Origin of the sequence: Sorangium sp. So ce128, from assembly GCF_051525245.1 — a bacterium.
In the GTDB taxonomy this organism is placed as follows: domain Bacteria; phylum Myxococcota_A; class Polyangia; order Polyangiales; family Polyangiaceae; genus Sorangium; species Sorangium cellulosum_B.
Window position 1 is genome coordinate 1 of sequence record NZ_CP150313.1, and the last position, 115343, is coordinate 115343.

Below are 115343 nucleotides of genomic sequence, written 5' to 3' on the forward strand. Positions count from 1 at the left end.
ATGACGATTCCGAAACACGAGCCGCGCGAGGTCTTCGATCGGGCGATCGAGCATACGCGGACGCTTTCCCCGGCCACTTTCGATCAGTGGTTCGGGGGAGTTCAGTTCGATGATCTGACCGACGGCGTCCTGACGCTGCGTGTCCAGAACGAGTTCGTCCTCGAGTGGGTCAGGGACAATTTCCTGCCGGCGCTCACGGACAAGATCCGAGAGCTCACCGGCTGGTCGGTCCAGGTCGCGTGGACGGTGGATCAGAACCTCGACGCGCCCATTGCGCAGCGCGTGGAGCTCACCCCGGTGCGTCCGCGGGCGCTCGTGGTGCGTCCGACCAGCGCGGCGCCGGTGCCGGCGCCCCGCCCCGAGCCGGCGCTCCGGCGCGTCCCGTCGATGCCGGACGACCTCAACCCGAAGCACACCTTCGCGAGCTTCGTCGTGGGCCCCTCGAACCAGCTGGCGCACGCGGCCGCGATCGCGGCCGCGGGCGGCGGGGGACGCCGCTACAACCCGCTCTTCATCTGCGGCGGCACCGGGCTCGGCAAGACCCACCTCATGCACGCGATCGCGCACCGCGTCTTCGAGGGCAGGCCGGACGCGCGGATCATCTACGTCTCGGCCGAGAAGTTCACGAACGACTTCATCACGGCCATCCAGCACCACCGGATGGACGAGTTCCGCACGCGGTACAGGTCGAGCTGCGACGTGCTGCTCGTCGACGACATCCAGTTCCTGGCCGGACGCGAGCAGACGCAGGAGGAGTTCTTCCACACCTTCAACGCGCTTCACACGCTCGACCGGCAGATCGTGGTGACGAGCGACAAGTACCCCCAGAACCTCGAGCGCATGGAAGAGCGGCTCGTCTCGCGGTTCTCCTGGGGGCTCGTCGCCGACATCCAGGTGCCGGAGCTCGAGACGCGCGTCGCGATCGTGCGGAACAAGGCGGCGCTCGAGGGCATCGCGCTCACGGACGACGTGGCGCTCTACCTCGCGCAGATGGTCCGCTCCAACGTCCGCGAGCTCGAGGGGACGCTGATCCGGCTGGCGGCCAAGAGCTCGCTCACGGGCCGCCCCGTCGACCTCCCGTTCGCGCGCGCCGAGATCACGGCCACGTCGCCGCCGCGCGCGCAGATGATGAGCGTCGAGGACATCCAGCGCGCGGTGTGCCACCACTTCCACCTGCGCTCGATCGACCTCACCTCGAAGGACCGCCACAAGAGCGTGGCCTTCGCGCGCCACGTCGCGATGTACCTCTGCAAGCAGCGGCTGAAGTGCAGCTTCCCGGAGATCGGGCGGGCCTTCGGCAACCGCGATCACACGACGGTGATGAGCGCCGTCCGCAAGATCGAGGCGCAGCGCGACTCGGATCCGCAGGTCCGCGCCCACCTCGAGGCGCTCGAGAAGAAGCTCGCCGACGAGTGAGCCGCGCCCGCGCGACGCGGAAGACGCGCGCGCGGCACGAGCGCGACCTGCCGGCTACCGGGCCCTCGGTCCGCTAGCGGGCCGCGCGACGCGCGCGCGAGGTCAGAGCTCGGACAGCGCGGAGCGCGCATCGTCCGCGACGAGCTTGTTGCCGTACGCGGACGCGAGATCGAGCACCTCGGCGAGCTCGCGCCGCGCCTCCTTGACCAGGCCCCGCTGCTTCAGGAGCGCGCCGAGCAGGTACCGGCTCTCGAGGGCGTCGGTGCGGTAGGAGCGCGCGTCGGCGTAGCGCGCGAGCTCGCGCAGGAGCTCGCCGGCGCCGGCCGCGCCGCTCAGCCCGTCCAGGTAGGCGAGGTGCGCGCGGTTGATGGAGGCGAGGCGCTCGTGGCCGCTCTCCTCGGCGAGCTCCTTCGACTCGGTGAGCGACGCGTAGGCGCGCGGCAGATCGCCGAGCCGCCGGCTCGCGTCGCCGAGGTTGTGCAGCGCGGCGGCGGTCTCGAAGCGCAGGCCCGCGGACCGGGCGAGGTCGACGGCGCGGGCGGAGCTCTTCACCGCCGCGTCGAAGTCGCGCAGGAACACGTGCACGAGGACGCGCTGCTTCTCGCGCTCGCTCGCCGCCGCGAGGTCGCCCGGATCGCCGAGCGCCTCCGCCCGATCGAGGGCGCGGAGCGCCGCCGCGATGTCGCCCGTCGCCGCGCGCGTCTGGGAGATCGCGAGCAAGAGCCTCGGATCGTCGATCGCGCCCGTCGCCTCGAGCTGCTCGACGGCGCGCTCCGCGCGCGCAAAGTCGCCCGTCCGGACGCCGATCTCCGTCTCGCACGCGAGCGCCTTGCGGCGGAGGTCCTCCCGATCGCCGGCGAGGGCGTAGGCCTCCTCGAGCCTCGCGTACGCGTCGGCGAAGAGATCCACCGCGCCGAGGGCGCGCGCCAGGTCGACGCGGGCCGAGAGCTTCTGCTCCGGCGTGCCGGTCTCGTCGATGCGCCGCAGCGCGCGGGCGGCGACGTCGACGAGATCCGGCGCGGAGCGCACGCGCACGACGACGTCGGCGAGCGAGCCGAGCCACCCGGAGAGCTCCGCCGGCGAGCGGTGGGCGTGGTCGCCTAGATCGAGCGCCTGGAAGATGAGCCGGAGCGCCGGATCGAGCTGGCTCGCGCGGATCTTGTGGAGCGCCGCGCGCGCGTAGAACGTGGCGGCGCGGTCGCGATCGCCGGCCTGGTAGAAGTGCTGCCCGATGCGCTCGGCGTGCTCGGCGCCGTCCTCGCCGACGACCGCGACGTACGCCGCGGCGGCCGCGGCGTGCAGCTCCCGGCGGAGCTCCGGCGGGATCGCGTCGAGGACGATCTCCCCGTGCATGGGCGACGCGAAGCTCGCCTGCGCGGGGCCCTTGAGCCGCAAGAGGTCGCGGGTCGCGAGCCCGGAGATCGCGCGGTTCACGGCCGGGAGCTTCTGCTGGAGGAGCGCCGCGAGGACCTCGGTCGGCACCGGATCGCCGAGGATGGCCGCCGCCTGGAGCACGGCGCGGTCGCTCGGATCGAGCCGCCGCACCCGGGTCGCGATGAGCGTGCGCAGCGAGCGCGGCACCGCCGACGCGCCGTCGAGCCGCGCCTTCACGACGCCGCTGACGACGCTGAGCGCGCCGGAGTCGAGGAGCTCCTTGATGAGCTCCTCGAGGAAGAGCGGGTGGCCGCCGGCGCGCTCGCGGCAGAAGGCGACCACGTCGGGCGGCAGGAAGTTCGCGCCGATGCGCGCCGACATGAGGCGCGCGCTGTCGCTGTCCGAGAGCTCCCCGACCTTGAGCCGGTAGAAGTGGGGGTGCGCCTCGAGCAGCGGCGGCGGGTCGCTGCGCGTCGCCAGCATCAGCACGGCGCGGAGCCCGCCGGCGCGGCCCGCGGTGGCGAGCAGGGTCTCGGCGGTGAGCTGGTCCATCGCCTGCGCGTCGTCCCACGCGAAGCAGTGGAGGCGATCCTCGCAGAGGCTCTGCACCATGCGCGGGAACGCCGTGCGCAGGATCGCGGTCGTCCCCTGCGGCGCCCGCCTCTCGGCGAGCGCCGCGCCGAGCTGACCGAGCACGGCCGCGGACTCGTCGTCGCGCAGGCCGAGCGCCCGTAGCCGCGGCAGCACCGCGCGGATGCGCTCCTCGTCGTCGCCCTCCTGGATGCCGCAGAGCACCTGGAGCATCGCGGTGAGGCCGCTCCACGGGACGTCGGCGCCGTTGTGCGGGCACGAGGCGACGTAGACGCCGACGTTGTAGTCGCCCTTCGAGAGCCGCCGCTCCATCTCGGCGAGCAGCCGCGTCTTGCCGATGCCGCGCTCGCCCTGGATGACGACGATCTGCGCGCGCTTCCGCGTGGCGGCGGCCAGGATGTCGCCGAGCTGCTTGAGCTCGTCGCGGCGGCCGATGAAGCGGCCGTACGTGCCGTCCGGGGGCTGCGCGGACGTGACGACGCGCCCCCCCTCGGGCGCTGTCCGGTCCGCGCCGGGCAGCTCCTCCGTCGCGAACGCGTTGCGGAGGACGCGCCCGGTGAGGTTCGACACGGCGACCTGGGACTCGGTCGCGCGTGCGAGCGCCTGGGCGGAGGCGATGAGCGAGGTGAGCCGCTCGTCGCGGATCGGGGCGCCGGCGCTGTCGACAAGGATGCGGGCGAGGTGGATGCCGGCGGAGACCGCGGCGCCCCCGCCGCGCGAGCGCAGGATCACGAGGGCGGCGCGCGCCGCGGCCTCCGTGTCGCGGCCGTCGGCGTCGCCGAGCCCGAAGATGGCGACGAGCTGCGACGCCTCCTGCTCGAGCAGCAGCGCGCCATAGCGCGCCAGCACGTCGCGGGCCCGCGCCATGCGCCTCGCCGCGTCGTCCTCGGATCCCGTGAAGATGAGCACGAGCGCCGTGACCTCGCGCCGCTCGCCGAGCCCGCGCGCGGCCGGGCCGCTGTCGGCCTTCTCGAGCAGCTGGAGGAGCCCCGACGCCGAGCGGCTGCGCGTGCTCGCCGTGTGCGGCACCTCGACCGGCGTGCGCTCGTTGGCCCCGTTCGGCTCCTCTTCGAGCACGGCGCTCGCCTGGATCTCGGCGCTCTTCTCCTCGTGGAACGGCTCCAGGAAATCGGCGAGGTCGTTCGCCCCGAACCGCTCGGCCGTCGCGTAGAAGAAGCCGAGGAGCGCCTCGTGCAGCCGCCCGGCGTCGGGGAACCGATCCTCGGGGTCCTTCGCGAGCATCGTGCTCACGACGTCGACGAGCGACCGGGGCACGTCGGGGCGCACGAGCGCGAGCGGCGGATACTCGCTCGCCTGCAGCCGCCGCATGATCTCGAACGCCGTCGGCGCCGCGAACGGGTTCGACCCGGCGAGCATCTCGTAGAGCACCGTGCCGAGCGAGAAGAGATCGCTCCTGCCGTCGATCGCGCCGGCGCGCGACTGCTCGGGGCTCATGTAGGCGAGCTTCCCGCGGATCCTCCCCGCGCGGTTCTCGCCGACCTCCTCGTCGGTCATCGATTGCGTCGCCTTCGCGATGCCGAAGTCGGTGACCTTCACCTCGCCCTCCCAGGAGAGCAGGATGTTCTGCGGAGAGATGTCGCGGTGGACGATGCCGAGGGGGCGCGACTGCTCGTCGCGCCGCCGGTGCGCGTGATCGAGCGCCTTCGCGATCTCGGCCGTCATGAAGACGGCCATGGCGAGGGGGATCGGCTTCTTCGCCCTCCGGCAGCGGGCGAGGAGCGTCGCCAGGTCGAGCCCGGGGACGTACTCCATCGCGATGAAGTAGCTCGTCGGATCGCCGTTCGGATGGTCGACGCGGCCGAGGTCGAACACCTGCACGATGTTCGCGTGCGAGAGGCGCACGGCGAGCTTGGCCTCGTGCACGAACATGTCCACGAAGCGCCCCTGCTCGGCCAGCTTGGGGAGGATGCGCTTGATGACGAGGACCTTCTCGAACCCCTCGACGCCGAAGCTCTTCGCCTTGAAGACCTCGGCCATGCCGCCTTCGCCCAGGCGCTCGAGCAAGCGATACCGCCCGAAGGTCTCGCTCAGCATCGCCCCGCCTGCGCCCCACGCAGCCTCGCGCCTTTGGCGCGCGCGGCGCTCCGGAGGGGACGGCCCGCGATCGGCGCGCGAGCCGGCGCCGCCGCGCCGGCCGCGTCGCCTAGCCGCGCGTCATGTCTCGACGGCCTTGTTTGCGCCGGCGTCATCGTCCCCTCCATACATCGACTCCGCGATCCGGAACGCCGCCCCCTCGAGACGCGCGTACGCGTCCCGGAGCGCGTCGAGGTCGCCGCCGGCCTCGAGCAGCTTCCGCAGCGCCGCGCACTCGGCGTGGACCTCGCCGAGGAGCTCGGCGTCGAGCAGATCGCCGTAGCCTTCGAGGGCCTGCTCGGTCGTGTAGACGAGGGTCTCGGCCTGGTTGCGGAGCTCGGCGAGATCGCGCCGGAGCGCGTCGGTCTCCTTGAACCGCTCGCCCTCCGAGACGAGCCGCTCGACCTCGTCCGGCGTGAGGCCGCTCGTCGGGGTCACCCGGATCTCCTGCACCCGCCCCGTCCCGAGATCCCGCGCCTCGACGCGGACGATCCCGTTCTCGTCGATGCGGAAGGTGACCTGGATCTTGGGCAGCCCGCGCGGCGCGGGAGGGATGCCGGTGAGCTCGAACCGGGCGAGGCTCCGGCAGTCCGCGGCCATCTCGCGCTCGCCCTGGAGCACGTGCACGGGGACGAAGCTCTGGTTGTCGACGCTCGTCGTGAAGATCTCGCTCCGCTCGGTGGGGATGGTCGTGTTCCGCGGGATGAGCTTGAAGCTCACGCCGCCGCCGGTCTCGACGCCGAGCGACAGCGGCGTCACGTCGAGGAGCAGCACCTCGTCCACCTGTCCGGAGAGCGCGGCGCCCTGCAGCGCGGCCCCGACCGCGACGACCTCGTCGGGGTTCACGCCCTTGTTCGGCTCCCGGCCGAAGAACTCGCGCACCGCCGCCTGGACCGCGGGCATCCGGGTCATGCCGCCGACGAGGACCACCGTGTTGACGGCGGAGACGGGGAGCTTGGCGTCCCCGAGCGTCGCGCGACAGACGTCGATGGTCCGCCGGATGAGGCCCTCGCAGAGCATCTCGAGCTCGTTGCGCCGCATCGTCCGCTCGAGGTGGAGCGGCCCTCCGCCCGGGCCGACGGCGATGAAGGGGATGTTGATCTCGGTCTCGAGCGACGACGAGAGCTCGTGCTTCGCCTTCTCGGCCGCCTCCTTGAGCCGCTGCAGCGCCATGCGGTCCCGGCGCAGATCGATGCGGCTCTTCCCCTCGAACTCGTCGGCGAGCAGGTCGATGATCCGCTGGTCGAAGTCCTCGCCGCCGAGGTGCGTGTCGCCGCCGGTCGCCTTGACGCTGAAGACCCCGCCCGCGATCTCGAGGATCGAGATGTCGAACGTGCCTCCGCCGAGATCGTAGACCGCGATCGTCTCGGCCTTCACCTTGTCGAGGCCGTAGGCGAGGGCCGCGGCGGTCGGCTCGTTGATGATCCGGCGCACGTCCAGCCCGGCGATCCGCCCTGCGTCCTTCGTCGCCTGTCGCTGCGCGTCGTCGAAGTAGGCGGGGACGGTGACCACCGCCTCCGTCACGGGCTCGCCGAGGAACCGCTCGGCGACCTGCTTCATCTGGCCGAGGATCACCGCGGAGATCTCGGGCGGTGAGTAGTTGCGCCCCTTGACCTCGACCCACGCGTCGCTGTTCGGCGCCTCGACGATCTTGTAGGGAGCGAGGCTGATCTGCTTGCTGACCTCGGGCGCGGTGAACTTCCGGCCCATCAGCCGCTTCACCGCGTAGATGGTGTTCTGCGGGTTCGTGACCGCCTGGCGGCGCGCGACCTGCCCGACCAGGCGCTCACCGCTCGCGGGAAAGCCGACCACGGACGGCGTGGTGCGCGCGCCCTCGGCGTTCGGGATCACCCGAACATCGTTGGCCGAGGCGACGCCTGCCCCTTCGACGACAGCCACGCACGAGTTCGTCGTCCCGAGATCGATGCCGATCACCTTCCCCATATGCGGCGAAAGATACTACAGGCCTGGATGCTCGCCGGGTGGGGAGACGACCTGGGCGCCCGCGATATTTGGGGAGATCGTGCGGCGAGGTAGCGGGGCACGGCAGATCCCGGACAGGATCACCGCCAGGATGCGCACCGTGCCGAGGGTGTGCGCCGAGGGAGCCGGCGCGACGCCGCGCGGAGGATCAGTTCGCCGCGGGCGCCGGCTCGACGGGCGAGCCCTTCGAGACGACGACCATGGCCGCGCGGATCAGGTAATCGCCCAGCATGTATCCCGGCTGGACCTCCGCGATCACGACGCCGGCGGGGTGCTCGGTCGAGTCGAGCTGCTGGATGGCCTCGTGCACGCTGGGATCGAAGGGCTTGCCGACCGCGGCGATGCGCTTGATGCCCATGCGCTCCAGCGTGTCGACGAACTGCTTCGTCACGATCCGGACGCCCTCGGCGACCGACTTCACGTCCGGCGCGCTCTCGGCGTGGCTGGCGGCGCGCTCGAGGTTGTCGAAGACCGGGAGCAGATCCTTCAGGATCGCCTCGCGGCCGCGGCGCTGCGCCTCTTCGACCTCGCGCCGGGAGCGCTTACGGAAGTTGTCGAAATCCGCGGCGGTGCGCAGCAGCTGCTCGCGCATCCGCGCGGCCTCGGCCTGCACCTCGCCTAGCTTGTCTTCGGGGCTGGGGGCCTGCTGCTCCGCGGCCTCTGCGCGCTCCGCCCGCGCGTCGGCCGTCTCCCCCGTGTTCTGGTTCGACCCATTTTGTTCCGAATCGCTCATAGGACGGCGGCACTATAACCAGCCGCGATCCGCTGGCAATCGCCAGGCCCATGGTCGGTCCGGCGGCGAGCGCCGGCGCCCGAGCGCGTCGGCGCTCGCCGCCGCGCCGGCCCAGGACGCCCGCGGGTTGGGGGGGCCGGCGCGCGGGCGCTCCGGACGCGCTCCAGACGCGCTTCAGGCGCGCAGATTGCCCGGGTCTCCACGATCCGCTGCGGGCGCTGCATCGAGCGTTTGCTCCGACCCCCTGCCCGGCGTTAGATCGCCCCCCATGAGCATCGCCACAAGCCCCGCCGCCGAACCTCCGCCGGCGAACGCCTCGACGTCCGCCAGCGCGCCGCTCCTTGCGGCGCAGAAGCACCTGCTCGGCAACTACCGCCAGCCGCCGTTCGTCCTCGACCGCGGCAGGGGTTGCGAGCTCTTCGACACGGAGGGGCGCCGGTACCTTGACATGTGCGCGGGGGTGGCCGTGGCTTCGCTCGGGCACGCTCACCCGCGGCTCGTGGCGACCATCTCCGAGCAGGCGGGTCGCCTGATGCACGTCTCCAACTATTTCTTCAACGCCGAGAACCTCCGCCTCGCCGAGGAGCTCTGCGCGAAGACCGGCTTTGACCGCGCCTTCTTCTGCAACTCGGGCGCGGAGGCGAACGAGGCGATGCTCAAGCTCGCGCGCCGCCATTTCTTCAACCGGGGCGAGGAGGGGCGCTACCGGATCATCGCGTTCGACAACGCGTTTCACGGCCGCACCCTCGGCGCGGTCGCCCTGACCGGGACGCCGAAGTACCGCGAGGGCTTCGGCCCTTCGCTCGACGGCGTCACGCACGTGCCGTACGGAGACGTGGCGGCGGTGCGCGCGGCCATGGGCCCGGACGTCGCGGGGATCCTCGTGGAGCCGGTGCAAGGGGAGGGCGGCGTGCTGCCGGCTCCGGCCGGGTTCCTCGCCGAGCTGCGGCGCATCACCGACGAGCACGGCGCGCTGCTGCTCATCGACGAGGTGCAGACCGGCATCGGGCGCACGGGGCACTGGCTCGGCGCGACGTACGACGGCGTCCAGGGCGACGCCGCGGCGCTCGCGAAGGGGCTCGGCGGTGGGTTCCCGGTCGGCGCGCTGGTGCTGCGGGAGCGGCTCAACGGCGCGCTGCCCCCGGGCTCGCACGGCTCGACCTACGGCGGCAACGCGCTCGCCTCCGCCACGGCGCGCACGGTGCTCGCGGTCATCGAGGAAGAGAAGCTGTGCGAGGCTGCCCTGAAGCGCGGCGAGCAGCTCGGCCGCGGCCTCGCCGCGATCGCCGCGCGGCTGCCGGGCGTGTGCCTCGGCGAGCGCGGGCGCGGGTTGCTCCGCGGCCTCATCCTCGCCCCGACCGTCGACGCGCGCGCCGCCCTCGGCCGCGCGCGCGATCGGGGCGTGCTGCTCACGATCGCGGGGAGCAGCGTGCTCCGGTTCACGCCGCCCCTCATCGTGAGCGAGGCGCAGATCGACGAGGCGCTGGCCGAGGTCGAGGCCGCGCTCGCCGAGACGCCGGCTGCAGGTTGAGGTGGTCGCCTCGCGCGCCGCGGGTCCCGCCGTCGCACCCGTCCCGTGCTCGGGCTGCAGCAAGCTGATCGATCCCCTGCGCGCGGGGCAGGTGGCGATCTTCGATCAGCGCTTCCATTACTTCTGCAACGCGCGGTGCCGCCACGCCTTCCTCGGTGAAGCGCCGCCTGCGCCGGGGGACGGCCGGCCTGCGGGCCTCGCGGCCTTGGGCGCGCCCTTCGCCGGCGCTCCTCCCCGGGGGCTCCCGTCGGGCGCGCCGTCCGGCGCCGGCGGGCACCACGCCTCCACCCCGCGCGCGGAGCCCGCGCGGGCGAGCGCCGACGAGGGCGCGGCGCGCGTCGCGGATCTCGACGCGCCGATCGTCGACGCGTTCCCGCCCGTGTCGCTCGACGAGCGGCTCCCGGACCTGCCCGTCCTCGACGACGATCGCGCGCTGCTCGAGCCCATCGGGAACACCATCCTGAGCGAGGAGCCGCAGCGCTACGATGCGGTCGAGGCGCGGGACATCGGCGCGCTCCTGCTCGTGCTCGCGATCATCGCGGGGACGCTGGCCGTCGCGCTCACCCTCGCCGGGGACGCGAAGCTCGTCATCGGCGCGCGGATCGTGCTCGCCACGGTGAGCGCCGGGATGCTCCTTGGCCGCGCCGCCACGACCGCGCGCGACGCCACCGATCCGCACCCTGCGCCGATGCTCGCCCCAGTTCTTGGCGGGCTCGTGGCCGCCGTCTGGGCCCTCTTCGGTCAGGACCGCGCCCTCGCGGCCGAGGCCGCGTCGCTCGCCGGCGTGATCGCCACCGCCAGCGCGATCAGCGCGTGGCTCATCGAGAGCGCCCGACATCGCGTGTTCGCGGAGCGGGCGTGGATCGGATCCGTGCTCTCGACCCCGGCGCGCCGGCCGCCTGGCGCGTGGGCGCAGGGCCAGGCGCCCGCCGACCGCGCCCCTCAGCGCGGCGGCGACGGCGGTCCTGTCGAGGGCGCCGGGGATGAGCTCTACGAGCTGCGACCGGGCGAGGGCGTCCAGGTCGACGCGGGGGAGATCGTCCCCGTCGACCTCGTCGTCACGGGCGGCGATGTCGAGGTGCTCCCCTGGATCGGCGCGACCACGCCGACCCGCCGCCGCGACGGCGACCCGGTCGTCGCCGGGGCCACCGTGGTCCGGGGTCGCCTCGTCGGCGCGTGCACCTTCTCAGGCGGCGATCGCGCGGTCGCGCGCGTCCTGCTCGACGCCCGCCGGCGCGCGGACGCCCTCGCGCCCATCGCGCAGGCCTCCCGCGCCCTGACCGAGCGCTGGGCGATCGGCGCCGCGGCGATCGGCGCGCTCTCCGCCTTCGTCGCCGGGCGCGCTCCGGTCGAGATCGCGATGACCGCGGCCGCCGTGCTCGCCGCGCTGTCCACGGCGATCACGGCCTCCATCGCCTCGGTGCACGTCGCGCGGGGCATCTTGCTCGGGCTCCGCCGGGGCATCGTCTACAAGAGCGCCGACGCCTGGGATCGCGCAGGGAGGACCTCGGTCGCCGTGTTCTGCGCCCGCGGCACGCTGCTGCTCGGCGAGCCCGAGCTCGCGGAGCTGGAGGCGACCGGCCAGAAGCTCAAGCCGAGCGACGTGCTCGCGCTCGCGGCCGGGGCGGAGCGCACCGAGGAGCACCCCGTCGCGACGGCGATCGTCCGCGCCGCGCGCGCCCGCGGCTTGCGGCCCGACGGCGTGCGCAACCCCAACTTCCACCCCGGCCTCGGCGTGACGGCCGTCACCTCGTCCGGCGAGGAGCTCTGCGTCGGCAACCGCGCGCTCATGCTCGAGCAGCGGATCTCGATCGCCGCGGCCGAGAGCCGCGTCGCCGAGCTCGAGGCGCTGGGGCGCACGGTGGTCCTCGTCGCTGTCGGCGCTCGCCTCGTCGGCATCATCGGCCTGCAGGACGGGCTGCGCCCCGGGGCGCGGGCCGCCATCCAGCACCTGCTCGACGCGCAGATCGAGCCCGTGCTGATGTCGGGCGACGCGCGCGAGACGTGCGAGGCGATCGGCCGCTCGCTCGACATCGATCACATCCGCCCCGAGATCCTCCCCGCGGATCGCGGCACGGAGGTGCGTCGCCTGATCGACGCGGGCACGAGCGTCGCCGTCCTCGGCCACGCGGGCGTCGACGACGCCGCGCTCGGCGCCGCGGACGTCTCCGTGGCGCTCGGCGCCGCCGGCTCGGCGCCCGCCGACTTCTCCACGGTCCTCGCGTCGGACGACGTCCGCGACGCCGCGCTCTCCCTCGCGCTCGCGCACCGCACGCGCCTCGAGGCGCGCGTCGGGCTCGCGCTCAGCGTCGCCCCGGCGCTCGTCGGCGCCGCGGTCATCGCCGCGTTCGTGCTCCCGCCGGCCTACGCGCCCATCGCCTCGCTGCTCGGCGGCGTCATGGCCGTCGTCCACGCCCGCGCGCTCGACGCGAAGAGCTGAGCGCCGGGCGCGCTCGCCGGCGCGGGGCTCCTCGCCGCGCCGGGGGCCGGCTACGAGACGTCGGGCGTGGTGTCCTTCGCGTCGCGGCAGTCCGCGCAGACGCCGTACATCTCGTGCTTGTGCCAGGTCACGTCGAAGCCGTACTTCGCGGCGATCTCTTCCTGGAGCGCCTCGATCCGCGGCTCCTCGAACTCGATGATCTTCCCGCAGTTGACGCAGATCAGGTGGTCGTGGTGCGTGCTGGCGTCGTCCGCCAGCTCGTAGCGGCTAAGGCCGTCCCCGAACCGGCGCTCGGAGGCCACGCCGCACTCCGCGAGCAGCTTGAGCGTGCGGTACACCGTCGCATACCCGATGCCTCGGTCGTGCGCGCGCACCTCCGCGAGCAGGTCCTCGATGGTCATGTGCGGGGCGCCGGAGAAGAACGTGTCGACGATCAGCCGGCGCTGCGCCGTCGATCTCAGCCCCTTCTTCGCCATGTACGCCTGGAGGCGAGCGCGGAGCCGGTCGAGGGCAATTTGGTCCACGTGGCTGGCGCCGCTCCCCTCTCTCTCCATGACGGCCATGGCAAGTTTATCCCGTTCGCGGCGAACCGCGTCAAGGCCGGTGACCGAACCTACGTGGCGCGACCTCGCCGATGCTGCCCGTGCCCCGCTCGTCGGCGCTACTCGCCCACCTGCGCCATGTAGCTGATCTGAGCCGCCGAACCCCCGAGGGGGCTGAGCAGCGTGATGGGCGGCGCGACCAGGCCGGCCGCCGCCGTGTTGTCGATGACGACGTAGTAGAGGCCCGGGCGCAGCGCGTAGCGGCGGGTCTCGATGATCCCGGGCTGGAGAGGGCCGCCTGCCTGCACCGGGCCTGGCGGGGGTCCGAGCGGCTTGCCGGTCTGGTACGCCTCGCGCCAGGCGTCGCCGGTGGGCTTGTCGACGATCATGAGGTCCACGGGCGCGCCCTGCGCGCTGACCTTGAGGTAGAGCGCCTGGTCCGAGTCGGCGACCTCGAACGGCCCGAGGTAGTCGCGCTGGTTCGCGTACACCTCGACGGTCTCGTTCGCGAACGTGTACCGCTCCTCGTCCTCCGCCTCGAACGGGTGGTGCGGTCGCTGGGGCGGCATGAGGATCCCCAGCGTGAAGTCCTTCCCGGTCTCCTCGTTGTAGAGGACGGTGAACCCGCGGGTCAGCTCGCCAGCGACGATCTGGTTGCCGAGCAGGTTGGCGAGCCCTCCGAACGGCGGGACGTTGGCCATCACGTCGATGACCGGGTTCTCGACGTAGCCCAGCTGGAAGCTCGGGCCTTGCACGATCCGGTTCAGCCGTCCCCACACGTAGACGTTATCGTCCGCGAGCTGGAAGTCGGGTCGGTACTCGACGGACGTCGTGAGCGAGAAGCCCACCCGCTTGGCCGGCTGCATGTAGCCGTAGCCCGTGCCGGCGATGTGGACGGTGATCGTCTGGGCCGCGTCGTTGACGTCGTACGAGCACTGCATCGGGAAGAACCGCCCCATGGACGCCGATCTGTCCTGCAGGCGCAGCGAGACCCCGCTCTTCAGCATCTCGGGGCAGATCTTGCTGGCGCCGAAGTTCGAGAACAGGAACCAGCGCAGGGCGGGGCTCGCGTTCACGGGACCGCTGACGCAGGGGCAGCCGACGAACGTGAACGACAGCGCGACAGCGGCGAGCGCCAGCGCGGCGGACGCGCGGGAGAGCGGGGGTCTTCGTGCGGGCACGCGGGCTAACATAGCGGGTCGACCTCGGAGGGAGAGCGGGTTTGCGCGCGGGAGGACGGCCCCTCCCGGATCAGCGCACGAGATGCCATTGGACGCCGGGGGTCACCTCGAGATGCAGGTGATTTTTGTGCGCCCGGTCGTAGTTGGGCGTGAGGATCGACGTGAAGATGTGCTGGTCCATGGCCTCGCACACGATGGATCGCAGCTCTCGCGCTGCCGCGTCCGCTGGAGGGCCGCTGCCCGCCCCCTTGCCGGCCCCGCGGGGCCGGCCGGTCGGGCCGGCGCTCTCGCCGCAGACCGGCGCGCCGCGCCTGCCGACGAAGTCGCGCTCCACATCGAGCCAATCCTCCGCGAACCCGCCGCCGACGCGCTCCTTGATGAACCTGTAGGGGTCGATCGCGAGCCCGCCGGGGTGCCTCGTGGCGAGCCTGCCCTCGGGCCACATCCTGGCCGGAGGCCGCCAGGCCGAGAACATCAGCACCTCGTCGACGTCGTGCGCGCGGAGGATCCGGCTGAAGTCCGAGAGCGCGAGCGCGAGGCGGCAGTCGAAGACGTCGTGCGGGTTTCCCGCGCGTTGATGGGCCGGCAGCGCCGTCCGGTAGAGGACCCCGCCGACCCCCTGCATCAGCCGCACCGGAGCGAGCACGCCCGGCGCGCGCTGCACCGGCTGGAACGCGATCTTCCGCTGCGTGAGCGCCGCACGGCATTGCTCCGCGCTCATGGCCGCGTAGCGCGCCGACGGGTGCTTCGCCCAGTCCTGGTGGTACCTGACCTTCGGCTTGCCCTGCGCGCTCGGCGCGGCGGCGAGGGGGCCGAGCGCGAGGGCGAGCGCGCAGGCAGCGGCGGCGTGGCGTGCGGGCGGCATCGTTGCGGTACATCCTCGTGCGAAGCAAGGCAGGCCGACCCTCTCGGGGGCCAAGTGACCACGTGCACGTGGCCGAGTAGCCGACCGCGCCGCCATCCGGTGGAGCGGGCCCCCCGTGCGCGGGGTGGCGGCTGCCGATCCTACCGCGACATTTGACCGGGCCGCGCGATCCCCTCAAAATGGGTCGCATGCGCGTCCGTGGGTCAAGCGCCCGCACGCGCAGCTTGACGTACGGGAGCGAAGGTCCGGCCCGCATGGCTTCCCGGTCCGGGCGGTCCCTGGTCCAGGTAGCCACGGCGGTGCGCTTGTACGCTGCATGCAACTGACATGAGTGATCTTTCCAACCGAGCTCGAAAGATCCTTTTCGCCGCGGTCACCGAGTTCATCGCAACGGGCGACCCAGTTGGCAGCAGGACGCTCGCCCGGAAGTACGGGCTGGATCTCTCGGCTGCTTCGATCCGCAACGTGCTCGCTGACCTCGAGGAGGCCGGGTACCTCCACCAGCCGCACACCTCGGCCGGGCGGATCCCGACCGATCGCGCGCTCCGGCTGTTCATCGACGCGCTCGTCGAGCTCCGGTCGCTGTCCCCCGAGCAGCAGGCCGAGCTGAGCGCGAGGTTCACCGAGATCTACGCGGGGGCGAGCGATCCGCTCCGCGAGACCGGGCGCTACCTCTCGGAGCTGTCCGGCGCCGCGGCGGTCGTCGCGGCGCCGCGGGCGGAGCTCCGCGCCCTCGCCCAGCTGCGCTTCATCCCGACCAAGCCCGGGCAGCTGCTCGCGGTGCTCGTCTTCGCCGACGGCTCGGTCGCGAACCGCTTCATCTCGGCCGACGAGGCGATCAACGAGAGCGAGCTCACCCGGATCCACAACCTGCTCACCGACGTCATCGAGGGGCGCACCCTGGGCGAGATCCGGGACCTGTTCGCCCGCCGCCTCGCGGACGAGCGCCTCCAGATCGACGCGCTGAGGCGCCGCGCCTTCGAGCTCGGCAGCAAGGCGACGGCCGACGTGACCCGGCGGAGCGAGGTCGTCATCGAGGGGCAGAACCGCCTGATCGATCTGCCTGAGTACGCCGACGTCGACCGGCTCAAGAAGCTGATGAAGGCGCTCGAGGAGCGCGAGGAGCTCGTCGATCTGCTCGACCGGACGCTCGCCGCCGGCGCGGGTGAGGTCACCGTGTTCGTCGGCAGCGAGGCGGGCGACCTTGGCGGAGGCCAGCTCAGCCTCGTCGCCGCGCCGTACATGGAGAACGGCCGCGTCGCCGGGACCGTGGGCGTGCTCGGCCCGACGCGGATGGACTACGCGAAGGTCATGCCGCTGGTCGACGCCACGGCCGCGGCGATGACCGAGGTCCGCGGCAAGGTCAAATAGCGCCCTTCCGCTGCGGCTCGCGGAGCCGATCGAGCACGTCGTCGAAGTCCGGGGGCGGCGGCGCCTGGAAGCGCATCGGCCGGTCGTCGGCCGGGTGGTTGAAGCCGAGCTCGGCCGCGTGGAGCATCAGCCGCGCGGCCGGGACCCTCGTCCCTCGGTAATTCCGCACGTAGACGGTCTCGCCGACGAGCGGGTGCCCGGCCTCCGCGAGGTGGATGCGGATCTGGTGCGTGCGTCCCGTCTCGAGCCGGCACGCGACCAGCGTCACGCCCCCGGCGCCGGCCCCCTCCTGCGGCCCTCGGAGCACCTCGATCGGCTCGACGTGTGTCACCGCGAGCTGCCCCTCGCGCCGCCCCTCTCGCGCCGAGCCGCGCAGCCCGTCGCCCCGATCCTCGACGAGGTAGCTGCGGTAGGTGCCCCGCGGGACGGCGCCGTGCGCGAGCGCCAGGTACTGCCGGTGCATCGCGCGGACGCGGAGCTGCTGCGCGAGGTGCTTCTTCGCGGCGAGCGTCCGCGCGAAGACCAGCAGCCCGCTCGTCCCCTTGTCGAGGCGCTGCACCACGCCGAGCGGCGCGCGCCCGCGCAGGCGGTCGCGCCTGGCCAGCACCTCGCGCACCAGCGCGTCGAGGGTCGCGGCCTGCTCCGCGGGGGCCTCGTCGCCGTACGGGATGGTGCTCACCCCGGCGGGCTTGTTCACCACGACGACGCTCGCGTCCGCGTAGACCACGAGCTCGCCCTCGAGCTTGCGCCGCCGCACGGTTTCGGGCCTCGGCGCGTGCAGGCGGACCTCGATCAGCTCCCCGCCGAGCACCCGCCGACGGGCGCTCGTCGCCACCGCGCTCCCGACCAGCACCTTGCCGGTCTCGATCAACCGGCGCGCGTCGGACCACGAGACCGCGGCCAGCGCACGGACGGCCCCGTCCAGCGGGCGCCGATCCAGCTCGGCGGGCACCGTCCAGCGGCCATCCTGCGGAGGTCGTACCTGGGCGGCCGGGTGGACCCCGGTCGTTTCGGCGGATTTGTCTTCGTGGCTCGGCGGAGTGGCGGGTCGGAGCGGACGCATGTAGAGCTCACCGGGGCGCCTCGGCTCCGCCCACCAGCGTGGGACCGGGCTCTACCGGCGCGGAAAAACGCACATCCGCGGGGCCCGCGGGGCGAAATACACCGCGAATGTTGACACATCGCGCGACCGGGGCCGAAGATATCCAGAGCCGTCATCGCTTTCTCGCCATCTGAGAGGAGACCCGTTCGTGGCCAGCACCCTTCTCGCCGTAGACGACAGCGTGACCATGCGCAAAGTGCTCGAAATCACCTTTGCGGGTCAGGATTTCCGCGTCGTGACGGCGAGCAGCGCCGACGCTGCGCTGCAGAAGCTCAAGAGCGATAAACCCGACCTGGTGATCGCCGATGTCACGCTCGAGCCGAAGAACGGCTACGAGCTGTGCAAGGCGATCAAGCAGGCCTCACCGGCGACGCCCGTCCTGATCCTGTCGTCCAAGCAAAACCCGTTCGACCCCGCAAAGGGATCGGGCGCGCAAGCGGACGATCACATGGACAAGCCGTTCGACACCCAGCAGATGATCGACAAGGTCAAGAAGCTGCTGGCGTCGCGCGGCGAAGCGAAGCCCGCCGCTGCAGCGGCGCCTGCTGCCGCGGCGCCTGCGCCCGCGCGCTCTCCTGCGGCGCAGCCCGCCGCGCAGCCCGCGGCCGCCGCGCAGCAGGCGGCAGCGAGCCCGCTCCAGCGCGCGAAGACCCTCATCTACACGCCCAACGCGCCGGCCACGAGCGCTGCGCCGGCCCAGGCCTCGGTCAAGACGGCGCCGGGCGGCTCGGCGAACGTGCCGGTCACGACGACGATGGCCTTCTCGCCGACGCCGGTGTCCGGCGTGCCGAAGACCGCGACGGGGCCTGCAGCCGTCGCCGCGACCGCCTCCGCGCAGGTCAACGGCCAGATGGCGAGCAAGCTCGAGGGCCTCGGCCTCACCTCCGATCAGGTGGAGGCCGTGATGGCGCTGTCCCGCGACGTCGTGGAGCGCGTCGTGTGGGAGGTCGTGCCGGTGCTCGCCGAGACGATCATCAAGGAAGAGATCGCGCGCCTGACGAAGTAGGCGCCCACCGCGGCCGCTGCCTGGCCGCGGGGGTCGACCCGCCCCTGCTCCTGTCGCGCCGGCCAGGCACGCGAACGGGGCGGGGCGCCTTCCTGGGCGCGTGAGGCCCACCGATCCATCTACGGTACGGCGCTCCTCGCGCCGCGGCGTCGCTCGCGGGGCGCGCGCGGTCGGGATCGCAGCGCGGGCGCATGCGACCGCTGCTTTGCCCGGCGACCTGGAGTTGCTACGCCAGGGCCGCGCCTCGTTCCGCGGTTGGCGCAGCCATGAACGACACACACGACAAACGCAGCGGTGCGACCGCGGACGCCCGCGACGGGACGGCCGCGGGCGATCTGGAGAGCCCGAACGCTCCTGAGCCACGCGCGCCTTCCGCTGGCGACGGAGCGGCGGGGAGCGACGACATGGTCGGGATGGCCGGGGTCGCGGCCGACGCCGAGGAGGCTCGCCTCGTGCCGCAGGGCAACCCGCTCCGCTGGCGCGGCGCTGCCGTGTCCGCCGCGGGCGCCCTCCTCACGTTCGTCGTGATGGCGCTCGCGCCTCAGCTGCGCTGGGGGGTCCCGATCGGCGCGCTCGGCGTCGTCATCGCGGCGATCGGTCTGCTCGATCTGCTCGGCACGTTCGACGATCCCCCCGAGCGCGTCGCCATGCGCGTCGGGATCCGCGACCTCCTCGGCCCGCTCGCGCTGCTCGGGGGTGGGCTCGTCGCGCTCTTCGTCCTGATCACGCTGAGCGTCGCGGGCTTCTTCTCGCCGAGCCCCCTCTCGTCGGACGGCGCGCCGACGCTGCTCTCGCTGGCGGTGCCCGCCATCGCCGTCCCTGCCGCGTTTCTCACGGCGGTCATCGGCGCGTTCCGGTTCGGCGAGCGCCTCGGCCCCTGCCGCGTCGACGAGGCGGGAGCTCCGCGCCCCCTCGGCCGGCGGCACGGCTTCTGGCTCGTCGCCGTCGTCACGCTGCTCTACCTGCCCATGCTCGGGAGCCACTCGCTCACCGATCCCTGGGAGACGCACTACGGCGAGGTCGCGCGCGAGATCCTGGCCAGGAACGACTGGATCTCCCTCTGGTGGGCGCAGGACGGCTGGTTCTGGTCGAAGCCGGTGCTCGACTTCTGGATGCAGGCGCTCGCGATGGCCGCGTTCGGCGTCCGCTACCGCTCGGGCGAGATGCTCTCGGCGGCCGCCGAGGGGCGCACCCCGTGGCCCGAGTGGGCCGTCAGGCTCCCCGTCTTCGCGCTGACGCTCATCGCCGTCTATCTCCTCTACAAGGCCGTCTCGCGGATCTTCAGCCGCCGCGCGGGGCTGCTCGCGGGGCTCGTCCTCGCCACGATGCCGCAGTGGTTCCTGGTCTCTCACCAGACCATGACCGACATGCCGTTCGTCGCGACGATGGCCGCGGCGATGGCGCTCCTCCTGCTCGGCATCCACACCGACGACGCGGAGGAGGCGCGCGTCTACGAGGTAGATCTCGGCCCGCTCAAGGTGGGCCTCTCGGCCTATCACCTCGTGCTGGGGGCGATCCTGGCCTGCGCGCTGCCGCAGATCCTCTACCTGCTCTCGCGTCACCTCGAGATCGGCCTTTCGCCCTTCGGCCTCCACTTCCGCGGCGACGTCTTCAGCTCGGGCTCACCGGGCAACTGCGGTCTCCCTGGCAACGAGGCCTGCCGGTCGGTGCTCCCCGTGCTCCCCGGCCTTCAGCCTGCTCTCCAGGCGCTCGTCTGGGTGCAGACGCTCGGGATCGTCCTGTACGCCAGCTGGGGCGAGCGGCGCGTCCAGCGGCTCCTCTTCCTCTCGGCGTGGTTCTTCGCCGCCCTGTCCACGATGGCCAAGGGGCCGGCCGGCTTCGGGCTCCCGGTGCTCTGCGCGCTCGGCTACGTCGTCGTCTCCCGCCGGTACCGCGACGTGCTCAAGATGGAGATCCCCGTCGGGCTGCTCGTGCTCGCGTGCGTCGCGTTGCCCTGGTTCGTCGCGATGTACGCGCGGCACGGCCAGCCGTTCACCGACAGGCTGCTGTTCCACGACATGTTCAAGCGCGCCTTCACCCACGTCCACGACACGAACGAGGGCGACGACGTGAGCTTCCGCTATTACGTGTGGCAGCTCGGCTACGCGATGTTCCCTTGGACCGGGCTCGTGCCCGCGTCGCTCGTGTGGTGGCTCAGGCGGCGCGAGGGGGCGGCGCCGGGGGAGCGCGGCTCGGACGACGTCCGCCAGGGCGACGCCTCGGTGTTCCTGGCGATGTGGTTCCTCTTCGGCTTCGCGCTGTTCTCGCTGATGCTGACGAAGTTCCATCACTACATCCTGCCGGCCGTCCCGCCGGCGGCGATGCTCACGGGGATCCTGCTCGACGACATGCTGCGCCTCGATGGCCGCGCGGGTGGGCTCGCGCGCCGCTCGATCGGCGCCTCCTCGCCGGTGCAGTCGGCGCGCTCCGCCGCGGTGGTCAGCTACGAGCGCGCGATGCTCGGCGCCGTCGCGCTCGGCGCTGCGCTCCTCGTGTTCCTCGTCGGGCGCGATCTCGCGATGGTGCGCGAGGGACAGCCGAGCCAGGCCAGGCTGCTGCACCTGTTCACGTACAATTACAAGCGCCCCTGGCCGCAGTCGCTCGACTTCTCCGCGGCCCTGTGGGCCTTCACCGCCGCCGCCGCTGCGCTGTGCTTGCTGCTGATGGTCGCGCGCTGGCGCCGCCACGTCGTCTACGCGCTCCTGTCGCTCGCCGTCGTGTTCACGGCGTGGGGCATCGACGTGTACTTCGTGCGGACGTCGCCTCACTGGGGGCAACGCGAGACGTTGCTCGCCTACGTGCGCGCGAATCAGCAGATCCCAGGGCCGCTCGTCGCTTACCAGCTGAACTGGAAGGGCGAGAACTTCTATGCCGGCAACCGGCTGGCGGCCTTCGTGTCGAGCGGAAAGAAGTTCCAGGATTACATCAACGAGCAGAAGAAGAAGGGCGTGAAGACCTTCTACTTCGTCACCGAGCACGGACGCACGGGCTCCTTGTCGAACGAGCTCGGCAGCCCTCGCATCTTCGAGAAGCTCACTTCCATCGAGCTCAACAACAAGTTCCTCGTGGTGCGAGCGACGTTCGAGTGAGCCAAATGGCACCGGAGCGCGCTCTCACCAGCGCTGTCCGGCTGTGACGCTGTACGCCTGCTCCGGCCCGGGGAATGCCGCTGTCGATGTTCGACGGTCATGCTGAATCAGGAGTGTCCTTGCATCTCTGTCGCCGTGGCGGCGCAGCAGCGCAAGGGGACTCCTGCTGGGACGTCCTAAGTACCTGAATCGACTTGAAGAAGTCGCAGGCACGCGCCCTGCTTTCCCCTGGGATCGAGCGTCGCGGCGGAGACCTTCCCCCCCCAGGTCCGCTGCGACGCTCTCTTTATTTCCGCAGCTGCGCCGGCCGCACATCGTGCGACCAGCTCATTCGCTCCCGGCGCTCCCAGGGGCAGCTTGCAATGCAGTGAAATGTCGATCCAGCGCGTCCAGGAGACCTGCTGTGGTGCTCACCTCGGCGGTCACGCCGATCCGGAGCCCCCGCTTCTCGGCGGTCGCGGTCGTGATCGGCCCGATGCTCGCGAGGAGCACGCGCTCGAGGCGCGCTGCGGCGCCCTCGCCGAGGAGATCGCAGAGGCTGTCGACTGTGCTGCTCGAGGTGAGCAGCACGACGTCGATCGCGCCCGCCGAGAGCGCCCGGAGCAGCTCTTCGCGGCGACCGGCCGACGCAGGGCGGGTCTCGTAGACAGGCACGACATCGACCTCGCAACCGGCGGCGCGGAGGCGCTCGGGGAGCACCTCGCGGGCGACCAGCGCGCGCGCGAGGAGCACGCGGACTCGAGGGGACGCCGCCCGGCGTCCGGCCAGCGCGAGGTCGGCGAGGATGGCCTCCGCGAGCTCCTCGCCGCGGAATTCCCGCGGGACGATGTCGGCGCGGACGCCGCGCGCGGCGAGCGCGGCGGCGGTCCCGACGCCGATCGCGGCGAGGCGCGCAGGGCCGAAGGCGCGCGCGTCCAGGCCGAGCCGCTCCATCTCCTTGAAGAAGCAGGCCACCCCGTTCTCGCTCGTGAAGACGACGGCGTGGTAACCGGAGACGCCGCGGACAGCCTCGGTGACGCGCGCGGGGTCGGGGGGCGGGTGGATCTCGATGGTCGGGAGCTCCACCGCCTCGCCGCCGCGGAGGCGCACAAGCCTCGACGTCGAGCGCGCCTGGTGGCGCGGCCGGGTCACGAGCACGCGCTTGCCGAAGAGCGGCTTCCGATCGAACCAGCGGAGCGTGTCGCGCAGGCCCGTGACGGCGCCGACGACGATGACCGCGGGGCTCTCGATCCCTGCCTCCTCCACGCGGCGAGGGAGGTCGTCGAGGCGGCTGGAGACGACGCGCTGGTCGGCCCGCGTCCCCCACTGGATCGCCGCCGCCGGCGTCGCGGGATCGCGGCGCCCCGGCCCCATCAGCCCCGCGACCACCGCGTCGAGGGCCTGCATGCCCATCAGGACGCAGATGGTCCCGCGGACGGAGGCGAGCTCGCTCCAGTCGAAGGATCTGCCAGCCCGGGTGACGCCGCTGACGATCATCACGCTGGAGGCGATGTGCCGGTGCGTCAGCGAGATGCCGGCGTAGGCCGTCGCGCCGAGCGGAGAGCAGACGCCAGGCACCACCTCGAACGGCACTCCGGCCCGCGCGAGCGCCTCCGCCTCCTCCGAGCCACGCCCGAAGAGGAACGGATCGCCGCCCTTCAAGCGAACGACGCTGCGGCCCGCGAGGCCGAGCGCGACGAGCTCCGCGTCGATCTCCGCCTGCTTCGCGTCCTTCACCACCCGATCGCCGCCGCGCTTGCCGACCGAGCGCACGTCGGCGCCCTCCCGCACGCGGTCGAGCAGCGCGGGGTGGACGAGCTCGTCGTGCAGGACGACGTCGGCCGTGGCGAGGAGCTCTGCGCCGCGCAACGTGAGGAGCCCCGGATCCCCCGGGCCGGCGCCGACCAGGTACACGACGCCTGGCCTGGCCGCGCCCGGCGCTCCGTCGTTCATTGCCCCCGCAGCCGCCGCGCCGGGGCCCTCCTCGGAAGGATCGTTACGCCTCGGAAACACAATCAAACTCCCGTCATTCTCTCGTTCATGCATGGCAGACGTTGATTGTCATAGCGATTCTGCAGTGATGTTGACCCGGTGCGTTATGGGATTAGAATCGCATCCGGTCGATCCAACGTCCGGCGGTTTCTGGAGTCCATTCGATGAGATCGGTGAAACTGGTCGAAGAGCTGCTGAGCTCGGAGCGCGGCTTTCCGGACCGATGGTACGTCACCAACGGGGAGCGCTCGGTCGGGCCGGTCAGGCTCGACCAGCTCGCGCGCGGCATCGAGAGCGGAGTGGTCCCCCTCGATAGCTTCGTCCGCAATGAGGCATGGACCGTGTGGTGCCCGCTGTCCGACATTGCAACGGTCACGGTCGCCGCCACGGCGACGCCTGCGGAGCAGCCGGAGGAGGGCTCGGCAGCGGATGACGACGACGACACGCTTCCACTGTCGTCCCAGCAGACGCCCCAGCCGATGACGCCGCGCCCCGGCCCGGCGGCGCGCTCGGCCGCGCGCTCTGGAGCGGCCCACCGCTGAGCGATGGCCGCGCGCGCGGACCGCGCCCGGCGCGAGCTGCGCGCGCGGCGGGGCGAGCGCGGCCGGAAGACGGGAAGTGGAGGGCCGTTCTCATGCTGGCGGTTTCGGGCGAACACTAACCGATTCGCCGCGCCCAGGCGATCCACGGATCGCGCGCTCCTCTGGACCGGAGCGGCTCACGCGGGCGCAGGGCTGCTATGCTCCGCCGCCGTGTTCCCCACGAAGAGACCGCGCCGGCTCCGTCGTTCGCCCGCCCTCCGCGCCCTGGTGCGCGAGACAACCCTCCATCCGGGAGATTTCATCCTCCCCCTCTTCTTCAACGAGGCGCTCGACGCGCCTCGGCCGGTCGGGACGATGCCGGGTGTCTCGCAGCTGCCCGTGAGCGCCGCGGCAGCGCAGGCGCGGCTCTGCAAGGAGCTCGGCATCGGCGGGACGATCCTGTTCGGGCTCCCGCGCACCAAGGATGCGTCGGGCACGAGCGCTTACGACCCGGACGGGCCCGTGCCGCGCGCCGTGAAGGCGATGAAGGAGGCCGTGCCGGAGCTGCTCGTCATCACCGACGTGTGCGTGGACGAGTACACCGATCACGGCCACTGCGGCCTGCTCCGGCAGGACGCGTCCGGGGCGGTGGACGTCGACAACGACGCGACGCTGGAGGTGCTCGCGCGGGCGGCGGTGGTCCACGCCAAGGCGGGGGCCGACGTGGTCGCGCCGAGCGACATGATGGACGGCCGGGTCGCCGCGATCCGGCGCGCCCTCGACGTCGAGTCGCTGACGGGGACGGCGATCCTCTCCTACGCCGTGAAGTACGCGTCCGGCTTTTACGGGCCGTTCCGCGAGGCGGCCGACTGCGCGCCCAAGTTCGGCGACCGGGCGGGCTACCAGATGGACCCCGGGAACGCCCGCGAAGGCCTGCGCGAGGCGGCGCTCGACGAGGAAGAGGGGGCCGACATGCTCATGGTCAAGCCCGCGCTCGCGTACCTCGACGTCATCGCGCGCGTGCGCGAGGTGACGACGCTCCCGCTCGGCGCGTACAACGTCAGCGGCGAGTACGCGATGATCAAGGCGGCCGCGGAGCGCGGAATGATCGACGAGAAGCGCGCCGTGCTCGAGCTGCTGACGTCGATCCGGCGCGCCGGGGCGGACTTCATCCTCACCTACCACGCGCTCGACGCCGCGCGCTGGCTCGGCTGAGCGATGCGGAGCCAGGGCGCAGGCGGGAACGCCGCGCAGCGCTTGAGATGGGCCGCCGCCTGGGCGGTGGGCGCGTCGGCGGCGTTCGCGGCGGGGTGCTCACCGAACAGGTGCGACCGGTCCGAGGAAGCGAACCCGCCGATCGAGTTCGTCGAGGCCACACCGGAGGGGGGCATCTACGAGACCTCGGCGCCGGACGGGGAGCTCCTCTACTTCCCGGGCGGCATGCGGTACGCGCTCAAGCATCACCTCGGCGCGCGCCCGCGGTGGTGGCAGGTGTACCTGTCGTTCGAGCGCGACGGGACGAAGAGCGGCGGGACGCTGGCGCAGGCGGCTGGCAACCAGGCCGAGGTGCCCTGCGTGGACGACCAGCACCTGATCGTCGTCAACGGCAGCTGCTCCGAGTACTGGCTGCGGGTCGTCGCCGGGGGCGCGATCGGCGCCGATGACGGCGCGACCGGAGCCGCAGGAGGCGCGGCCGGCGCCGACGGCGATGGGATGGGAGCCGCCGGGGGCACCGTCGTCGGCAGGTGCTACGGCGACGACGCCGATCCCGGCGGTGGGAGCGCGGCGCCCTAGGGCCCGCGCTTCTAGGCGTGCGCCGCTGCCTGCCGGGCGAACTGCAGCCGGTACAGCTTGCTGTAGACGCCGCCCGCGGCGAGCAGGTCCTCGTGCGTGCCCTGCTCGACGACGCAGCCCTTGTGGAAGACGACGACGCGATCGACGGCGCGGATCGTCGAGAGGCGGTGCGCGATGATCAACGCGGTGCGCCCCTCCATGGCTCCCTCGAGGGCACGCTGGAGGCGCGCCTCGGTGTCGCTGTCGACGTTGGCCGTGGCCTCGTCCAGGATGAGGAGCGGCGGGTCGCGGTAGAGGGCCCGGGCGAAGGCGATCAGCTGGCGCTCGCCAGCGCTGAAGTTGCTGCCGCGCTCGAGCACGGGGGCGTCGAGCCCGCCCTCGCGCCGCTCGAAGAGGTCGAGGGCGTCGATGCGGTTCAGCGCGTTCACCACCTTGGCCCGATCGGGGATCGCGTCGCCTGCCGCGATGTTGGTGAGCACCGTGCCCGGGAACAGGAACACGTCCTGAGGGACGACGGCGAACTGGCGGCGCAGCTCGTCGCGAGGGTACGCGCTGACGTCGCGGCCGAAGACCCGCACGACGCCCTCATCGACGTCGTAGAGGCGGAGCAGCAGCGACGCCACGGTGCTCTTGCCGGCGCCGGTCGCGCCGACCAGCGCGACCTTCTCGCCGCGCCTCGCCGCGATCGACACGTGCCGCAGCACGGGCACGCCCGGCTTGTAGCCGAAGCCGACGTTGTCGAGCTCGAACGCGACGCCCTCGTCTGCTGTCCTCGGTGCGTCGCCGCCGCTCGTCGCCACCGCCGTCGCGTCCTCGTCCTTGTTGTCGAGCAGCTCGAAGACGCGCTCCGCGCCGGCCATCGCGGACTGCAGCAGCGTGTACCGAGCCGAGAGATCGCGGATCGGGACGAAGAACATATCGATGTAGGCGACGAAGGCGAACAAGGTCCCGAACGAGATCTCGTCCTTCAGGCTGTTCACGCCGGCGTACCAGAGCACCGCGGCGATGCAGACGCTCGAGACCATCTCGATGGCGGCGTCGAGCGTCGCGTCGAGCACGATCGAGCGGTTGTTCGCGTTGCGGTACGCCGCGTTGATCTCGTCGAACTCCTCGGCCGAACGCTCCTCCCTGGCGTAGGCCTGCACGACGGCCATCCCGGATACCTGCTCGTTGAGGTACGCGTTCATCCTGGCCGTCTTCGACCGCACCTCGCGGAACGCGTCGCGCATCCGCCGCCGCGTCCAGTTGACGCCGAGGGCGACAGGGGGGACCGCCGCGAAGGCGAGCAACGACATGCGCCAGTCGAGCGACACCATCACCGCGACGATGACGGCGAGCCGGAGGAGATCGCCGAACGCGTTGAGCGCGCCGGACGCGAACATCTCGCCGATCGCGTCCACGTCGTTCGTCACGCGCGTGACGAGCCGGCCGACGGGCGTGCGATCGAAGAACCCGAGGCGGCGGGTGTGCAAGAAGCCGAAGACGCGCACGCGCAGGTCGGCCATCGCGCGCGCGCCGGCGAGCTGCATCAGGTAGAGCTGCGGGAAGGCGAGCGATTGCTCCAGGACCATGACGCCCGTGAGCAACAAGCCGCTGCGCGTGAGGTGATCGAGCCCGCCGGGCGTGTCGAAGGCGTCGAGCGCGTCGCGCATGATGAGCGGGCGCAGCAGCGCCAGCAGCGCCGTGACGACGAGCAGCGCCAGCGACAGCGCGAGGTGCGTGCCCTGCGGGCGCACGAACGGCCACAGCCTCAGCAGCATGCGCGCGTCGTACGCCTCGCCGAGCCGTGTCTCCTCGTGGAACCGGCTCAGCACGTCCTCCGTGCGGCTCGCCTTCGTCGCCCCGCGGCCCTTGGCCGTCGTCGCCTGCGCCGGCCGCCGCGGGCCCGCGCCCGCCTCGCCTGCGGCCGAGGCGCCGCCCGATTTCGACCGCATCGTCGCGCTGTCTCCGTGAGCCGGCTGTGTCACGAGAGCCCCACCGGTTGCGAGGACGGCGACGCCTCGAAGGTCGCGAGGTCCTCTTCGAGCTGCTGCTCCTCGGCGAACGACGCGTAGATCCCGCCCGCGCGGACGAGCTCGTCGTGCGTGCCGCGCTCGATGACCCGACCCTGCTCCAGCACGACGATCGCGTCGCACCGCCGCGCGGCCGCGACCCTGTGGGTGATCAGGATGACGGTCCGTCGCGCGGCCTGCCGCTCGATCGCCGCGAGGATGGCCTGCTCGGTCTTCGCGTCGACGGCGGAGAGCGGATCGTCGAGGACGAGGACGTTCGGCTCGCGCACGAGCGCGCGCGCGAGCGCGACGCGCTGGCGCTGTCCGCCGGACAGCTGCACGCCACGCTCCCCGACCACGGTATCGAAGCCGTCAGGGAGCGAGAGCACCTCGTTCAGCACCTCGGCCTCGTCGGCGGCCGCGCGGATCGTCTCGAAGGCGGCGGGCGAATCCGGATCGTCGAGGGAGTAGCCGATGTTGCGGGCCACGGTCGTCGAGAAGAGGAACGCATCCTGCTGCGCGTAGCCGATGCTCGCGCGCACGGTGTCGAGCGGCAGGTCGCAGATGTCGACGCCGTCCAGGAGCACAGAGCCGCGGGGCGTGGGCATGAGCCTGGCGAGCAGCGTGGCGATGGTGCTCTTGCCCGAGCCGGTGCGCCCGACGATGGCGAGCGAGCTGCCCGCTTCGACCTCGAAGCTCACGCCGTCGACCACCTTCCTCGCGCCGTGGGAGAACGTCAGGTCCTTGACGGAGATGGCGCCGTGGACGACCTCGGGGGAGGGCATCGGGCCGCTCACGACCTCAGGGATGGCCTCGAAGATCGCCTTGAGCCGGTCGTAGCCGGCACGACCGCGCTGGACGATGGCGGCGACGAAGCCGAGGGCGAGCATCGGCCAGGTGAGCCGCAAGAGCGCCAGCCAGAACGAGACGAAGTCTCCCCGGGTCATCTGCTGCTCCAGCACGAGCCGCCCGCCGTACCAGAAGACGATGAGCACGCCGACGGAGCTGATGGCCCCCATGAGCGGCGCCATGGAGCCGCGCAGCTTGGCGAGCGCGAGGCTCTTCTCGAGGTAGCCCTGGTTCGTGCTCGTGAACGCGGCCATCTCGGACGCCTCGAGCGCGAACGAGCGGACGACCCTGACCCCGGCGAGGCTCGCGAGGACACGGTCGCTCATGGCGCCGATCGCCTCTTGGTTGTCGCGGGTGCGGACGAAGAGCTTGGTCGAGAACGACCGGGTGACGAGCATCAGCGCGGGCATCGTCAGGAGCGCTGCGAGCGTGAGCCTCTTCGAGATGTGGAGCATCACGTACAGGGCGCTCGTGAACGCGAAGATCGAGCCCACGACGTTCAGCAGGCCGAAGCCGAGGAGGAGGCGGACCTGCGTCAGATCGTTCGTCGCCCGGCTCATGATGTCGCCGGTCGGCATCTTGCGGAAGAACGCCGGCCCGAGCTTGTGCAGGCGCGCGAGCAGGATCGCCCGGAGCTCGTACTCGACGTTGCGGCCCGCCGTGAAGATGGTGACCCGCGAGAACACGCGCATGATCGCGGCGCCCACGCTGACCGCGAGCATGAGGAGCGCCGCATGCGCGGCCTCGCTCGACTGCGCCTTCACGGCGGCGTCGACGGCGTCCTTGACCAGGAAATCTCGCCTGGCCATGAGGAACTGCTGCGCAGCGAGCAGCGCCGCGCCCGTCAGGTAGAGCGGAAGCTTGTGGCGGAACTGCGCGCCGAGACCGACGGGGTAGGTTGAGGGATCGCGCTTGACCATTGCGTGGGGGGGCCGCGCGGCGACGCTCAGCGCGCCTTGCGCGGCGTCGGCGCGAGCGGCTTGCGGTGCGACGTCGAGAGCGCGGGCCGATCTCTTCCATCGACCACGAGCTCGAGCTCGTCGAGCTCGAGCCTCGTCGAGAGCAGGCCGAGCAGGACGCGCGCGCCTCCGCGCCCATCGAGCTCGCTCACCACGCCGATCTTGTCGCCGAAGGGGCCTCGTCTCACGCGGACGCGGCTGCCCTTCTCCAGCACGCCGCCCTTGGCGGGATCGGGCGCGACCTTCGCGGCAGCTTCTGGCTCGCCGGACGGACCACGCTGCGCTCGCGGCGCGTGATCGGCCGAGGGCTTCTGCGGAGCCTCGGCCTTCGCCTGCGGCTCCGCGTCGCCGTGCGGCGCTCGCCGGGCCGGGGCGCTGCCCTCTCCGACCCGCTTCAGCGAGGGCCGCGGCTCTCCGCCGCGGCCAGCGCCGGCGCCGGCGTTGCTCGGCGACTTGAACAGCGTCGCCAGGGTCGGCCGGCGGGCGGGCAGGGCGGCCTCGACGCGCTCATCGCCGCGCGCTCGAGCCTGCTCCATCGAGCGCTCTCGCGCTCGGGCCTGCTCGGAGCGCCATCGCTCGTTCTCGGCCTCGATCTCGGCGTGGGCGCGCGCCCGCTCCTGCTCGATTCCCTCGAGCTTGCGGTCGAGCGCGATGCGGTCGTTCTCGCGCGACCACGCGACGAGCCGGTAGATCGGGGCGAGCGCGACGAGCGCGTCCTCGAGCTGCTCATCGAGGATGTCGGCGTGCTCGACCGCCGTCTCGCGCGGGATCGCCCAGCCGATCCAGAGCGGCACCTGGCCGTCGGCGGCGCGGCGGAGCATCTCGGCGATCGCGTCCGAGGTCGCCGCGCTGCAGGCCACGCGATCGCCGCCGGCGGCGCCGAACGAGAACTGCTCCGGGAGCGCGTGGAGCGCGCTCGTGAGCTCGGCGGAGAGCGGCGAGGCTGGCGCGCCCGTCGCCTCCTCGGTCGCCGAGAGGCGAGCCCGGAGGTTGTCGACGTCCACCTTCGCGTCCGGGTGGACCGCGAAGCACACCTGCACCTCGCTCTCCGAGATGCGCAGCGCGAGGAACGCGTGCCGCGTGAAGGGGCTCGGATCGTCGATCGCGTCGGAGATCGAGCGGCCGCGGTCGAGGAGGCGATCGAGCTCGTCGCGCGCCGCCTGGTCGCGCCAGAAGAAGACCCACTGGCAGTCGGCCCGGTGCTTGTTGCGGATCGACGGGTGCTCGTCCGAGCCATGGACATCGACCGAGATGCCGAGCTCGGCCAGCCGGGCGACGACGCCGCGCGCCCAGGCGAGCGCGCGCTGCTTCACCTCGAGGCGGGGGCGTGAGTAGGCCTTCGAGGTCGCTTTTTCGGCGGCGTACGCGTCGAAGTCACGAGCGGTGAGGTGCAGGGAGGGATGGCTCATTGCTTCGACTGGTTGCGATGCGCGGCGTGGGCGGATGCTGCTCGTGGTCCGTCACGGGAGAGCTGTGCTCCTCGTGAAAGTCGCGCGGATGGTATCGTGAGGAGCTTCGAAATCAAAGCTCCGCGCCGCGCGATCGATCCTGGCGTTGCGTGGAGGCGGCACGCTTGACCGCCCTGACAAGCATGTCACCGTAGGCACTCCCGTGCCCCATCAAGAGGGCGATCCCACCGATATCACGTAGAACCCCGCGTAAATCGCGCTTCTCCAGCGCAGCGGGGCAGCTCCCGGGCGCTCCAGTCATCCGAGTCACCCGAGCCCGTGAGCCTGCGAGGCCCGTCGGCCTGACGAAAGAGGAATCATGGAACAGCATCGAGACGAGCACATTGTCTGCGCGAGCTGCGGCACGTCGTTCCTATTCTCGGCTGCGGAAGCTGCCGTCTACGCCGAACGGAAGCTCGCGGCCCCGCCCAAGCGGTGCCGGACCTGCCGCCGTGCGCGCAAGGACAATCGAGGGGAGAGCGAGAGCGGATCGCCGGCTCGCGCTGCGGAGCGCCAGCGCCCTGGCCCGCCTCGGGGCGCCGGGGGGCATCGCGGCCTGGCGCGCGGCGACGGCCAGCCTCGGAAGCCCCGCTACACGGGCGACGTGAACGAGTACCGCAGCCCGATGCAGGACGCGTACTCGGGGCTGACGCCCGCATGGGCGGCGCAGAGCCACTACCCGAACCGCCCGCGCGGCGGCGCGCCCTTCCGAGATGACGGCAACTACCGCGCCCCCTCGTTCGCCGGTGAGCGCCGCGCTGCCGCGCCGAGCCGCGGTCCAGCGCAGCAGCCTCGCGCGCCGCGCACTCGTCCGACGTTCTCGATCACCTGCAAGTCGTGCGGCTCCGAGGGCGAGGTCCCGTTCAAGCCGGTCGAGGGCCGCGACGTGTTCTGTCAGGCGTGCTACCGCGCGCGCAAGCCTTCCTGAGAGACGCCTCCAGCGACGCGCAGCCATCGCGCTGCGGCACACCCCCGAGCGCCGGTCGCTGCTCGTGCGACCGGCGCAGCCGGCGCGGCCGCGAAGCGGACGCCGGGGTGCGGGGCGGGGCGGAGCCCCGAGGAAACCAAGCCAGGACTGCCCGCGCGAAGCCGCCGCGAAGCGGCGCCGGAGCCCCGCGATCTCTGGCCGGACTTCGGGCGGGCGGAACTAGAGGCTGATCTCGCAGGCGAGCTCGGAGGTGAAGCCGAGCTCGCCGAGCGTGATCGTGACCTTCACGCCGCCGCCGGACGCGCGGCGCGCTGTCTCCTCGACCATCCCCACGACCCACAGCCGGAGCGGCAGCGAAGCAGGATCGAAGTCGCCGATGTGGAGCGTGACCCGCCCGGTCGGGCCCGTCGCCACGCGCCACGAGCCGAACGTGAAGAGCCGCGACCAGATCGAGGTCCCGCGGCGCATGAGCGACGCGATGTCGGTCAGCGGGCGGGCGAACAGCGTGCGCACGAGGCTGTGCAGCTCGCCGCCCACGCCGAGCCTGCCGATGTCGCGCCAGCGCTCGAGATCGCGCAGGACCAGCGATGTCGCGAGCTCCATGTAGGCGTCGAGCGCCTCGAGCTCGTACCCGACGAGCGCGTTGATCGAGTCGTGCTTGAAGTCGTCGGCGTAGCGGAGCGGCATCTGCGAGACGACCTCGTCGCGCGCGCTCCTCCCGTACTCATCCACGATGGTGCGATCGACGCTCCGCAGGACGGGGCCGCGCACCTGGTACTGCCCGGCGAAGCGCGCCGGCAGCGGCCGGACCGGGGTGACGTTGGGCCGCCGCGTGTCGCGTGTCCGGTTCATCAAGGAGCCGAAGTCCGCGCTGCGGACGGTCGGCTCGGCCCGGTGCCCGAGGTCGGCGCTGCGCACCGTGGGCAGCGACTCGCCGCGCTGCGAGAGCATCGTGGGCTCCGAGCCGCGGCTTCGCAGCGCGTTCGAGAGCGTCATGCCGGGCGCGGGCTTCGCTGGCTCCGAGGACGACGGCCGCATCCCGGGCGGCGCCTCGGTGACGCGCCCCCCCGGCACGATCGACGGCGAGATGCGCATCGGCGGTGGGGGGTTCACGTCGAACCCCGGGCGCGATCGATCGCGCGAGGACGAGAGGCGATCGCGCTCGTTCTCCGGAGCGTTCCCCAGGCTCAGGGCCATCCGCCGCTGCACGTTGATCAGCCTGCCGAGCGCCGTCGTCCGTCTGGGCGGATCAGGCGCGACGCGCTCGAGCTCGCGGACGACGTCTCCGGCCGTCTGAAACCGCTTCGCGGGATCCTTTTGCAAGAGCCGCTGCACGATCGCCTCGAGCCGCGGGTCGACGGTCACGCCCGCCGAGGCGAGCGTGGGCACCTCGGCGTGCACGACGCGGAACGCGGTCGCCACGGCGGTCGGCGCGCGGAACGGGCGCGTGCCCGTGAGCACCTCGTAGAGCAGCACGCCCACCGAGAAGAGATCGCTCCGACCGTCGAGCGGCGACTCCCCCGTGGCCTGCTCGGGCGACAGATAGTCGGGCGTCCCGAACACGACGCCCGTGCGCGTCCGCGGCGAGGGACCATCGGAGTCGAGCACCTTGGCGATGCCGAAGTCGAGCAGGCGGACGACGGCCGAGCCGCGGCTCGGATCGAAGGCGATGAAGATGTTCTCGGGCTTGAGATCGCGGTGGATGATCCCCGCGCGGTGCGCGGCGTCGAGCGCCTCGAGCACCGGGATCGCGACGCCGACGGCGGCCTCCATGTCGAGGCGACCGAAGCGCGCGAGCGCCATGCCGAGCGACTCGCCGTCGAGGTGCTCCATCACGATGTACGGACCGAGCTCGCCGACGCCTGCGTCGATCACGTCGACGATGTTCGGGTGGCGGATCCGGTTGACCGCCTGCGCTTCCTGGAAGAAGCGGTGCGAGAGCTCCGAGTTGTCCGCCAGCTCTGGGTGGAGGAATTTGATCGCAACGGCGCGACCTGCGAGCACGTGCTCCGCCCGGAACACGTCGCCCATGCCGCCCCCGCCGATGCGCTCCGCGAGGCGGTACTTGTTGTCGACGAGGAGGCCGGGGGTCGGGGGTCGAAACGCCATCTGCTGCCGCTGGCGGGCGAGGGACCAACGTCATGGTCCCCGAGAACACGCGCCCCTGTAAAGGGTTGGGAGGCACGGCCCTCCCGAAAGACCGATCCTATTCCTTCAGTGCGCGCCGCGGCTAGGTTACCTGCGTCAGGTGTGGGGCGGATCGCAGTGCGAAGTGACTTGCGCGCGGCAAGATCACGTTTCGGGTGCATTCTTCCGCAGTTCGGCGATCTGCTGGGCGATCTCCGCGAACCCGCGGCCCATGGGAAGGGACGCCACGAACTGCGGCGGTACGGACAGCTTACCGAGGTGGGCGCGTACGTTGGCCACCCCGAAGGTCAGCACAAATGCGGCGAAGGCGACGCCGTCGTTGCCGCTGTCGCCGACGAACGCGTAGCGGTGCCGCGCCCGGGTGGGATCCTCACCGAACCGAGCGGAGAGCAGGCGCACAATCCCCGTTGCCTTGTCGGACGGCTCGCGCGTGAGGTGGAGGTGGACGCTCGATAGCAGCGTCCTCACCCCCCGCTCGCGCAGCTCGGCGCGCATCTTCTGCACGTCTTCCGGCGGGACATGCCGGTGCTCCCCGATGTCGATGGTAACGTCGGTCACTCTCTGGTCGTTGTCGTCCGCGAGCGCCGCCGCCGGAAAACGACGCACCATGTCATTGGCGAGCCCGATGAGCTCGGCTCGACGGGCTCGCCGCGCCTCGCGGTCCAGGTTGTCGAGCGTGACGACGCGGCGCGCGCCGGCGCGCGGGGCGTGCCCTCCTCGATGGCCGGCGACGTCGCTTTCCTCCTCGCGGACCAGCGCGACGGCTCCGTTTTCGACGATGGTCGCGTCGATCGGCCACTGCCGCTGGAGCACCTCGCCCCAGCCGGCGGGCCTGCCGGTGCAGGCGATCAGCGCGAGCCCCGTCTCGCGTAGACGGAAGAGCGCTGCGTACGCCGCCTCGGTGAGGGCGCCGTGATCCAGCACGGTGTCGTCGAGATCGAAGATCACCCCGGCGAGGGCGCGCGCGGCGTCGGGAGGCAGAAGGGAGAGCGGCTTCATCGGGCGATCGTCAGAGCGCGTCGATGCGTGCGATGAGGCTCTTCAGGTAGAGCCCCTCGGGGAAGGCGGCGGGGACGGGGTGATCCCCTCCCTGGAAGTGCCGGTCGAACACCGCGGCCTGCATGCGCGCGTCGCGCGCGCCGAGCGCGAGCACCCGGGTCAGATCGTCGAGGCTCACGGCGCTGGAGCAGGAGCAGAGCACGAGGACGCCGCCCGGGCGCGTGGCCCGGCACGCTCCGGCCGCGAGGCGCCGGTACGCCATGAGCGCGGCGTCCTTGGAGGCGCGCGTGCCTGCGAGCTTCGGAGGGTCGCAGATGACGAGATCGTAGCCCGCCTGCCTCGACGCGTTCTGCAGCGCCTTGCGGGCGTCGTCGCGCGTGAACTTGATCCGGTCGAGGAGCCCGTTCTCCCGCGCGCACTCCGCCCCGACCTCGATCGCCGTCGCGCTCTCGTCGATCGCGAGGACCTCGCTCGCCCCGCCGCGGGCCGCCGCCATGGCGAACGTGCCGACGAAGCAGAAGGCATCGAGCACGCGCCGGTTGTGGGCGAGCTGCTCGACGCGGGTCCGCAGCGTCCGCTGGTCCAGGTAGAACCCGGTCTTGTGGCCGAGCGCGAGCGGGATCGTGTAACGCAGCCCCCGCTCGACGAACCGGAGCTGATCGAGCGCGGGATCGCCGCGCACCACGCCCGCGTCCGCGGTGAACCCCTCGAGCTTCGCGAGGGATTCCGGGGTCCTGTCCACGATCGCGCGCGGCGAGAGCGCCGCCTGGAGGGCGTCGAAGATCACCCCTTCGCGGCGCTTGATCCCGATCGTCCCGAGCTGCACGACCACCACGTCGCCGAACAGATCGACGATGAGCCCGGGCAGGCCGTCCCCCTCCGCGTGGATCAGCCGGAAGGCGTCGGTCTCATGGCCAGGCGCCCGCGCGGGCAGGCCGATCTCGCGGCGGTGCGCGATGGCGCGCTCGATCCGGTGCCGGAACAGGGCCGCGTCGATCGGCCTGTCCTCGCGCGTGTACATGCGCACCGGGATGGCCGAGCGCGGGGTGTAGAGCCCGCGCCCGAGCACGCTGCCGTAGGGGTCGGTGACGACGACCTCGTCCCCGGCCACCGCGCCGCCCTCGATGCGCGCGATCGCCTGAGCGAACACCCAGGGATGCCCCGACCACACCGGCCGAACATGACCCTGCTTCAACGTAACCGTAGGCATGGTGGAATCCGATTGGTCTCGATGTTGGCAGGGCTCCCGACGGGGGCGACCGCGCCGTGACCTTTGCCGTGGGAGCTAGTACCCTGCGGAACGGCGCGCGTGTGAACCTTCCGCCACAGCGTGCCGTGGCGGCCGATGCACGCCGGCGTGCTGCGCGGCCATGGTGACGACGATCCCGCAAGATGGTCGATGGCATCCCGGTTGCTAACTTCCCTGCACCGAAGAGGAGTCGCCCGATGCGCCGTTGCTTGACCCATGCCCTTGTTGCGGTGGCGATGACCGCGCCGATGAGCGCGTTCGCGCAGGAGGACAGCAACTGTCCTCCCGGCGCGTGGTTCTGCGAGGAAGTGGAGCCGCCTCGCGATCCCGTCGCGGAACCGCCGCCCGTCGCTCCTGCCGAGGCCGCGCCTGCCGAGGCGCCGCCGCCCCCGCCCAGGGGGGCCCCCCGTCCAGCCCCGCCGGTCGTCGTCTACGAGACCTCGCCGTCGGGCCCGCCTCCTCAGGTGATCGTCGTGGCGCCTGGGGCGGCCCCTCCGCCGCGCGTGATCGTGCGCCGCGTGGCGCCCCCGGCGCCGCCTCCGGCGGTGAAGCGGCGCTGGCGGCGCCACTGGGGCATCAACCTCCGCATGGAGGGCGTCATGTTGGGGCGCGAGCACGGCGGAGCGGAGGACGCTGGCATGGGAGGCGTCGGGATCAGCCTGCGCTACCGGCCTGTCCCGGCGTTCGCGCTCGATGCAGGCGCCGACTTCCTCGCGGGCACGGACTACAACGGTGACCAGCGGACCGAGGTGCCGCTCTCCCTGACCGGGATGCTGTTCGTCAACCCGCGCAGCCGCACCCAGTTCTACTTCATGGGCGGCCTGAACATCGCGCACGCCGAGGTCGATCGCTCCTCGAGCGAGGCCGCGGCCGGCGGCACCGACTTCGCTCCGGACACGGAGTACGACTATTTCGGCGCGCACGGCGGCATCGGCCTCGAGTTCCGGCTTTCCCCCCGCATCGCCCTGAACGTCGATGCGCTCGGCTTCGTGCGCGGCCGTACGGACGATGGGCTCGTTCCCGAGTTCACGGATCCCGAGACCGGCCGGACGACCAACACGTCGGGCGGGGGGCTCTTCCGCGGCGGGCTCAGTATTTACTGGTGAGCGGCTCGTCATAGCCTCCCGTCCACCCTGACCGCGCGGTGTTCGCGTCCGTTCTGCTCTCGACCAGGCGGTCGCGGTCCGGACCGTCTCCACGCGGTATAACGCCGCCTCGTGCCCCAGGCCTCGATCATGCGCGCGCTCCGTGGCCGCGCCCCGCTGTTGCTCTCCCTCGCTGGCGGCGCGACGTTCGCCCTCACGGCGCCGCCGACGGATCTGGTCCCCGCCGTCATCGTTGGCCTCGCTCTGCTGGCGGCCGCCGTCCACGACGCCCCGACGATCTGGCGCGCCTTCGGGCGCGGCGCTGTCTGGGGAACGGCGGCGGGCGTCGTGGGCCTGCGCTTCGTGCCGGAGGTCATCCAGCGGTTCACGCCTCTCGGCTCGGCGGCCTCGTACCTCGCGCTGGTGCTGCTCGCGGCCGCCCAGTCGCTGGTCTGGGCGATCTGCGGCGGCATCACGAGCGCGCTCATCCGGCGGCTGCGCGCTCCCCTCGAGCTCGCCTTTGCGACCGGCGTGTTCGCCGCCGTGGCCATCCCGACCGTCTTCGGCTGGACTCCTGCGGGTCTCATGAGCCCCTGGCCGGCGCTCGTGCAGCTCGCCGACCTCATCGGCGAGCGGGGCGTCTCCGTGCTGTTCGCCGTCGGGGCGGCCTTGCTCGCCCGCGCTGGCCTGGCTGCCTCGGGGAGGGCGCCGGGCGGGCGGCCGCTCGCGCGCGCGCCCGCGCAGGAACCGCGGCCCACCCGCCTTCGGTTGTCCCGCCCGATCCTCTACCCGGCGCTCTCGAGCGTCGCGCTGTTCGGGCTGCTCGCGGCTCACGGCGCGCTGCGGATGGCCGCGGTGGAGCGCGCCAGCGCCGGCCTGCCAACAGCGCGCGTCGCGCTCGTCAACCAGGCGGTCGGGCCTCACGAGCGCTGGCAGGCGAAGAACCACCCGCGGATCCTGCGAACCCTGCACGATCTCACCCGGGAGGCCGAGGCCGGCGGCGCAGAGCTCACCCTCTGGCCCGAGGCGGCGTACCCTTACCCTCTCTCGCACAGCGCCCGGCAGGCGCCGCGCGGCGGTCGAGCGATCCTGGGGCCCGGCATCCGTGGCCCGATCCTCGCGGGGCTCATCACCCAGGCGCCGCCCGTGAAGGCCGCCGACGGCGTCGAGGAACGGAACAGCTACAACTCCGCGACCCTTGTGCTCCCCGATGGAAGCATGCAGCCGACGCAGGACAAGCTGCAGCTGCTGTGGTTCGGCGAGACGGTCCCGGGCGGCACTTACCTGCCCTGGCTGCGGCGCATCTTCCAGAAGAGCGGTGGGCTCGTCCCGGGCGCGGAGCCGCGCGCCCTCAGTTTGCCCCGAGAGCACGGGCCGGCGCTCCGGATCGGGGTGCTCAACTGTTACGAGGACACGCTCACCGGGGTGGGGCGGCGGATCACCGGGGCGCTCGCCCCGAACCTCCTCGTCAACATCACGAACGACGCCTGGTTCACCGGGAGCGCCGAGCCCGAGCTGCATGCGAGGCTCGCGGTCATGCGCGCCATCGAGCTGCGCCGTGATCTCGTGCGGGCGGTGAACCTCGGCGTCGTGTCATGGATCGACGCCCGGGGCGTGGTGCGCAGCCGCGATGAGAGCGCTGCGCCGGGGGTGACCTTCGCGACCCCCTCGGTCAGGGACACGCCGCTGACGCTCTACACTCGTCTGGGCGACGCCCCGATGGCGTTGCTGCTCGCCTTCGCGAGCGTCGCTTGCGCGCTCCGGGCGCGACGCTCCACAGCGAAGGCCCCGCGGCAAGCCCGGGGCGTCAGCTCGGGGGCGCGACCGCCTGCGGGGCCCCCGGAGCTCGCGCCGCCCGATGCGGCGACGCAAGCTGCGGCCACGGACGCGCCGCTCAGACGTCCTTGAGCGCCTTGACGGGCGCCGCGCGGAGCTTGCGGCTCGCCGGCTTGCCCTTGATGGTCATCGGCTGCTTCGTGAACGGATTGATGCCTTCCCGGTCCTGCGTGGCCGGGATCTCCTTCGCCTTGATCTTCACGAGGCCCGGAACCGTGACCTCGCCCGGCCCTTCCGGACCGAGCTCCTTCTTCACCAGCTCGCCGAGCGCATCGAGCACGCTGGCCACGGACTTCTTGTCGAGGTGGGTGGCCTCAGCAAGACCGACGATCATCTGGGCCTTGGTCAGCTTGTTCGAACCGGGCATGTCTCCTCCAAGTCGAAAGGGGGCGTCCGTTTAACAAGCGAGGTTTCGCCTCGCAAGCGATAAGTCATCGCGCCCCCGTCTTCTTTTGCCTCGCAGTGCTGCGACGCGGATCGATTACAGTGATGCTGTTGCTTCGTGACGCTGCCGCGACCTCGAGCTCCCGGGTCAAATCCGTCATTTCCCGTTCTTCTGCGTCGGTCTTGTGGTCGTAGCCGAGCAGGTGGAGCAGGCCGTGCCCGAGCAGCATCGTGATCTCGTCGAGCAGCGGGCGATCGCGCTCGGCGGCCTGCCGCGCGGCCGTGTCGATCGAGACGATCACGTCGCCGAGAAGACCGCGCCATGCCGACGGATCCACGGGACCTCGCCGGCCGCGCCTGCGCGAGTCGGCCCCGTTCTGGTCCAGCATCGGGAAGGCGAGGACGTCGGTCGGCTTGTCCTTGCGCCGGTAGCTGCGGTTGAGCTCGTGGATGGCTTCATCGTTCACCAGGGCGACGGAGAGCTCCACGCCCTGCAACGCGAGGTGGGAGAGCATCTTGCTCGCCCGCCGGCGCACGACCGCCGTCGACACCCCCTTGAAGGGCCCTCCCTGCGTCGTGACGGACACGACCGCGGGGGCCGCCGGGCGGCTCCCGCGGCGCGTCGTCCCCGAGCTCTCCTTGCGCTTCTCGGCCACGGGATCGCTATACCAGCTCGGGGATCTTCTTCGCATCTGCCAAGAACTGCGCGAGCCCGACGTCGGTGAGCGGGTGCTTGGTCAGCTGCTTGATGACCTTGAGCGGCATCGTCACGGCGTGCGAGCCGATCATGGCGGCCTGCACGAAGTGGACGGGGTGCCGTACGCTCGCGGTGAGCACCTGCGTCGAGAACCCGTAGTTCCTGAAGATGGTCACGACCTGCAGGACGAGATCCATCCCGTCCCCCGCGGCGTCGTCGACGCGCCCGACGAACGGCGACACGTACGTGGCCCCAGCCTTGGCCGCGAGCAGCGCCTGGGCGGCCGAGAAGCAGAGGGTCACGTTCGTCTTGATGCCCTCGGAAGCGAAGATCCGGGCGGCCTTGAGCCCCTCGTCGATGAGCGGCACCTTGACCACCACGTTCCGGTGAATCTTCGCGAGCTCGCGACCCTCGCGGAGGATCGCGTCCTTCTCGACCGCCACCACCTCGGCCGAGATGGGGCCGTCGACCACCTCGCAGATCTCGGCGATCGCCCGCTTCGTCGGCTTGCCGGCCTTGGCGAGGAGCGACGGGTTGGTCGTGACGCCGTCGATGGCCCCCATCGACTGCGCTTCCTTGATTTCCGCGATATCCCCTGAATCGATGAACACCTTCATGATGCTGCCTCCGGGAACCGATGGATCGGCCCTTCGGCGGTGTTCATGCTGGGGTCAGATGCCGAGGAGCAAGGGCCTGACAGGGGCCCTCGCTGCCTCGTTCTGGCTGTCAGGCGGAGCGGGCAGGGGGCGCCGGCTCAGGCCGTCGCCTCGTCCTCACCGCCATGGCACTTGTTGAACGGCTTGCCGCTGCCGCAGGGGCACTCCTGCTCCTGCATGACGGCAGGCTGCGGGAGCGCCGGGGCGGGGTTCGCGCCGATCGGGAGGGACTCGTCGTGCTGCGCGACCGCGTCGAGCAGCGCCGCTGCGTGCCGCTCGCGATCCGCAGCCTCGATCTGCGCCTCTTCCTGCTCGGCGCGCCTGACGTTCACGCTGAAGAGCTTCGTGACCACGTTCGAGGAGACGCGGGCCACCATGTTGACGAACATGTTGTAGCCCTCCTTCTTGTACTCCTGCTTCGGGTCCTTTTGACCGTAGCCGCGCAGGCCGATGCCGTCGCGGAGGTGGTCCATGTCGGTAAGGTGGTCGACCCAGGCCTTGTCGAGCTCCTCCAGGTAGAGGTGGCGGAAGATGCGCAGCGACAGCTCGACGCCGATCTCCTCCTCGCGCTTCTCGTACGCCTTCTCGGCGCGCTCGTAGAGCTCCCGCGCCAGCGTCTCCTGGTCGCCGATGTGCGCGATGTCGTCCGGCAGCTCGACGCCGAAGTGCTCGCGGAAGCCCTGGAAGATGCCGCCCCAGTCCCAGTCCTCCGGCGGCTTGCGGGCCGGGCAAGACTCCTCGACCATCGCGCCGATGATCCGGTCCATCAGATCGAGCAGCCGCTCGCGCTGCTCGGTGAGCGCCAGGGGCATGAGCTCGGAGCACTCGTCGTAGATCTCGAGGACCTTGTCGGCGCGCGTCTCGAGCTCGATCTTCACGCCCCAGCGCGTGTAGATCTCGCGCTGCATGTTCTCGAGCTCGACGAACCGCTCCGTCGTCTCGAAGTCCTTTCGCACGATCTCGCGCCGGTTGCCGTCCGCGTCGAGCGGCATCACCGGGTCGTTCGCGAACATGCCGAGCAGGTAGCCGACGTCCGGACGGACCAGCTCCACGATGGACGGGATCGGCTTGATCGTCCGCTTCTCGCCCGTCGGCTTCCCCTCCTCGTCGAGGATCTCGGGAGAGTAACGGCCGACGAGCAGCGACTGGCGCATGTCGTAGATCGTCTTGCGCTGCGCGCTCATCACGTCGTCGTACTCGAGCAGGTTCTTGCGGATGTCGAAGTTGCGCTCCTCGACCTTCTTCTGCGCGTTCTCGACGCTCTTCGTCACCCACGGGTGCTCGATGGGCTCGTCGTCGGGCATGCCCATCCGCTCCATCAGGTTCTTCACCCGATCCCCGGCGAAGATGCGCATGAGGTCGTCCTCGAGGGACAGGTAGAACTTCGACGTCCCGGGGTCGCCCTGGCGGCCGGCGCGGCCGCGCAGCTGGTTGTCGATGCGGCGCGACTCGTGCCGCTCGGTGCCCAGGATGTACAGCCCGCCGATCTCGCGGATCTCGTTGCCCTCCGCGGTGCACTCCTTCTTGAGCTCCTCGACCAGGGCCTCGAACGCGTCGGGCTCCGCCTCGGGCTGGCGGTTCTGCTCCTTGAACTTGAGCTTGGCGAGCATCTCCGCGTTGCCGCCCAGGATGATGTCCGTCCCGCGACCCGCCATGTTCGTCGAGACCGTGATGGCCCCTTTGCGGCCCGCCTGCGCGACCACGTAGGCCTCGTTCTCGTGGTGCTTCGCGTTCAGCACGTTGTGCTTCACGCCCCGCTTCGTCAGGATCCGGCTGATCGCGGTGCTCTTCTCGACGCTCGTCGTGCCCACCAGGATCGGCTGGCCGAGCTCGTGCTTCTCGAGGATCTCGTTGATGACCGCGGTGAACTTCTCCTTCTCGGTCTTGTAGACGAGATCCTCGTAATCGACGCGGACCACCGGCTTGTTCGTGGGGATGATGACGCAGTCGAGCTTGTACGTGCTGTGGAACTCCGCCGCTTCCGTGTCCGCGGTGCCGGTCATCCCGGAGAGCTTCTTGTACAGCCGGAAGAGGTTCTGGAAGGTGATCGTCGCCATCGTCCGGCTCTCCTCCTGGATCCGGACGTTCTCCTTCGCCTCGACGGCCTGATGCAGGCCGTCCGACCACCGGCGTCCCGCGAGGACGCGGCCGGTGAACTCATCGATGATGAGCACCTTGCCGTCGCGTACCATGTAGTTGACATCGCGCTTGTAGAGCGTGTGCGCGCGCAAGCACTGGTTCAGGATGTGAAGCGTCTCGAGGTTCACCGGGTCATAGAGGTTCGTGCCCTTGAGCACCTGGAGCGAGGCGAGCAGCCGCTCTGCCGTCTCCACGCCCTCGTCGGTCAGCGTCACCGAGTGCGCCTTCTCATCGACGGCGTAATGCTCCTCGTTCCGGAGCTGGGGGATCACCTCGTTGATCGTGCGGTATTTGTCGCTCGAACGCTCTCCCTGCCCGCTGATGATGAGCGGAGTCCGCGCCTCGTCGATGAGGATGGAGTCGACCTCGTCGACGATCGCATAGTGCAGCGGGCGCTGCGCGTACTCGAGCGCCGAGAACTTCATGTTGTCGCGCAGGTAGTCGAAGCCGAACTCGTTGTTCTGGCCGTACGTGATGTCGCAGCGGTACGCGTGGCGCTTCTCGGCGTCGCCCTGCTGGTTGACGACCACGCCCGTCGACAGGCCGAGGAAGCCGTAAAGCTTGCCCATCCACTCGGCGTCGCGCCGCGCCAGGTAATCGTTCACCGTGACGACGTGGACGCCCTTGCCCTCGAGGGCGTTCAGATAGCAAGGGAGCGTCGCGACCAGGGTCTTGCCCTCGCCGGTGCGCATCTCGGCGATGCAGCCGTTGTGGAGCACCATGCCGCCGATGAGCTGCACGTCGTAATGGCGCATCTTGAGGGCGCGCTTCGACGCCTCGCGGCAGACCGCGAACGCCGGGACCAGGATGTCGTCCAGCGTCGCCCCGTTGGCGAGCTTCTCCTTGAACTCCGCCGTCTTTGCTCGGAGCTGGGCGTCCGAGAGCTTCTGCAGCTCCGGCTCCATCCTGCCGATAGCCTCGACCCGGGGTCGCAGGCGGCGGATGGCACGCTCGTGCGAGGTGCCGAAAATCTTCTTCATCGCCCAAGTGAACATCTTTACGTGCCTTGGCTCCGCGGCGGTCAGGTGGGAGGAGAGGGTCCGGCCGAGGAACGCGAACGTAGTCGCGCCGCGGGCGTCGCGCAATTCCAGGACCGCGCGCGCGGTCGACGACGCCGCCGAAGCGATCCGCCCGAGGCTCCGCAGCCCACGCTCCCGTCACGCGCTCGTCGTCGGAGCCGCGCGCGGGTCGAACGCTCGCCACCGCGCCGCGCGCCCAGCGGACCACGACCGTCCCGGGCCATCGCGGGAGGCGCCCCGGGGCGGCGCGTCACGGCGCGAGGTGGTCGAGTCCTCCAGGCGTCAAGCCGTGGTGCACGAGGGGGGACTCGAACCCCCAAGCCTCCCGGCGCCGGAACCTAAAACCGGTGCGTATACCAATTCCGCCACTCGTGCGCGCGGACGCTTGTGGCACCCTACGCCAGCCTCATCAAGCGGGAAAATCAGTTTGCTGCGTTGCGCCGAACGCGTCAGGGCGGGGTAGCGCGAGCGGTCTGGACATGTGACCCGCGGTACGTCGAGCCTGGAGCAACCGGCGGATCGGCGGACCGCGCCGCCCTGGCGGGGCCGCAAACCTGGGCTGGCCCGTGCGCACGAACCGCCCACCGACGGTCAGCGACGCGGTGGGCAGGCCGACAGGGTGGGGGGGCGCTCTTCGTCGGGGCGGAGAGGCGCCGCGGAGGGAGCGCGAAATGGGCACAGCGACGGCCCCGGGGTCGGCGGGGCAGCCTCACCGGCAGCGACGCTCGAACAAGCGCGTTGCCGCCGAGAACAGGGGAAACGAGGCCCAGGCGGCGGCGGCGCCTCGCCTTCGGCACGTGCGTTGCGAAGGGGGGACCGTCCGCGGACGCGGATGCTGCCGCTGAACGACGGAGGGGGCGCGCTCGTCGCCGTCCTCGTCGATGCGGCGCAATTCGACTGCAAGCCGCAGGGATACCCGATGACGTACCAACCGAACGTTCTCCTCCTCGATCAGGACCATGTCCTCCGGAGGGCTACGGCGCTCCTCCTCTGCAACCGCGGCGCGCTCGTCAGCCCGGCCGCGACCTTGGAGGAAGCGATCTCCCTCTCCCGCGAGCGCGTCTACGACGTCGCGCTGATCGATCTCGCCCCCGGAACGAAAGGCGCCCGGGAGATCCTGGGCCGCCTGCGGCGCGAGGGCACGATGCCCCGGCGGGTGATCTTCTGTGCCGACGAGCCGGTCTCGTGCGACGGCACGGACGACGTCAGCGAGGTCCTGCTCAAGCCGTACGCCTTCGGTCGGCTGCTCAGCACGATCTTCGTCGACGTCAGCCCCCGGCCATCCGCGCAGTCCGGGATCTTTCCTCGCCTCCGTCTGGTCCAGGGCGAACGCGCCGACCTGGAGGGGAGCCGTCCGAGCGCGCCTGGCGCTGCGGCGGGCGTGGAAGGCGTGGAAGGCCACCCCGCCGAGCGGCGCACCTTCATCGAGCCGAACGGCGCCGCGGTGTACCGGCTCCAGCGCAGGCCGCGCAGCGGCCCCTCCGGGCGGACGCTCAGGCCGTCGCGGCGAGCGCCTCGAGGTGCTCGCCATCCCGGATGACGATCCGCCGCCGGTCGAACGCGATCAGGCCGGCGCGCTTCAGCTTGCCGAGCAGCAGGGTGACCGTCTCGCGGGTGGACCCGATCAGCAGCGCGATGTCCGCGTGCGTGAACGGGGCCGACACCAGCTGGCCAGCGGTGTGGGGCTGCCCCCATCGCCGCGCAGCGGCGCGGAGGAAATCGATCAGGCGCGCTTCGACCGTGCAGAGGAGCAGGGAGCCGAGGCGCGCCTCGGTCTCGAGCTGGCGCGCCACGAGCGCCGCCGCGAGCGCGCCGCGGAGCGCTGCGTCGGAGGCGAGCTGCCGCTCGAGACCGGCGAGCGGCACCACGAGCGCGTCCCCCTCGTCGAGCACCGTCGCGCTCTCGGAGGAGACCGTCGCGCCCGCGAGCGCGCCCTCGCCGACGAGGTCGCCAGGCCCGCGGTGCCCGAGCGGAACCACCCGACCGTCGGCGACGCGCTCGACCTTCACGCGACCCGCCCCGATCAGGAACAGGTGCCTCGGCGGCGCGCCCTGCTGGCAAACGCACTGCCTGCGCGCGAGCCGCTCGACCCTGCCGAGCTCGAACAGCACCCGCCGGCTCGGTGAGGCCAGCGAGGCGAGGGGCGAGCGAGACAGGATCCGCTCCTTCTCGACATCCTGCGAAGCCCCGCCGCGCACGCCCTCCACCTCCACCCCGTGCCCGTGCGTAGGTCCGCGCACCTTCGGCTTTCCCATCGCGCCTTCGCCCAACCTTTCGGGATTTCAAGCCTCCCGATCGGCGGCCGATAGTGCAACGATCGGCGGATGGGGGCCAATCCGAACTGGCTGCGAGCAGAGCTCCGCGCGGGGCGAAAAATCTACCGCGGCGAAGGCTGAAACCATGTTCAGCGGTGTAGGATGCAAGCCCTGCGCTATTTTTTGGTGCAGACGTGAAAGCAAGACCCGGGCCGCTGCCCCGTTCGATGCTACGTTGGGGGTGAGGCCACCAATGAGACACTCGATGGCACGAACCTCGCGCAATGCCCCGGCCCCCGTTCGGCGGGTGGCGCTGGCGGCGAACTGAGAGAAGGAGCTCCTCATGGGCATGGAGATGAAGCTCCAGTTCAAGCTGTCGCAGCAGCTTGTGATGACCCCGCAGCTGGTGCAGGCCATCCGGCTGCTGCAGCTCTCACGGCTCGAGCTGGTCGACGAGATCAGGAAGGAGCTGGACGGCAACCCTGTCCTCGCGGACGACATGACCGACCCGAAGGCGCGGGACGGCGACAAGGGGGATCAGCGGGGGAGGAACGCTGACCTGCCGACGGAGCAGCGGCTCGAGAACGGCGAGCGGTTCGACCGAGACACCGACATCGCGGCGCGCGAGACGGAGAAGCGGGTCAAGGAGGTGGACTGGGAGCAGTTCCTGGAAAACAGGCAGCTCCAGCAGGCCATGCCCGCGCACCGGGGCGGCTTCGAAGAGCTGCCGCCGATCGACCAGAACCTGACCAAGCCGTCGAACCTGCGCGACCACCTGCTCTGGCAGCTCCAGATGAGCGATTTCGTCGAGAACGAGCGGCAGTTCGCGCTGCTCGTCATCGGCAACCTCGACGAGAAGGGCTACCTCGACCTCAAGGGGGGCGAACGTCCGGACGGCACGAAGGGGCCCGACATCAGCCTCGTGGACCTGGCGCGGGAGGCGGAGCTCCACCCCGAGGACGCCGAGGAGGTGCTGTCGATGATCCAGCGCTTCGATCCGGTCGGGGTCGCGGCCCGCGACCTGTCGGAGTGCCTGCGGGTGCAGGCGGAGGTGCTCGGCTTCGACGACATCGAGATGGCCATCATCAAGGACCACCTCCACAACGTGGAGCGGCGCAACTTCCCCGCGATCGCGAAGGCGCTGAAGATCCCGCTGGAGGACGTCTACGACGCGGTCCAGGAGATCCAGAAGCTGGAGAGCGTGCCGGCGCGCAACTTCGCCGAGGTCGACGAGAAGACCATCGCCATCACCCCGGACGTGTACGTCATCAAGGACGGCACCCAGTTCGTCGTCACCGACAACGACAAGGGGCTCCAGCGGCTCTACATCAACGAGAACCTCGCCCAGCGGATGCTCAGGGACCCGAAGGCGAAGGAGTTCATCAGCGAGAAGCTCCGGAGCGCGCAGTGGCTGATCCGGGCCATCGAGCAGCGGCGGCGCACGATCATCAAGGTGACCGAGTGCATCGTCGAGAAGCAGCGCGAGTTCCTGGAGCGCGGCGTGGGCTACCTGAAGCCCATGATCCTCAGGGACGTCGCCGAGTCGGTGGGCATGCACGAGTCGACCATCTCCCGCGTGACGTCGAACAAGTACGTGCACACGCCCCAGGGGCTCTTCGAGCTGAAGTATTTCTTCAACTCATCGATCCACAGGGTCGCCGACGAAGACATCGCCTCGGAGAGCGTCAAGCAGGCGATCAAGAAGATCATCGCGGCCGAGGACAAGTCGAATCCCTACAGCGACCAGGCGATCGTCAAGATCCTCGAGGAGACGGACGGCATCAAGATCGCCCGCCGCACCGTGGCCAAGTACCGCGAGATGCTCGGCATCCTGAGCTCGTCGAAGCGCAAGAAGATGTTCTGAGCCGCGGCGGCCGTCCGCGGTCGCCCGCCCCTCTGCCACGCCGATCCCCACGGCCCCGAGCCATGCCCGCCGAACCGATCACGGCCGCCCAGATCTTCGAGCGCTTCTTCGCGCCGCTGTACCCACCCGACGCGCTCGCCGACCTGGCAGGCGTGCGCTCCACGGACGCGAACCCGGCAGGAAACCCGTCGATCCTGGCCCAGATCGACCACGCAGCGGAGGTGTTCGCCCGCCTCGCGCCCGCGGCGTTCGGCGCGCCCGATCTCGGGCTCGACTTCTCCGATGCGTCGGTCCACCGGCTGGGCGCGGCGCTGACGCGCGAGCGACGCGACGCCTGGCTCGCGCCGGCAGGCGGATCGAGCGGCGCGCGCGGCGCGAGCGACGCGTCGTCGGCGAGCGCGGGCGGAGAGCCTCCCATGCTCGTCACCCTCGTGACGCACGGGGCGCTCTACGTCGGGGCGTGCGTCGTCAAGAATCACGGCGGAAAATGGCAGGTCCGGAGGCCGCTGTGGGAGTCGCTGGTCCGGCTCGAGTCGAGCGCAGGGACAGGCGATCTCGCGATCTTCCAGTGGTGGCTCAAGGCGCTCAGCGACGAGGAGATCGGCCGTGGCAGGCTCGTGGATCGCTACCGCACCCACGTGGAGGTGCCGACGTTCGACGCGGAGCGGCTGCCGATCCTCGCCGCGGGCGACCGGCGGATCCCGAAGCTCGCGAAGGTCCGTTACGACACGCTCTACAAGCACCTCCGCGCGCACCTGCCGGAGCTCAGGTCCGTGGGCGACGATTTCCCGTCCCCGGAGCGCTTCGAGGAGCTGGGCTTCAAGAGCATGGAGTTCGCGCTGCTCGGCGGCGGGCGGATGCTCCTCATGCACGGGGCGACCGCGGACGGGGTGCACCTGCTCTGGCTCGACGCGAACGGCTTCGTGAAGTCGCTTTACTACCCGGCGGACAGCTTCCCCGCCCACGTGGTCCAGATCGAGGGCCAGAAGATCCGGGTGATCGTGCCCGTCCGCGGCGAGAGCCAGGTGCACGAGATGCTCTGGTGGGGGGCGTAGCCGGCTCGCGCACAGAGCGCGCCGGCGGTAGGCTCGGCCCCGTGCTCTCGCCCGACGTCCGCTTCGAGGGGTTCACCGCGACCGACTGGGTTCGCGTGCTGTCGTTGTTCCGGCCCAGGCGCACGGGCATCGAGGAGCGCGAGGTCGGCCGTGCGCGCGGAGGCGTCGTCGCGGTCCACGCGGGCGGCAGGCTCAGGAAGCTCGTGCACACGGACGCGGGCCGGCTCCGGATCGACGACGCGCAGCGCGCCCTCCCGCTCTCCGCGGAGGAGCTCGCCGCGAGCCACCACGCGAGCTGGGCCGCCGTGCTCGAGGCGGGCGTCCTCGAGGCCATCGTGGAGCGGTTCGGGGCGCGGGTGCGGCGCGGCGACGATCTCATCGGCCAGTCGCTCCTGCTGCTGCAGCTCGCCCGCGAGGAGCTCCTCGCGGGCAGGATCGATCTCTGGCCGGCGAAGCTGCGCGGCGTGCCGATGCCCTCGGCGGGCGTCGTGCGCGGCACGCTGGAGTCGCTCGCCGGGGTCGGCAAGACGGTGGTGATCGGCCTGTTCGAAGGCGGGGAGCTCTGGACGAGCGTCGCGCTCCGCCGCGACGCCCGCGGGATCAACCTGATCCTCGGGCCGGACGAGGTGCGCGAGGACATGGGGCTGCTCGCGGGCGACTGGCGCCGCGATTACCGGCACCTCTCGCGCGCCATCGAGGAGCGGGCAGGGGAGCTGTCGCTCGGCTGCTTCGCGGAGGCGGAGACCATCCGGCAGCTCGAGGTCGACCCGAGCCCGGGCGCCTGGGCCAGGGCGGTGGCGGTGCGCGACGTGATCCTCGCGCCGGTGCCGGCCGCCCTCGCCATCCCGCTCGGGATCGACGCGGGGCGCGCGGCGCTCAGCGCGCTCCGCGCGCTCGTGGAGCGGATCGACCCGATGGGGATCGTGGCGCCAGCGGTGCGGGCGGTGCTCGAGCGGGCCGGCACCGACAGCGACATGGCCGCGATGCTGCCGTTCCACCCGCTGGAGCTCCTCCGCAAGCTGATCAGCCGGGATCGCTGAGCCGGCGCGGCCCCGCCGCAGCGCGGCCGGCGCCTCCAGCGCGGCCGCGCTGCCTGGCTCAGGGGTGCGCGGTGCTCGAGTCGCCGCCCTGGACGGCGGGCGCGAGCTGGAAGCGGCGCTCCTCGCAGGCATACGCCGTCGGGGTCAGCTCGATGACGGTGTGCAGCGGGATCGGCAGCGTCGGACACGAGGGCGCGGGGCGATCGACGAGGTAGGCGTAGAGCGCGCGCAGCACCGCCTGGTGGCCGATCACGAGCACGGGCGAGCGCTGGCGCTCGAGCTGGATGATCAGCGGGTCGAGGCGCTGGATGACGTCCTCGTACGACTCGCCGCGCGGGTAGCGGTAGCGGAACTTGTCGGCCGCGCGCGCGTGGAAGACCTCGGGCATCTGCTGGCGGATCTCCTCGTACGTCATGCCCTCGCAGACGCCCGCGTCGATCTCGTCGAGGGCGCGCCAGGCGACGTGGTTCTGCGTCATCGGGCGCGCGGTCTGGATGGTGCGGCGCAGCGTGCTCGTCCAGACGTTGACGTGCTCGTCGCCGGCGCGCTCGCGGATGAACGCGGAGAGGTTCTTCGCGTACTCGTCGCCGCGCGCGCTGAGATCCGAGTCGCCGCCGAGCAGCCCCTTCTCGTTGAACACGCTCTCCCCGTGGCGGGTCAGCCAGATCGGGTGCGGCGTGAGGTGCATGTTCATCAAGAGCGGGACGAGGCGCGCCGGCAGGTAGCCGTGGATGCGGTTCAGCACGACCTGGCGGCCGACGTCGATGATCTTGATGTAGCTCCGCTCCGGCTCGCCGAGCGGCTCGTACGCGCGGGCGTAGTGCGCGATGCGCGCGCGGAAGTCGCGCAGCGCCGCCTCCGGGTCGACGCCCTGGTAGTCCGGCGAGCGGAGCTTCGTCTCGCGGACGTTGGTCTCGATGATCGACTCGTCGTTGCAGATCGACTCGATGAAGACGACCGGGAAGCCGTGCGCCTGGCAGCGCTCTGTGACGAGGTTCCGGCGAGCGCGCGTGCTGTTCGTGGCGTCGTAGATCGCCACCTCGCCGCCGGAGCTGAGCCAGCCGATGAGGTCGTCGAGGGCGGTCATCGCCATGCCGAGGAGCGCCTGGCGTCCCTCGGTGTTGTTGGGGTCGAAGAACTGGTGCGGCTGCGCGGTGCCGAGGTGCGCGCGGCGGTAGTTGCCCACGTTGAAGAGCCGCGTGGGGTGGCCGAGCCACGACAGGTACCGCGCGATCTTGCGGGCGATGGACGTCTTCCCGCGGGCGGGCAGGCCCACCATGGCGAGCACGATCGGCGAGGAGTCGCGCGCGAGCGAGACCATGGGAGCGTTCTAGCCGATGACGGTACGGCCGGCGACGATGACGGAGAGCAGGCGGCCGCTGCGGTGTCCGTCGCGCCGGTACGAGAAGAAGCGGGCGGGGTCACACGCGGTGCAGCCAGGGACGTCCTCGACCGAGGTTGCGTCCAGGCCGACCTCGGTGAGCTGGGCCTTGAGGATGCGGCGGACGTCGACGTGCGGGCGCGCGCCGGGGGCCCCGCGGACGACGGCGGCGGCGCCCGCGCTGGAGCACGCGGCGAGATCGGCGGCGACGTCATCGCCGACCTCGAAGCAGCAGGCCTCGATGTGCGGGCCGATGGCCGCGACGAGATCCGCGCCGGGGCCAGCGAGCGAGCGGAGCGCGCGGGCCGCCTCGACCACGACCCGGCGGACGGTCCCACGCCAGCCGCTGTGGACCGCGGCGACGGCGCCGGTCCGGCGATCGGCGAGGAGGATCGGGGCGCAGTCGGCGCTGCGGACACCGCAGCCGACGCCGGGTACCCGCGAGAGGGTCACGTCCCCCACCTCGCGGACGACGTCGTCGCGATCCTCCTCACCGGTGAGGACCCGCGCCTCGACGCCGTGGACCTGGCTGAGGAAATAGAGCCGCGCGGCCGGGATGCCGAGGCGCCGCGCGGCGCGCTCCAGGTTCTCCCGGACGGCGGCGGGGTCGTCGCCGAGGGCGATGGCGAAGCTCAGGGTGTCCCACGGGGGGGCGCTGACGCCGCCGCGCCGCGTGAAGAAGGCGTGCGAGAAGCCGGCGGCGGCGAGGAGCGGGCTCTCGAGCGCCTCGGCGGCCCCGGGGTCGTCGGTTTTTACGGTCATTTTGGCTCCACGGCGGGATCCGCTGCGTCGGCTGCTTCGGTCATAGACGATACGGGTGGGTTGCGTGGTATTTTCCGGCTCCACGCATGGCTGCCGGTCCGGACCCGAACATCGGTCGAGATCTGCTCGGAGGGCAGTTCCAGATCCTTCAGAAGATCGGCTCCGGCGGCATGGGGTCGGTCTACAAGGCCGCACAGCCGGCGATGAACCGGATGGTGGCGGTGAAGATCCTCCACCCCAAGCTCGCGAACCGGAAGGATCTCGTGTCCCGCTTCCGCCGCGAGGCGCGGGCGATGAGCCACCTCACGCACCCGAACACGGTCAAGGTGCTGCTCTACGGCGAGCTCGAGGACGGCTCGCTGTACATCGTGATGGAGTACCTGGAGGGCAAGAACCTGAACCAGGTGGTCCGCAAGGAAGGGCCGCTGCCCGTCGAGCGCGCGATCCCGGTCCTCATCCAGGTCTGCGGCGCGCTGCAGGAGGCGCACATCCAGGGGATCGTGCACCGCGATCTCAAGCCCGAGAACATCTTCCTGTCGACCAACGGCGGGCTGAAGGACTACCCGAAGGTGCTCGACTTCGGCCTCGCGAAGGTGACGGAGCGCGAGCTCAGGCCGGGGTCGGTGATGCTCACGCAGGAGGGCATGGTCTTCGGGACGCCGGAGTTCATGTCGCCCGAGCAAGCGCAGGGCAAGGTGCTCGACGCGCGGAGCGACATCTACTCGCTCGCGACGATCCTGTACGAGGTGCTCACGGGCAAGCTGCCGTTCGAGGCGCGGACGCCCATGGAGTACATCCAGCACCACGTGACGAGGAACCCGATCCCGCTCGACGAGCGCGTCCCCGGGAAGCAGTTTCCGCCGGGGCTCGGCGCGGTGCTCGGCAAGGCGCTCGAGAAGCGGCCCGAGGACCGGTTCGAGTCGGCCGCGGAGTTCGCGGACGCGCTCAAGCCGTTCGCGGGCGGCGCGGGCAAGGGCTACACGGCGATGATGCCGAAGAAGGCGAACGCGGTGCTCGAGCAAGCGTCGAAACAGCACGCAGCCGCGCTCCAGGCGAGCAAGGCGCCCGCGTCGTCCGCGTTCAAGTCGCCGGCGAAGACGGTGAAGATGGTCCAGCAGCCGCCGGCGCCGTCCGCGAAGCCAGCGCCCGCGCCGGCGCCCCTCGCCAAGCAGCCCACCAAGGCGCCGGCCAAGGTGGAGGCGAAGCCGCTGCTCCTCGTCGGCATCGCGGCGGGCTGCCTGATCGCAGGCATCCTGATCACCATCGTGGCCATGCGGCTGTTCCAGGGCTGATCCTCCGCGAGCGCGCCCCGGATCGAGGCGGGCCTCCGCGGGCGTGCTAGCGTCGCCGCGCCGGCGCGCCGGGCGCTCTGGATGCGCATCGCCTGCGCCAGCGTTCACGGGGACGGCGTCATGGCCTCGGAGCAATCACGGAACCCAGGGGGAAACGAGAACGATCCGGTCAGGAAGACCGATGCGCCGGATCGGGCGTCGGATCCGCTGCGTCAAGCGTCGGATCCGCTGCGTCAGGCGTCGGATCCGCTGCGTCGAGCGTCGGAGCCGCTGCGTCAGGCGTCGGATCCGCTGCGTCAGGCGTCGGATCCGCTGCGTCAGGCGTCGGAGCCGCCGGCGCGGCGGTCGGGGCCGCCGGGGCGAGGGAGCGAGCCGCCGGAGCGGATCAGCAGGGCAACGCGGCCGGCGAGCGCGCCGCACATCGAGGGCGCGCAGCGCTTGCCCAGCCAGCCGGAAGGCGCGCCCCCGCAGGAGAGAGGCCCCAGGATCGCGACGTGGGCGAAGCGCATCGGGATCGCGCTCGCGGCGCTGCTCGTCCTCGCCGCCGCCACGATCGCGCTCGTCATCCGGCACTACGAGGCGGATCTCCCCTCGACCCGCGAGCTCAAGGACTACCGGCCCCCGCAGGTGACGCGCATCCTCGCGCGCGACGGGACGCGCCTCGGCGAGGTCTTCACCGAGCGGCGCACCGTGGTGCGCATCGGCGAGATCCCGAGCCAGGTGAAGCTGGCCGCGCTCGCCGCCGAGGACGCAGGCTTCTACGAGCACGCAGGGCTGAACTACCTCGGCATGCTCCGCGCGCTCGCGGTGAACCTCCGCTCGACCCGGGCCCGGCAGGGCGCGAGCACCATCACGCAGCAGGTCGTGAAGAACGTCCTGCTCACGCCGGATCGGACCTTCAACCGTAAAGCGCGCGAGATCATCCTCGCCCGCAAGATCGAGCAGGAGCTCACCAAGGACGAGATCCTGGAGCTCTACCTCAACAAGATCTACTTCGGCCACGGCCGCTACGGGGTCGAGGAGGCGAGCCGCTACTACTTCGGGAAGAGCGTGCGCGACGTGACGCTCGCCGAGGCCGCGCTGCTCGTCGCCATCGTGAAGGGGCCGTCGGTGTACTCGCCGCGGGTGAACCTCGAGCGCGCCGTGGCGCGGCGGGACTTCGTGCTCGATCAGATGCAGCGCAAGGCCTTCGCGGACGAGATCCAGGTGGCGCAAGCGAAGCAGGAGCCGGTCGTGCTCGCCATCGAGACCGAATCGCTCGCCGAGCTCGCGCCCGAGGTGGTCGCCGAGGCGCAGCGCGTGCTGCGCGAGCTCGTCGGGCCCGCCGCGCAGCAAGGCGGCTACACCATCACGACCACGATCGATCCGGCGATGCAGGCGGCGGCGCGCGCGTCCGTCCGCAAGAACCTCGACGCCTACGCGAAGCGGCACAAGCTGCTCGGCCCGCTCGCGCGGAGCAAGAAAGAGCCGCCGGCCTTCGATGGGACGCCCGCCGGCCACAAGGTCTTCCGGGGGGTCGTGACGGGCGCCGACGACGCGCGAGGGACGCTCTCGGTGCGCGTGGGCACGCTGGAAGGCACGGTCACGCTCCGCGGCGCGCAGCGGTACAACCCGAACGGGCTCCCGCCGAGCAAGTTCGCCGACGTCGACAAGGTGGTGCGCGTCAGCCTGATCGGCCCCGCGCCGGAGCCGGTCGTCGAAGCGGCCTCCGCAGGCCAGGACGAGGACGAGGACGCCGCCGGAGAGGCAGGGCGCGCCGCGCCCGCGGGCAAACCGGGGAAGCCCGCGGCCCCGGTGCCGCTGCGGCTCGAGCTCGGACCCGAGGGGGCGCTCGTCGCGATCGACGTGCGGACGCGCGAGATCGTCGCCCTCGTCGGCAGCTACGAGGCGATGCGCGGCGGGCTCGACCGGGCGACGTTCGCCCGGCGGCAGCCAGGATCGACGTTCAAGGCGTTCGTCTACGGCTACGGCATCCACGCGCGCACGCTGACGCCGGCGACGATCCTCGACACCGATCCGCTGGCCATCGCCGGGTACAAGCCGCAGAACTACGACGAGAGCGAGGGGAAGTCGCCGGCGCGGCTCCGGGAGGCGGCGGCGCACAGCGTGAACGTGGCCGCGGTGTCGGCGCTGTCGCGCGTCGGCGCCTCGAACGTGGTCGCCTTCGCCGGCGCGCTCGGCGTCCAGTCGAAGCTCGGCGCAGACCTGTCGCTCGCCCTCGGCGCCTACGAGGTCACGCCGCGCGAGATGGCCGCCGCGTACGCGAGCATCGCCGCGGGCGGCGTCCACGAGCAGCCTGTCCTGATCACGAAGATCGTCGGGCCCGGCGGGGTGGAGATCCCGCTGCCGCCACGCCCTCCGGGGCACCGCGTGATGGAGGAGGCGGAGGCCTACGTGCTCACGAGCGTGCTGACGTCGGTGGTGCAGAGCGGGACCGCCAGGCAGGCGCGCTCGCTGGGGCGCCCGATCGCCGGCAAGACGGGGACGACGAACCAGTCGAAGGACACCTGGTTCGTGGGCTACTCGACCGACATCGCGTGCGCCGTGTGGACCGGCTACGACGACGCGGCGCCGCTCGGCAGCGGTGAGACGGGCGCCATGGCGGCGCTGCCGGCGTTCGTGGACTTCATGAAGCAGGCGCACGCGAAGCGCCCGGCCGCCGATTTCCCGGTGCCGAACGGCGTCGTGCGCGTGAAGATCGATCCGCTGACGGGTCTGCTCGCGCGCGAGGGGCAGGAAGACGCCATCGAGGAGGTGTTCGTCGCCGGGACGGAGCCGACCGAGGAGGCGCAGGTGCCCGAGGCGGACGCGGGCGCGGGCGCGGAGCCGGCGGACGGCGTGGCGCCAGCCGAGCAGCAGGGCACCCCGCCGACGCCAGGCGAGGGGCCGCGGCCGGTGGAGCCAGGGGCCGCGCCAGCGCCGGTCGAGTCGGAGCACGCGCCGGAGCCGGGCCCGCTGCCGACCGGCGAGACGGCGCCGCCGCCGTTCTGAGCGGCGCACAAGATCGGAGGGCTCGGAGGGGCGTCAGGAGCGACGGTGATGCCCCCAGGCCGAGGGCGGCGACACCGCCGGACGACGAAAGCGCGAGCGCGGCATTTTTCCTGTCCGGAATGTGGGGCGCTCGACGTCTCGCTCCAGGAAGCGGCGGGCGGGGGCTCGCCAGCCTCCGAAAGGAGCCGATTCATGAAACTTTACGTCGTCCCGGGATCGCCCAACTGCCGCAAGGTCCAGGCCGTCGTCCACGAGCTGTCGGTGCCCGTCGAGACGATCCTCGTCGACTTCGCTACAGGCGCGCACAAGAGCCAGGATTACCTTGCGATCAACCCGAACGGCCTCGTTCCGAGCCTCGTGGACGGAGATCTGCGTCTCTGGGAGTCCAACGCGATCATGCAGTATCTTGCGGATGCTCATGGCGCGACGTCGCTGTTTCCCCGCGACCCCAGGCGGCGCATCGATGTGGTTCGCTGGCAGTGCTGGGAGCTCTCGCACTTCGGACGCGCCCTCGGAGCGGTGCTCTTCGAGCGGTTGTTCAAGTCGCTCATGGGGGGGCAGCCCGACGAGGCGGTCGCCCAGCGCGCCCTCGAGCAGTTCCAGCCGTACGCGGCGCTGCTGGAGGCGCACCTGAAGGCGCGCGCCTTCGTGGCCGGTGACGCGGTGACGCTCGCCGATTTCTCGCTCGGGTGCCAGCTGCCCCTGGCCGCCCTCGGCCGCGTCGACCTGGCGCCGTTCCCGAACCTCCGCGCGTGGCTCGCCCGGCTCGACGAGCGGGAAGCGTGGCGCGCGACCGCGATGCCGGCTGCGATGGCGCAGGCGCTCGAGCAGGCGGCGCATCGCTCGGAGCGCGGAGGAGCGTGACGACAATGACGGGCGGAGCCGAGCTCTTCTCGCGGCTCTCCGAGCGGTGGGCTCTCGAGTCGAGCGTCGCGCGCAGCACGATGATGGGCTTCCCGTGCCTTCGCGTGGGGGGCCGGTTCTTCGCGTCGATCGACCGCGACGGGAGGCACCTCGTCGTCAAGCTCCCGGCGGCGCGTGTCGCTGCGGCGATCGCCGCCGGTGAGGGGGCGGTGTTCGCGCCGAGCGGGAGGATCTTTCGTGAGTGGCTCGCGGTGCCGCTCGAGCACGCCGCGCGATGGGAATCGTATCTGCAGGCGTCGTACGCGTTCGCGCGAGGACATATCGGATGATCTATGTCCTGTTGATCCACAGCGCGCGCCCCGAGGGCGATCCGCTCCCCGCGGCGGACGAGCGCGCGGTGCTGGACCGTCACCGCGCCCTCCAGCAAGAGGCGACCGCGCGCGCCGAGCTGCTCGCCGTGGCGAGGCTCGACGGGCGAGACAAGGCGCGTACGGTGCGCGTGCAGGGGACGACCGCGACGATCACCGATGGGCCCTACATGGAGACCAAGGAGTGGCTCGTTGGCTTTTACCTGATCGAGTGCGCCGATGAGACCATCGCCGCGGCCCGGGCGCAGCAGATCTGCCCGGCGGATGGATCCGTGGAGATCCGGCCTGTCACCTGGCAGCGCACGCCGTAGTCATGGAGGGGTTCGCCCCGTTGCTCCGCCGCGCGTATGCGCCCGTGCTCGCGCGGCTGCTGCGCCACACGCGGGATCTGCACGCGGCGGAGGACGCGGTGCAGGAGGCCGTCGCCAGGGCCCTCGCGACGTGGCCAGAGCGGGGCGTCCCCGACGCGCCGGAGGCGTGGCTCGTGCGCGTCGCCACGAACATCCACAGAGACGGCTTGCGGCGGCGGTGCGGAGAGCAGCGGCACGCGACCGCGCTCGCGGCGCTCGCGGCGCGATGTCCCTGGTCCGAGGCGCTGCTCTCGGCGCCGGACGCCGCGCGGTGGCCGGACGATGTCCTGCGCCTCGTCGTCACCTGCTGCGATCCCGCGCTCGGCCTCGAGGAGCGGGCGGCGCTGGCGCTGTCGACGGTCGCGGCGCTCTCCACGGACGAGATCGCGCATGCGTTTCTGGTGAGCGCGCAGGCGATGGAGCGCCGGCTGACCCGGGCGCGCGAGAGGCTCCGGGAGCGGCGCAAGCACTACGAAGTCCCGCGGCTGGAGGAGGCGCCGGAGCGGCTCCACGCCGTGCTCGCGGTGATCCACCTCGTCTTCAACGCGGGATACTGGTCCCGTGGCGACGAGGCGCCGATACGTCGTGGCCTCACCCGGCTATCGATGCACCTGGCTCGGGCTCTCGACGCAACGCTGCCACGGGTACCCGAGGTGCAGGGCCTGCTGTCTCTGCTGCTCCTGCACGCGGCGCGCATGCCGGCCCGGACCGACGAGGAAGGGCAGCCCCGGAGCCTCGAGCAGCAGGACCGATCGAGGTGGGACAGCGCCGCGATCGACGAGGCCTGCGCGTTGCTGCGAGAGGCGCTCGAGCGGGGGCGCCCCGGCCCCTACCAGATCGAAGCCGCGATCGCGGCGGTCCACTGCTCGGCGCCGCGCGCCGAGGACACCGACTGGCTCCAGATAGCGATCCTCTACGAGTCGCTCGAGCAGCACCGCCCGGGCCCGATCGTGCGCGTGAACCGTGCTTTCGCGGTCGCCCGGGCGCTGGGCGCGGCGGAAGGGCTGAAGCTGATCGCGACGGCCATCGATCACCCGGCTCTGGCGCGTTACCCCTATGCTCACCTCGTCCAGGGCGTCCTGCTCGAGGAGACGGGGAGGGTGGATCAAGCGCTGGCGGCCCTCGAGCGAGCCCGCGATTGCGCGGCCAACGCCGCAGAGCGCGCGCAGATCGAGCAGCGCATCGACGCGCTCCGGCCGCGGGCCCTGTGCGCGGCCGCGCCAGCCCCTGACGCGACGATCGCGGCCATGGCCGCGCGCGGAGATCGCCCAGCGCGGATCCCCGAGCCCGAATGAACGAGCGCGCCTCACTCGCGAAGGGCGCCCGCCCCGGGGAACGGGCCCATGACCGCCAGCGTGAGGCCGTCCTCCTGCATGTTCACGAAGAGCGCCTTGCCGTCGGGCGAGAAGCACACGCCGGAGAGCTCTCGCATGCTCCGCGCATTGCGCGCGAAATCGAAGATCTGCCCGTCCAGCGTCACGCCTCGAAGGTAGTTCCCTCGATAGCCATCCTCCGCCATGAAGAGCTCTCCCCAGGGGGCGATGGTGATGTTGTCGGGAGCGTCCAGCTCGTTCGTGTCCGTCGATTGCGCGACGACCCCGAGCGTGCCGCCATCTCCCTGGGGGACCAGCTGGAAGATCTGCCCGGCTCCGGCCGGGCCGCCGATCGTCGCGCAGATGTACACGACACCTTGCGATAGGCAGACGCCCTCCCCGCGCCGGAAGATCGCGGCCCCCTTGGTCCGGGCCTCCGTCCTGACCGTGTCGTCGCGTGGATCGGGCTCGTCGATATCCACCCACGCGATCTCGCGCGGCTCCTCGAGCTCCCAGCCCGAGGTCTCGGCGTTGCGCGCCCCGACGACGCAGAGCGCCTGGAGCTTGCCCTCGAACGGAGCGGCGGGGTCCGCCGGCTTGAAGCGGTAGAAGCAGCCGTCCGGGCGATCCTCGGTCAGGTAAGCGATCCTCGTCGTGGGATCGACGACCGCCGCCTCGTGATGGAAGCGGCCATAGCCGGTCAGGCGGCGCGGGGCCTCCACCCTGGACGCGGTAGCCGCGCAGACGAAGACGTAGCCGTGGCGAGCGTCGACATTCTCTTCGCAGCTGAGCCAGCCCCAGGGGCTCGGGCCGCCCGCGCAGTTCCGGTTCGTGCCAGCGAGCACGAGATTGCTCGAGCGACGCTCGAACGTCGCAGCGTCCAGCACGAGCCTCGTGACGCCGCCCATGCTCGCCGCGTCGTACGCCTCCGCCGGCGCGCCCTGGCCGGATCGATACGGGCCAATGCCCTTATCAGCAGGCGAATTCTCATGATTCCTGAGCAGGACGACGGTGCCGTCGGCCCCAGGAAAACACCCCATGCCGTCCGGCCGGCCGGGAACTCGGTAACCGTCGTCCATCTCGCCGCCGGCGCGCTCGAGGACCCGGTACGTGAAGCCCGCAGGGAGGTCGAGGATGCCCGCCGGATCGGGCACGAGAGGCCCGAACCGGCCGGCCGCCTGCGTCCTCCGCGAGAAGATCAGCGAGAACGGTAGGGTCAGCGTCGCGGCTGCAGCTCCACCGACGCGCAGGAATGAACGCCTCGGGATGCGTCGTCGCATGGAGATGATCTACGTCGGAACACCATCACGCGAAAGGCACGGAAGGCAATTGCCATAGGGGCGCCGCGGGGCCGATGCACGAGAGGAACGCAGGGCCGCGCGCAAGGAGAGGTCGAGTCGGTGAGCGCGCTGGCCGGGACACACACCACCTTCGTGGCGTCATCCCACCTGGCCTTCGTCAGCGACGTTACGGGCCAGGACCTTCGAGGACACCCGGCCGACGAGCCGCCGCAGGACCTGCTTCGCGCCGATCGCGCCGCCAGCGCCCACCGCGAAGACGAGAGGCGCCGCGGCGCCGCCGGTCACCGCGACGAGGCCCGCCGCGAGCAGCACGCCGGCGCCGGTCGCCACCGCGCCTGTCGAGGCCTCCTGCGCCGCGTGCGCGAGCGCTTCCTTCCTCGTCATCTCGCCTCGCTGGTAGGCCGTGACGCCCTCGTAGGCACCGAAGGCGCCGTCGATCACGAACCCGATGCCGGCCGCCTTGCCCGCGCCCTTCAGGACCTCCCGGCCCGCGGCCCTCATCGCCTCTCGGGCCAGCCCCTTCGCGACCGCGGTCGAGACGCCGTCGGTGAGCGCGGCCTGGCCCGCGTGCCGCCCCGCTGCCTGCGCGACGATCGCTGCGGTCTGCGTTCCGCCCTGATCCGCGATGATCTTCGCCGTCGTCTGCGCGCCCAGCGAGAGCCCGGGCGCGAGCGCGTCCACGACCGCCGTGGTGTTCTCGACCATCACGCGCCGCAGGCCCTCCCGCGCGCCCTCGTCGAGGAGCCTCTTGCCCGCCGCCGAGAACAGCGCCTCCGCCGCCCCGCGGACGGCGACCGCGCCGCTCCCTGCAATCGAACCAAGGATCTTGTTCCGCTGTGAGCTCATCTCGACCTCCCCGCCTCGCGCGCCCTCGCCTCGATCATGGGGTAGCGCCCGGGTGCGGAAAGACAAGCTCAGCGACGCGCGCTCCCACGCCGCCCCGCCGCGGCGCTGGCCGCGTCCGATCGCCGGACCTCAGAACCTCACGAGCAGGCGCGAGCCGAGGCCGCCCGGGGCTGGCGTGAGGACGAGCTCCGCCGCCGGCTTGCCAGGGGCCGACGACTTGGGCTCGGAAGGGCTCAGCAGGAGCAGCGTGACGCCGGCGCCGATCCCGACCAGGCCGACGCCGGCGAAGACGCCGGCGAGCGTCGAGGCGGTCTTGCCCGTGTCGTAGTCGCCCTGGAGCGACGGCGGGCACTCGTAGGCTCCTCCGCCGGCGGGGGCGCACCCGTCCTCGACCGCGGACAGCGCGCCGGCGCGCACGGCCAGCGCCACGACGGTCGCGATCGCGCCAGCGCCGCCGACGCCGAGCGCGACGTAGCCGCCCATGCGAATGCCGCTGGCCGGCGTGCCGGAGGCGCTCGGCGCGGAGAGCGCGTCGCGCCCCGGGAGCGGCGCGGGCACGGCCAGCGTCACGACCTGACGGGCGCCAGGCGTGAGCTCGGCGCGCTCCGTGATCGGCGCGGCGCCGCCGTAGAACAGCTCGACCGTGTGGGCGCCGAGATCGCGCTCGAGCTCGACGCCGAGGAGCCTCGGGTCGAGGGGCTTGCCGTCCAGCACCACCTGGACCGGCGGCCGCCCCTCGGCGCCTTTCAGCCGGACGGTCAACGTCCCGACCTTGCTGCCGAGCGCCCGGTAGCGGGCCTCGGCGTCATCGCTCCACCCGGCGTACTTGGCCTCGTTGGACTGGAGCGCGGCGCGCCGGAGATCCCACCAGTCTCGCCTCGCCGAGGCATAGCGGCCGAGCTCCTCCTCACACTCGGCGATGTTCCGGAGCGCGCCGAGCCCCTCGGGGTAGATCTCCAGCGCGCTCCGGAAGGCGATGACCGCCTGCTCGCACTGTCCGGTGCTCCGCAGCTCGCGCCCCCGGGCGAACAGCGTCTTCGCGTCCTCCTCGGCCCCGACGGCGAGCGCGCGCGCCGGCGCCGCCGCGAGCATGGCGACGCTGCAGAGCGTGATGAGCCGTCGCTCAAAAGGTCTCACTCTTGTCGATCTCCTTGCGGCGCCGGGGCACCGTGGGCGCGGTGGTCGCCGTCGCGCGCGGGGCGGCCCTGTCAGCCCCGGGGCGGCGCTGGGACGAGCGCGGCTGCGCAGGCGCTGCGGAGGCAGGCGGCGCGGGCGCCGCCGCGGAGGCCGACGGCTCGGCCGTGGCCGGCGGCTCGGCCGTGGCCGGCGGCTCGGCCGCGGCGGGCTGTTGCGGCGGGGGCGGCGAGCGCAGCGCGATCGCCTGGAGCGCGCCCCGCACGCCGGGGGCCATGAGCCGCGCCGGCTGTTCCAGGCGCGGCCGATCGAGCAGGCGCGCCGCCAGCGCGGCCGTCCCCCCGAGCGCGGTCAGGCAGGCCAGCGCCACGGCGGGCGCCACCCGAGGCCGCCGCGGCGGCGCGACCTCCGCGGGCCGCTCGGGCGGCGGCGCCGAGAGCGCGGCGTGGTAGGCCTCCACCATCTCGCGGATCGAGGTGAACCGCTGCGCCGGCCCCTTCGCGAGGGCGCGCGAGAACCAGGCGTCGAGCCCCTGGGGAAGCGATCGCCGGACCTCCGTGGCAGGCTCGAAATCGCGGGTGCTGACCGCCACGATGATCTCCGCGATGCTGTTGCCTTGAAAAGGCGTCCAGTCCGTCAGCACCTCGTAGGTCAGCACGCCGAGCGCCCAGACATCGGCCCGCGCGTCGACCGCGAGCGGCGAGGCGAGCTGCTCCGGGCTCATGTAGTTCGGCGAGCCCAGCATGACGTCGGCCTCCGTCTCCTGCGGCCGATCCAGGCCTAGATCGCCGTGCAGCGCCTTGGCGATGCCAAAATCCGCGACCTTCACCGTCAGCTCCGCGCCGGGCGTGCCGACGAGCATCACGTTCGAAGGCTTCAGGTCGCGGTGCACGATGCCCATGTCGTGCGCCACGGTGAGCGCGTCCCCGATCTGATCAAGGATGTGCCCGAAGCGCACCGGATCGATCGGCCCCTTCTGGCGCACCTCGGCGAACAGCGTTCGCCCCGGGATGTGCTCCATCACCAGGTAAGGGATGTCGTCGTGGACCCCTGCGTCGTGGACCGCGACGATGTGCCGCGTGCGCGCGCTCAGGCGGGCCGAGATCTGGGCCTCGAACCGGAACCTCTCCAGGACGGTGCGGCTCCGCTCCGCGTCGCCGGTCAGCGAGGCGCTGAGGAACTTCACGGCGAGCTCGGTCTTGAGCGTGACGTGCACGGCGAGCCAGACCTCGGCCATGCCCCCGCGCCCGAGCGGTCGGACCAGCCGGTATTTGCCCTCGACGACCTCGTCGGGGGTGTGCTGCCAGATGTCCGACTCGTCGGCGCCGGCCTGACGAGCCGCCGCGCTCGGGCTGATCCGCACGGTCGGCGGTATGCGGGGCGTGGCGGCGTCCACGCCCGAAGGATAGTGGATGCTGCGCGCGGGACTGGCACTTTTCGACAGTCCTCGCCGCCGTCGCCCTCTGGCCAGCGCGGGATGGCGGCCAGAGGCCGCCGCGCGCCCGGCGAGTACACGAAGAGCGCGGCCGTTTCACTCGGCGGCGTCGGCGAAGAGCTCCGCAGGCGGCGCGTCGAGCGGCGGGGCCGCCCGCGAGGCCGCGCCGCCCACGCCGCGGTCGAGGGCGTCGCAGAGGAGCGCGCCGACGCCGGGGACGACGTTGGCGATCGCCTCGTCGGCCTCGCGCGGGTTCAGCCACCAGAACGGGTTCAGCAGCCGGCGGATGTCGCGGAAGGAGCGTGCAGGACGGCTGACCTCCACGGTGAAGGCGAGCGTTCCGAGGTTGGCGTCGAGCCAGTCGTCCATGTCGCCGACCGTGGGGTACCAGTGCGCCGCCTGGCGGATCTCGTACCGCTCGCGCGGCAGAGCCCGGCAGAAGGCGTCGCCGAGCGCCCGGTACAGCGGCTCGCGCGGGTTGGGCACGTCGGTGTGCGCCCACGGGTAGAGCAGGAAATTGCCGCAGCTGTGAAAGCCGATCGCGAGCGCAGGCCGCGTCTCCAGCGCGACGTCGCGCAGGGCGCGCGACTCGGGCTCCGAGAACGCGTGAGGCCCCGTGTAGTGCGGCGACCACCGGAGGCGCGAGCCCGCGAACGGGTGCAACGGCCGCGACGAGGACAGCGGCGCGAAATTCCGGTTCAGATCCACGCCGCGGGCATTGCAGCGCTGCGCCGCTCGCCGCTCGCCGCGGAGGCGCTCCAGGTTGTCGGCGAACGCGTCGGGGTTGACGACCGGCACCACGACGAGCCGCGCCCGCGCCGCCGCGCCCGCTCGTCCGCTCGCCAGGATCGACCGGACCGCATCGAGCAGCGCGAGCCCGCCGATCACCTCGACCCCGTGCATGAGCGACGTCAGCAGGAACGTCGGACCCAGCGGATTGCCGAAGTCGTAGCGCCGCAAGGGTCTTCCGTTTGCGGACGTCCCGATCGCTATTTCCCGTCCGCCGTAGGTGCGCGCGAGGCGCGCCCAGGCATCATCGAGCTGCGGGAGCTCGGCGTAGCGGCCGCATAGATCGGGCGAGCGTGTCATCCCAGTGTCTCTTATGTGACACCGGAATGGCGGCGGGCGCCAGCGGATTGAGCGGATTCATGTGTCGCGATTCCGCGGTTTCGCGATTCGCGTCGATTCGCGTCATCCGCGCGGCTGGTCGCGCTGGTCGCCCTTACGCGTCGCGAGGAGAGCCAGGCCCTCGAACAGGAGGTGCGCGCCGAGGTGGAGGGTGATGTCGGCGTGATCCAGCGCGGGGCATACCTCGACGAGATCCATGCCCACCAGGTTGATCCCCGCGAGGCCGCGGAGCAGCTGCATCGCCTCGCGTGAGGTGAGCCCGCCGGGCACGGGCGTGCCGGTGCCCGGGGCATAGGCCGGGTCGACGCCGTCGATATCGAAGGAGATGTAGACGGGCGACTCGCCCGCGGCCGCCCTGATGGCGGCGGCGATCGCAGAAGCGCCGTCGCGGTCGATCCGATCCATGCCGTACAGGGTCGCCCCGGCGTGCGCCGCGAAGGCGCCTTCCTCCGGGTGGCCCCACGTGGCGCGGATGCCGATCTGGTGGAGCGCGCTCCGCCCGATCAGCCCCTCTTCGATCGCGTTGCGGAACGGCGTGCCGTGGTGGAACGGCTCGCCCCACACCTCCGAGGTGCTCGTGTCGAGGTGCGCGTCGACGTGAACGACCGTGACGGGGCCGTGGCGCCGCGACAGCGCGCGGAGCACCGGGAGCGCGATCGAGTGGTCGCCGCCGACGACGAACGGTGCCGCGCCGGCCGCGAGCACCTCGTCGACCGAGGCCTGGATCAGCTCGCGAACGGAGTCTGCGTGAAACGGGGGAAAGGGCACATTGCCCCCATCGAGCACGTTGATCGCGCGGAACACGTCGATGCCGTGGCCGGGGTGATACGACTGCACGAGCGCGCTCACGCGGCGCAGCTCGTAGGGGGCGAACCGTGCGCCCGGGCGGTACGTGACGCTCCCGTCCCACGGGACGCCGAGGAGCACGGCATCGGCGCCGGAATAGGCGGACGCGCCGGCCTCGTGGAATCCCGCCGTCGGGAGGCGAAAGAACGGCGTCTGCCCGTGCCGCAGGTACGCGGCTGCTCGTTGTTGAGACATGAGATCTCCTACAGGCTCAAGAGGTCCAGGATCACGGCGCGGGCGCGGTCCGCGAGATCCGCCGCGCCGCCGTGATCGCCGAGCGGCGGGCCAAAGGCGACGCGGGCGCTCGCCTCTCGGCGGCTGGAGAAGCGGAGGAAATGGGGGAGGAAGGTGTCGTCGCCCGCCCAGCAGAGCTCCGGATCATCGTAGGTGATGGCCGCGGGCACGATGGGGACGCCCGCGAGCTGGGCGACGCCGAAGATGCCTTTCCGGAACGGGAGGACCTTCTCTCCGCGGGTGGTCGAGCCCTCCGGGAAATTCAGCACCGGGACGCCATGGCGCAGGGCCCGGAGCGCGCTCCGGAGCACGCGCGCCCCGCTCGCCGGGCGCTGCCGATCGACGAGCAGCACGCCGAGATCGCGCGCGCGATCGCCGATGATCGGCCAGCTGCCGATCTCCTGCTTCGCGATGGCGGTGCAGGGGGTGAGCGACGCGAGGAGGATCGGATCGAGGTAGCTGACGTGGTTGGCCACGACCACGAACGGCGACGCAGGGAGCGCGCCGGTCACGCGGACGCGCAGGCAGTGCAGCGCGCACAGGTCCCGGGCGATCCCGTGGAGGAGGCGCGCCCTCTCGCGGTGGCGCGAGGCGGGCAGCGTGGGGAGCAGGCTGGTCCGGAACACGGCGTCGAGCGCGAGCCCCATCACGCCGGAGACCCGGCTGGCGATGGAGAGCGCCTCGGTCCAGGGCCGGTCGTCCGCCGCCGGCGCGCGGCGGCCGTGGTCGAGCGGAGCGGTGGTCGTCATGGTCCGTCGGCCTCAGGCCACCGCGGCGATGCCGCCGCTCTCCGCCGCGCGCGGCTCCTTCGCCTCGGCCTGGCGATCGACGAGCCCCACCTTCTCGAAGCGGGCCCGGAGCGCCATGAACGCGTCGCGATCGATGCGCGAGATGATGCGCGGGTGTCCGGTGCCATAGAAATCGGGGCGGACCTCGATCTCCTTGGCGCCGAGCATGGCGTGGAGCGCCCGCGCGGCGTGGTTGTCCTCCTCGACGGTGAACCAGCACGACTCCGCCCAGCCGAGGATCGACCCGACGAACGCGCGGAGCAGCGTGTGCGTCGCGCGGGAGCCCTGATACTCGGGCAGGACGGCGAGGGTCGTGCAGTAGACCTCCTTGCCGCGCGTGAAGGAGAGCAGGTAGCCCGCGGGCCTCCCCGCGGCCTCGACCATGAAACAAGAGTCCTTGAAGAAGTCGCAGCAAAGACGGATGTAATACCGCCCGAGCTCCCCTTCGCCCGCGCCGCCGAAGAGGGCCGTCTCCAGTTCCATCAGAGTCGAAAAGTCATCGCCTCGGAGCGTGCGCGCCACATAACGGCTCATTGTTGCGCCTCCTTATTTCAATTGAATCGTTGCTGTGGGCGCAGCATGCCGGGACTCCGTGGAGAACACGTCACAGGACCCCCGAGGTTGAGAGACACGTCGGGGGCGATGGCGCGTCAAGATGGCTGGGGAATCGCGTACGGAAGGTGCCAGGGCGGCAATGTCATCGTGGCCTGAGGCGCTCTGCCGCCGTGGACGGGAGTGCGAGCGCGAGGCCGGCGAAGGCCCGGGCGGTGTCGAGGAGCGCGGCGACGCCCGAGGACGCGCGCCATCCGCCGGTCACGCCGGTCCAGTGCTTCATGGGCACGAAGATGTTGCCGTCGGTGTGCGGCGCCGCGCGATCCAGGAAGGTCGTGTGGAGCGTGTACGCCGCGAGCAGCCGCTCCATGAGGCCCGGGAAGGCGACGAACGCCGCGGCGGTGATGCGGCCGGCGGCGCCGACGTAGACATCGCGCCGCGGCCGCTCGGCGAGGGAGACCATCGCCGCCGCGACCCGCTCGGGGTCGACGATCGGCCGGATCGGCTGGACGGCGTGGCCGGTGAAATTGCCGGCGTGCTGGTAGATCGGGGTGTCGATCGTCGCGGGCAGGAGGTTGCAAACGTGGATGTCCGGCGTGCTGGAGAGCTCCTGTCTCAAGCAGGACGTGAGGCCGAGGACCCCGAACTTGGAGATCACGTAGGCGCTCATGGTCGGCGCGCCGAACTTGCCAAGAACGGAGACGTTGTTGATGAGCACCCCGGCGCCCTGCGCGCGGAAACAGGGCAGCACCGCCCGCGCCCCGTGCACATAGCCGAGCAGGTTCGTCTCGATGACCTGGCGGTAGGCCTCGTAGGGCGCCTCGTCCGCGCGCGCGTAGAGGAACACGGCGGCGTTGTTCACCCAGACGTCGATCCTGCCGAACACCTCGACGGCGGCGCGGGCGAGCGCTCGGACGGCGTGCTCGTCCCTCACGTCCGTCGTGACGGCGAGCGCCGACGCGCCGACGCTGGCGCACTCGGCGGCGACCTCCTCGAGGGCCGCCTCGTCCCGAGCGGCGATGACGACCCGCGCGCCGCGCCTCGCGAACGCGAGCGCCGCCGCCCTGCCAATGCCCGAAGATGCCCCGGTGATGACGACCACCGCATCGCGAATGCACTTCCGCATGACTGGCCCCCTCCCGCGCGGTCTTTCCCTCGCCGAGAGGAGAGCAAGGCGCGGGCCATCAGGGCCCGGGGGCCGGGTCGGATGTGGCCGCGGAGCTCGATTGAAACGGCGAGCGTGGTGGATGGATGAGGAATTTTAAGCGCAAAGTCGCAAAGGCGCGAAGACGCAAGGAGAAGAAGAAACAAATCTTTCTCTCTCCCTTGCGCCGTTGCGTCTTTGCGCCGTTGCGTTTTTTTCTTCTCTCTCTTCAGCCGTAGAAGGGCTTCCCGGTCCTCGCCGCCTCGACGAGCGCCGGGGCGGGCGTCCAGCGCTTGCCGAAGCGGCGCTCGTAGATCTCGATGCGGCGGAGCACCTCCGCGGCGCCGAGGCTGTCGACGTAGCGGAACGGCCCGCCGCGGAACGGCGGGAAACCCAGGCCGAAGATCGCGCCGATGTCGCCGTCGCGCGGGCTCCGGAGGATCCCCTCGCCGAGGCAGTGCAGCGCCTCGTTCACGAGCTGGAGCGAGCAGCGCAGCTGGATCTCCTCGACCGGCACCGGCGGGCTGTCCTTCGCCCTCGGCACCGGCAGCCCGAGCACGCCATAGACGCTCTCGTCGGCGTGCTTGCCCTTGCCCTTCTTCTTCGCCGCCGCGCCGTACAGGTACATCCCGCGCTCGTTCTTGCGGCCCCTCCGGTCGTCGGAGACCAGCCTGGCCATCGTGGGAGGCGGCGCGAGGCGGTCGCCGAACGCCTCGAGCATGATCGGGCCGACGTGCGCCGCCACGTCGATGCCCACCTCGTCGAGCAGCGCGAGCGGGCCGACCGGCCAGCCCCACGCGACGAGCGCCGCGTCGACCTGCTCGATCGCGACCCCCTCGGCGAGCAGCCAGCTCGCCTCGTTCATGTACGGCCCGAGGATCCGGCTCGTGTAGAAGCCGACCCCATCGTTCACGACGATGACCGTCTTGCCCTGGCGCTTGCCGACCGCCACCGCCGTCGCGACCACCTCGGGCGACGTCGCCTCGGTCCGGATGACCTCGAGCAACGGCATCTTGTGCACCGGGCTGAAGTAGTGCATCCCGACCACGTTCTCCGGCCGCTTCGACGCGGCCGCGATCCGCGAGATCGGGATCGACGACGTGTTCGACGCGAAGATCACCCCGTCCTTGCCGTGCTGCTCGACGTCCCGCAGGACCGCGTGCTTCACCGCCAGATCCTCGAACACCGCCTCGATCACGAGATCGGCGCTCCGGAGGCCCGAGCCGTCCGTCGTCGCGGTGAGCAGCGCGAGCTTCTCGTCGCGCTCGAGGGGCGTGAGCTGCTTCTTCTTCACCCGCTCGCCGAGGATGTCGGCCACGTACTTGAGCCCGCGGCCGATCGACGCGTCGTCGCGATCCCGGAGCCGCACGGAGATGCCGGCGTTCAGGCTGACATAGGCGATGCCGGCCCCCATCAGGCCGGCGCCGATCATCGCGATCTTCTCGACCTTCCTCGGCTGCACGGCGGGGTCGTCCACGCCGGTGTCCTTCTTCATCGCGTTCGTCGCGAAGAAGAGCTCCATCAGCCGGTGCGCCGTGCTCGACGCGACGAGCTCGCCGAACGCGCGCGCCTCGACCTCCTTCGACGCCTCGAAGCCCTTCTCTGCATAGGTCCTCAGCACGTCGATGATCCGCTCGGGCGCCGGGTAGTGCCCGCCGGTCTTCTTGCGCGTCTGACGCGCTGCCTGCTGGAAGAGCAGGGCACGGCCGATCGGGTTCCGCTCCAGGGCCGCGCGGGTGAGCGCGGCGGAGTCGAGCTTCGGCGCGCTCGCCCGCTTCGGCCGGAACGGCGGGCCGCCTTCGACACGCGCGAGCTTGAGCGCGAGCGCCGCGGCCGTCTCCCTCAGGATGGCCGCGGGGACGACGTCGTCGGCGACGCCGAGCTGCCGCGCCTTCGAGGGGCGCATGTTCTTGCCGGTGAGGCCGTGGTCGAGCGCCGCCTTCAGGCCGGCGCGCTCCGCGAGCCGCTGGAGCCCGTTGATCCCGGGGAGCAGGCCGAGCTGCACCTCGGGCAAGCCGAGCACCGTCTTCCGGTCGTCGCTCAGCACCCGGGCGTGGCAGGCGAGCGCCACCTCGAAGCCGCCGCCGAGCGCGGCGCCGTGGACCGCGGCGACGATCGGCTTCGGCGAGCGCACGATCCGCAGGATCGCCTCGTGACCGGCACGGCACATCGCCTCGGCCTGGGCCGCCGTGGCGACGCCCTTCAGCATCTCGATGTCGGCGCCCGCGATCCAGGTGTCGGCCTTGCCGGACACGAGGATCGCCGCCTTGATGAGCGGGTTGCTCGCGATCTGGCCCGCGATCCGCTCGAGATCGCCGGTGAACGTGGGCTTCAGCGTGTTGACCGCCTCGCCCGGGACATCGTAGGTGACGACGGCCACGCCGTCGGGGCGCACCTCGAGGGAGAGCGGGCTCGCGGCCGCGGGGACCGGCGTGGCGGCGGCGGATGTCGTCGTCATGCGGCCTCCAGGACAACGGCAGCGCCGAGGCCGCCCGCCGCGCAGACGGTGAGGAGCGCGTGATGCCCGCCGCGCTTCTTGAGCTCGCGGAGCGTGGAGAGGACCATGCGCCCTCCCGTGGCCGCGAAGGGGTGCCCGAGCGCGATCGAGCCGCCGTTGACGTTGAGCTTCTCCGGATCGATCTCGCCGACGGGGGCGGACCGGCCGAGCTTCTCCGCGGCGAACGACGGCGACGCGAGCGCCTTCAGGTTGGACGCGACCTGGGCGGCGAAGGCCTCATGCATGTCGACGAGGTCCATGTCGGCGAGCGAGAGGCCGGCGCGCTCGAGCGCCCGCGGCACGGCGAGCACCGGGGCCATCAGGAGCTGCCAGCCAGGGTCGACCGCCGCGTAGGACCACGACTTGACGTACCCGAGCGGCTGGTAGCCGAGCGCCTTGGCCTTGCCCTCGCGCATCAGGAGCAGGGCGCTCGCCCCGTCGGTGAGCGGCGACGCGTTGCCCGCGGTGATCGTGCCGTGCCGCCGATCGAAGGCCGGCGACAGCTTCGCGTAGGCGTCGAGGGTCGAGTCGTCCCGGACCACGTTGTCGCGCTCGACCGGCTTGTCGTAAGGCGGGGGGATCACGTGCATGACCTCGGCGGCGTAGGTGCCGTCACGCCAGGCGCGCGCGGCGTTCGTGTGCGAGCGGTGGGCGATCGCGTCCTGCTCGGCGCGCGAGATGCCGTTCTGCTTCGCCATCTTCTCGGCGGCCTCGCCCATCTGCTCGCCCGTGGTCGGCTCGCGCGAGAAGCCCGGGATCGGGGGCACGAGGTCCTTCAGCGAGAGGCGGGAGAGGATCTCCAGTCGGGCGCCGAGCGTCCTGGCCTTCTGGAAGTCGGTCAGCGCGGAGGCGAGCTTCCGGGAGACGCCGAGCGGCACGTCGCTCATGCTGTCGGCGCCGCCGACGAGGGCGACGTGGTGCTGGCCGGCGAGCATCGCCTCGGCGGCGCTCGTCATGGCCTGGAGCGACGTCGCACACGCGCGCGAGACGCTGTAGGCGTCGGTGTCCTTGGGCAGGCCGGTGCGCAGCACGACCTCGCGCGCGATGTTGAGCCAGTCGAGCGTCGGCACCACCTGCCCGTAGACGACCAGCGTGACGTCGCGCGGGGTCACCTCGCTCCTCTGGAGGAGCTCCTTGACCACCGTGGCCGCGAGATCGACGGTGCGCAGCGCCTTGAGCGCCGTCCCCGCCTTGGTGAACGGCGTGCGCAGCCCGGCAACGACCGCCACCCGGTCCTTGCCGCCCTTCCCATTCTTGCCTGAAGCCATGTCGACTCCTCTGCTGCCGGAGAGCCCATCGCGAGCCCGCCCCGCGCGCCCCGCGCAGCCCCCCGGATCCCGGCGTGCCAGCGCACACCGGTTGGGGTAATTCCCTTAGGTGCGCTAACGCGGCGTGTCAACCGTGGGCGGCGAGGGCGTCGCAGGCGGCGAGGCGCTCCATGAGAAAGCGACGTGGGAGGAAGAACGGTTGGGACAGCCTGGGCGCTAATTTGGCCCACGCCTGAGCTTGCCGGTAGCGTGGTTGGCCATGCGGAAACTCATTCTATGCAGTGCGTTGCTCTGCAGCGCTCCGGCGCTCGCGGGGTGTGCGACATTTGCCAGCGACTCGGCGCCCGCGGCGCCGGGTTATGTGTATGTGGCCGGTCACAAGAACAACCAGCCTGCGATGTGGATGTGCCCTGACGCGCCGGGCAAGGCGGAGTGCACCGAGGTCGAGGTAACGACGGAGGCGGCCGAATGAAGCGTTCTTTGATTTTCGGGCTCTTGCTCGCGAGCTTCGGCGCGATCGGCTGTCAGGGGAGCTACACGAGCATCCGGCAGATCGACGGGACGCGGTACCACGTCACGCGCACGAAGCAGGGCTTCTTCAACGCGTACGGCACCGTGTTCGACTGCCAGGCCAAGGGCGACGCGATGACGTGCGTCGAGATCAGCGATCTGTGAGCTCCGCGCGGGAGCGCTGCTCCTCGCAGAGTTTCTAGAAGAATAAAAACGCAAAGACGCAAAGACGCAAAAGGAGATCGAGAAGAATTCTTTTCTCGCTTCTTCTTGCGACTTTGCGACTTTGCGCCTTTGCGTCTTTGCGTTTCATTCTCTCTCTGTCGCTCCGGCTCGCGCGTCGCCGGCAGCCGCGCCTGCTCACGCCTCGCGCAGGAAGGCCTCGAGCAGCGCCGCCGAGACGTCGATGAGATCGCGCTCGGTCACGATGCCCACGAGCCGCTCGCCCGCGACGACGGGCAGGCAGCCGACGCGGTGCTCGCGCATCATCCGCATCGCCTCCAGCGTCGGCGTGTCCGGCGCGACGGTCACGGGGTCGGGCCGCATGATCGACGCCACCGTGGGCGGCGCGGAGCCGCTCGGCGCCGCCGCGGCGCCGCGGGCGACGAGCCGGAGCAGCGCGCGGTGGGAGACGACGCCGACGAGCCGGCCTTGCTCGTCCTCGACCGGGACGTGGCGCACGTGCCGCCAGTCCATGACGCTCGCGGCGAAGTCGACGATGTCGGTGGGCCGCACCGTGAACAGATCGGTCGACATGAACTGGCCGACGGTCCGGTAGCTGTCGCGCACGAGGTCCAGGTCGTCTTCGAGCGCGGCGGGCTCCCACGCGTGCACTGGCCGCCCGGCCCCGCCGCCCCGGGCCTCCTCCTGCTGGTGGGCGAGCATCGCGGCGCAGAGGGCGCGGTTCCGCAGCTCCGGGGTGCCCCGCCCGGCCATGGCCGCGAGCGAGCCGAGCGCCCACTGCGCGCCCGTCTGGCCGCGGCGGACCCGCTCCTCGACGACGCCGAGGTACCGGTCGACGTCGGCGGCGTCGATGCCCGCGGCCGAGAGGCCCGCCCGGGCGGCGGGGAGGAGGTGCGAGAGGATGAGCTCCGGGGCAGGGAGGCTCCGGCCGCCGAGCCACGTCAGCTGTGCCTTGAGGCCGTGGCGGGCCGCCGCGAAGAAGTTCGCCTTGGCGTCCTCGAACGGCATCTCGAGGTCGATGCGCGGGTGCTCGGCGGCGAGGCCGGACATGAGGCCGAAGAAGAAGGCGGCGTTCGCGACCTCGTCGAGGACCGTGGGCCCCGAGGGCAGCGCGCGGCTCTCGATGCGCAGGTGCGCGACCCCGGCCAGGGCCCCGTAACAGGGGCGGTTCCAGCGGTAGACGGTGCCGTTGTGGACCCGCAGGGCCTTGAGGTCCGGCACCTCCCCGCGCGCGAGCACGGCCGCGGGGGGCTCGCCGGGATCGGCGGTCATGATCACGCGGAACCGCGCGATGTCCTCGCGGAAGAGATCGAGCACGCCGCCCTGCACCCAGCCGTCGCCGAAGTGGACGCGGGGCCTCTGCTGCCGGCCCTCGAGCGCGCTCGGGCGGGTGTCGACCGAGGTCTCGAAGAGGGCGATCCGCGTCTCGTGCCAGAGCCTCTGCCCGAGGAGCAGCGGCGAGTTGACCGCGGCGGCGAGGACGGGCGCGGTCACCGCCTGGGCGAGGTTGTAGAGCGACGCGAACTCCCGCGCCCCGACCTGGAGGTGGACCTGGAAGCTCGTGTTGCACGACTCGAGCAGGATGTTGTCGTGCGTCATCTCGAGCTCGTCGAGCCCGTGGATCGAGACGCGGAAGTCGCCCTGGCGCAGCCGCAAGAGCGCGCGGTTGAGCTCGTGGTAGCGAGGCGCCGGCGTGAGGTTCTCGAGGCGGAGGTCGCCGGCGCGCAGGGTGGGGAGGATGCCCGTGAGCAGGACGTCGGCGCCGACGGCGCGCGCGGCCTCGGCCGCCCGCCCGATGACCTCCGAGAGCTCGGCCTCGAGCCGCCGCAGGCAGTCGCCGCCGAACGGGAGCGGGGTGAGGTTCGCCTCCAGGTTGAAGCGAGCGAGCTCGGTCGTGAGCCGATCGTCGGCGGCCCGCTCGAGCACCTCCAGCGCGAGCGGGGCGGGCCGGAGCGCGCGGTCGACGAGGAACATCTCCTGCTCGGCGCCGATGCGGCGCACGCCGGACTCGATGCGATCCTCCAGGAGGAGGCGCTCGAGCGCCTCCACGTCGTCGAGCAGCGCCCGCATGAACGCCTTGTGCTGCTCCTCGCTCGCCTGCTCGGAGACGTGCTGCTCGCCCATGGTGATCGCCCCGCCTTTCGCTCGCCCTCGCTCCAGGGAAGCCTACGACGGCGAGCGGCAGGGGGCGCGGGGGATCCCCCGGCGGGACGGCGGGCGTCTGGCTGGGCGCGGGCGGCGCGGCGGCGGGCGAAGGCGGGCGACGCGGTCAGAAGCTGCGGCCGGCCGCGAGCCGCAGGGTGGCGACCTTGTCCTCGGCAAGGCCGAACCCGAGCGGCGCGTCGAGCGCCACGAGCAGCCCTGCCCGGGCGTAGTAGCCAGGCTGCTTCAGCGTGTAGGTGAAGAACGGCTCCATCGCGAGCTGCATCTTGTCGTCGCGGGTGAGCGTCAGCGCGGCCTGGAGGCGGAGCCCGCCGCCGTAGGGGCCTCGGCCGCGCAGCTCGAGCTCGTCGCCCTGCTCGACCACGAGCTCGACGCCGGCCTTGCTGGTCGGGAGGGCGAACATCACCGCAGTGTCCGCGCGGTAGACGAGCCGCGCGGCGAGCTCCGCCTCGACGCCCCCGCGGACCTTCAGGGGAAGGTGCCCGGCGGTGAGCCGGTGCAGATCGAAGGACGCGCGCGCGGGGGCGGTCGCCTGCAGCGTGGCGCGGGCGTCCGCGTCGGGGGCGCTGAGGACGGGGATCGAGAGCGCGCCGCCGCCGAAGACGGTGAGCTTGCGCGAGAGGGCGCGCGCATAGTGGGCGCCGACCGTGGGGTTGCCGAAGAGAAGGCTGCCGGCGCTGCTGCTCTCGTCGACGCCGAGCCGGGTCGACCGGAACGAGGCGGAGACGTCGCCATAAGCGAGCGGGAGATCCACCTCGAGGTGGAGCCGGCCGAACCACTCGAGCTGACCTCGGAGATCGAAGGTCAGCCCGAACGTGCTCACCTCGGACGTGACATCGTCCATGGCCCATGAGGCCGACTTGCTCAGGACGTCGAGCTCGAGCTCCGCACGCGATCCCTGGGATTTAGCCCAGCTGTTCTTTTCTGCCGGAGCGGCAGGGGGTGCCGTGAGCCAGAGCGAGAGCAGGAGAGCGGAGGAGAGCAGCGATCTCGCGTTCAATCAGGCCCACCTGCGAGGATTACCATGGCTCGGCTCGGCCGTGGTTATCGAACGGCACCCTCGGCGCCTGCGGCCTCCTCGTCGTCGTCCTCCTCGTCCTCGTCCTCGTCCTCGTCCTCGTCCTCGTCCTCGTCGTCGTCAGCGTCGCCGTTGCCATCGAACAGCAGGGAGGGAGCGCCTTCGTTGCCGTGCTCCGCGAAGATCGCGTCAGCGGCGATGACGAGCTCCTCCATGCGGTCGGCGTCGACGGGGCCGTACACGGCGAGCGCCATGGCGCGATCCTGCACGAACAGCCACGCGTCGGGGAAGTCGAGCAGGGCGTCGCGGATGCTCTTCGAGAGCCACCGGCCGATGGCCTTCGCTTCGGGTCCCTCGACAAGGAACTGCTCCATGAACTCCGGGTCCTTCTTGAACTGGACGCCGGTGTTGGGGGCACGCCTGCCATCGACGATGGGCAGCGGGCACACGGTGAGCCGGGGCCCGGCCTTGGCCAGCTTTGTGAGGACCACCTGGTACTCGCTGCCGTTCTTCGCGTCCGGGCCCACGACCGCGACGTAGGCGAGCTTCGGGACGAGCTCGTAGCGGGCGAGGACCGCGCCGCCGCCCGTCTCCTGCAGCGTGTGCGCGAGGCTGGACGGCAACGAGCGCACCGGACGAGGGCCGTCGCCGCCGGCGTCGGCCTTTTGGCCGCCGGGCTTCGCGCCGGGACGGGCCGGGGCCGCCTCGGGGGTCATCAGGGCGCGCCAGCGCGCGAGCTCGCGGTCGCGCCGCGCCTCGTGCCGACCGCGCAAGCCGGTCAGGAACCAGACGACGAGCAACGCAAAGGGACCTACGTACCAGAGCCAGGGCATGGGGCGGCGATGCTAGCAAACCTCGCGGAGCTGCGGTGGGGTCGCGCGCGCGCGATGGGGCGCGGCTGCCATGGCGAGGTTCAGGGCGCGGGGGCCGGAGCGGCGTCGTCCGGCCGCTCGAAGACGCACCAGTAGCCGTTCTTGCTGTGGCGCACCATCCCGGCCACCTCGTACACGCCCCGGAAACGCCGGTCCTTGCGGAGCTTCTCCTGCGCCGGGAACGGGAGCTTGTCGCACGTGTCGGCGCCGCCGACGAACACGAAGTAGCGCGGCATCTTGTCGAAGACGTGCTGCACGTAGCCGGGGCCCGTCTTGCGCGTGTAGCCGCCCGGGAGCTTGGAGATCACGGGATCGACGAGGCCGAGGAGATCGAGCACCGGGTAGTCGGTCACATACCCGATGTACCCGATGTCGCCCACGGCGACCTCGCCGGGCTTGCCGTGCTCCTTGAACCAGTTGGCCACGCCGCCCGCGGCGCTGTCCCAGAACCGCTTCTCGTCGTCGAGGATCCGGTGCTGGGCGCGCTCGATCCGCTGCGCCCGGAAGACGCCCAGCGCGACGAGGCAGCCGAGCGCGAGCACGCCGGCCCCCGCGGCGAGGGCGATCGCCCCGCCCTCGGGCGCGTCCGCGGCGCGGGCCGAGAGCTGGGCGAGCAGCGGCTCGAGCAGCGCGCGCGCGCCGAGGCCCGCGAGGAGGAAGCAGAACGGCTCGAACGGGCTCATGAAGCGGTAGTACGGCATCCAGTCCCCGCCCACGAGGAGCACGTAGCCGCCCACCGCGAGCGCGAGGGCCGCGACGCAGAGCGCGTCGCGGTGGCGCGCGACGATCGCCACGCAGAGGCCGAAGAGCCCGAGCAGCAGCGCCGGCCACGTGTGCTCCGCGTACTCCGCGAGGTAGCGCTGCCCCCCGGCCAGCTGCTCGGCGAGGCTGCCGGTCTTGGCGCTCAGCGTGTTCGGCAGCCACGTGCCGTAGTAGCTGTGCCGCCAGAGCATGTGGCACGCGATGGGCGCGGCGAAGACGACGCCGCGCAGGAGGTTCTGCCGCCCGAAGAAGCGCAGGCCGAGGAAGAGCATCGGTATGCCGATGAACATCGGCGCTTCCGGGCGCGTCAGGCCAGCGAGCCCGAAGACGAGGCCCGAATACGGGAAGCCGGTCCCCCGGTCGCGCTCGCGGAACATCATCTCGGTGCCCGCGAGGACGAGCAGGACGAACAGCGGCGTCTCCAGGCCGAAGACGGCATATCCGCTCTGCACGATCGAGCTCGCGAACAGCCACGTGGCGATGCAAGGGACCGCGCCGTGAGGGCGGAGCCGGGCCGAGAGGAGGTAGAGCGCGCCGAGCGAGCCGCAGGCGGCGAGCCCGCCGAGCATCTTGGCGACGACGTCGGGGTCGAGGCCGACCTTGATGCCGCCCGCGAGCAGCACGGTCCAGAGGAAGTTCGTGTACCCCTCGATGCGCTCGCCGGCGTTGTAGACGAGCCCGAGGCCCCGGGCGAAGTTGCGCGCGTACCGGTACGAGATGTACGCGTCGTCGATCGTGAACGAGCGCACGCGCACCATGTTCACGACGAGCAGGAACGCCGGCAAGACGAGGCCGAACGCGAGGTGCAGGCGCTCGGAGAGCGGCGCGCCTCGCAGCCAGTCGCGCAGGCGTCTGGCCGGGGGCGCGCCTTCGACGAGGCCGTCGCCCGCCGCTTCCATGTCGCCGTCGGCCTCGCCGCTCGGAGGGGCGACCCCGAGTTGCCCGTGCTCTGCTTCTTCCGGTTCCAGGAAAGCCATGTGAAGCCTCTCCCTACCATGGATGGTTCATGTCGGGGTCGTTTCTTGGTCGAGGCGCTCATCCCAGCTATCCTCGCGACATGCGTGCAGTCATTGTCGCTCTTGCCGCCTCCTCCGCGCTTCTCGCCGCGCCCCCGGCGCTCGGTGCCCGAGGCGTGCCGTGCGGCTTCTATGGCATCGATCCAGGGGCGCCCGTCGACGCAGGGGAGGTGATCCTCGACGACGATCAGGCGAAGCGGCTCGCGCGGGCGGGCGCCGGCGCCGTGCGCGTCGAGTTCCTGCTCGATGACGCCGAGGCGTGGGACGACGACAAGCTCGAGCAGTACGACGCCATCATCGACGCGGCGCGCGCCGCGGGCCTCGAGCCGGTCGGGCTCCTCTCTCACCGCACGATCGGAGAAGGACAGGACGTCTGGAATGACGATCCGGACCGGGACGGCGACAACGCGTACGTGGAGGCGTTCGCCGAGACGGCAGAGGCGCTCATGACGAGGTACGCCGGGGACGTCGTCCAGTGGGAGATCTGGAGTCAGCCGAACTGCTCCGAGCTCCCCGACCCCGCGCTGGACCCGGAGCACGCCGGCTGCACCTTCATCCTGCCCCGGGTGCTCGCGCAGATCCTCGCCCAGATCCGCATCCGCAACGAGGCGCTCTTCAACGTCGACGCGCTGTCGCTGACCACGGGCGGCCTGCTCGCCTCGGACGACGCGGCCGCGCCGTTCTCGGGGGTCGATTACCTGCGCGAGCTCTACGCGCAGCCGGCGTGGGACGATCTCGAGGCGCGCTTCGGCCAGCGGACGCCGTGGTCTCGCCTCGGTCAACAGCTGTTCTTCCATCAGAGCACCGAGGTCGATCCGGTGACGCTCAACGATTATCTCGACGCGCTGCGCGACCTCGCCGACGAGGAGGGGGACGAGAGCCCCTTCGCGGTGACCGGGATGGCGTGGTCGAGCGCGCTCGCCGGCGAGGAGCTCCAGGCGGCGAACCTGACAACGTCGTTCGAGCTCCTCTCGGAGCGCGACGACGTCGCCGGCGTGGTCTGGGCCAGCTTCCAGGACGCGCCGCTCGACGAGCAGCCCTTCGGCCTCGTCGACGAGGTCGGCGTGGAAAAGCTCGCGCTTGCCGCGTTCAGCGAGTCCGCCGACAACTGCGAGCCGACGGAGCAAGGCGGGGGGACGGGGAGCGGCGGCGGGGGGAGCGGATCGAGCGGCGGCGGTGTTGCTGCCGGCTCGCCGCCCGGCAGCAGCGGACAGGTGGGGCGGCCGATCGACGGAAAGCGGCGCGCGAGCTCCTGCAGTTATGCTGTGGGCGCAACCAGCGGAGGTGGAACGCGGCCGGATGTGGGGTGGATCGTATTGTTCGCGATCGGCGCGATCGCGATGGCGCGCTGCCGCCGCGTCATTTGAAGGCAACTCGAGCGCTCTCGTCGCCGACAGGTGAGGCATGCCTCACAGCTCGGCGCGCTTCGCGCGGCGGATGGTCGTGCACGTCGGACTTTTGCTCTTCACTGGTTGCGGGCACGACGGCGCGGGCGATCGCTTCGGCGTCTGCGGCGATGGCGTGGTGGACGAGGGCGAGGTGTGCGACGACGTCAATACCGCGGAGGGCGACGGCTGCTCGCCGACGTGCCAGCGCGAGGAGCCAGCGGCGCCCCGCTGCGGCGACGGCGCGCTCGACGCGGGCGAGGCGTGCGACGATGGCAACAAGGCGGCCAGGGACGGCTGCTCGGCGGCGTGCGAGATCGAGGCGCCCCCGCGCTGCGGCGACGGCGCCATCGATCCGGGGGAGCAGTGCGACGACGGGGACGTCGCGACGGGCGACGGCTGCGAGGTCGATTGCACGAAGACGCCGGCCGAGGAGACCGTCTGCGAGGAGCTTTTGCCGCTCGCGCAGGGGACGTGCGAGGTCGTTGCCGGCGCGGGCGCGACGCTGATCCGGGGCGTCGTGCTGGCCCCGGGCAGGGTGTACCGGGGCGGGCGGGTGCTCGTGGACGAGCGGGGCGCGATCGCGTGCGTCGGCTGCGATTGCGAGGCGGCGGGCGCGACGGAGATCATGTGCCCGACCGGCGTCGTCTCCCCGGCGCTGATCAACACGCATGATCACATCACGTACACGCAGAACAGCCCGTATACCCCGACCGGGGAGCGCTATGAGCACCGGCACGACTGGCGCACCGGCAACAACAAGCACACGAGGATCGACACGCCCGGCATGGCTGACCAGGCGCAGATCCGCTGGGGCGAGCTCCGCTTCCTGATGGGCGGCGCGACCTCGATCGTGGGCTCGGGGAGCGCGCCAGGCCTCCTCCGGAACCTGGACCGGGCCGACCAGGAGGGCCTGGGCCAGAACGCGGTCCATTTCGACACGTTCCCGCTCGACGACACGGGCGGCCGCGAGCTCGTGAGCGGTTGCGGCTACTCGGCCGACATGGTGACAGGGGAGGACGTCGAGCGAGAGGACGCCTATTGCCCGCACGTCGCCGAGGGGATCGACGCGTCGGCGCGCAACGAGTTCGTCTGCCTGAAGGCGGAGCCGAACGACGTGCTCGAGCCGCAGAGCGCGTTCATCCACGGGATCGGCCTGACCGCGCCCGACTACGCGGCGATGGCGGCGGAGGGCACGGCGCTCATCTGGTCTCCCCGCTCCAACATCACGCTTTACGGCGACACCGCCGTGGTCACCGCCGCCGCCCGCCTCGGGGTGCAGATCGCGCTCGGCACCGACTGGATCGCGACCGGATCGATGAACCTCTTGCGCGAGCTCCGGTGCGCGGCGGCGCTCAACGAGACGTATTACGACGGCTTCTTCACCGATGAGGAGCTGTGGAGGATGGTCACCGGAAGCGCCGCCGCGGTCACCGCGACGGACGACGTGATCGGCGCGCTGTCCACGGGGAAGGTCGCCGACATCGCGATCTTCGACGGCAGGGAGCGCGAAGGCCACCGCGCTGTCGTCGCCGCCGATCCCGAGGACGTCGTCCTCGTCATGCGCGGCGGAAAGGTCCTGTATGGCGACGCGGCCGTGGTGTCCGCGGTCCGGGGCGCGGGCGCATGCGACGCGGTCGATGTGTGCGGCGTGTCGAAGCAGGTCTGTCTGCAGGACGAGATCGGGATGACGCTGGAGGTCCTCGAGCAGCAGGCGGGCGAGATCTACCCGGCCTTCTTCTGCGGCGAGCCCGAGGGCGAGCCGCTCTGCACCCCGTCGCGCGCGGAGAGCGCGCCCCTGAACGCCTCGGTGAACGGCTCGACTGTCTACACCGGGCAGCCGACGGACGCGGATCTCGACGGCGACGGCATCGAGAACGGCGCGGACGACTGCCCGAGCGTCTTCAATCCGATCCGGCCGCTCGACGACGGGGGCCAGGCCGACTTCGACGGCGACGGCGACGGCGACGCCTGCGACGCGTGCCCGCTCGACGCGGGCAGCACGCTCTGCTCGCCGCCGGACCCGAACGACGCCGACAACGACGGCGCGCCGAACGGCGCGGACAGCTGCCCGAACCTCCAGAACCCCGGCCAGGCCGACGCGGACGGCGACGGCAAGGGCGACCCGTGCGACCTGTGCCCGGACCAGGCGAACCCAGGGGCCCTGGGCTGCACGGTGGCGATCTACGATATCAAGGACGGCACGCGCGCGGAGGGCGAGACGGTGGCCCTGGAGAACGTGCTCGTGACCGGGAAGCACGCGAGCGGCTTCTTCGTCCAGGCGAAGCCGGGCGATCCGGGGTACGCGGGGCCGGCGCACTCCGGCGTCTACGTGTACAGCCCGCAGAACTCGGTGCTGGTCGGCGATCGCGTGCGGATCGCGATCGCGGTGATCGCGAATTACTTCGGGCAGATCCAGCTCGGGTCCGCCGTGGTCGAGGTGATCGCGTCGCTCGGCGAGGCGGCGCCGGCGCCGGAGCCCGTCGCGCCGGCCGACATCGCGGCGGGCGGCGCGCGCGCCGCCGAGCTCGAGGGGGTCCTCGTCGAGGTGGAGGACGTCACGGTGATCGGGCTCGATACGATGGTTCATGAATTCGTCGTCACAGGCGATCTGCGCGTGGACGACCTCCTGTACCGGTCCAGCCCCTTCCCGGCGGAAGGCCAGCATTTCGCGAGCATCCGCGGCATCCTCACCTACCGGAACCACGACGCGAAGGTCGAGCCGCGCGGCGTCGATGATCTCGTGACGACCCTCGGGGCGGCGGCCGCGACGGCAGGGCTCGTGATCAACGAGGTGGATTACGATCAGCCGGGCGGAGATGGAGCCGAGTTCATCGAGATCTACAATGGCGCCGGCGCGCCCGTGGATCTCACGGGCCATGCGCTCGTGCTGGTCGATGGATCCAGCAGCGCGCCCTCCGCCTACAGAACGCTCGATCTGAGCTCCGCCGGTACGCTCGCGGCTGGCCAGTACCTCGTCGTCGGTAGCACGGCGGTGGTCGGCACCGACACCATGCCAGGCGTCGTGGCGGAAGGTGCGGTGACGATCGCCTTCTCGGGCGCGCAGACCGATCGGGTGCAGAACGGGGCTCCCGACGGGATCGCGCTGATAAACACCAACTCAGGAGCCGTGATCGACGCGCTCTCCTACGAGGGGAGCATCCCCGCCGTCACGATCGGGGGCGCCAGCGTGAGCCTCGTCGAAGGCGACGCGTTGCCGGCCACGGTGGCGGACGGCGGCATGGCGGCAGGCTCGCTCTGCCGCCTGCCCGACGGGACGGACACGAACCGGGCCGCCGCCGACTGGGCGCTCTCCGCGACGATCACGCCTGGTGCGGCGAACGTGCCGTGAGCCCGGCCGAGACGCTGTGTTCTTCAGCGCAGCGCACCTCGACGCCCGCCGTTCGCCCGGCGCCACACGGTCCGCGCCGCGCGCGCCGGTGTCTTCGTCCTGTCGGCTGTGTCCGGAGAGAGTGAAGCGAATCAAGGAGGAATGGGCCGTGAGCGGGCGCTCACAGGCAGCCGCAGAGCGGGTCGCCCGCCTTGCACACGCACTTTCCGCCCTTCTTGGCCGGCGCCGCCGCGCTGGCGCCCCGCGCCGCGCTGGCGCCCCGCGCCGCCTTGCCGGACGTCGCCGCTCGGCCGCGGAGGGTTGCGGCCCCCTTGATGTTCGACGTCTTTGCGTCGGCCACGTCCTCGCCCTGCGCCAGCGCCTTGGTCGCCTCCGTCGCCTTGTAATCGGAGAACGCCTTCTGCGCCTTCTCAGCGTCGCTCTTGGCGGCGTCGAGCGCGAGGGTAAGCTCGGTGATCTTCCGGTTGCGCTCGTCGAGCTGGAGGTTGAGCTGCGCGATCCTGTCCTGCTCGGCGACGCGGGCGGCCACCGCCTCGGCCTGAGCCGCCTCGGCCACCTTCACCTTGCCGGCGAAGGTGGTCACCGCGACCGCGGCCACGGCCGCCACGACCAGACCCACCCCGAACACGAACCGACCCCGCCGCTTCTGCCGCACGCCCTGGGCGATCGCCTCGAGCTCGCGTTCAAGGTCCCCCGAGGCCGACATGGGCGGCACGCTGGCAGCCACCGGCGCGATGCTGGCGGGCCCTCTGGTCCCCTGGTAGAGCACTCCCGGGCTTTGTTGCGTGTTCATCATCGCGCGCGACCTCCTCCTGCGTGAGCCATTCCTCCTCTAAGCAAGTGGGGGGCCTCTAAGCAAGTGTGGTGCCACGTGAGCGCGCCCCGACCTGGCACCGTGTGCATCGTCCGTGAGGCAAACAGCGGTGCAAAGCGAGGACTCACACCGCAAAGCGGTGGCTCGCACCGCAAAACGAGGACTCACACCGCAAAACGAGGACTCACGAGGCGCTCCCGAGGAGAGTCGCGCGAGATCCGGGTGGATCACTTGTTCTGGTGCATGGATCGCTCACCGGACCTCGATGCGTCCCCTGGTCCGACGGAGGTCCTGCACCACGCGCCGGCAACGCTGGTGCTGTCGGCGCGGAGGGAGGGCCGCGTCACGGCGGCGATCGGAAGCGCCCCGATCGAGCCAGCGATTCCGGCTACTTGCGGCCGTCGTCCGGCCACCGCCGCGTCCCCGCGGGATCCTCGTCGCGAGGTGGCCGTCAGGGCTGCAGCTTGGCGACGAAGGCGTCGGCACCCCCGGAGCTCATCATCGGGTCCTGCCCGAGATCGATCCTGCCGCTGAAGCTGCCTGTCAGCGCGATGGCTCCCAGCTCATCCACGGCGACGGCCCGGGCGCGCTGCTCCGCCGCGTCGCCGAACGATTTGGCCCAGGCCGTGTCGCCGTTCGGAGCGAGCTTCGCGATGAAGGCGTCGTTGCCGCCGAGGGACTCGAGCCTCGGGCTCGGAGCGCCGAAGTCGATGGCGCTCTCGAACTCTCCGACCACGATGACGTTGCCCGCCTGGTCGGCCGCCACCCCCAGCGCCTTCTGATCTTCCGCATCCCCGTACAGACGGTTCCAGAGGTGCTTGCCTTCCGCGGTGAAGGCGGCGACGACCGCGTCCCTTCCCCCGGCGTATCTCCGCGGCGCTCCGTCGAAATTGATCGTTCCCCCGGTGCTCCCTGCGACGACGATGTCCCCCTTCGCGTCCACCGCGACCGCGGCAAATTCCTGGCTCATGGTGTCGCCGAAGATCTTGGCCCAGAGCGGCGTCCCGTCCCCGTCGAGCTTCGCAATGAAGGCGTCGTCGCCCTGAGCATTGAGGAGCGTCGTCCCGAAGTTCACCCTGCCCGCGATGCGGCCGACCAGGACCACGCCTCCGTCGGGCGTGACGGCAGCGTCGTTCGCGACCTCAGCGGTCGTATCGCCGAAGTTCCTGCTCCAGGCGAAGTTTCCGAGGGCGTCCATCTTCGCGACGAAGATGTCCTCTCCACCTTCGCTCGTCAGGTGGTCCCCGCCCAGCTGTCGCCCGCCCAGCACGTCGGCCCAGTCGGTGAAGCTGCCAGCAACGACGATGTTGTCGTCCGAATCCACCGCGAGACCGTAAACTCTATCGACGCTCGGACCGGCGATGGTCTTGATCCAGTCCAGGGCGCCCTCTGCGTCGAGCTTCGCCACGAACACGTCCGAGCTGCCTCTGCTCGTGAGCGGCGTCCCGTCGAAGTTAAGTGTGTTTTCGAAGGTCCCGGCCAGGATCACGCCGCCGTTCTTGTCGAGCGCCACGCGATTGCAAGAATCCGAGCCGTTCCCCCCGAACGCCTTCGACCATTCCTTCGCGCCGCCGGGCGCGAGCTTGACGACGAAGCCGTCGAACGCTCCCAGGCTGCCGACGGAATCCAGGCTGGTGCTGAAGGCACCCGCGATCAGGAGGTTCCCTTCCCTGTCGAAGGTGACGTCATAACCGATCTGCTCGCCGTTCACTCCGAGCTGGGTGCTCCACTCGTGCGCTCCGGTGCACTCCGCCACACGATCGCAGCTCTCGTCATTCGCCTTCGTCGTACAGGCCTCGGTCCTGGGGAGCACCTCGTCGACGCACGAGCCGCCGCGCAGGCAGCCGTCCTTGCACTCGCCGACTCCCCTGGTCGACTCGGGGCCTGTATAACAAGGGTCGCAGGGCTCGCTGCCGCCTGCGCCGCCCGTGCCGCCCGCACCTCCCGCGGCGCCTGCGCCTCCCACGCCGCCCGTGCCGCCCGCGCCTCCCGCGGCGCCCACGCCGGCCATCCCGCCTTGCGCGGTGCCGCCGCCGCTGATGGCGCCCGGCACGAGCACGCCTTGATCGAAGCACCCGCCCAGCGCGCCGGCCACGCCGAGCGCGCCGCAAAGGACCATGAAGCCGTTGCGTTTCATCAAAACACCCCCGCGATCCCGGCACCCCACGGCGATATCCACGGACGGACCGCTGCGCCCTTGGGCCTCGCCGCCGCGGACGGTGCGGTGAGGAGCAGCGCGACGCCGCCCGCGGCGAGCGCTCCGCCCACGATGAACGCCGGCGCAGGGACGAGGCGCAGGTCGTTGTACGAGCCCAGCCTGGCGCGCGTCCTCGGCGTGTCCGGGCACACGACGTCCTCGGTGCACCCGAGATCGATCAGCTCGCTGCGCCGCGCGCTCGTGATGCCGAACGTGATCCCACCGACGACGAGCGCCGCGGCGCCCGTGCCGACGGCGGTCCAGCCGAGCACGCGCTGCGTGGTGCCCGGCGCCGGGTCGGCGGGCGGGGGGAGGACGACAGGCGGGCGGACACCGACGGGGAACTCGAGCGCGAGCGCCGCCTCCTGCCGCTCCTGCATCGCGACCTCCCGCCGGACGACACGCCCCGCCCACGCGGCCTCGACGACGTGCTTGCCAGGATCGACAGGCTGGCTGACCCCCACCAGCGCGGGTGGCATCGGCTTGCCGTCGATGGTGATCTGCACCTCGCGCTCCGGGGCGCCGCGTACCCCCACAGAGAGCCTGGGGATTCGTGGCTTGAGATCGTCGTACGCTTTCCCGGCGTCGGCGACCGCAGCCTTGAAGACGTCGCTGGCCGAGGCGTCGAGCGAGGTGCGGCTCACTTGCAGGTAGCGCTCGGAGGCCTCGATGAGGCGCCCGAGCTGCTCGAGGCACCGCGCGGCATAGAGGTCGATCGTCGGCGCCTGGATCAGCTGGTCCGCGCGCCCGAACTTGTCGAGCGCCGCCGCGAACTGGCCCTTGTCGAAGAGGTCGAGGCCCTCTTCGGCGAGGGCCCGGGCGGCGTTCATGGTGGCGGGGTCGACGTCGGCCGCCCGCGCGGTGGTCGCGAGCGCGAGCGCGAGCGCGAACGCGATGGTGGCGGTGCCCGAGACCCTCGATCGCGCGCGCATTCGTCTCCTCAGAAGCCGAGGCGGTCGGACCTGGGGCGCGTCGCGCTGGAGGCCGCGGGCGGGGCCGCGGACGAGGGCCTGGGCCGCGGCGAGGAGGACGCGGCCCTGCCCGGGCGAGCGGGCGCCGTCTGGGCGGAGGAGGCGGCCGCGGCAGGAGCGCTGGCCGCCAGCGCGGAGCCGGCGCGGGGCGCAGGCGTCGAGGTCGACGCGGCCGTCGTGTCCTGGGGAGGCGCGAGCTCGGGCGCCCCCCTGGGCGAATTCGCTCCCGCCGGCGGATTGTTCGCCGGGGCGGCGACATGCGGTGTGTCGAGCGTCCCCGGCGGCGAGGCCGCGCCGGACGGCGGTGCGTGCGGGATCGGGTCGTCCCCGAGCGCGCGCCAGCCGATGAAGAGCGCCCCGCAGAGGACCGAAGCCGCGAGGCCGAGCGCGACGGCCGGGATCGGCATCCTGCGGCGAGGTCTCGAGTCGGCTCCGGCCTCGTCGTAGAGGCCCGGCGGCGAGGCGACGCTCCCATCCGGCGAGACGGAGAGCGGGGAGGTGGAGATCGGCGGACCGGAGAGCGGCGCGGCGGAGAGCGGCGCAGCGGAGATCGGCGGGACGGAGGGTGACGTGGTGCCCGCGCCCCCGGGGATCGAGCTCACCGAGGCCCGCCCGCCCTCCTGCGCGTCGCTGGGCGGCAAGAGCGCGTCGCGCAGCGCGTCGACCATCGCCGTCGCCGAGGCGAACCGCCCGTTCGGGTCACGGCTGCACGCCTGCATGAACCACTCGTCGAACGCCGGCGGCACGGGCACAGACGCCACCTTCGAGGGGACAGGCAGCGGATCACTGCATATCTCGAGGATCATCGCGCCAGGCGCCTCGGCCGTGATCGCCGCCCGGCCGCACACGCACTCGAACGCGATCACCCCGAGCGCCCAGAGGTCCGACCGGTAATCGACGGTCGCGCCCTGCGCCTGCTCAGGGCTCATGTACGGCAGCGTCCCGATCAGCACGCCCGCCTGCGTCCCGATGCCCTCTTTGCCGGACAGGCGCGTCTTGGCGACGCCGAAATCGAGGACCTTGGCCACCTCCCGGTCGTCGTCGCGGGCGAGGAAGATGTTGTCGGGCTTGAGGTCGCGGTGGACGATGCCGGCGTCGTGGGCCTTGCGCACGGCGCGCGCGACGTCGGCGAAGATGCGCGCCGTATCGGCCGCATCGAGCGCGCCGACCCGCTCGAGCCGGTGCGCGAGGTCCTCGCCCTCGAGGAGCTCCATCGCGATGAAGGGGACGTCGTTCTCGACGCCGTGATCGAGGATCTGCACGACGTTCGGGCTGCGGAGCGCCGCCGCCGCCTGCGCCTCCTGGTAGAAGCGCGCGCGGACCGTCTCGTCCTTCGCATAGAGAGGCCCGAGCACCTTGATCGCGACCGGCGAGCCCAGCGTGAGATCGTCCGCGCGCCAGACGGTGCCCATGCTGCCCGAGCTGAGAGGGCGGAGCAGCCGATACCGGCCGACCAGCACCTGTCCCTCCAGCCCGAACGCGTTCGTCGTCATTGTCGCAGGACCTGTGGTGCGCGCGTGGCCTTCCCTACGCTGGTGATTGTTCAGTGCTGGTCAACAAGAACAACGGATAGACTGAAAGTCTACGAGGCGTGGCGCGGAGCGTCAATCGGTGCGCCCGCCGCGTGCTCGCAGGACGTCGCTAGAGCACCGAGCAGGTTGGAACGCCGCGCGAGAGAGAGTTTGAACCACAGCGACACAGAAGCGACAACAACAAAACCTCCGCGCATCCGTGGTTCGTTTCGTCAATTTTTCGATCGGTTCGGTACCCTAGATCAACACGAAGTCCTCGGCCACGGAGACCTCCTCGGCCATGATGCTCGTGGTCTCCTCGTCGCGCTGGACGGCGAGCTTGTAGAGTTGCGCCAGCACGGCCGGGTGATCCTCGACCAGACCCATGAACTCGGTGGCCGGAAGGTACAGCGTCACGGTGGGGTGAACGGCGATCACCTCGGCGTTCGTCGCGCGGCGGAGGACCATCGCGATCTCGCCGGCGACGTCGCCGGGGCCGAGCGTCGAGAGCACGAGCGGCTCGCCGCGGGCGTCGTCCGCCGCGTCGCGCCGGACGACGGCGACCTCTCCGGAGGCGATGAGGAACAGGCCGGGGGGCCGCTCATCCTGGACGAGCAGCCGCTCGTTCTTCTCGAACGTGCGCGTGCGGAACCGCTTCACGAGCGCGGGCCTGTCGGCCTCGGGCACGACGCGGAGCACGTCGCTCATCCGGACGAGGTTCTCCACCATGCGGTCCCGGCAGTAGGCCGCGAGCTCCAGGCCCACCTCGGGCTCGCGCTGCGCGATGTCGTCGATCGCGTCGCGCTTCACCTCGAGCACGATGGAGGGCCGCGTGGCGATGACGCTCCCGGTGCGCGGGGCCCGAGAGAGCAGCGCCATTTCGCCGAACATGGCGCCGTTCGCGAGCCGGGCGAGGAGGATCTCCTCGTCCCCGCGCCGGCGCCGCGCCTCGAGCTCCCCGCGCGCGACGAAGTAGGCCTCGCTGCGCGCGGCGCCCTGCTCGATCACGGTCGTCCCCGCCGCCACCCAGATGGGCGTGAAGGCGGCGCACAGGGCGCGGAGCGCGTCGCGCCCGACGGACGAGAAGACCGGCTGGGGCGCGATCCCGGGGTGATCGGCCTGGGCGGCCAGCCTGCGCGTGGCGTCGTGGAGGATCTCCGTCGCCTTGTTGAGCAGGAGCGCGCCGGTCAGCACGGAGGCGAGCGGCTGGAACGCCTCGGCGGCCGGCAGGGGCGGCGGCGGCGGCGCGCCCTCGCCGAGCCGCGGCGAGTCCCGGCAGAACGCCTCGGCGATCAGGTCGAGCCCGGGGCCGGCATCGCCGCCGAAGCGCTCGCTCTCGCGCGCGGCCGCCACGGCGAGCGGCAGGTTCTCGAGGTCGATCGCGCGGGCGATCGCGGTGGAGCACGCCTCGCGCGCGGCCTCGTGCCGGTTCAGCTCGCCGAGGAGGCGCCCGCAGAGGCAGAGCGCCGACGGCATCGTCGGGTCGTGCCGGACCAGCGCAGCGGCCCAGCGCAGCGCGGCGTCCCGCTCTCCCGCGAGCGCCAGCGAGAGCGCGCGGTCGATCGGCGACTCCGCCTGCTGGATCGAGCCCGGGAGTACCGGGGGGAGGGCCATGTAAGCGTGTATATCAGGGTTCATTGCGCGGCGGCAAAGAACGCGCCCGGTTGACACCCCGCACGCCCCCGCTCGCCCCGCGTCCCGCGCCCCGCGGATCACCGGGAAGGAGCGCGGCGTCGTGCTCAGGCGAGGTGCTGCTTCAGGAACGCGATGCTCCGTTCCCACGCGAGCTTCGCGGCCTCGGGGGCGTAGACCTCGGGGCGCGTGTCGTTCGCGAACGCGTGGTCGGCGTCATAGACGTGGAGCTCCATGGATTGGCCGCGGGCGGCGAGCTCCTTCTGGATCGCCTCGGCGGCGGCCGGCGTCGCCCAGCCGTCGCGCGCGGCGAAGTGGGCGAGGATCGGCGCCTTGACGCGCGTGTAATCGGGCGCGGGGCTCGGGACGCCGTAGAAGGGCACCGCGGCCGCGAGCTCGGGGATCGTCGCGGCGGCGGCGAAGCTCAGCGCGCCGCCCATGCAGAACCCGATGACGCCGACCTTGCCGGTCGACCGCTCGTGCGCCGACAGGAAGCGGGCGGCGCCGGCGATCTCCTCGAGGGCGCGCGGCTTGTCGAGCTCGGTCATCAGCCGGTTGGCCTCGGTGGCGTCCTTGGTGGTCTTGCCGTGGTAGAGGTCGGGCGCGAGGGCGATGAACCCGGCGGCGGCGAGCCGGTCGAGCAGAGAGCGGATGTGGTCGTTCACACCCCACCACTCCTGGATCAGGACGACGGCAGGCGACTTGTCCCCCTGCTTCGGCCAGACGATCTCGCCGGTCGCCGAGGACCCGTCCTTCGCGGGGAACGAAACCTTTTCGGACATGCGACTCCTCCCTTTCGAGACGGGGATGGGCTGCGCCGTCCTCGTCCGTGATCGGGGATCGGCTTCCGTCGTCCCCGTCGGCAATCGGGGATCGGCTTCCGCCGTCCCCTCATGGCGCGGCGCAGGATAACCGCCCCGCGCACGTTGCGTAGCGCAAACTGCCTGGCACGCGCTCCACGCCGGGACGCCGGCGATGTAGATTGATGGCGTGGATGCGCTGGCGGGACGATGGAGGCGAGCGGTCTCGTCCTTGAAGGAGCTCCGGCTGCGGGTCGCGTTCCTGCGGAGCGAGGTGCTGCGCGCCGATCTCCCCTCCGTCGCCCGCGCGCTCGACGATCTCTGCCGCGACGCCGAGCAGGCCAACCCCCTCGCGCGCGACGTGCTGGGCGCCGTCGTGCCGGTCCTCGTGGATCCTGCGCTCTCGGAGCGCGTCGAGCAGCTCCGAGAGCTCGCGTCCTCCCATGCCCTGCTGCCGCTCTCGCGCCTCCTGCGCCGCAAGGCGCGGCGGCCCGAGGCGCAGCCGGCCTCGCCGGCGCCCGACGAGCGGCTCGTCGCCACGTCGAGCGCCGGTCGCGCGCTCACGCTCGGCGAGCGGCGCGCGCTGGCCCGGCGGCCGACCCGCGCGGCCTTCGACGCCTTGCTCCGGGACCCGCACCCGCTGGTCATCCGCAACCTGCTCGCCAACCCGCGCTTGACCGAGGATGACGTCGTCCGCCTCGCGGCGCGCCGCCCGGCGAACGCGGAGGTCCTGACGGAGATCGCGAAGCACCCCGAGTGGCCGCAGCGCGCGCGGGTGCGCATGGCGATCGTGCAGAACCCGGGCGCGCCGCAGGAGATCGCGGTGCCCATGGTGCGCCTGCTCCTGCGGCCCGAGCTCCTGCGGCTCGCGGCGGCGGCGGACGTGCCCGCGGTCGTCCGGGCCGCGGCGCGGGAGCTGCTCGATCGCCGTCCGCCCGTCCCGCACAAGCCAGGCGGCCCGCTGGCGCAGTGAGGCCGCGCCCTGCGCGGGGTCGGCGGCGTGCGCGCAGGCCGCCGCCGCGGTGTCGCGATCGGAGAGGAGGAGAAGAGAGCAGAGAGGGAGTGAAGGAGAGAGGGAGTTGAAGGGGAGAGGGAGAGAGGTCGTGCTGGCGCTTTCGTGAATCGGCGCCCGCTGGCGAGGCTACGCGACCTCGGCCCAGCACCGCGCGAGGCGGCGCACGCCCTCGTCCAGGTCCTCGTCGCACGCCACCGAGGAGAAGCAGAGCCGGAGGGCGAATGGGCTCACGGCGCCATGAGCCCGGAACAGCGAGCCCGGGTCGAAGGCGACGCCGTGCTCGATGGCGGCGGCCAGGAAGAAGGCCTCGTTCGGCTCGGCGTCGGGCTCGACCCAGATCGCGAAGCCGCCGGCGGGCGGGTCGAACCGCCAGCCGGGCAGGTGCTTTCGGAGCGCCCGCTCCATGCGGGCGGCGCGGCGACCGTAGAACTCCCGCAGGCGCACGAGCCGCTGATCGAAGTCCTCCGTGCGGAGGTAGTCTTCCAGGATGGCCTGCGGCAGGCTGGCCGCCTGCTGATCGGCGGATTGCTTCAGCTGGAGGACCTCGGCGCGGAGCGAGCGCGGGGGCACGAGCCAGCCGACGCGGAGGCCGGGGCAGAGCGTCTTCGAGAACGTCCCGACGTGGAACACGCGATCGGGGGCCTCGGCCAGGAGCGGCCGCGGGACGGCGCCGTCAAAAGATAGATCCGCGTAAGCGTCGTCCTCGATGATGGGCCGGAGGGTCGAGAGGACCCTGGCTCGATCGCTGCGCGACAGCGTGCGTCCACGCGGATTGGAGACGGCGGGCATGAGATAATAGCCATCGACGTTGCTGCCGCCGTCGACGACCGTCGCGCCGAGCTCCTGGAACCGATCGAGCGCGCCGGGGGAGCTCTCGCGGTCGACGCCGATCCTGGCGCGCGATCCGCGGACCAGCTGCGCGGCGAGGGACACGGCCTGCTGTGCGCCGCTGGTCACGATGACGTCGTCGCGAGCCACCTGGGCGCCGCGCCGGCGCAGCTGCCCGGCGATCCAGGCGCGGAGGTCCTCGTCGCCCTCGGGCCAGCTACACGGGAGCGCCGCGCAGCTGGGGTTCTGAAGAGCGCGAACGAACGAGGCCGCGAGCTTCGAGCGCGGGAACTCGCCCGGGGCGGGCAGCCCGCCCGCGAAGCTGATGAGGCCAGGTGTGTCCGCGGCGCGCCGCTTCAGGGGGTCGAACCGCTCGAGGCCGTGTCCGAGCCGCGGTCCGCTCCGCGGCGCATCACGCGAGATCGGGGCCTGCACAGGCCGGGTGTGGGACGACGGGGGAGGAGGCGTTGCGCGCGCGGTGGCATCCATAGAGCTCAGGGTCCGAGCGAGGCCATTCAAGGATGGTGCCGCCCGAGCTGCCCGTCTCCAGGTGGAGCGGAAGCGCTCGCGTCCCATGTCGGGACGGAATTCCATGGAAAATTGGTTACATCGCGGCAACCTGGGACGGGCCAGGGCGTGTAACGGCATGTTGCGGGGTGTGGCGTGCGCGCGCGGCGAGTCAGGCCGCCACAGGGCACCGAAGGGCGTGGAGGGGCGCGCGTCCGCACAGGGCGGCCGGCCCTGCGAGCCAGGTCGGGCTGGTCTGGCCGGCGGGGGATCCGTCCTGAGATCGATCTCCGGAGCTGACCGTACGCCGAGGTCAGGCGAACGTTCGCCCGGGCGGCTATCGATGCGGAGCCTGCTCCCGCAGGACGTGGAGATCGTTCTCGTGGCCAGTCAAGGCTCTGTTCCCCAGGCGAGCACGCCGTCGTGGTACACGGTGACCCGCTCAAACGGCATGAAGGCGGTGTTGGTGCCGAAGGAGTAGTCGTCGGTCTGCGTCATGCGGTCGTAATTGTCACCGTTGTAGATGCGGATCTGCACATTTCCGGACGTGACGTTGGGGGCGATGCCACCTGCGGCGGCGAGGAAACCGAGCTCGAGATAGTGATCGGCCTTCGTGCCCGATGCCTCGCCGAACGTCCTTGTGACGTTGGCGCATCCGTCGATGATCGACGAAAAGTCGCACTCGCTCTTGAGATCCACCTTCGCGACGTCGGCCGTGAACCAGTAGCGAATCGTCAGATCGCTGAGCGCGATGCTCGCATCGTCCGTGTTCTTGACCTGTACCATGAACGACAGATGCTGGGACTCGACGGTGGTGTCCCTCGCAGCATATTGCAGCTCGAGCGCCGGTGTGGTCACGCCGCCGGTGGTCGAGCTCGCGGTGGTGGAGCTCGTGGCGCTACCGCCGCCGGTGCCTGTCGTGCTGCTCGTCGTGGAGCTAGTCGAGCTGCTCGCCGAGGAGCTGGCCGAGGCGCTCGCCGAGGAGCTGGCCGAGCTGCTCGCCGAGGAGCTGGCCGAGGCGCTCGCAGCGTCGTCCCCGCCAGCGCCGCCCAGACCCCCAGCGCCGCCGGCACCATCGGCGCCACCTGAGCCGGACGAGCTGCTCACCGTCGCGCTCGTGACATCGCCCGCAGCGCTGGACGAGCCGCTCGTTGTGGAGCTCGTCGAGCCGCTCATCGCAGATACGGTGGAGCCAGCGCCGGCTGAGCTGGACGAAGGCGCCCCACCCGAGCTGGCGGAGGCGCCGCCCCCGCCTCCTGTGTTCTCGCCGTCCAGGCTGGAGCCTTGGGCACATGCCACGAGCGTCAGGAACGAGATGGCACAGAGCGCGGCGGTTCCCTTCGGCCAAGAGCTCGATCGGTTGGCTCGGTTGACCCGATTGCCGCGACTGCCCAGCTGCGGCGGCGCTCCTGCCCTCGTCGACACCTTCCCCCTGGAACCCCGGATACGAGCTGCTCCCGAGGTCATCGGGCCGAGCAGCGACGCACACCTTGCCATCGGTCGCATCTTGAACACCCCTGCGACCGCTCGACCAAGTCCGAAGGCCGAACGGAAGGAAGTTGAGGTCAACAGCTTATAGAGAACCGCCTGGCATCAGCAAGAGGCTTGCCATGGGAACTTTCTGTCGATGTCGTAGCTGATGGGGTATTCGTCCACATGCATTGCCCTCAGAGCGGGCGGATGAATGCTGGCCATACACTGGACGACGTTTCACGTGTTTTGCGGACACCGCGCCACGCCGCGCCAGCGGGGTCGGTGTGGCGTCCCTGGCATCGGTCATGTGAAGTGACGGGGCCGCGCTGCGCGTCCTCCAGCGGAGGCGGCGCATGGGCCAGTTGAACTCGGAGTCCTCCATGAACCGCGTTGACCACGGCGCCGGTCTCTCCTCGTCGCCGAACGAGAGCACCGAACCGCAGAACGGGTCGCCCTTGCCCTCTGTGGAGGGCGCGCTCCAGCGAGAGGATCGGTCCGCCCAGCCGTAGTTCACGTCCAGGGGGAAGGGGCATGAAGACCAGGCGCTGCCTGTCGGCGAGCGCGCGAGGGGGTCACGTGGCGCGCGCGGGCTGCGAGGCCTCGAGCCGCGCCTTTTCAGCGAGCAGCAGCTCGGTGAACGCCGCGATGAACATGCGCCTGGCGAGCGATCCGAGCCGCTTGCCGACGAGCGGCAGCGGGATGTCGAAGCGTGATGTCCAGTCGATCTCCGTGCCCTCGCCGCGCGGAGTGAAGCGGAGACGCGAGCCCTGGTGCCGGAGCGGCTGCGTGCTCTCGACGATCTGGTAGTCGAACGAGGACGGCCGCTCGAAGGCCGTGATCTCCTCGACGTAGCGAATCCGCTTCCCGACGCGCACCTCGCGGAGGGCGCCGAGGCCGTTGTGCTCGGTGAGCCCTGGCCGGACGACCTTCGTGTGGGTGCCGTCCCCGGAGCACAGGAAGCGTTCGTGGTCAGCCACCGCGTCGAAAACCCGCTCGACCGGGGCGTGGATGTAGACGTTGACGTGGACCTCTTGCATGCGGCGACCATCGCACGAAGACCTCGCCGAGCGAGGGCGGGGTGGGGGGCGGGTGAGCGCGGAGTTCGCTGGTGGGCTTCAAGATCCGTTCCTGTTGAATGTGGCGGCGTCGCTGAGCTCAACCAGGGGGCGATCGTTGGTCCTCGGTCGGCGGCTCAACCTCGGTCAGCGGCTCAACCTCGGTCGGTCGGCTCAACCTCGGTCAGCGGCTCAACCTCGGTCGGTCGGCTCAACCTCGGTCGGTCGGCTCAACCACGGTCGGCCGCTCACGGTCGGCCGCTCAACCCCGGTGCGGTTGACGGTGCGGTTGACGCAGCTGGGCGAGCTCAACCATGGTGCGATTGACCATGGGAATGTGTGTCAATGTGAGACATACTTTGCCTTGATGCCTTGCCAACCGAAGGAGGTCCTCACATAAAGTGAGTGAATGCTCACTCACCAATCCGGAGGCGGCCTATGACAGAAGCTGTGGATGCGCTGGTCGTCGGTGGAGGTCCGACGGGCTTGACGATGGCCGGAGAGCTTGTTCGGCGCGGGCTCGCAGTGCGGATCGTGGACAAGGCATTGGAACCGCCGCCGGATCACTCGCGAGCGCTCGTGGTGCAGACGCGGACGATGGAGATCTTCACCAGCATGGGGATCGCAGACGCCGCGATGGCGCGCGCCACGCGCGTCGGAGGGCTCAACGTCCTCCTCTCGAACGGCCAGCGCGCACGCTTGCCGATCTTCGACTTCCCGGAGCTCTCCACGCCCGTTCCAGGCATCTTCGTCATCCAGCAGTTCGACACCGAGCGCGTCCTCGAGTCGCGGCTCTCGGAGCTGGGCGTGACGGTCGAGCGCGGCGCCGAGCTCGCTTCCTATACCCAGGACAGCGCCGGCGTCACATGCACGCTCCGCAGGGTCGACGGGAACACCGAGGTGGTGCGCGCGAAGTGGCTCCTCGGTTGCGACGGCGCGCGCAGCGTTGTCCGCCAGGGCGCAGACATCGCCTTCGAGGGCGACACCTACGACGATCACTGCATGCTCGGCGACCTCGTCATCGACTGGCCACTGCCGGACGGCGACATCTATATCAGCCCTTCGCGCCGGGGCCTCGCAGCGGCCTTCCCCGTGCCCGGAAGCCACCGGTTCCGGATCGTCCTTATCCTGCCCGAAGCGTCGCCGGCGCGCGGCGCGTCGCTCTCGCTCGAGGAGTTCGAAGGCGTGATGCGCTCGATGATCCCCACGCCGTTCAAGATACAGAAAGCGATCGTCCTCTCGCGCTACCGGCTGCACCACCGCGTCGCCACGCGGCTGCGCAAGGGGCGCGTGTTCCTCGCCGGCGACGCGGCGCACATCCACAGCCCGGCCGGCGGGCAGGGGATGAACACCGGAATCCAGGACGCGTACAACCTGGCGTGGAAGCTCGCGGCCGTCGAGCAGGGCAGGATGCCAGCGTGGCTGCTCGACACTTACGAGATGGAGCGGCTGCCCGTCGCGCGCCGGCTGATCGCCTTCACAGACCGCCTCTTCGGGCTCATGGCCGGACACGGTCTCATGGGCCGGGCGCTGCGCATCGTCGCGCCGCGCCTGATGACCCGCGCCATCGGCGTCGCTGCCGTGCAACGCCGGATACTGGGGTTCGTCTCGCAGCTCAAGATCCGATATCGGAAGAGCCCGCTGTCCATCCAGATCGGGCACCCGCCGGAGCGCGGGCCCCGCGCCGGAGATCGCGCGCCGGACGCCTCGCTGCGCAACGCGGCGGGACAGCAGGTCCACCTGTTCGAGCTGATGCGCGGCGTCGAATCCACGCTGCTGCTCTTCGCCGGTCCACCCCAGGGCAGCGCGAACACCGAGGCGCACGGGCACGTCCGGCGGCTCGCCGCGGAGCTCAGCAGGCCGGACCTCAAGGTGCTGGTCATCAGCGCGCCCGAGGCCGGAGGGTACGCAGATCCGGACGGGCGCGCCCACGCGGCGTACGGCGCCGAGGCGGCAGCCGCCGTCCTCGTCCGGCCGGACGGCTACGTCGGCGTGCGCTGCGATCCGCTCGACGAGCGCGAGCTCAGGCAGGCGCTCGACCGGCTCTTCACCCGCAGGGCCGAGGCCCCCTAGCGCACGCCGACCGCAGCGCGCCCGAGCCGCCGCGCGGCGCTGCTAGACGTCGAGGAGAGAGGACGCTGATGAGCCGACGCCCGCGCCCGCACGACACGTTGACCGAGGCGCAGAAGAAGATCGTCGACGCTGCGGTGGCCGCCTTCGCCGAGCAAGGCTTCCACGGGACCGCGACCAAGGAGATCGCGCGGCGCGCAGGGGTCGCCGAGGCGACGATCTTCAAGTACTTCCCGAGCAAGCGGGACCTCCTCCTGGGTGTCATCGGTCCCGCCGTCGAACGGCTCGTCGGGCCCGCGCTGGCGCGCTCCATGGACCCGCTCTTCGAGGCGACGTACCCGACCTTCGAGGCGTTCTTGCGGGCGCTCCTCGCCGAGCGCATCGCCTTCGTGCGCGCGCACCCGCAGCTGGTGCGCATCCTCGCGCAGGAGCTGCCGTTCGACGCCGAGCTGCGGCTCGGCATCGCCGGCAGGGTCTTCGGGCCGCTCCTCGAGAAGGGGATCACCTTGATCGAGCACTTCCAGCGCGAAGGGCAGATCGTCGGGTGGCCGCCGCCCCTCGTCATCCGCTGCGTCGCCTCGACGTTCGTGGGGTACATCGTCCACCGCGTGTACATCGCCCCCGATGCGGCGTGGGACGATGAGGCGGAGATCGAGCGGGTCATCGCCTTCGTGATCCGCGGCCTCTCGCCTCGCGAGCCCGCGTGACCCCGTGCGTGGGCGTGCGGCCCGCCGGCCGCGCGCAGGCGCGCGGCGGCTCAGCTCGTCGTCAGCAGCGAGCGGAGCTGCGACGGCGACACCTGGTAGTCCTTGCCGCAATAATCGCAGCGGATGTCGAGGACCTTCCCGTCCGTGACCATCTCCTCGATGTCGCTCCGCGGCAGGCTCGCCAGCGTGGCCATCACCCGGAGCTCGCTGCAGCGACAGCTGAAGCTGAGCGGCGAGTCCTCGAGCCGTGAGAACGGCATGCCGTAAAGCAGCTCCCCGAGCAGCACGTCCGCCGAGGCTCCCTCGTGCGCGAGCACGTCGTCGAGGCGCTCGAAGTCCTTGAGCCGCTCGGTCATCACCATGAGCGGACCGCGCTCGACCTCCGGGAGCAGCTGCACGAGGTAGCCGCCGGAAGCGCCGACGCCGTCCTCGCCGATCAGCGTCGCCACCGCGATCATCGAGACGACCTGCTCCGATTCCTGCATGTACGTCATCAGGCCCGCGGAGATGCCGCCCTCGGTCGGGATCTCGACGACCCCCTGGTGGAGCATGCCGCTCGGCAGCGTGCGCATGACCTGCAGCAGCGACCCTCCGCCGATCTTCACCGCGCTCTCCGCCGTGGCCCCCTTGCCCAGGTTGACGAGGCCGCGGCTCGTGCCGTCCGGGTGCGAGTCGGCCACCAGGGTCCCGTGACCGGCCGCGCCCTTGACGATCGCCTGGACCCGCAGGTTCGGCGCCATCGCCTCGCGCACGAGGATGGCGCCGGTGATCAGCTCTCCCAGCCGCTGCGCGGTCGCGCCGGTCGCAGATTGCACCGCGACGGCCCCCCGCACGGTCTCGGTGGTCAGCGCCGTGATGACGCGAAAAGCGCCATCCATCGTGATGGCGCGGACGACGGAATCAGAAGGTCGGGGCAAGATGCACTCTCCCGTGGGAAAACATCGTTAGGCCACGGACGGCCGATGGCAACCCGCGCCGCATCGATCGCCGCAGGCGGAGGCGCCCCGCAGGCGGGCGCGCCTCGCATAAAAGCATAGTTATTCCGTTGGCTTGTAGCACAGGCACCCCCTCCTGCGCGGCGCGGGGGGGGCGCCGCCCGGGGGGAGAGCTCAGCTGCGTCGGCGGCGCCGGTGCAGCACGGCGGCGCAGGCGCCGGTCGCGAGCAAGGCCCACGGCGCCGAGCGGCTGCCGTCGCCCTCCGCGCCCACCGTGCAGGCGCAGCCGCCGCCTTGCACCACGACGCCCTCACCGGGGAGCGGTGTGGTGCACGGGCCGATCGTGTTGTCGGGGTTGCGGCAACCCGGGACGCACTCCTTCGTCTCCTCGTCGCACACCATCCCAGCGCCGCAAGCGCTGTCCTGCTCGCACTCCGCGGGCTGATCGTCCGCGGGGTTGTTCGGATCGCGCTCGCCCTCGTCGACCACCCCGTCGTGGTCCGCGTCCTCCTCGCCGTCGCTCGCTCCGCCGCCATCGGTGTCGGCCTGCGTCGGCGAGGTCGTCGTCTCCCCGTCGTCGCCGTCCGGCACGCAGGTGGCCGCGTCGGCGTCGGTGTCCTCGTGCGAGCAGCCCTTGCCCAGCTCGGTCCCATCGAGGAGCCCGTCCCCGTCGCTGTCGGGATCGAGCGCGTTGATCTTCCCGTCCTCGTCCGTGTCGACGCCAGGCTCGACCTCCTCGCCGTCGAGCGCGCCGTCGTCGTCGCTGTCGGCGTCGTCCGGATCGGTGCCGAGCGCCGTCTCCTCGCTGTTCGAGAGGCCGTCGCCGTCGCGATCGCCGAGATCGTCCCCGGCGTCGTTCGGATCGGTCTCTCCCTCGTCGACCTTGCCGTCGTGGTTCAGGTCCTCATCGCCGTCGCTCTGGCCGCCGCGGTCCGTGTCGGGATTCACCACGCTCGTCGTGGTGGTCCCGCCGTCGGCGTCGGGCGTGCAGCTCTCGGCGGCGGCATCGGTGTCCGCGTCCGCGCAGCCCTTCCCCGCCTCGGTGCCGTCGAAGAGCCCGTCGCCGTCGCTGTCCGCGTCCAGGACGTCGGGCAGGTCGTCGCCGTCGCCGTCGTCGCTGGGGTTCGGCTCCTCGCCGTCGAGCAGGCCGTCGTTGTCGGTGTCGCGATCTTCCGGATCCGAACCGAGGAACACCTCGAGATCGTCGCTCAGCCCGTCGGCGTCTCCGTCGGCGTTCTGGCTGTCGTCGGCGCCATGGCCGGCGGTCGGCTCCGTCTCGCCGGCCTCGAGCGCGCCGTTCAGGTTGGCGTCCTCCGAGCCGTCGGTCGCGCCGCCCCGGTCGCTGTCACGGCTCAGCGCCGACGTCATCGTGGCCCCGCTGTCCCCGTCCGCCGTGCAGTGCTCGGCGTCCGCGTCGGTGCCGGGGCCGTCGCAGGCGAGGCCGAGCTCGGTCCCGTCGTAGAGGCCGTCGTCGTCGCTGTCCACGTCGAGGGGGTGGATGAGCCCGTCTCCGTCCGCGTCGTCCGCCGGGTTCGGCTCCTGCCCGTCCTGCACGCCGTCGTCGTCGGAGTCCGCGTCGTCCGGGTCCGTGCCCAGCGTCTCCTCGAGGTCGTCGCTCAGCCCGTCCTCGTCCTCGTCGTCGTTGTCGCCGTCGTCGTCGCCGCGCCCGCGGGTCGGTTCGGTCTCGCCGTTGTCCGCGACGCCGTTCAGGTTGGCGTCCTCGGAGCCGTCGCTCGTGCCGCCGTCGTCCGTGTCTGCGTCGAGCGGCGACGTCTTCGTGGCGCCGGCGTCCTCGTCCGGGGCGCAGCGCCGCGACGGCGCGGTGCCAGGGCCGTCGCAGCCCAGGCCGAGCTCGGTCCCGTCGAAGAGGCCGTCGTTGTCGCTGTCGACGTCGAGCGCGTTGAGGAGCCCATCGCCGTCCGTATCGTCCGCCGGGTTCGGCTCGAGCCCGTCGCGGACGCCGTCTCCGTCGGTGTCGGCGTCGTTCGGGTTCGTGCCGAGCGAGACCTCGAGATCATCGCTCAGCCCGTCGTCGTCGGCGTCCGTGTTCTGCGGATCGTCGTCTCCATGACCGGAACGGGGGTCGGTCTCGCCCGCGTCGAGCACGCCGTTCAGGTTGACGTCCTCGGAGCCGTCGCTCGCGCCGCCGCGATCCGTGTCGGCCTCGAGCGGCGACGTCCTCGTGGCGCCCGCGTCGCCGTCGGCAGCGCAGTTGCCCGCCGTCGCGTCGGTGCCCGGGCCGTCGCAGCCGAGCCCGAGCTCGGTCCCGTCGAAGAGGCCGTCGTTGTCGCTGTCGACGTCGAGCGGGTTGATCAGCCCGTCGCCGTCGTTGTCGTCCGTCGGGTTCGGCTCCTCGCCGTCGCGCACGCCGTCGTCGTCGCTGTCGGCGTCGTTCGGATCGGTGCCGAGCGTCGCCTCGAGATCGTCGCCCAGGCCGTCGTTGTCGGCGTCGGCGCGCTGGTCGTCGGCGCCGTGCCCGGCCGCCGGGTCGCTCTCGCCCGCGTCGAGCACGCCGTTCAGGTTGGCGTCCTCCGAGCCGTCGAGCACGCCGCCGTTGTCGGTGTCCGCGTCGAGCGGGTCGGTCGTCGTCGCCCCGGCGTCGCCGTCGGGCACGCAGTGCCCCGCCAGCGCGTCCGTCCCCGGACCATCGCAGTCCGTCGCGCCGATCTCCGTCGCGTCGAACAGCCCGTCGTCGTCGCTGTCGACGTCCCGCGCGTTGACGAGGCCATCGCCGTCGGTGTCGCGGTCCCAGAGCTGCTCGTCGCCGTCGCTCACGCCGTCGTCGTCCGTGTCGGCGTCGTTCGGGTCCGTGCCAGCGAAGTTCTCGTCGCCGTCGCTCAGCCCGTCGCCGTCGCTGTCGACGAGGATCTCCGTGGGAGGCGTGCCCGGCTCCGCGCCGTTGCCGTCCGTCGGGTAGTCCTGGGCAGCGCCTCCCTCGGGGCTCTGCCCGGTGATGATGGCCTGGTTCGCGATCTCGCCGTCCGTGCCCGGATCGATGGTCACGCGGAACCGCACCGTCGTGGTCTCGCTGACGCCGAGCGACCCGCCCTGGGCCGCGTCGGCGCCGTCGCCGAGCCGGACGCGGATCGCCCGCGAGCCGGCGACGTACTCGCCCTCGTCGTCGCCGGGCGCGTCGGTCACGCCGCCCATGTTCGGGCCCGAGGCGATCTCGAGCGAGCCCGGCACGAAGGTGACCCCGGCGGGCAGCGGGTCGTTCAGCACGACCGCCGCGGCGTTGTCGTCCCCGGTGTTGGTGACGAGGATCGTGTATTCGAGCGTGTCGCCAGGCGTGACGCCGCCGCCGTTGAGATCGAGGACCGACTTGGTCGACGTGGAGAGATCCGGGAGGCGCGTCGGCACCGACGTGATGAGGCCGCCGAGCAGGTAGCTGTCGGCGCCGTCGACGGCCGCCCCGACCTCGGCCTCCGTGTCGCCGGCCATGAGCAGGTTGGCCGGCACCTGCGTCACGTCGATGTCGATGCCGCTCATGCTCAGCGGCCCGCCGGTGAGCCTCGGCAGATCTCCCGCCGAGGACATCGGCGCGCCGAGGAACGAACGGGAGCTGTTGAAGAAGTTGTTCGCCGGGTTCTGTGCGTCGAACAGCGCGGTCCCGTTCCACTCGAGCGCGTCGCCGGTCGAGCTGTCGCCGTCGTACCCGATGACGCCGAGCTTCGCCTGGCCCCCGCCCGAGGGGACGACGAACCCCGAGATCCTCCAGCCGACCGTCGCGCCGTCGATCACCTGATCCAGCCCGTCGAAGACGGCGAGGTTCCGCGCGGGCGCGGTCGTCAGCTCGTAGAGCACGACCATCCACCAGCCGGCGAACGCGATCTGCTGGCTCACGCTGTCCAGATCGGTCCCGTTGGAGATCCCGCTCAGGCGATACGCCCCCGCGCCGCGCGTCTGCACGATCGACGTGACGTTGGCGACCGTCTGGGCGTGGGCGAGGCCCAAGATCTCCGTCTGGCCCGAGATCGTACCGGTCACGGTAGAAGCGGGGATGCCCGGCCGATCCAGGGTCACGGTGAGATCGGCCGAGGTGCCGCTGTCGCGGCTCACCGTCCAGTAGAGGTACGCGTGGGTCACCCGAGCGCCCGCGGGGAGGCTGAGGACCGCGGTGCTGCGGGCAGCCGCGGGATCGACGCTGTTGTTTGCCTCGGCCTGGCCGGCGAGGGGGCTGTCGCCCCGCCAGTAGATGTCGGGCGCGGAGTCCCCCAGCGTCGCGGTCGTGCCGCACGTCCCGACCGTGCCCACCAGCGGCGCGGGCGTGGACGACGCGCAGTCGTGCGCGAGCGTGTTGCCGATAAGGACGAAATCACCCCGCTGCGCCACCTGGACCCGCCGCACTGGAGCCGCGCTCGCGGTCCCGGAGAGCGCCCCGAGCAGCGCGGCGCCTGTGAGCCCCGTGAATGCCAATCGCTTTGCCATCGACGCCTCCAGCCTAGGGCTGCTTCTTTTCCTTCTCGATGATGTTGAACTGGACGCGCCGGTTCTTCTGGCGACCCGCCTCGGTCTTGTTCTCCGCGATCGGGACGTCGGGGCCGTAGCCCTTCGCTTGCAGGCGCTGGGCCGCGATGCCGCGCTCGACGAGCGCCTTCAGCACCGACTCCGCGCGGGCCTGGCTCAGCTTCGTGTTGAACTGGCGCGTGCCGCGGTCGTCCGTGTGGCCCTGGACCTCGATCTTGAGGATCTCCGGGTGATCCTTGAGCACGCCGGCGACCTCGTCGAGCAGCTCGTTGCTCACCGGACGGATGGTCGCCTTGCCGGTGTCGAACTGCACCTGCTGCAGGATGACGATCTCGGTCTCGGTCACCCGGACCGCGACCGGGCACCCGTTCTGCGTCGGATCTTCGTTCGGCTTGCCCTTCTCGTTCGGGCAGGCGTCCTTGTCGTCGCGGATGCCGTCGCCGTCGGTGTCGCCCGGGCAGCCGTTCGTGGCCGGGTCGGTCGTGGTGAGGCCGGGCAGATCCGGGCAGGCGTCCGACGCGTCGGGGACCTTGTCGCCGTCGCGATCGGGCGGCGGCGGGCACCCGTGCTGCTTCGGGTCGTCGTTCGCCGGGCCGGCCTGCTCCGGGCAGGCGTCGACGTCGTCCGTGATGCCGTCCTTGTCGCGGTCCCCTGGCGGCGGGCAGCCGTTCTTCTTCGGGTCCGGCGAGGCGATGCCGGCCACGGCGGGGCAGGCGTCGACCGCGTCGAGGATGCCGTCGTGGTCCGCGTCCTTGGGCGGCGGACAGCCGTTCTTCGTGCGATCCGGGCTGCGGACGCCCGCGGTGTGCGGGCACGCGTCGTCCACGTCGGCGATGCCGTCGGCGTCCTGGTCCTGCACGGGCGGCTTCACCTCGGGCGAGTAGGCGACCATGGCCACCGCGCGGAACGAGGGGGTGCCGACGCCGGGGGTGAGGCCAGGGCCCACGCCGAGCCCGGCCTCGAAGTCGTCCGCGAAGCGGTAGCGCCCGCCGAGCAGGGCTTCCAGGTTGGTCGTGCGCTGCTGGACGTCGGTGACCGTGACCGCGCCGGTGATCTCAGGGCCGATCTGCAGGCGTCGCTCGTCGTCGAGCAGCAGCCCGACGCCGGCGCCCCAGTGCACCGTCATCCCCTGCTCGACGTTGGCGAACTGCCTCGTGGACCGGAACTCCGGCCCCGCGGCGAGCGACCACACCGCGCGATCCAGGTGGCCGCCGAGGATGAGCTGCGGACCGCCGCGCACGCTGCCGTCGCCCGAATACGCCTCGGGGTCGCCGGTCGGCAGCCACACGTAGCCGCCGAGCGCGATCTGGAACGGATCGAAGTAGCCGCCGAGGAGCGTCGCGCGCGCGCCGAGCCGGAGATCCCCGAGGGCGCTGCTGGTCGGCGGCGGCAGCAGGGCGCCGGAGGCGGCGCCGCCGTCGCCCGACTGGAGCGCGATGGGCAGATCGATGTTCACCGTGAGGCGCTCCCACAGAGAGAGCGAGGCGCTCAGGTGGAGCAGGAGCTGGCTGCCGACGACCTTGCCGTCGCCGAACTCCTCGTTCCCCGACAACCGCCGCAACACGAGCGGATCCTGGGCGTAATCGCCGAGGAGCATGATGTGGGGTGCGGTGCTTCCTGCCGTGTAGGCGGACTGGACTCCGAACATCCTGTCGCCGGCGGGTGCAGGCTGGAACCTGTCGAGCGCGAAGCCTTCGGGTCTCGCGGGTTCCTGCGCCTCGGCGTGAGCCGCTGCGCCGAGCAGGCACAGCGCCGCCGCGAGCGCGGCCGTCGGATGAGTCCCCTGTGTACGAGCCGGCATGAACGAGGTCGCCTCCTTGCGCGAAGGAACAGCAAGCACCGGGAGTATCGACTGAAACGGCGGCGGCGTTCAACGTTTCACGAGGTTTTTGGGCGCGCGCCGGCCGATCGGGCCAGCTCGGGCGCGGCGCCGTGCGGCGCGCGGGGGTCGTGGCGTCCCTGCGCGGGATCACGGCGCGGCTCGAGCCGGCGTCCGGAGTTTCCTGCGCGGAAGGTCAGGCCCGATGGCGTCGTGAGTCGGCGGTGTGTCACGTCGCACGGCAGGGTTGCTACCGGAGAGCGGCAGCGGTAAAGCGGCGACCTGACCCCGCGGCACGCACTGCTTGCGGTACTCGTTTAGGAGGCACCATGTCCCGCGAACCCAAGAGTTTCGACAACCTCCTCGGCGGCAACGCCAAGGGCCTGAGCGACCTGCAGCTCAAGGCGCACTTCACGCTGTACCAGGGCTACGTGAAGAAGCTCAACGAGATCTGGGAGCAGCTTGGCAAGGCCGACCGCAGCGCGCCGAACTACTCGTACAACGCGTACAGCGAGCTGAAGCGTCGCGAGCCGGTCGCCTTCAACGGCACGGTGCTCCACGAGCTGTACTTCGAGAACATCGGCAACGGCTCGACGCAGCCGAGCGCCCAGTCGAAGAAGCTCATCGAGGCGTCGTTCGGCAGCTTCGACGCCTGGCTGGCCGACGCGAAGGCGTCGCTCCTGAGCGCGCACGGCTGGACGGTGCTCGTGTACGACTACCAGGAGCAGAAGCTCTTCAATAACCTCGTCCGGACCGAGCACGATGTCGGTCTGTTCGCGAACACGCATATCATGGTCGCCATCGACGCCTGGGAGCACGCGTACTTTGCGGACTACCAGACCAAGAAGGCGGACTATGTGGCCAACGTGCTCTCGGGCCTGAACTGGGATGTGATCAACGCGCGCCTCGCGCAGATCGGGCCGCACGCTCAGCAGGGGTGATCCTGTCGTTACCCGGCGGGGGCACCCGTCCCCGCCGGCTCACCGGCGAGTTCGGCGTTCCCGTGCCACGCGGCGACCACCTCCTCCTCGGGCCGGACTTCCCGCAGACGCGGCTTTCCAGATCATGCCTCGCCCCCAGTGCCCCGTCCGCGTTCGTCCTGTAGACTGGGCGCGGCGATGAGCAAGGCCGAGTCGAGCACCCGCGCCGCCGGGGAAGAGAGCCTCATCTACGTGCGCCGGATCCACCGGCGCGACCTGAACCGGGTCTGGGAATTCCTCAAGAAGGTGTTCCGCGACGTGAACCGGGAGACGGTCGAATACCAGCGGCCTCGCTCGAAGAAGCGGTTCCTCGAGGTCTACGAAGAAGAAGGGGTCGAGCAGCTCCTCTTCGAGGTCCGGGCGGCGCATGGTCAGGAGATCGTCGGCTACGCGGAGTGCGCCTTCGAGATCACCGGGACCGATAACTGGATGAACGAGCGCTACTTCACGAAGCACGACATGCGCCCGCTCTTCGTCGAGGAGCTCGCGGTCCACCCCGAGTACCAGGGCCGCGGCGTCGGCGCCTTCATGCTCGAGCAGCTCGAGCACCTCGCGCGCATCCACGGCTGCACCCACCTCGTGCTGGAGGTGGCCGAGAACAACGACGGCGCCCTCAAGTTCTACCGGAAGCGCAGCTTCTACCGGCTCGACGCCGCGATCTTCATGGCGAAGAAGGTCGCTGTCGACGCGGAGCTCCTGCCGCCTCGGGCGCTCAAGAAGCCCCGCAGCCCGGAGGCGCTCGGCGCGCCCGCGAAGCCGAAGCGAGCGCCGCGGCGGACGCTGAAGGCGCGCGGCGGCGAGAAGCGGTCGAGCGCCCCGCCGCCGGCGTCGCGCCCGTCGGGCCCCGCGACGGACGAGGAGATCGAGCCGCTCGAAGAGGCGGAGAACGACGGCGGCGGCGACCCGCCGTGAGCCCGCGCGCGACGAGGCGCCCCCGCCACGGCGGGTGAGGGCGGGGTCAGACCGTGCCGTGCTGGCGCAGGGTTGCCGGCAAGGACAGCGCGTGATCGATGCAGGCGCGGATGTCGTCGAAGTTCGACAGGCCGTACCAGAACACCGTCCAGTTCTCGTTGCGGTAGCTGCCCTCGGCCTGCTGGAAATACCAGGGGTTGATCTCGTTGCCGTTCCGGGCGCGCCAGAACAGCTTCGGGTTCTCGCTCTTCATCCGCGTCCAGAGCGAGCCGCCGATCCCCACGCCCTGCGCCTCCGAGGTCACCGCGAACTTGTCGAGGTACGGAGTGAGCGGGGCCCTCCCGCGCGGGTCGAGCGTGAGGATCGCCGTCGCCCGGTAGGAGTCGGACAGGTAGATGCGATAGAAAGGCTTCTTGTCGAAGTAGTGCTCGTCGAGCTTCCGCTCGAAGCACGCCTCGAGCAGGTCGCGAAGCCGGCCGCGGTCGATGCCGTCCAGCGTGTCGTGCCGGAGGATCCGCTCGCCGCGGCGGACGAGCGTGCCAGAGCCCGTGTGCGTGAAGAGCTCCTTCGCCAGGTGATCCGGCGACGTGATCGAGACCGACGAGGTCGCCGGCAGCCCGTCGAGCAGGAGCTTGATCTCCTGCAGCTTGAGGCGCATGCCGCCGTTCAGCGAGGGCTGGGCCATGAGGCCCGCGAAGTCCTCCTCGAGGTTGATGGCCGAGATGATGCGCCCGTGCTCGTCGAGGAGGCCACCCGTGCTCGTGAGGAAGATCATCTTGAACGGCTGCGTCGCGAGCGCGAGCTCGCGCGCGGCGACGTCGGCGTTGATGTTGAGGATCTGCCCGCCCGGCGTCTCCCCGAGGCAGGCCAGGATCGGCAGGTGCCCGGCGCGGAGGCTGGACCTCACCGCGTCGACATGGACGCGCTCCACCTTGCCCACCAGCCCGAGGCGCGGCTCGTCGAGCAGCGACGCCTCGAAGACGCCCGCCGTGATCGGCCGCGTGCGCGTGCCCATCTCCTCGAGCGCCTCGACGAGCCGCAGGTTCTCGCGGAGGAAGACGCGGCGGGCGATCTCCAGGATGCGGGGCGTCGTGACGCGCAGGCCATTGACCCGCTCCGTCGGGATGCCCGCCTGGGCGAGCGCCCGATCGAGCTGCGGCCCGGCGCCATGGATGACGACGGGATACAGCCCGACCTGGTTGAGGAACACGAGCGAGGTCGCGAGCGCCTCGAGGTCCTCGTCGAGGATGGCGCCGCCGACCTTGATGATCGCAAACTTCTGCTGATCGACGGCCGCGTACTGCTTCAGGTACTGCTCGACCTCCTTGCGGCTGCCGAGGTTCCTGAGCAGGCGGACGATGACGTCTTGCGTCGAACCCATCGTTGTCACCACCCGTTGGCCAGCACGTCCATCACGGCCTTCTGAACATGCAGCCGATTCTCTGCCTCGTCGATGACCATCGATGCTGGCGAGTCGATCACCGCGTCCGTGACCTTGACGTTGCGCCGGACCGGCAGGCAGTGGGAGAAGAGCCCCCCCGCGGTGAGCGCCATCTTCTGCTCATCGACGATGAAGTGCTTGTTCTTGTCGCGGATGGGCTTCTCCTGCTCCCAGCGCCCGAAGTAGGGAATCGCGCCCCAGCTCTTTGCGTACACGACGTGGGCGCCCTCGTAGGCGGACTTGATGTCGTAGGTGATCGAGAGCTTCTGCCCGTTGCCTTCGGCGCTCTTCCTGGCGGCGTCGAGGTAGCGCTCGTCGAGGTGGTACTCCTCGCTGGGGCAGAGGAGGGTCACGTCCATGCCGAGCTTGGACGCGATGAGAACGGCCGAGTTGGCGACCGCGGTGTTGAGCGGGCGCGGGTGATACGTCCAGGTGAGGACGAACTTCTTGCCGTCGAGGCGGCCGAGGCGCTCCTTCATGGCGAGCGCGAGCGCGAGCTCCTGGCAGGGGTGGGTGATGGTCTCCAGGTTCACGACCGGCACGGTGGCGTAGCGGGCGAAGCCCTGGAGCACCTTGTCCTGGCGATCGTCCTCCCAGCGCTGGAATTTGGGGAACGCGCGTACGCCGATGAGGTCGGCGTAGCGGGAGAGCACGCGAGCGACCTCCTGGATGTGCTCCTCCGGCTCGCCATCCATCGCGATGCCTTCCTCGAACTCGATGGGCCAGGCACTCCGGCCAGGCTCGAGCACGACGGCGTGGCCGCCGAGCTCCCGGATGCCGACGTCGAAGGAGGTGCGCGTCCGCAGCGATGGGTTGAAGAAGACGAGCGCGATGGTGCGGTCCTTGAGGCGCGGCTCGATAGGCCGCCGCTTGAAGCGCTGCGCGCGCTCGAGGAGGCCCTCGATCTCTGCGCGGGTGTAGTCCATCGTGGTCAGGAAGTGCCGCATCGGATGCCTCCTCGTTTGAACGTCGCGGAGCGGGCACTCGCATTGGAGCAAGCCTGGCGGTGATGTCAACGCTGCTCGCGCCGCGCCGCGCGCGCGGGCGATTCAAGGGGGCGGCCCTTCGCCTCCGGCGAGCGGGGACCGCTGCGCGACGCGACGAGGAACCGGTGAGCGTGGTTCGCTTCGAGGAGATTCCGGGAGCGGGAACCGACGCCGGTGGCGGGCACGGTCTCGTGTCGGCCCCACCAGCCGCTGGACGAGCTCCTCGGCCGTGTCGGAGACACCAGGATTGCAGGTGCTGATTTCAGGAACGAAAGGAGTACGCAGGTCCCCTAGGGAAAGACTCGCGGAAATCGGGGGTGCAACCCTTGGCCTGCCTCCTGCTAAACAGGTAGGGCAGAGCGCCCGTGACGGTTTCCCCCCCACCGTCGAATGGGCGCTCTTTTTTTGTGCTTTGGTGGTGGGGTGGCGTGAAGGAGCGGGTGTTCCGGTGACGCTGGTCGTGATCCTCACGGTGCGTTGCGAGGCGCTCGACGCGTTCCGCGCGTACGAGAGGAAGGCCGCGGCGGTGATGGCGCGGTACGGCGGTGCGATCGAGCGGACGGTGGTGACAGCGCCCGACGGCGCTGGGCTCACCCTGAAGGAGATCCACCTCGTCACGTTTCCGGATGAACAAGCCTTCTCGGCATATCGCGGCGACGCCGAGCTCGGGGAGGTGGCGCACCTGCGGGGCGCGTCGGTCGTTCATACCGAGATCCTGCGCGGGGAAGAGGGACCGGACTACCACGTCGCCCCTGTCTGACCGGCGCCGCTGTATGGCGCTGCATCACGTTCCGAGGACGGTGCCGCTCTCCGCCTGCGCGGGCGGCTCGGCGATGCACGCGGTGGCGACGCGCCGGAACCCGACCCGCTCATAGACGCGCGCGACGCGGTCGTTCTGCGCGGACAGGAACACGGTGCGGATCCCGGCGTCCAGCGCATGGCGGGCCAGAGCCGCGGTGACCGCGGCGGCGAGGCCGCGCCCCCGGGCCGCCGGCAGCGTCCCCACGCCGACGATCTCGGCGACGTCCCGCGCGTGCTGGTAGCTGCCGGTGCAGAGCGGACCGGCGAGCGCTCCTTCGCGGCCCCGAGCGGCCGCGTGCACCAGCGTCCCCTCGATCAGCGACGCTTGCCACGCGGCCGCCTGTCCGGCCGGGAGCGCGGCCGCGGCGGCCTCCCGCTCGGCCGGTCCCGCAGAGCCGACCGCGGTGTCGAGCGCGCCGAAGGCGACGTGCGCGACGGCCTGCACTTCGGCGAGATCCGGGTCCTGGGCGGTGATGGTCGAGAGCGAGACGCCCTCCGGCAAAGGCGTCTGGTGGGGCTCGCCGCAGAGCACGAGCAGCGGGCAGCGCCGGACATGCAGGCCGGCCGCCTCGGCCGTGGCGTCGAGCCCAGGGGTGGTCTCCAGCACCCACTCGAACGCCTCCGGGATCGAGAGCTGCCGCTGACGCGCGCGCACGGCGGCCACGTCCTCGACCGATACGGCGCCGGGATGGCCGAGGGCGGGGCGGGCATAGTAGGGCCAGCCGTCGCCGCGGCGAACGAAGAGAGTCAGCGGTCCATGGTCCTCTGCGTCAGCGCGCCAGCGAGGGACGGCATCGTAAAACCGCTCGATGGCGGCGAGGAGAGCGCTCACGGGCCACGATTGTGTCATCCCACGCGCGCCGGCGCGAGGAACTCCGGGCTCCTCGGAGAGGCCCTTCCGTGCTGGCGCCGAGCGGCGCCGGCGCCCGCCGTGCATCGCGCGTCCAGGGGGCCGGCTCCCGCCGCTCGGGTGTAGACTCGTCCGATGCACCGACGTGGCTTTTGCGCGACCTGCGCCGCCCTTGCGCTCGCGACGCTCTACTCCATCGGCTGCGGTCCCTCGCCAGCTCAGCTGTCGTCTGGGGCCGCCGCCCCGGTCGAGCTCGTGCTTCCGCCCTCGCGCCCTGGCGCGCCCGAGCCCAAGCTGGCGGCGGATGAGCTGGAGTCCCGGAGGGACGAGACACAGCGCCTGCCCTTCGTGGGCACGTGGGTCAGCGAGGATGACGGCTCGCTCATCGAGCTGAGCGCGACGAGCTTCCACCACCGCTTTCCGTACATGGGCGCTCCGCGTGACCTCTACGCGCGCATCACCTCGTACAACACCGAGCGTGGCCACATCGCGCTCGAGTACACCCGCATCCTGCAGGATGGAGTCGAGGAGTCCATCGAGGAGCCCGTCGTGTACATGCGCTACGAGATCCGCGACGGCGACCTGTACAAGCACGTCGACGCCGAGGATTTCCCCACCACCGTGGACGACGAGCGGTTCGTGCGGACCCCCGGCCGGCGGTGAGCGCCCGTCGGACCCCGGCGCCCACGGCCCGCTGCGTGACATGTCACGACCCGCTGCGTGACATGTCACGGCCCGCTGCGTGACATGTCACGGTCTTGCGGCTGCTCGCGCGGGCAGCGCTCCGGCTTCTTGGCGCGGCGCGAGGAGCTCGCCTCGGGCTGGATTTCCCGTGTCGAGGAGCGGTACCGGTCCGGCTTCGGGGGCCCGGCGATGACGTCGAAGCAGAGGGGGGCCGGGCTGGCACCTCTGTTGCGAAGTGCCCCTGCGGCGACGATGAGCCGGGCGAGGGAGTGCGCTGCTGGAGGCGATTTGCCCCCACACCGCTGGCTGGGCGAACCAGCGCATCATGAGCTCCGCGGTCCCCCGCTGAACGTCGAGACGCCGTACTCATACGCTTTGTACATGGAGAGTGGCACGATGAGCCGAACTCATGCCGTGGTGGGGTGTCTATTCGCTTCGATGGTCGCGATGGCCGCCACGGGTTGCGCCGTGGAGATGCAGGACGATGAGGTCGACGGGGTCGATTCGCTCGACGAGGACGTCGCTGAGGTGGAGCAGGCGTACAGCGAGGCGACGTGCGCTACCGTCGCTCCGGTGACGACCTACATTGGTGGCTACAACTACTACTCGCCGCAGACGTACACCACGGCGGGCTGCTACAAGAGCCTGGCGGTCGACGTTGTCGGCTACGAGGCCGGTTTCACTCCGGCGCCCGGCCCCAACCACGAGCTGAATACGTACGTGGATTGGGCGGACACCCTGCCGACGGACCCGGAGGCGTGCCGCGATCTGTTTCTGGCTGCCACCCTGTACTACGAGGATGATGGGGTGATGGTCCCCGCAGAGATGGCGCAGAGACGCGGCAACTATGTCAATGGCGTGGGCTGCAACGTTGGCCTCAGCTACGGACTCAAGTTTTATACGCCCATGGTGGCCACCCACAGCTACCGCGTCGTCGCCACCGCCCGAACCGGCAATGGCAGCAGCTTCCCGACGCGAAAGTTCAGGATCCGTACGGTGTGGGAGCCGATCTGAGCCGCCGATCGCCGGCGCGTGGCGCCGGCGCCCCTCACACCCTGAGCACCACCCCTCTCGCCCTCTCGCCCGTCGCCTCCGCGATCGCCTGCACGTAGAGCCGCACCTGCGCCTCCTGCGCCGCGTGCGCCGTGCCCGCGTCGGAGCCGGTCTTGAAATCGACCACGGTCCAGATCCCCACGTCGCCGACGCTCTCTCGGAACGAGAGGTCGACGATGCCCTCGGCGATCGTCCCGTCCTCGAGCCGCAGGAGCAGCGGCGTCTCCCGCTCGCACGCCCCGCGCGCGGCGCTCTCCGCCGCGCGCCGGAGCAGCGGGTGCTCGAGCGCCGCGACCGCCGCCGCGACCGCCGCGTCGAGCTCCTCGGCCGGCGCCCCGAGCAGCCTCGCCTGCGCCGCCGCCACGGTCCTTACCTCGTCCTCGCCCGCCCGGAGATCCACCTCGGCCAGCACCGCGTGCACCAGCGTCCCGAACCGCTTGCCGTAGGGCCGTCCCTCGCGCGCGATCTCCGTCTGCTCGAACGAGATCACCGGCAGCGCGTCCGCCCTCTCCCCGCGCGCCGCTCCGCCGCCGCTCCGCTGCGCGGCCGCCGTCCCCGCTCCGGCCGCCGCCGCTGCCGCTTCCGCCGCCTCGTGGCTGATCTCCGTCGCCGTCTTCACGCGGACAGCCGCCATCGAGCCGTCCACGATCGCCCGCTGCCGCGCCTCCTGCCATGCCTCGTGCCCGCGCTGCCCGAGCTCTCCTGTCAGCAAGGCGCTCGCCGTCGCCCCGCTGCTCCCGAGGACCCCGGCGCCGCTCGCTGGCCCGGCGCCCGCCGCCGCGCCGCTCGCGTCCGCCTGCAGGATCCGCTGCTGCCGCAGCCCCGCCTCCGGCTCGCGATCCAGATCCAGCGCCCCCGGATCCCACCACACCACG

Annotated in this window: 87 protein-coding genes and 1 tRNA gene (1 of these 88 running past the window's edge); 35 read left to right on the top strand and 53 right to left on the bottom strand. The window is 71.4% G+C overall.

The window, feature by feature from the left end; genetic code table 11:
• Positions 1-1416, top strand: coding sequence for a chromosomal replication initiator protein DnaA (gene dnaA / locus WME82_RS00005; protein WP_437743512.1), 1416 nt, complete (start codon positions 1-3; stop codon positions 1414-1416).
• 102 nt (positions 1417-1518) lie between these two features.
• Here dnaA and WME82_RS00010 read toward each other — a convergent pair whose 3' ends face one another.
• The 3 genes from WME82_RS00010 to grpE all read right to left on the bottom strand — a co-directional run bounded on the left by WME82_RS00010 (position 1519) and on the right by grpE (position 8191).
• Entirely contained in the window at positions 1519-5436 is a 3918-nt protein-coding gene (locus WME82_RS00010; RefSeq protein WP_438041149.1) for a serine/threonine-protein kinase, read from the bottom strand.
• Positions 5437-5556: 120 nt separating this feature from the next.
• Entirely contained in the window at positions 5557-7419 is a 1863-nt protein-coding gene (dnaK, locus tag WME82_RS00015; protein WP_437743514.1) for a molecular chaperone DnaK, read from the bottom strand.
• 187 nt (positions 7420-7606) lie between these two features.
• A complete protein-coding gene (gene grpE / locus WME82_RS00020; protein ID WP_437743515.1) occupies positions 7607-8191 on the bottom strand; it encodes a nucleotide exchange factor GrpE in 585 nt (194 codons plus the stop codon).
• Between the two features lie 268 nt (positions 8192-8459).
• Here grpE and WME82_RS00025 point away from each other — a divergent pair, with 268 nt between their 5' ends.
• Together WME82_RS00025 and WME82_RS00030 are read left to right on the top strand one after the other, a co-directional pair.
• On the top strand, positions 8460-9722 hold the full coding sequence (locus tag WME82_RS00025; protein WP_437743516.1) for an aspartate aminotransferase family protein: 1263 nt from the start codon (positions 8460-8462) through the stop codon (positions 9720-9722).
• A gap of 1 nt (position 9723) precedes the next feature.
• Positions 9724-12162 (top strand): HAD-IC family P-type ATPase, encoded by a 2439-nt coding sequence (locus tag WME82_RS00030; protein ID WP_438041150.1) that lies wholly within the window; start codon positions 9724-9726, stop codon positions 12160-12162.
• Positions 12163-12212: 50 nt separating this feature from the next.
• Here the strand turns inward: WME82_RS00030 and WME82_RS00035 are convergent, their stop codons facing one another.
• The 3 genes from WME82_RS00035 to WME82_RS00045 form a co-directional block, all read right to left on the bottom strand.
• Positions 12213-12725, bottom strand: coding sequence for a Fur family transcriptional regulator (locus WME82_RS00035; RefSeq protein WP_437743518.1), 513 nt, complete (start codon positions 12723-12725; stop codon positions 12213-12215).
• 98 nt (positions 12726-12823) lie between these two features.
• Complete coding sequence (locus WME82_RS00040) at positions 12824-13885, bottom strand: hypothetical protein (RefSeq protein WP_437714927.1); 1062 nt, start codon at positions 13883-13885, stop codon at positions 12824-12826.
• A gap of 70 nt (positions 13886-13955) precedes the next feature.
• Positions 13956-14750 (bottom strand): hypothetical protein, encoded by a 795-nt coding sequence (locus tag WME82_RS00045; RefSeq protein WP_438041151.1) that lies wholly within the window; start codon positions 14748-14750, stop codon positions 13956-13958.
• 327 nt (positions 14751-15077) lie between these two features.
• On the opposite strand from WME82_RS00045, the gene hrcA reads away from it, so the two are divergent.
• The gene (gene hrcA / locus WME82_RS00050) at positions 15078-16121 is read left to right on the top strand and encodes a heat-inducible transcriptional repressor HrcA (protein ID WP_438041152.1); all 1044 of its coding nucleotides are present in this window, start codon (positions 15078-15080) and stop codon (positions 16119-16121) included.
• On the opposite strand, the gene WME82_RS00055 is transcribed toward hrcA, so the two are convergent.
• The gene (locus tag WME82_RS00055) at positions 16114-17073 is read right to left on the bottom strand and encodes an RluA family pseudouridine synthase (RefSeq protein ID WP_438041153.1); all 960 of its coding nucleotides are present in this window, start codon (positions 17071-17073) and stop codon (positions 16114-16116) included. The genes hrcA and WME82_RS00055 overlap by 8 nt on opposite strands.
• Positions 17074-17371: 298 nt before the next feature.
• Between WME82_RS00055 and WME82_RS00060 the strand changes: the two genes are divergently transcribed.
• Together WME82_RS00060 and WME82_RS00065 are read left to right on the top strand one after the other, a co-directional pair.
• Positions 17372-18229 carry a response regulator transcription factor gene (locus WME82_RS00060; protein WP_438041154.1) on the top strand — a complete coding sequence of 286 codons (858 nt, stop codon included), beginning with the start codon at positions 17372-17374 and terminating at the stop codon, positions 18227-18229.
• A 266-nt stretch (positions 18230-18495) separates the two neighbouring features.
• Positions 18496-21318, top strand: coding sequence for an ArnT family glycosyltransferase (locus tag WME82_RS00065; RefSeq protein ID WP_438041155.1), 2823 nt, complete (start codon positions 18496-18498; stop codon positions 21316-21318).
• A 327-nt stretch (positions 21319-21645) separates the two neighbouring features.
• Here the strand turns inward: WME82_RS00065 and cobA are convergent, their stop codons facing one another.
• Positions 21646-23250 carry a uroporphyrinogen-III C-methyltransferase gene (gene cobA / locus WME82_RS00070; protein ID WP_438041156.1) on the bottom strand — a complete coding sequence of 535 codons (1605 nt, stop codon included), beginning with the start codon at positions 23248-23250 and terminating at the stop codon, positions 21646-21648.
• A gap of 203 nt (positions 23251-23453) precedes the next feature.
• Between cobA and WME82_RS00075 the strand changes: the two genes are divergently transcribed.
• The 3 genes from WME82_RS00075 (at position 23454) to WME82_RS00085 (ending at position 25604) form a co-directional block, all read left to right on the top strand.
• Positions 23454-23831, top strand: coding sequence for a DUF4339 domain-containing protein (locus tag WME82_RS00075; protein ID WP_437858942.1), 378 nt, complete (start codon positions 23454-23456; stop codon positions 23829-23831).
• A gap of 210 nt (positions 23832-24041) precedes the next feature.
• Positions 24042-25025 (top strand): porphobilinogen synthase, encoded by a 984-nt coding sequence (hemB, locus tag WME82_RS00080; RefSeq protein WP_437914356.1) that lies wholly within the window; start codon positions 24042-24044, stop codon positions 25023-25025.
• Positions 25026-25028: 3 nt separating this feature from the next.
• Positions 25029-25604 carry a hypothetical protein gene (locus tag WME82_RS00085; protein WP_437858951.1) on the top strand — a complete coding sequence of 192 codons (576 nt, stop codon included), beginning with the start codon at positions 25029-25031 and terminating at the stop codon, positions 25602-25604.
• 11 nt (positions 25605-25615) lie between these two features.
• Here WME82_RS00085 and WME82_RS00090 read toward each other — a convergent pair whose 3' ends face one another.
• The 3 genes from WME82_RS00090 to WME82_RS00100 are packed head-to-tail and all read right to left on the bottom strand — an operon-like array spanning position 25616 to position 30812.
• Positions 25616-27538, bottom strand: coding sequence for an ABC transporter ATP-binding protein (locus tag WME82_RS00090; protein ID WP_438041157.1), 1923 nt, complete (start codon positions 27536-27538; stop codon positions 25616-25618).
• 29 nt (positions 27539-27567) lie between these two features.
• Positions 27568-29364 carry an ABC transporter ATP-binding protein gene (locus WME82_RS00095; protein ID WP_437858978.1) on the bottom strand — a complete coding sequence of 599 codons (1797 nt, stop codon included), beginning with the start codon at positions 29362-29364 and terminating at the stop codon, positions 27568-27570.
• Between the two features lie 26 nt (positions 29365-29390).
• The gene (locus tag WME82_RS00100; RefSeq protein ID WP_438041158.1) at positions 29391-30812 is read right to left on the bottom strand and encodes a hypothetical protein; all 1422 of its coding nucleotides are present in this window, start codon (positions 30810-30812) and stop codon (positions 29391-29393) included.
• Between the two features lie 358 nt (positions 30813-31170).
• Between WME82_RS00100 and WME82_RS00105 the strand changes: the two genes are divergently transcribed.
• Positions 31171-31779 carry a zinc-ribbon domain containing protein gene (locus WME82_RS00105; protein ID WP_438041159.1) on the top strand — a complete coding sequence of 203 codons (609 nt, stop codon included), beginning with the start codon at positions 31171-31173 and terminating at the stop codon, positions 31777-31779.
• A gap of 219 nt (positions 31780-31998) precedes the next feature.
• Here WME82_RS00105 and WME82_RS00110 read toward each other — a convergent pair whose 3' ends face one another.
• From WME82_RS00110 to WME82_RS00120, 3 genes are all read right to left on the bottom strand, one after another.
• Positions 31999-33888 (bottom strand): serine/threonine-protein kinase, encoded by a 1890-nt coding sequence (locus tag WME82_RS00110; RefSeq protein WP_437548427.1) that lies wholly within the window; start codon positions 33886-33888, stop codon positions 31999-32001.
• A 183-nt stretch (positions 33889-34071) separates the two neighbouring features.
• Positions 34072-34926: an HAD family hydrolase gene (locus WME82_RS00115; RefSeq protein WP_438041160.1), complete on the bottom strand. Its 855-nt coding sequence runs from the start codon at positions 34924-34926 to the stop codon at positions 34072-34074.
• 10 nt (positions 34927-34936) lie between these two features.
• Positions 34937-36136 (bottom strand): class I SAM-dependent rRNA methyltransferase, encoded by a 1200-nt coding sequence (locus WME82_RS00120; protein WP_438041161.1) that lies wholly within the window; start codon positions 36134-36136, stop codon positions 34937-34939.
• Positions 36137-36372: 236 nt separating this feature from the next.
• Here WME82_RS00120 and WME82_RS00125 point away from each other — a divergent pair, with 236 nt between their 5' ends.
• Together WME82_RS00125 and lnt are read left to right on the top strand one after the other, a co-directional pair.
• Positions 36373-37281 (top strand): outer membrane beta-barrel protein, encoded by a 909-nt coding sequence (locus WME82_RS00125; protein WP_438041162.1) that lies wholly within the window; start codon positions 36373-36375, stop codon positions 37279-37281.
• A gap of 129 nt (positions 37282-37410) precedes the next feature.
• Positions 37411-39168, top strand: coding sequence for an apolipoprotein N-acyltransferase (gene lnt / locus WME82_RS00130; RefSeq protein ID WP_438041163.1), 1758 nt, complete (start codon positions 37411-37413; stop codon positions 39166-39168).
• On the opposite strand, the gene WME82_RS00135 is transcribed toward lnt, so the two are convergent.
• The 5 genes from WME82_RS00135 to WME82_RS00155 form a co-directional block, all read right to left on the bottom strand.
• Positions 39155-39463, bottom strand: coding sequence for an HU family DNA-binding protein (locus tag WME82_RS00135; protein WP_437743534.1), 309 nt, complete (start codon positions 39461-39463; stop codon positions 39155-39157). The two genes, lnt and WME82_RS00135, sit on opposite strands and share 14 nt — an antisense overlap.
• 64 nt (positions 39464-39527) lie before the next feature.
• Positions 39528-40172: an rRNA maturation RNase YbeY gene (ybeY, locus tag WME82_RS00140; protein WP_438041164.1), complete on the bottom strand. Its 645-nt coding sequence runs from the start codon at positions 40170-40172 to the stop codon at positions 39528-39530.
• Positions 40144-40794, bottom strand: a complete 651-nt coding sequence (gene fsa / locus WME82_RS00145; RefSeq protein WP_438041165.1) for a fructose-6-phosphate aldolase — start codon at positions 40792-40794, stop codon at positions 40144-40146. The genes ybeY and fsa overlap by 29 nt, the downstream gene beginning before the upstream one ends.
• Positions 40795-40931: 137 nt before the next feature.
• The gene (gene secA, locus WME82_RS00150; RefSeq protein WP_437743537.1) at positions 40932-43967 is read right to left on the bottom strand and encodes a preprotein translocase subunit SecA; all 3036 of its coding nucleotides are present in this window, start codon (positions 43965-43967) and stop codon (positions 40932-40934) included.
• A gap of 314 nt (positions 43968-44281) precedes the next feature.
• Positions 44282-44366 (bottom strand) — tRNA-Leu (locus tag WME82_RS00155).
• 457 nt (positions 44367-44823) lie between these two features.
• On the opposite strand from WME82_RS00155, the gene WME82_RS00160 reads away from it, so the two are divergent.
• On the top strand, positions 44824-45531 hold the full coding sequence (locus tag WME82_RS00160; RefSeq protein WP_437743538.1) for a response regulator: 708 nt from the start codon (positions 44824-44826) through the stop codon (positions 45529-45531).
• Here WME82_RS00160 and WME82_RS00165 read toward each other — a convergent pair.
• A complete protein-coding gene (locus tag WME82_RS00165; RefSeq protein ID WP_438041166.1) occupies positions 45485-46246 on the bottom strand; it encodes a Crp/Fnr family transcriptional regulator in 762 nt (253 codons plus the stop codon). The genes WME82_RS00160 and WME82_RS00165 overlap by 47 nt on opposite strands.
• 343 nt (positions 46247-46589) lie before the next feature.
• Between WME82_RS00165 and rpoN the strand changes: the two genes are divergently transcribed.
• The 3 genes from rpoN to WME82_RS00180 all read left to right on the top strand — a co-directional run bounded on the left by rpoN (position 46590) and on the right by WME82_RS00180 (position 50205).
• Positions 46590-48110, top strand: coding sequence for an RNA polymerase factor sigma-54 (rpoN, locus tag WME82_RS00170; RefSeq protein ID WP_438041167.1), 1521 nt, complete (start codon positions 46590-46592; stop codon positions 48108-48110).
• A 62-nt stretch (positions 48111-48172) separates the two neighbouring features.
• A complete protein-coding gene (locus WME82_RS00175; RefSeq protein ID WP_437859082.1) occupies positions 48173-49165 on the top strand; it encodes a hypothetical protein in 993 nt (330 codons plus the stop codon).
• A 41-nt stretch (positions 49166-49206) separates the two neighbouring features.
• A complete protein-coding gene (locus WME82_RS00180; RefSeq protein WP_438041168.1) occupies positions 49207-50205 on the top strand; it encodes a hypothetical protein in 999 nt (332 codons plus the stop codon).
• A gap of 58 nt (positions 50206-50263) precedes the next feature.
• Here WME82_RS00180 and WME82_RS00185 read toward each other — a convergent pair whose 3' ends face one another.
• On the bottom strand, positions 50264-51526 hold the full coding sequence (locus WME82_RS00185) for a bifunctional nucleoside/nucleotide kinase/histidine phosphatase family protein (protein WP_437743543.1): 1263 nt from the start codon (positions 51524-51526) through the stop codon (positions 50264-50266).
• Between the two features lie 9 nt (positions 51527-51535).
• Positions 51536-52348 (bottom strand): peptidoglycan editing factor PgeF, encoded by an 813-nt coding sequence (pgeF, locus tag WME82_RS00190; protein WP_438041169.1) that lies wholly within the window; start codon positions 52346-52348, stop codon positions 51536-51538.
• An 86-nt stretch (positions 52349-52434) separates the two neighbouring features.
• On the opposite strand from pgeF, the gene WME82_RS00195 reads away from it, so the two are divergent.
• From WME82_RS00195 to WME82_RS00220, 6 genes are all read left to right on the top strand, one after another.
• On the top strand, positions 52435-53640 hold the full coding sequence (locus WME82_RS00195) for a serine/threonine-protein kinase (RefSeq protein WP_437743545.1): 1206 nt from the start codon (positions 52435-52437) through the stop codon (positions 53638-53640).
• An 81-nt stretch (positions 53641-53721) separates the two neighbouring features.
• Positions 53722-56631, top strand: coding sequence for a PBP1A family penicillin-binding protein (locus WME82_RS00200; RefSeq protein WP_438041170.1), 2910 nt, complete (start codon positions 53722-53724; stop codon positions 56629-56631).
• A 192-nt stretch (positions 56632-56823) separates the two neighbouring features.
• Positions 56824-57495 carry a glutathione S-transferase family protein gene (locus tag WME82_RS00205; RefSeq protein WP_438041171.1) on the top strand — a complete coding sequence of 224 codons (672 nt, stop codon included), beginning with the start codon at positions 56824-56826 and terminating at the stop codon, positions 57493-57495.
• 5 nt (positions 57496-57500) lie between these two features.
• Complete coding sequence (locus WME82_RS00210; RefSeq protein WP_438041172.1) at positions 57501-57824, top strand: hypothetical protein; 324 nt, start codon at positions 57501-57503, stop codon at positions 57822-57824.
• A complete protein-coding gene (locus tag WME82_RS00215; RefSeq protein WP_437743549.1) occupies positions 57821-58174 on the top strand; it encodes a YciI family protein in 354 nt (117 codons plus the stop codon). Before WME82_RS00210 ends, WME82_RS00215 begins: the two co-directional genes overlap by 4 nt.
• A 2-nt stretch (positions 58175-58176) precedes the next feature.
• Positions 58177-59508: an RNA polymerase sigma factor gene (locus tag WME82_RS00220; RefSeq protein ID WP_438041173.1), complete on the top strand. Its 1332-nt coding sequence runs from the start codon at positions 58177-58179 to the stop codon at positions 59506-59508.
• Positions 59509-59519: 11 nt separating this feature from the next.
• Here WME82_RS00220 and WME82_RS00225 read toward each other — a convergent pair whose 3' ends face one another.
• The 11 genes from WME82_RS00225 to fadI all read right to left on the bottom strand — a co-directional run bounded on the left by WME82_RS00225 (position 59520) and on the right by fadI (position 72699).
• Positions 59520-60806, bottom strand: a complete 1287-nt coding sequence (locus WME82_RS00225) for an alkaline phosphatase PhoX (RefSeq protein ID WP_438041174.1) — start codon at positions 60804-60806, stop codon at positions 59520-59522.
• Between the two features lie 159 nt (positions 60807-60965).
• Positions 60966-61673 carry a hypothetical protein gene (locus tag WME82_RS00230; RefSeq protein ID WP_438041175.1) on the bottom strand — a complete coding sequence of 236 codons (708 nt, stop codon included), beginning with the start codon at positions 61671-61673 and terminating at the stop codon, positions 60966-60968.
• A 129-nt stretch (positions 61674-61802) separates the two neighbouring features.
• Positions 61803-62810 (bottom strand): tetratricopeptide repeat protein, encoded by a 1008-nt coding sequence (locus WME82_RS00235; protein WP_438041176.1) that lies wholly within the window; start codon positions 62808-62810, stop codon positions 61803-61805.
• Positions 62797-64203 carry a serine/threonine-protein kinase gene (locus WME82_RS00240; RefSeq protein WP_438041177.1) on the bottom strand — a complete coding sequence of 469 codons (1407 nt, stop codon included), beginning with the start codon at positions 64201-64203 and terminating at the stop codon, positions 62797-62799. Before WME82_RS00240 ends, WME82_RS00235 begins: the two co-directional genes overlap by 14 nt.
• A 135-nt stretch (positions 64204-64338) precedes the next feature.
• Positions 64339-65331, bottom strand: a complete 993-nt coding sequence (locus WME82_RS00245; RefSeq protein ID WP_438041178.1) for a M14 family metallopeptidase — start codon at positions 65329-65331, stop codon at positions 64339-64341.
• Positions 65332-65433: 102 nt separating this feature from the next.
• Positions 65434-66411, bottom strand: a complete 978-nt coding sequence (gene speB / locus WME82_RS00250; RefSeq protein WP_438041179.1) for an agmatinase — start codon at positions 66409-66411, stop codon at positions 65434-65436.
• An 8-nt stretch (positions 66412-66419) separates the two neighbouring features.
• On the bottom strand, positions 66420-67199 hold the full coding sequence (locus WME82_RS00255; RefSeq protein WP_438041180.1) for a lysophospholipid acyltransferase family protein: 780 nt from the start codon (positions 67197-67199) through the stop codon (positions 66420-66422).
• 12 nt (positions 67200-67211) lie between these two features.
• A complete protein-coding gene (locus WME82_RS00260; protein ID WP_437743558.1) occupies positions 67212-67721 on the bottom strand; it encodes a GNAT family N-acetyltransferase in 510 nt (169 codons plus the stop codon).
• A 214-nt stretch (positions 67722-67935) separates the two neighbouring features.
• Positions 67936-68916 carry an SDR family oxidoreductase gene (locus WME82_RS00265; protein WP_438041181.1) on the bottom strand — a complete coding sequence of 327 codons (981 nt, stop codon included), beginning with the start codon at positions 68914-68916 and terminating at the stop codon, positions 67936-67938.
• Positions 68917-69163: 247 nt separating this feature from the next.
• A complete protein-coding gene (fadJ, locus tag WME82_RS00270) occupies positions 69164-71392 on the bottom strand; it encodes a fatty acid oxidation complex subunit alpha FadJ (protein ID WP_438041182.1) in 2229 nt (742 codons plus the stop codon).
• The gene (gene fadI / locus WME82_RS00275; RefSeq protein ID WP_437743561.1) at positions 71389-72699 is read right to left on the bottom strand and encodes an acetyl-CoA C-acyltransferase FadI; all 1311 of its coding nucleotides are present in this window, start codon (positions 72697-72699) and stop codon (positions 71389-71391) included. Before fadI ends, fadJ begins: the two co-directional genes overlap by 4 nt.
• A 259-nt stretch (positions 72700-72958) precedes the next feature.
• Here fadI and WME82_RS00280 point away from each other — a divergent pair, with 259 nt between their 5' ends.
• Complete coding sequence (locus tag WME82_RS00280) at positions 72959-73171, top strand: hypothetical protein (protein ID WP_438041183.1); 213 nt, start codon at positions 72959-72961, stop codon at positions 73169-73171.
• Positions 73168-73374 carry a hypothetical protein gene (locus tag WME82_RS00285; protein ID WP_012232684.1) on the top strand — a complete coding sequence of 69 codons (207 nt, stop codon included), beginning with the start codon at positions 73168-73170 and terminating at the stop codon, positions 73372-73374. The genes WME82_RS00280 and WME82_RS00285 overlap by 4 nt, the downstream gene beginning before the upstream one ends.
• Before the next feature lie 195 nt (positions 73375-73569).
• On the opposite strand, the gene WME82_RS00290 is transcribed toward WME82_RS00285, so the two are convergent.
• The 4 genes from WME82_RS00290 to WME82_RS00305 form a co-directional block, all read right to left on the bottom strand.
• Positions 73570-75516: a CBS domain-containing protein gene (locus tag WME82_RS00290; RefSeq protein ID WP_438041184.1), complete on the bottom strand. Its 1947-nt coding sequence runs from the start codon at positions 75514-75516 to the stop codon at positions 73570-73572.
• Positions 75517-75661: 145 nt separating this feature from the next.
• Positions 75662-76555, bottom strand: coding sequence for a hypothetical protein (locus tag WME82_RS00295; RefSeq protein ID WP_438041185.1), 894 nt, complete (start codon positions 76553-76555; stop codon positions 75662-75664).
• A 44-nt stretch (positions 76556-76599) separates the two neighbouring features.
• A complete protein-coding gene (locus WME82_RS00300; RefSeq protein ID WP_438041186.1) occupies positions 76600-77406 on the bottom strand; it encodes a hypothetical protein in 807 nt (268 codons plus the stop codon).
• An 80-nt stretch (positions 77407-77486) separates the two neighbouring features.
• Entirely contained in the window at positions 77487-79184 is a 1698-nt protein-coding gene (locus WME82_RS00305; protein ID WP_438041187.1) for a hypothetical protein, read from the bottom strand.
• A gap of 80 nt (positions 79185-79264) precedes the next feature.
• Here WME82_RS00305 and WME82_RS00310 point away from each other — a divergent pair, with 80 nt between their 5' ends.
• The gene (locus tag WME82_RS00310) at positions 79265-80590 is read left to right on the top strand and encodes a hypothetical protein (RefSeq protein ID WP_438041188.1); all 1326 of its coding nucleotides are present in this window, start codon (positions 79265-79267) and stop codon (positions 80588-80590) included.
• A gap of 37 nt (positions 80591-80627) precedes the next feature.
• Complete coding sequence (locus WME82_RS00315) at positions 80628-83960, top strand: lamin tail domain-containing protein (protein ID WP_438041189.1); 3333 nt, start codon at positions 80628-80630, stop codon at positions 83958-83960.
• A 160-nt stretch (positions 83961-84120) separates the two neighbouring features.
• Here the strand turns inward: WME82_RS00315 and WME82_RS00320 are convergent, their stop codons facing one another.
• The 6 genes from WME82_RS00320 to WME82_RS00345 all read right to left on the bottom strand — a co-directional run bounded on the left by WME82_RS00320 (position 84121) and on the right by WME82_RS00345 (position 91867).
• Positions 84121-84753: a hypothetical protein gene (locus tag WME82_RS00320; RefSeq protein ID WP_438041190.1), complete on the bottom strand. Its 633-nt coding sequence runs from the start codon at positions 84751-84753 to the stop codon at positions 84121-84123.
• Positions 84754-85225: 472 nt separating this feature from the next.
• Positions 85226-86911 carry an SBBP repeat-containing protein gene (locus WME82_RS00325; RefSeq protein ID WP_438041191.1) on the bottom strand — a complete coding sequence of 562 codons (1686 nt, stop codon included), beginning with the start codon at positions 86909-86911 and terminating at the stop codon, positions 85226-85228.
• A complete protein-coding gene (locus WME82_RS00330; RefSeq protein ID WP_438041192.1) occupies positions 86911-87903 on the bottom strand; it encodes a tetratricopeptide repeat protein in 993 nt (330 codons plus the stop codon). The genes WME82_RS00325 and WME82_RS00330 overlap by 1 nt, the downstream gene beginning before the upstream one ends.
• Positions 87904-87911: 8 nt before the next feature.
• The gene (locus WME82_RS00335; RefSeq protein WP_438041193.1) at positions 87912-89435 is read right to left on the bottom strand and encodes a protein kinase domain-containing protein; all 1524 of its coding nucleotides are present in this window, start codon (positions 89433-89435) and stop codon (positions 87912-87914) included.
• 276 nt (positions 89436-89711) lie between these two features.
• Positions 89712-91067: a cyclic nucleotide-binding domain-containing protein gene (locus WME82_RS00340; RefSeq protein WP_437743573.1), complete on the bottom strand. Its 1356-nt coding sequence runs from the start codon at positions 91065-91067 to the stop codon at positions 89712-89714.
• Between the two features lie 125 nt (positions 91068-91192).
• Positions 91193-91867, bottom strand: coding sequence for a dienelactone hydrolase family protein (locus tag WME82_RS00345; RefSeq protein ID WP_437859109.1), 675 nt, complete (start codon positions 91865-91867; stop codon positions 91193-91195).
• A 250-nt stretch (positions 91868-92117) separates the two neighbouring features.
• Here WME82_RS00345 and WME82_RS00350 point away from each other — a divergent pair, with 250 nt between their 5' ends.
• Complete coding sequence (locus tag WME82_RS00350) at positions 92118-92858, top strand: hypothetical protein (protein ID WP_049876124.1); 741 nt, start codon at positions 92118-92120, stop codon at positions 92856-92858.
• 168 nt (positions 92859-93026) lie between these two features.
• Here WME82_RS00350 and WME82_RS00355 read toward each other — a convergent pair whose 3' ends face one another.
• Both WME82_RS00355 and WME82_RS00360 read right to left on the bottom strand, forming a co-directional pair.
• A complete protein-coding gene (locus WME82_RS00355; protein ID WP_438041194.1) occupies positions 93027-94163 on the bottom strand; it encodes a PLP-dependent aminotransferase family protein in 1137 nt (378 codons plus the stop codon).
• A 462-nt stretch (positions 94164-94625) separates the two neighbouring features.
• The gene (locus tag WME82_RS00360) at positions 94626-95093 is read right to left on the bottom strand and encodes a cellulose binding domain-containing protein (RefSeq protein WP_438041195.1); all 468 of its coding nucleotides are present in this window, start codon (positions 95091-95093) and stop codon (positions 94626-94628) included.
• Between WME82_RS00360 and WME82_RS00365 the strand changes: the two genes are divergently transcribed.
• Positions 95086-95814, top strand: a complete 729-nt coding sequence (locus WME82_RS00365) for a hypothetical protein (protein WP_438041196.1) — start codon at positions 95086-95088, stop codon at positions 95812-95814. The two genes, WME82_RS00360 and WME82_RS00365, sit on opposite strands and share 8 nt — an antisense overlap.
• 466 nt (positions 95815-96280) lie before the next feature.
• On the opposite strand, the gene WME82_RS00370 is transcribed toward WME82_RS00365, so the two are convergent.
• The gene (locus tag WME82_RS00370) at positions 96281-96745 is read right to left on the bottom strand and encodes an SRPBCC family protein (RefSeq protein WP_437743578.1); all 465 of its coding nucleotides are present in this window, start codon (positions 96743-96745) and stop codon (positions 96281-96283) included.
• Positions 96746-97201: 456 nt separating this feature from the next.
• On the opposite strand from WME82_RS00370, the gene WME82_RS00375 reads away from it, so the two are divergent.
• Together WME82_RS00375 and WME82_RS00380 are read left to right on the top strand one after the other, a co-directional pair.
• Positions 97202-98836, top strand: coding sequence for an FAD-dependent monooxygenase (locus WME82_RS00375; RefSeq protein ID WP_438041197.1), 1635 nt, complete (start codon positions 97202-97204; stop codon positions 98834-98836).
• Positions 98837-98904: 68 nt separating this feature from the next.
• Positions 98905-99540 carry a TetR/AcrR family transcriptional regulator gene (locus WME82_RS00380; protein WP_438041198.1) on the top strand — a complete coding sequence of 212 codons (636 nt, stop codon included), beginning with the start codon at positions 98905-98907 and terminating at the stop codon, positions 99538-99540.
• Positions 99541-99590: 50 nt separating this feature from the next.
• Here the strand turns inward: WME82_RS00380 and WME82_RS00385 are convergent, their stop codons facing one another.
• The 3 genes from WME82_RS00385 to WME82_RS00395 form a co-directional block, all read right to left on the bottom strand.
• Positions 99591-100457, bottom strand: coding sequence for an Hsp33 family molecular chaperone HslO (locus WME82_RS00385; RefSeq protein ID WP_437743581.1), 867 nt, complete (start codon positions 100455-100457; stop codon positions 99591-99593).
• 192 nt (positions 100458-100649) lie between these two features.
• Positions 100650-104903 (bottom strand): hypothetical protein, encoded by a 4254-nt coding sequence (locus WME82_RS00390; RefSeq protein ID WP_438041199.1) that lies wholly within the window; start codon positions 104901-104903, stop codon positions 100650-100652.
• A 13-nt stretch (positions 104904-104916) separates the two neighbouring features.
• Positions 104917-106743: an OmpA family protein gene (locus WME82_RS00395; RefSeq protein WP_438041200.1), complete on the bottom strand. Its 1827-nt coding sequence runs from the start codon at positions 106741-106743 to the stop codon at positions 104917-104919.
• A gap of 347 nt (positions 106744-107090) precedes the next feature.
• Between WME82_RS00395 and WME82_RS00400 the strand changes: the two genes are divergently transcribed.
• Positions 107091-107702 (top strand): superoxide dismutase, encoded by a 612-nt coding sequence (locus WME82_RS00400; protein ID WP_012232705.1) that lies wholly within the window; start codon positions 107091-107093, stop codon positions 107700-107702.
• Positions 107703-107879: 177 nt separating this feature from the next.
• The gene (locus WME82_RS00405; protein WP_437859159.1) at positions 107880-108653 is read left to right on the top strand and encodes a GNAT family N-acetyltransferase; all 774 of its coding nucleotides are present in this window, start codon (positions 107880-107882) and stop codon (positions 108651-108653) included.
• Positions 108654-108699: 46 nt separating this feature from the next.
• On the opposite strand, the gene WME82_RS00410 is transcribed toward WME82_RS00405, so the two are convergent.
• Both WME82_RS00410 and WME82_RS00415 read right to left on the bottom strand, forming a co-directional pair.
• Positions 108700-110034 (bottom strand): acetylglutamate kinase, encoded by a 1335-nt coding sequence (locus tag WME82_RS00410; RefSeq protein WP_438041201.1) that lies wholly within the window; start codon positions 110032-110034, stop codon positions 108700-108702.
• 5 nt (positions 110035-110039) lie between these two features.
• Positions 110040-111041, bottom strand: coding sequence for an N-acetylornithine carbamoyltransferase (locus WME82_RS00415; protein WP_438041202.1), 1002 nt, complete (start codon positions 111039-111041; stop codon positions 110040-110042).
• A gap of 487 nt (positions 111042-111528) precedes the next feature.
• Here WME82_RS00415 and WME82_RS00420 point away from each other — a divergent pair, with 487 nt between their 5' ends.
• Positions 111529-111840 carry a hypothetical protein gene (locus WME82_RS00420; protein WP_012232709.1) on the top strand — a complete coding sequence of 104 codons (312 nt, stop codon included), beginning with the start codon at positions 111529-111531 and terminating at the stop codon, positions 111838-111840.
• Positions 111841-111864: 24 nt separating this feature from the next.
• On the opposite strand, the gene WME82_RS00425 is transcribed toward WME82_RS00420, so the two are convergent.
• Positions 111865-112713, bottom strand: a complete 849-nt coding sequence (locus WME82_RS00425; RefSeq protein ID WP_438041203.1) for a GNAT family N-acetyltransferase — start codon at positions 112711-112713, stop codon at positions 111865-111867.
• Between the two features lie 153 nt (positions 112714-112866).
• On the opposite strand from WME82_RS00425, the gene WME82_RS00430 reads away from it, so the two are divergent.
• The gene (locus tag WME82_RS00430; RefSeq protein ID WP_438041204.1) at positions 112867-113394 is read left to right on the top strand and encodes a hypothetical protein; all 528 of its coding nucleotides are present in this window, start codon (positions 112867-112869) and stop codon (positions 113392-113394) included.
• A gap of 417 nt (positions 113395-113811) precedes the next feature.
• Positions 113812-114429 carry a hypothetical protein gene (locus WME82_RS00435; RefSeq protein WP_438041205.1) on the top strand — a complete coding sequence of 206 codons (618 nt, stop codon included), beginning with the start codon at positions 113812-113814 and terminating at the stop codon, positions 114427-114429.
• Positions 114430-114463: 34 nt separating this feature from the next.
• Here WME82_RS00435 and WME82_RS00440 read toward each other — a convergent pair whose 3' ends face one another.
• Positions 114464-115343, bottom strand: the 3' portion of a protein-coding gene (locus tag WME82_RS00440) for a UvrD-helicase domain-containing protein (protein ID WP_438041206.1). Its footprint extends 2861 nt past the window's final position; only the last 880 of its 3741 coding nucleotides appear in the window; the start codon falls outside the window, past its right edge; the stop codon is at positions 114464-114466.

Excerpts from the sequence above, each read along its gene's own strand:
- WME82_RS00300 (WP_438041186.1), bottom strand. The coding sequence starts at position 77,406 with ATGCCCTGGCTCTGGTACGTAGGTCCCTTTGCGTTGCTCGTCGTCTGG.
- WME82_RS00430 (WP_438041204.1), top strand. The coding sequence starts at position 112,867 with ATGCACCGACGTGGCTTTTGCGCGACCTGCGCCGCCCTTGCGCTCGCG.
- WME82_RS00095 (WP_437858978.1), bottom strand. The coding sequence starts at position 29,364 with ATGGTCAAGCGCGATCCCTCAACCTACCCCGTCGGTCTCGGCGCGCAG.
- WME82_RS00175 (WP_437859082.1), top strand. The coding sequence starts at position 48,173 with ATGCCCGCCGAACCGATCACGGCCGCCCAGATCTTCGAGCGCTTCTTC.
- WME82_RS00200 (WP_438041170.1), top strand. The coding sequence starts at position 53,722 with ATGCGCATCGCCTGCGCCAGCGTTCACGGGGACGGCGTCATGGCCTCG.
- WME82_RS00305 (WP_438041187.1), bottom strand. The coding sequence starts at position 79,184 with ATGGCTTTCCTGGAACCGGAAGAAGCAGAGCACGGGCAACTCGGGGTC.
- WME82_RS00090 (WP_438041157.1), bottom strand. The coding sequence starts at position 27,538 with ATGCGGTCGAAATCGGGCGGCGCCTCGGCCGCAGGCGAGGCGGGCGCG.
- WME82_RS00340 (WP_437743573.1), bottom strand. The coding sequence starts at position 91,067 with ATGGCCCTCCCCCCGGTACTCCCGGGCTCGATCCAGCAGGCGGAGTCG.
- WME82_RS00115 (WP_438041160.1), bottom strand. The coding sequence starts at position 34,926 with ATGAAGCCGCTCTCCCTTCTGCCTCCCGACGCCGCGCGCGCCCTCGCC.
- WME82_RS00245 (WP_438041178.1), bottom strand. The coding sequence starts at position 65,331 with ATGACACGCTCGCCCGATCTATGCGGCCGCTACGCCGAGCTCCCGCAG.
- WME82_RS00210 (WP_438041172.1), top strand. The coding sequence starts at position 57,501 with ATGACGGGCGGAGCCGAGCTCTTCTCGCGGCTCTCCGAGCGGTGGGCT.
- WME82_RS00345 (WP_437859109.1), bottom strand. The coding sequence starts at position 91,867 with ATGTCCGAAAAGGTTTCGTTCCCCGCGAAGGACGGGTCCTCGGCGACC.
- lnt (WP_438041163.1), top strand. The coding sequence starts at position 37,411 with ATGCGCGCGCTCCGTGGCCGCGCCCCGCTGTTGCTCTCCCTCGCTGGC.
- WME82_RS00335 (WP_438041193.1), bottom strand. The coding sequence starts at position 89,435 with ATGACGACGAACGCGTTCGGGCTGGAGGGACAGGTGCTGGTCGGCCGG.
- WME82_RS00330 (WP_438041192.1), bottom strand. The coding sequence starts at position 87,903 with ATGCGCGCGCGATCGAGGGTCTCGGGCACCGCCACCATCGCGTTCGCG.
- WME82_RS00025 (WP_437743516.1), top strand. The coding sequence starts at position 8,460 with ATGAGCATCGCCACAAGCCCCGCCGCCGAACCTCCGCCGGCGAACGCC.
- WME82_RS00120 (WP_438041161.1), bottom strand. The coding sequence starts at position 36,136 with ATGCCTACGGTTACGTTGAAGCAGGGTCATGTTCGGCCGGTGTGGTCG.
- WME82_RS00065 (WP_438041155.1), top strand. The coding sequence starts at position 18,496 with ATGAACGACACACACGACAAACGCAGCGGTGCGACCGCGGACGCCCGC.
- fadI (WP_437743561.1), bottom strand. The coding sequence starts at position 72,699 with ATGGCTTCAGGCAAGAATGGGAAGGGCGGCAAGGACCGGGTGGCGGTC.
- WME82_RS00280 (WP_438041183.1), top strand. The coding sequence starts at position 72,959 with ATGCGGAAACTCATTCTATGCAGTGCGTTGCTCTGCAGCGCTCCGGCG.
- WME82_RS00395 (WP_438041200.1), bottom strand. The coding sequence starts at position 106,743 with ATGCCGGCTCGTACACAGGGGACTCATCCGACGGCCGCGCTCGCGGCG.
- WME82_RS00400 (WP_012232705.1), top strand. The coding sequence starts at position 107,091 with ATGTCCCGCGAACCCAAGAGTTTCGACAACCTCCTCGGCGGCAACGCC.
- WME82_RS00100 (WP_438041158.1), bottom strand. The coding sequence starts at position 30,812 with ATGAGCCATCCCTCCCTGCACCTCACCGCTCGTGACTTCGACGCGTAC.
- WME82_RS00315 (WP_438041189.1), top strand. The coding sequence starts at position 80,628 with ATGCCTCACAGCTCGGCGCGCTTCGCGCGGCGGATGGTCGTGCACGTC.
- hrcA (WP_438041152.1), top strand. The coding sequence starts at position 15,078 with ATGAGTGATCTTTCCAACCGAGCTCGAAAGATCCTTTTCGCCGCGGTC.
- WME82_RS00390 (WP_438041199.1), bottom strand. The coding sequence starts at position 104,903 with ATGGCAAAGCGATTGGCATTCACGGGGCTCACAGGCGCCGCGCTGCTC.
- WME82_RS00285 (WP_012232684.1), top strand. The coding sequence starts at position 73,168 with ATGAAGCGTTCTTTGATTTTCGGGCTCTTGCTCGCGAGCTTCGGCGCG.
- WME82_RS00230 (WP_438041175.1), bottom strand. The coding sequence starts at position 61,673 with ATGAGCTCACAGCGGAACAAGATCCTTGGTTCGATTGCAGGGAGCGGC.
- WME82_RS00045 (WP_438041151.1), bottom strand. The coding sequence starts at position 14,750 with ATGCCGCCCGCACGCCACGCCGCCGCTGCCTGCGCGCTCGCCCTCGCG.
- dnaK (WP_437743514.1), bottom strand. The coding sequence starts at position 7,419 with ATGGGGAAGGTGATCGGCATCGATCTCGGGACGACGAACTCGTGCGTG.
- WME82_RS00415 (WP_438041202.1), bottom strand. The coding sequence starts at position 111,041 with ATGCGGCACTTCCTGACCACGATGGACTACACCCGCGCAGAGATCGAG.
- WME82_RS00290 (WP_438041184.1), bottom strand. The coding sequence starts at position 75,516 with ATGGGCGAGCAGCACGTCTCCGAGCAGGCGAGCGAGGAGCAGCACAAG.
- secA (WP_437743537.1), bottom strand. The coding sequence starts at position 43,967 with ATGTTCACTTGGGCGATGAAGAAGATTTTCGGCACCTCGCACGAGCGT.
- ybeY (WP_438041164.1), bottom strand. The coding sequence starts at position 40,172 with ATGCGAAGAAGATCCCCGAGCTGGTATAGCGATCCCGTGGCCGAGAAG.
- WME82_RS00205 (WP_438041171.1), top strand. The coding sequence starts at position 56,824 with ATGAAACTTTACGTCGTCCCGGGATCGCCCAACTGCCGCAAGGTCCAG.
- WME82_RS00375 (WP_438041197.1), top strand. The coding sequence starts at position 97,202 with ATGACAGAAGCTGTGGATGCGCTGGTCGTCGGTGGAGGTCCGACGGGC.
- speB (WP_438041179.1), bottom strand. The coding sequence starts at position 66,411 with ATGTCTCAACAACGAGCAGCCGCGTACCTGCGGCACGGGCAGACGCCG.
- WME82_RS00105 (WP_438041159.1), top strand. The coding sequence starts at position 31,171 with ATGGAACAGCATCGAGACGAGCACATTGTCTGCGCGAGCTGCGGCACG.
- WME82_RS00260 (WP_437743558.1), bottom strand. The coding sequence starts at position 67,721 with ATGGAACTGGAGACGGCCCTCTTCGGCGGCGCGGGCGAAGGGGAGCTC.
- WME82_RS00160 (WP_437743538.1), top strand. The coding sequence starts at position 44,824 with ATGCTGCCGCTGAACGACGGAGGGGGCGCGCTCGTCGCCGTCCTCGTC.
- WME82_RS00435 (WP_438041205.1), top strand. The coding sequence starts at position 113,812 with ATGAGCCGAACTCATGCCGTGGTGGGGTGTCTATTCGCTTCGATGGTC.
- WME82_RS00165 (WP_438041166.1), bottom strand. The coding sequence starts at position 46,246 with ATGGGAAAGCCGAAGGTGCGCGGACCTACGCACGGGCACGGGGTGGAG.
- WME82_RS00135 (WP_437743534.1), bottom strand. The coding sequence starts at position 39,463 with ATGCCCGGTTCGAACAAGCTGACCAAGGCCCAGATGATCGTCGGTCTT.
- WME82_RS00370 (WP_437743578.1), bottom strand. The coding sequence starts at position 96,745 with ATGCAAGAGGTCCACGTCAACGTCTACATCCACGCCCCGGTCGAGCGG.
- WME82_RS00255 (WP_438041180.1), bottom strand. The coding sequence starts at position 67,199 with ATGACGACCACCGCTCCGCTCGACCACGGCCGCCGCGCGCCGGCGGCG.
- WME82_RS00325 (WP_438041191.1), bottom strand. The coding sequence starts at position 86,911 with ATGAAACGCAACGGCTTCATGGTCCTTTGCGGCGCGCTCGGCGTGGCC.
- WME82_RS00195 (WP_437743545.1), top strand. The coding sequence starts at position 52,435 with ATGGCTGCCGGTCCGGACCCGAACATCGGTCGAGATCTGCTCGGAGGG.
- pgeF (WP_438041169.1), bottom strand. The coding sequence starts at position 52,348 with ATGACCGTAAAAACCGACGACCCCGGGGCCGCCGAGGCGCTCGAGAGC.
- cobA (WP_438041156.1), bottom strand. The coding sequence starts at position 23,250 with ATGAACGACGGAGCGCCGGGCGCGGCCAGGCCAGGCGTCGTGTACCTG.
- grpE (WP_437743515.1), bottom strand. The coding sequence starts at position 8,191 with ATGAGCGATTCGGAACAAAATGGGTCGAACCAGAACACGGGGGAGACG.
- WME82_RS00310 (WP_438041188.1), top strand. The coding sequence starts at position 79,265 with ATGCGTGCAGTCATTGTCGCTCTTGCCGCCTCCTCCGCGCTTCTCGCC.
- WME82_RS00380 (WP_438041198.1), top strand. The coding sequence starts at position 98,905 with ATGAGCCGACGCCCGCGCCCGCACGACACGTTGACCGAGGCGCAGAAG.
- fsa (WP_438041165.1), bottom strand. The coding sequence starts at position 40,794 with ATGAAGGTGTTCATCGATTCAGGGGATATCGCGGAAATCAAGGAAGCG.
- fadJ (WP_438041182.1), bottom strand. The coding sequence starts at position 71,392 with ATGACGACGACATCCGCCGCCGCCACGCCGGTCCCCGCGGCCGCGAGC.
- WME82_RS00185 (WP_437743543.1), bottom strand. The coding sequence starts at position 51,526 with ATGGTCTCGCTCGCGCGCGACTCCTCGCCGATCGTGCTCGCCATGGTG.
- WME82_RS00035 (WP_437743518.1), bottom strand. The coding sequence starts at position 12,725 with ATGGCCGTCATGGAGAGAGAGGGGAGCGGCGCCAGCCACGTGGACCAA.
- WME82_RS00125 (WP_438041162.1), top strand. The coding sequence starts at position 36,373 with ATGCGCCGTTGCTTGACCCATGCCCTTGTTGCGGTGGCGATGACCGCG.
- WME82_RS00215 (WP_437743549.1), top strand. The coding sequence starts at position 57,821 with ATGATCTATGTCCTGTTGATCCACAGCGCGCGCCCCGAGGGCGATCCG.
- dnaA (WP_437743512.1), top strand. The coding sequence starts at position 1 with ATGACGATTCCGAAACACGAGCCGCGCGAGGTCTTCGATCGGGCGATC.
- rpoN (WP_438041167.1), top strand. The coding sequence starts at position 46,590 with ATGGGCATGGAGATGAAGCTCCAGTTCAAGCTGTCGCAGCAGCTTGTG.
- WME82_RS00265 (WP_438041181.1), bottom strand. The coding sequence starts at position 68,916 with ATGCGGAAGTGCATTCGCGATGCGGTGGTCGTCATCACCGGGGCATCT.
- WME82_RS00220 (WP_438041173.1), top strand. The coding sequence starts at position 58,177 with ATGGAGGGGTTCGCCCCGTTGCTCCGCCGCGCGTATGCGCCCGTGCTC.
- WME82_RS00225 (WP_438041174.1), bottom strand. The coding sequence starts at position 60,806 with ATGCGACGACGCATCCCGAGGCGTTCATTCCTGCGCGTCGGTGGAGCT.
- WME82_RS00085 (WP_437858951.1), top strand. The coding sequence starts at position 25,029 with ATGCGGAGCCAGGGCGCAGGCGGGAACGCCGCGCAGCGCTTGAGATGG.
- WME82_RS00410 (WP_438041201.1), bottom strand. The coding sequence starts at position 110,034 with ATGGGTTCGACGCAAGACGTCATCGTCCGCCTGCTCAGGAACCTCGGC.
- WME82_RS00110 (WP_437548427.1), bottom strand. The coding sequence starts at position 33,888 with ATGGCGTTTCGACCCCCGACCCCCGGCCTCCTCGTCGACAACAAGTAC.
- WME82_RS00320 (WP_438041190.1), bottom strand. The coding sequence starts at position 84,753 with ATGAACACGCAACAAAGCCCGGGAGTGCTCTACCAGGGGACCAGAGGG.
- WME82_RS00405 (WP_437859159.1), top strand. The coding sequence starts at position 107,880 with ATGAGCAAGGCCGAGTCGAGCACCCGCGCCGCCGGGGAAGAGAGCCTC.
- WME82_RS00075 (WP_437858942.1), top strand. The coding sequence starts at position 23,454 with ATGAGATCGGTGAAACTGGTCGAAGAGCTGCTGAGCTCGGAGCGCGGC.
- WME82_RS00010 (WP_438041149.1), bottom strand. The coding sequence starts at position 5,436 with ATGCTGAGCGAGACCTTCGGGCGGTATCGCTTGCTCGAGCGCCTGGGC.